Origin of the sequence: Afipia sp. DC4300-2b1, assembly GCF_049895725.1 — a bacterium.
GTDB classification, from domain to species: domain Bacteria; phylum Pseudomonadota; class Alphaproteobacteria; order Rhizobiales; family Xanthobacteraceae; genus Afipia; species Afipia broomeae.
On sequence record NZ_JAFCSX010000001.1, the window covers coordinates 1010181 to 1121973 of the forward strand.

Genomic DNA, 111793 nt, shown 5'->3' on the forward strand with positions numbered 1-111793 from the left:
GCGTCCTCGCGGATGCGGCTGATGTAGGTGGCGTCCTCGCCGGCGGATTCGTACGGCGTGACGTAGCCGCCCGGCTCGCGCTTGTCGATCACGAGACAGCCCGGCGCAGTACGCAGGATGTTGCGTGCTTCATCAGCGGAGATCGGATTCTCGAACTCGATGTTCACAGCTTCCGAATGGCCGACGAACACCGGCACGCGCACGCATGTTGCGGTGAGCTTGATTTTGGGATCAAGAATCTTCTTGGTCTCCGCCATCATCTTCCACTCTTCCTTCGTGTAGCCATCCTCCATGAACACATCGATCTGGGGGATGACGTTGAAGGCGATCCGCTTCGGGAATTTGTTATTGACCAGTTCGTCGTTGGTGTAGACGGCCTTGGTCTGCGAGAACAGTTCGTCCATCGCGTCCTTGCCCGCGCCCGACACCGACTGGTAGGTCGAGACAACGACGCGCTTGATCTTCGCCGCATCGTGCAGCGGCTTCAGAGCGACAACGAGCTGGGCAGTCGAGCAGTTCGGATTCGCGATGATGCCCTTCTTGCGGAAATCGTTGACCGCATCCGCATTCACTTCCGGCACGATCAGCGGAACGTCCGGATCCATCCGCCATGTTGACGAATTGTCGATCACGACAGCGCCCGCGGCTGCGATCTTCGGCGACCATTCCTTGGACACCGCGCCGCCGGCCGACATGAGGCAGATATCGACATCGCTAAAATCGTAATGTTCGAGCGCTTTGCATTTCAGGGTGCGGTCGCCATAGGACACTTCGACGCCCATGCTGCGGCGGGAGGCCAAAGCGACCACCTCGTCAGCGGGAAAACTGCGTTCGTCCAAGATGTTGAGCATCTCCCGGCCCACATTGCCGGTCGCTCCAACTAGCGCAACCTTGTAACCCATCGTTGACTCTCCGAAGAAAAATGCCTCGCCCTCGCTGTCTGTAGAAAGGGAAGAGGCAGCGCTTCTATGCGAAAAACGGCCCAAATACAACGCAGAAGCAACTGCGGGGGCAGGTGACGTCAAGTGGCAGGACGGTCTTCGCGACCATGACCACGGCGGAAGCTCGTTCCCGTTATCACAACGGAACAGAACGTCCGCCGAGTCAGATATGAGCCCGATCCTGCTGGACCAGCCCCTGCCGAACATGTCTGGAATTCACCCGGCGCTGCGCAGCTTTGCGGACGAATGCAGCGCGGTCGCGGTGCGTATCCTGGCCTATCTCTGCGGCCTGGCGGTGCTGGCGGTCCTTGCAGTGGATCTGTTGTCCACCGAGCCGGGCGCGGCCGAGGCTGGCCTTCCTGTGCTTCCAAGCTGGACGCAGGCCAGCAGGCCGCATCCGGCTTTTGCCATCAGCAAGCTGGATTTGTCTGACAGAACAGATGCTTATGAGATTTTGCGACATCCCGAAGGCGGCCGCAAGGACATCCTGCGCTGGGCCGCCCATGCCGGCGAAGCGCCCACGGCAGAAATCGAGATTTACCGCCCCGGCGGCGAACTGGACGCGTTTGCGGCGGCTGATGCCGATGTCGCAGTCCGGATGGCCGGAGGACGGGCCGCCGAGGTCGAACCTGCCGGCTTCGTGGACACCAAATTCGGCCGCCTCGCCCTGCTCCGATTCAGCGGGGCCGCCGTGCCTGCCAGGCAGAACTGCCTGGGCTTTGTGAAAACCTTTTCCAGCCCAAGCGTCAGGGTGAGCGGATGGTCCTGTCAGGCCGATTCGCTGGCCGCGCAGCGGGCATTTCTCGGCTGCACGCTGAACCGGCTGACCCTGCTGTCGGCGGGGAACGATCCGAAGATGGCCGAACTGTTCGCGCGCGCCGAACTGAAACGCGACACCTGCAACACAATGACGACCACTGCTTCCGCAAACTGGATCGTCTCCGGCGACGCTCCTCAATTACGCGGCCCGCTCACACAGGATTGAGACGATCAATCGGAAACATTGCCTCTCAGGAATTTTGAAATGTCCTTCGATCACAACCATATCTCGACCTTCGGCACCTACGCCGGGAAGATGGTACGCTATTCCTTCTACGCGGTCGGGACTATCGTACTGGCCCTCATCGGCATGGTCGTTATCCGCGTCACAAGCTTTTTCGATCAGCCATCCCGAGTGAGCACCAAGGCATCGTTCCAGATCAATTCGCCCGAACTCACGAGGCTGTCACCGACAGCCAACTCGGCGCGATTTAACGCGGGCTGGCAGGAAATCCTGCAATACGGCCAGGTTTACGATCGCAACACCGACTTCACGCTGGTTGTGAACATGCCGGCCCATCCGGACACGCCGGTGGTCCGCGACTATTCCTATGAAATGTCGAGCCTCCGGCCGCTGCTGCGCACGGCCTATATCGGCTCCAGCACCTACTACGATCTTCAGACGCGCTTCGGCGCGGTCCGCGCCGCGAATTTCCAGATCAACTCGGACGGCCAGATCAAGCTCTGCGTGTCCTATCTCAGCCGCTTCGACACCACCGCCGTGTATCTCAAGGGCTGGTACTGCGAAGCCAGCGGCGCGCGTCCGAACTTCCACACCCTGGCCTGCATGATCGACAAGATCACACTGAAGGGTGTGCTTCCGACCGCCGCCGCGCAAACCTTCTTCGAGGAAGGAATGAAGCGTTCGACCCGTTGCAGTGCCGAGCCGGTCTCGCAAACCACCGACACCCGCCCGGCGCGCCCGCCCCGCCGGCTCTGAAGGCTGGAATCGCGCCTTTCCCGCCCTATCTCTCAAGGGAGTGACGATCCTCCGGCAAGTGTGGCCCATTCGTCCTTGTGGGGGAGCAATGGAAACGGGTATGGTGCGACGCAATTGGGAATGTGACGAGGATTCAATGGCTTTGAAGTACCCGGGCGCCAAAACACTGGCGATTTTGCTGGCCACGGCCGCGATCGCGACCGCCGGACTCGGCGTTAGTGCCGCCGATGCCCAGACCCGGAAGCGCGTCGTGGTGGAAGACCCGACCTATGACGGCGCACCGCGCAGAGCGGAGAACCGCGTCTATCAGCGCGGCCGGACCCGCGTTTACGTGACGCGCCGCTCGTGGCTGGATGCCGGTACCGAGGTGGTGCCCGGCGAGCGCAAGTTCACCGACTACGCCTTCCCGCCCGGCTACTCCTACGGCCAGCAGATCGACCGGCTCTACACCAGCCGCCGCCCGCTCGGCGACCAGTGGGACACCGGCACACCGTTCCCGTTCCCGCTCTACTGATTTCCGGTACCTTGCCCAACCAAAATGCCCGGCCTGAGCCGGGCATTTTTATGCGGATTTGCATAAGGCAAAGTGGTGACGAACCTCGTCCGAAAGGGCGGGACTGTGGCAGGGCGTTTTGCGGCCAATCGGGAGAACCGCCCCCCGCGGATGCGCTTTTGCACTTTGCGTCCGCCAGACCCCGGTCTAGAGTTCCGGCATATTTTAACGTTTGCCGGACTTTGATTTTCGAGGCCGCCTTGCGCATGCGACGCTTGCTTCTCGTATGGACTTTCCTGACAGCCGCGCTGACACCGGCGCTTGCCGAGAAGCGCGTCGCACTGGTGATCGGCAATTCCGACTATCAGAACGTCGCGCCGCTCACGAATCCCTCCAACGACGCCGCCGCCATCGCGGCCATCCTGACGAAAGCCGGTTTCGACACCGTCGATGCGAAATCGAATCTGTCGGGCATCGAAATGAAGCGCACGCTACGCGAGTTCGGCAACAAGGTCCGCGATGCGGATGTGGCGGTGATCTACTATGCGGGCCATGGCATCGAGCTTGAGGGCACGAACTATCTGATCCCCGTCGATGCGAAACTCGAAATCGATACGGATGTTCTCGACGAAGCGTTTCCGCTCGACCGTTTCATCGTCGCGGCCGATCCGGCAAAGCACCTTCGCCTCGTCATTCTCGATGCCTGCCGCGACAACCCGTTCAACAAGACGATGAAGCGCACCATCGGCTCGCGCGCGGTCAACCGCGGACTTGCGAAAGTGGAGCCGGCCAATCCGAACACACTGATCGCGTTCGCCGCGAAGGCCGGTTCGACCGCTTCCGACGGCGAAGGCAAGAACAGTCCGTTTGCAACCGCCCTGGTGAAACATCTCGTCAAACCGGGGCTCGACCTGCGCAAGGCATTCGGCTTCGTGCGCGACGATGTGCTGAAAGTGACGAACAACAAGCAGGAGCCGTTTGTCTATGGCTCGCTCGGCGGCAATGATGTTTCGCTCGTGCCTGCCGTAGCTGCGGCGCCACCTGTGTCGGCGCAGCAAATGGATCCTAACTCATCCCTGCGCCGCGATTACGAGCTTGCAGAGCGGGTCGGCACGCGCGAGGCATGGGACTACTTCATCGCGACCTACCCGGACAGTTTCTACGCCAAACTGGCGCAGGCCCAGCGCAACAAGCTCGCCGCCGAGGAAGCACGCCTCGCCGCGACCGAGAAGGCCAAGACCGCGCAGGAAGAACAAACACGCCTTGCGATAGAAGGCGCGAAGAAAGCCGAACAGGACAAGGCCGCAGAACTTGCCCGCAAGGCCGAGCAGCAGCGCGTCGCGGCTGAACTCGCGAAGAAGGCAGAGGAAGCCAAACTGGCCGAAGCGGAGAAGGCCAAGGCTGCGGCGCTTGCAAAGGCAGAGGAACGGGCGCGTGCCGCCGCCGATAAAAAAGCTGCCGAAGATGCCAGGGTGGCCGACGCTGCGCGCCTTGCCGCTGAAAAGAAAGCCGCTGAACGGAAGACCACCGAACAGAAAGCCAGCGACGACAAGCCGATCGGACCTGTCGCCGCGCTGACGCCAGATCAATCCGCACCGAAGCCGGATGCGCCGGTGATTGTCGCCGACGTTCCAAAGCAATTGCAGATCGAACTGAAGCGCGCCGGGTGCTACGCTGGCGCAACCGACGGCAACTGGACCGCAGCGGCGCAAAAATCGCTCGACCTGTTCAACAAGAACGCCAAGACGAAATTCGACATCAAACTCGCCAACGCCGATGCACTCGACGCGGTGAAAGCGAAGCAGGGCCGCGTCTGTCCTCTGGTCTGCGAATGGGGCTACAAGGCCGACGGCGACAAGTGCAGCAAGATCACCTGCCGCGCCGGCTATGAGGTCGGCGACGACAACACCTGCGAAAAGATCGAGGTGAAGAAGAAACCGGAACCTGTGGCGAAACGTGATGAACCGGTACGCGGAGAAAAGCCGGAAAAAACGGCGCAGAAACCTGCGCTGAACCGGGAGGCGCTCTATGCTCGTTGCAGCGCAAGAATGCCACCGATCATCAATGGATCCGCATCAGCAATGTCAATGCAGACCCAATATGCAGCGTTTGAGGCATGCATCGCGAGCGGCGGACGCTAAGAGCGCAAACCACGATCCGGAAACTTGCGACCAATCGGCCCGCAGAGTTCCCAACGCTGCAGTCACGCCTGCCTAGGCAGCACCGGCCGCTCTGACTTACTTCGTCAGCGCGTCCAGTTCCTTCACAATCGCCTCGCCCATCTGCGAGGTGGAAACGATCGTCGCGCCGTCCGACTTGAGGTCCGCGGTGCGCAGACCCTTGGCGAGGGTCGCGGCAATCGCCGCGTCGATCATGTCGGCTTCGTTCTGCAGATCGAACGAGTAGCGCAGCGCCATCACGAACGACGCGATCATCGCAATCGGATTGGCCATGCCCTTGCCGGCGATGTCCGGCGCCGAACCATGCACCGGCTCGTACAGCGCCTTGCGCTTTTTGGTTTTCGGATCGACTTCGCCGAGTGAGGCCGACGGCAGCATTCCGAGCGAGCCGGTCAGCATCGCGGCGATATCGGAAAGCATGTCGCCGAACAGGTTGTCGGTGACGATCACGTCGAACTGCTTGGGCCAGCGCACGAGCTGCATGCCGCCGGCGTCAGCCAACTGATGCTCAAGCTCGACGTCCTTGTATTCGCGCGCATGCACCTGCGTCACGACTTCCTTCCAGAGCACACCGCTCTTCATGACGTTGTGCTTTTCCATCGACGTCATCTTGTTGCGGCGCTTGCGCGCGAGGTCGAAGGCGACACGCGCGATGCGCTCGATTTCATACGTGTCGTAGACCTGGGTATCGACGGCGCGCTTCTGGCCGTTGCCGAGATCGGTGATGGTCTTCGGCTCGCCGAAGTACACGCCGCCGGTCAGTTCGCGCACGATCATGATGTCGAGGCCTTCGACAACCTCCTTCTTGAGGCTGGAGGATTCGGCAAGCGCCGGATAGCAGATCGCCGGGCGCAGGTTGGCGAATAGCGCCATGTCCTTGCGCAGACGCAGCAGGCCGGCTTCCGGACGCGCGTCATAAGGAACGTCGGCCCACTTCGGTCCGCCGACCGCGCCGAAGATCACGGCGTCCGCGGCCTGCGCACGCGCCATGGTCGCATCGGTGATCGCGACCTTGTCGGCATCAAAGCTCGATCCGCCGACCAGACCGCTTTCGGTCTCGAACGAGCAGGACCCGCGCTTGTTCAGCCAGTCGATGATGCGCTTCACCTCCGCCATCACTTCGGTGCCGATCCCGTCGCCGGGGAGAAGGAGGAGTTTGTGCGATGCCATGATCGAGTTGCCTTGAATGTTGATGTCTGCGCCTTGCGCCGACTTGCTAAAACGCCATTGCAGAATTGGCAAGACACCATTGCCCTGATCTCATTGGCCAAGCCGGGCGGAAACTGCCACATGTACCGCTCCCGCCGGAGCTGAGCTTCCATGAGATCGCCCGACCCAGCACCTTTCGCGCGCCCGATGCGCATGATCCTGATCCTCGCGCTGGCGCCGGCCATCGGGCTCGGGATCGGCCGCTTCGGCTACACGCTGGTGCTGCCCGACATGCGCGACTCGCTCGGCTGGTCGTATTCAACCGCCGGCTTCATGAACACGATCAACGCCATCGGCTATCTCGCCGGCGCGCTGGACGCAGCGGCCTTCATCCGTCGCGTCGGGGTGTTCCGCTCGGTCTGGATCGGTGCGCTGGCCTGCGTCGTCTCGCTCGGAATCTGTGCGCTGTCGGGCAATGCGCTGGTGTTCGGCTTCGGACGCCTGCTGTCGGGTCTCGGCGCAGCAACGACCTTTGTCGGCGGCGGGACGCTGGCGGCGACCATCGCGCAATCGCGGCCGATGAAATCCGCGCTGCTGCTGAACCTGTTCTACACCGGCCCCGGCACCGGCCTGATCGTGTCGGGCCTCGCCGCGCCGTTTCTTCTCGCGTATTTCGGTCCCGGCTCGTGGTGGATCGTGTGGGCGGCGCTGACCATCATCTCGGCCCTGATGATGATCCCGCTGATGCTCAATCCGATCGACGTCGTGGCCAGCGAAACATCGGCCGCATCGTCACCGGTGTCACTGCGCCCGATCGCGGTTTATCTCGCCGGCTATTTTCTGTTCGGCGCGGGCTATATCGCCTACATGACGTTCATGATCGCCTATGTCCGCGATGGCGGCGGCGGAGCGGCGGCGCAGAGTGCGTTCTGGTGCCTGATCGGATTGATGTCGTTCGCAGGATCGTGGCTGTGGCGCGGCGTGATGGCGCGCGGCAACAGCGGCACGACCATAGCGATCATGATCGCGGTCACCTGTCTCGGGACATTCATCGCGCAGCTGGGCACGTCGCCGCCGCTGCTGATGGCGTCGGCATTCGTGTTCGGCCTGTCGTTCTTTCCCGTGGTGGCCGCCACCACCGTGTTCACGCGGCTGAACTATCCGCCGGAAGCATGGGCCAAAGTGATCGGCATCATGACCATCACCTTCGGCCTCGGCCAGACGCTCGGCCCGTTCGTCACCGGCGCGATCACCGACGTGATGGGCCTGTCCTACGCGCTACGCGTTTCCACCGCCGCACTGGCGCTCGGCGCGATCCTCTGCGCATTCCAACGGCCGGTGAAGGCGATGTAACCGTCATTCCGGACGGCTCGCAAAGCGAGCCGATCCGGAATCCACATATAACGAAGATGGATTCCGGGCTCGCTCGCGCTGCTCGCGACCCGGAACGACACTGTTAGTTGCGAGCGCTCATCCAGCCGGGGTCTGCGCCGAACGACTGCGCCGGAACATCCCGAGCAGCCGCTCCAGCTTCGATCCCTTCTCAGGCGTGACTTCACCGTTGCGTTCGGTCTTCGAGAAGAACTTCGTCACCGCGACGAAGAACACCGGCACCATCAGCAGCGCCAGCACCACGACCGCGATCATGCCGCCCATCACCGTGGTGCCGAGCGCCTGCTGGCTCTTGGCGCCTGCGCCGGATGCGATCACCATCGGCAGCACGCCGCAGACGAACGCGAGACCGGTCATCAGAATGGGACGGAATCGCAGATGACACGCTTCCATGGTCGCCTGCATCAGCGGCGTGCCTTTCGCGCGCAGATCCTTGGCGAACTCGATGATCAGAATCGCGTCCTTTGCGGCGAGGCCGATGATCGTGATCAGCGCCACCGTGAAGTAGACGTCGTTCGACAGGCTGCGCGACATCGCCGCCACCACCGCGCCGAGAATGCCGAGCGGCACCGTCATCAGAACCGCGAGCGGAATGGTCCAGCTCTCATAGAGCGCGGCCAGACACAGGAACACGATCAGGGCCGATAGCGCGAGCAGGAACGGCGCCTGCGAGCCCGACAGCTTCTCCTGCAACGACTGCCCAGTCCACTCGAAGCCGAAGCCACGCGGCAGCTTCGCGGTGAGCCGCTCCATCTCCGCAATCGCATCGCCCGAGGTGTAGCCGGGCTTGGCCTCGCCGGAGATACGCACCGACGGATAGTAATTGAAGCCGACGATCTGGGTCGGGCCGACCGTCCATTTAATCGTCGCGAACGATGACAGCGGCACCAGATCGCCGCGGCTGTTCTTGACGTTGTACTTCAAAATGTCCTGCGCATTCATGCGGCCGACGCTGTCGGCCTGCACGATGACGCGCTGCATGCGCCCGCGGTTCGGAAAGTCGTTGACATAGGCCGAACCGAGATTGGTCGATATCGTGCTGTTGATGTCGGCGAAGGTGACGCCCTGCGCCGCCGCCTGTTCGCGGTCGATCAGAAGCTGGACCTGCGGCGCTTCCGGCAGGCCTTCGGCATAGACATTCTGCAGAACCGGGCTCTGCTTCGCAGCGGCGAGCAACTGCTCCTTCGCCTGCATCAGCGCGGCATAACCCTTCTGCCCGCGATCCTGCAGACGGAACGAGAAGCCGGACGAGTTGCCGAGGTTGTCGATCGGCGGCGGCTGCAGCGCCGAGACCTTCGCGTCACGGATCGACTTCATCGAATTGTTGATGTCGGCCACAATGGCGGCGGCGGAATCGTTCGGCCCGCGCTCCGACCAGTCCTTCAGCGTCACGAACGCCTGCGCCGTGTTCTGGCCTTGGCCCAGGAAGCTGAAGCCGGTGAGGAAGGTGACGTCCTCGATGCCGGAGCGCTTCGCCAGATACTGCTCGACCTTTTCGACCGCGGCCTGCGTGCGGTTGAACGACGAGTCCGACGGCGTCTGCACGTCCACGGTGATGAAGCCCTGATCGTCCACCGGCAAAAAGCCGCCAGGCAGACGCGAGAAACCGAACACGAGAGCGCCGAGCAGCACCGCGTACAGAATCAGCAGCCGTCCGGTGCGCTGGATCGACCAGCCGACCACGCGGCCGTAGCCGTCCCGCGCGCCGTCGAGCCGCTTGTTGAACCAGCCGAACACGCCGGTCTTGGCATGGCCATGCCCCGCCTTCACCGGCTTGAGCAGCGTCGCACACAAGGCGGGCGTCAGCGACAGCGCCATCAGCGCAGAGAACGAGATCGCCGCCACGATGGTCACCGAGAACTGGCGATAGATGATGCCGACCGACCCGGGGAAGAACGCCATCGGCACGAACACCGCGATCAGCACCAGCGTGATGCCGATGATGGCGCTGGTGATCTGCGACATCGCCTTGCGCGTCGCCTCCTTCGGCGACAGTCCTTCCTCCGACATGATGCGCTCGACGTTCTCGACCACGACGATGGCGTCGTCGACCAGAATGCCGATCGCCAGCACCATGCCGAACATGGTCAGCATGTTGATGGAGTATCCGAACATGTAGAGCGCGGTACAGGTACCGAGCAGCGCGATCGGGACGACGATGGTCGGGATCAGCGTGTAGCGGAAATTCTGGAGAAACAGGAACATCACGATGAAGACGAGGATCACGGCCTCGATCAGCGTCTGCACCACCTTGGAGATCGACGCCTTCACCACCGGGGTGATGTTGTAGGGAATATCGTAGGTGATGTTGGACGGGAAGAACTTCGACAGTTCATCCATCTTCGCCTGCACCGCGCTCGCCGTTGCCAGCGCGTTGCCGGTCGGCGCGAGCAGCACCGAGAGGCCGGCAATGGCCTTGCCATCCTGCCGGGTGGTGAACTGATAGCCCATGCCGCCGATCTCGATGCGCGCAACATCGCGCAGGCGCACGGTCGAGCCGTCCGGATTGGCCTTCAGCACGATGGCGCCGAACTCGTCGGCGGAGTTGAGCTGGCCCTTCACCAGAACAAGCGCGGAGATCGCCTGATCTTTCCTGCTCGGCTCCGCGCCGACGCTGCCGGATGCCACCTGCGCATTCTGCGCGGTGATAGCCTTGGTCACGTCGTCGGCGGTGAGGTTGTAGCCGATCAGCTTGACCGGATCGATCCAGATGCGCAGCGAGCGTTCGGTCGAATACAGCGTGGCGCGGCCGACGCCGGGAATGCGGCGGATTTCCCCGAGCACGTTGCGGATCATGAAGTCGCCGAGACCGACCTCATCCAGGCTGCCGTCGGTGGATTTCAGCGTGATGATCTGCAGCACCGCGCTGGAGGCTTCCTCGACAAGGATGCCCTGCTGGATCACCGCGCGCGGCAGGCGCGCCTCGACGCGCTTGATGCGGTTCTGCACTTCCACCGAGGCGAGGTTGGAATCCGTGCCCGGCACGAAGTTGGCGATGATTTCCACCTGGCCGAGGGAGTCACTGGTGGATTCGAAGTTGAGAATGCCGGACGCGCCGTTCAGCTCTTCCTCGATCAGCCGCGTGGTCGAGTTGTAGAGCTCTTCGGGCGACGAGCCGGGATAGCTGGTCGAGATCGAAATCGAAGGCGGCGCGATGATCGGATACTGCGCGATCGCCAGGAACGGAATCGAGATCAGTCCGATCAGACAAATGAACAGCGCCACCACCCAAGCGAAAATCGGGCGGTCGATAAAAAAGGCGGGCATGGTTCGTTTCTCTCGAATCTGGAATAAACTGCGCCAGCTTTTCAGTTGCCCGCGCACATCATGAACTTACACTTCGTCATGGCCGGGCATAGCCGTTTGAAGAACGGCGTCGCTCCCGCTCGCCTATGTCCCGGGCATGACGGATTTTTGTCAGTGCAATCTCATCGCGCCTGCGATGGGTCGGATACGCTGGCCGACTTGTCGAGCTGGCGGCCGGTTTCACCGGAGACGCGCCAGTCGCTGGCCTTGACGGCATCGCCGACCGCGAACTTCTGGAAGCCTTCGACCACGACACGCTGGCCGGGCTTGAGGCCTTCGGTAATCAGCCACTGGCCGTCAACAATGCCACCGGTGCGGACCGGCTGGGCGACAATGCGGCTGTCGTCCTTGACCAGAAACACTTCGCTGGCGCCGGATGAATTGCGCTGGACCGCCTGCGGCGGCACCACGATGGCATCGGGGTCGCGGCCCTGCTCGATCTGAACGCGGACGAACATGCCGGGCAGGAGTTCGCGCTTCGGATTCTTGAATTCGCCGCGCAGGGTCACCTGTCCGGTGCCGGCATCGACCTTGGCGTCGGAGAACAGCAGCTTGCCGTCGAGCGGATAGATCGAGCCGTCGTCGAGCACGAGGCGCACCTTGGCGGCATCCGGCGACACCGCATCGAGATCGCCGCGGTCGAAGTCGCGGCGCAGCTTGTTGAGTTCGTTCACCGACTGGGTGAAGTCGGCGTAGACGGAATCGATCTGCTGAATCGTCGCCAGCGCATGAGCCTCGTTCTGCACCACGAGCACGCCTTCGCTCAGCAGCGCCGCGCCGATGATGCCGTTGATCGGCGCCTTGATGGTGGCGTAGTCGAGATTGAGACGCGCACGCGACAGGTCGGCGTTGCGCGCGGCGAGATCCGCCTTGGCCTGCGCCAGATTGGCGACCGCGACTTCATTGGCGGCCTGCGAGGCGGCGTTGCTCTTGGTCAGGGTTTCGATGCGGATGGCATGCTGGCTGGCCTGCAACAGCGCCGCCTCGGCCTTGGCCAGCGCGGCTTCCGCCGCCTGCAATTCGACTTCAAACGGCTTCGGATCGATCTGGTAGAGCGGCTCGCCGGCCTTGACCTCGCGGCCCTGCTCGAAGGTGCGGGAGAGGATGATGCCGGACACGCGGGGGCGCACGTCCGCGACCCGCAGCGGCGCGATGCGGCCCGGAAGCTCGCGGATGATCGCCTGCGACGATGCCTTGACGGTGACAACGCTAACTTCGGGGGGCTCGGGAGGCTGCGCGGAGGCGACGCTCTGGTCGTTACAGCCGGAGAGGAGAACCGCAGCCCCAAAAAGGAGGGCCATTGAAGTCATCGCGTTGGGACGCGGGGGCATATCGTATCCTTCTTATTTCGCATAACCGGAAACCAGAACGACCGGGACCAACCGCTGAAAAGCGACCCGATGCACGATCCTTGCTGATTGTCCTCAGCATGAATCGTGCCGGTGTGCATCGCAACATCCCGGCGGGGTGACCGGATGTCGCGGCATTCATAAGTCACTGTTTTTAAAGAGGTTAACAGCCGTTAAGACTGCTCACGATTACGTCAGCGGCGTGTGAGAGCCTGACTGCTTTTGAGGCAGAAGTACGCGGGTAAAGCAAATGCCTGCTTTGGCGGCAAAGGCGGTTCAAGCACGCGTTTTTCGCATAGGTGGTTGATACGTGGAGGGAAATTGGCCCGCCTAGCTGCCGCTGAACGAGTTGTAGCCCTGGTCTTCCCAGTAACCGCCCTTGTAATCGTTGGTGACTTCCATCGAGACCACGTATTTCGGGTTCTTGAACCCGAGCTTGGTCGGCACCCGGATTTTCATCGGGTAGCCGTAGGCGCGCGGCAGGATTTCGTCGCCGAACTTGAAGGTCATCTGGGTCTGCGGATGCAGCGCGGTCGCCATATCCAGCGGCGAGTTGTAACCGTCGGAATCCGCGCACTGGAACCAGCAGTACTTCGCCCTGGTGTCGGCGCCGATCAGCTGCAGGAAGTGACTGAGCCGCACGCCGGTCCAGCTTCCGATCGCGCTCCAGCCTTCCACGCAGATGTGCCGCGTGATCTGCTTTTCCTGCGGCAGTTGGTAAAGCTCATCGAGCGTCCACGGCTTCTTGTTCTCGACAAGGCCGCGCACTTCCAGCTTCCAGTCCTTGCCATCGATGGTGGGCGCATCGTCGAGCGCGTAATAGGCATTGAACGGGAACGGCCGCGTGATCGCGCTCTCGGGAAATGTCGGCGCCAGCGTGTTCGGATTGAACAGCTTCGCCTGAACCGCGTCGTTGAATTTCGAGATCTGCGTCAGCATCGATTCAGCCGAGAAGCTGTCGGTGACGTCGCAGCCGGTCAGCAGCGTCAGCGCGCCGAGGCTGGCGCCGCCCGAAATGAAGCGGCGGCGGGTGAGATCGGGCATCAGCTTTGCCGCGTCCCTGACCAGCAACTGCTTGTCGACACCGGGGATCAGAAGTTTGCGCATGCGGCCCATGATAGTTCTCCTTTGGGCATGACCTGATCCGAAAACCGGTGCCCACTTTTCGGGGTCATGCCTACTTACCGATAATCATCGCGCGCAGGCTCTTCGGCACCAAAAGCGCCAGCGCGACGTGGACCACAAGGAATCCGACAATCGCCGCCATGCAGAAGAAGTGGACATAACGCGCCACGTCGTAGCCGCCGAACAACGCGGTGAGCCATTGCAGTTGCACCGGCTTCCAGATCGCCAATCCCGACAGCACGATGACGATGCCGACCACGATGATGCCGGCATAGAGCAGCTTCTGCACGTAATTGTAGGTGGTGAGATCGGCGTGGGACAGCTTGCCGGTCAGCGCAGCCCTGGTGTCGCCGACAACGCCATCGACCGTGATCGGCAGCAGCTTCCTGCGGAAGCGTCCGGTGACAAGGCCGAGGGTGAGATAGACAAAGCCGTTGACCATCAACAGCCACATCGCGGCGAAATGCCATTGTAGCGCGCCGCCGAGCCAGCCGCCCAGCGTGATCGAATGCGAGAAGCTCAGAAAGCTGAACAGCGGCGACGCATTGTAGATCTGCCAGCCGGACATGATCATCAGGACCATCGCCACCGCGTTGATCCAGTGGACGATCCGTACCCAGGCGGGCTGAATGGTTTTCGACCTCACGGCCTGTTCGGCCGGACGATCTGTGGTGGCGATGCTGGACATGAGCGTTTCCGGTTTCACGATGTCACAAACACCATACGGCGCATTCTAGACCGTGTTACGCCCCGCATCGCAAAATTCGCAGCGACGAACACCACGATGGCCGTTCACAAAACCGCGAGGCAGGCCCGCGCGGCCCGGCTATTCGATGATACGGAACCAGGTGTCCGGCTCGCTGTCCGTTTCGCTGCCGGGCACAGCTTCGCGGTCACCGGCCGATAGCTTGTAAATTTGCACTTGCACGTCTGCGATCAGCAGTTCGGTGCCGGCCAGAGCCTGGCGGACGCACTCGTCCGAGTGAGCATCAACCGGATTCTCAAGAAGCTTCTCGAATCTTTCCTTGTCCCGGTTCAATCGCGCGAGGATCTCACCGAGAACCTCCAGCTGTTCGCCCATCTGCGGCTTCGCGTCGAAGTGACCATAAGATCAACGCGATGCCGATCGGACCCGTTCCATAGCCCGAAAGGGCTATGCCGCGGAATAAGCTGTCAAATCGGGGCAGACGCCTCTCCCCGCACGCGGGGAGAGGCGCAGAAGCGGGCCTTTGGCCTTACGACGCCGGCATCAGCACCGAATTCACGACGTGGATCACGCCGTTCGACTGGTTGACGTTGGAGATCGTCACACGCGAAGTTCCGCCCTTGGCATCGACGATGGACACCTTGCCACCGACATTGCGCACCGTGAGCTGCTCGCCCTCCACCGTAGTCAGCTTCTTTCCGTCGGTGAGATCGGCAGCCGCAAGCTTGCCCGGCACGACGTGATAGGTGAGGATCTTCGTGAGCGTCGCCTTGTTCTCAGGCTTCACGAGCGTTTCAACGGTACCCTTCGGCAGCTTGGCGAACGCCGCGTTGGTCGGCGCGAACACCGTGAACGGTCCGGGGCCAGAGAGTGTATCCACGAGGCCCGCGGCCTTCACGGCGGCAACCAGCGTGGTGTGATCCTTCGAGTTCACCGCATTCTGAACGATGTTCTTGGACGGATACATCGCAGCGCCGCCGACCATGACGGTCTTTTCCTTGGCCTGAACCGGCGCGACAAAAGTCGCCGTCATCATCAGCGCGCCGAACACGGCCGCCGACATCAATGCAGAACGCGATAAGGTGTTGGACATGAATCGTCTCCGTTGATGGTGAAACCGGCAACTGGGCCGGGCGTGAAATTTCCGACGGACCGTCATCTCTTCAGAGGAAAAGACCGTATCGCCGTCGTGTGCGATTTACGGGCCGTGGGTTGTTTGGTTTCAGCAGTGCACGTCTCAGACTTCACGAAGTTGCGATGTGACGCGCGACAAACCACCGCAGAGCAACGCGCGCAAAAAAAGCGAGCCGGATTTCTCCGGCTCGCCCGTCGCGCTTCCGATCGCGTTTCTTGGGACAGACAAATGCGATCGACTGCGACGTCGGTGAGAACGTCTGTTATGAGTTCGATGACGACTGCGATTAAGACTTCGGCATCAGCACGGTGTCGATAACGTGAATCACGCCGTTCGACTGGTTGACGTCGGCGATGGTCACGGTCGAGGTGCCGCCCTTGGCATCGGTCAGCGAGACCTTGCCGCCGGAAGCCTTCACGGTCAGTTCTTCACCTTCCACGGTCTTCAGCTTCTGGCCGTCCTTGAGATCGGCGGCGTTCAGCTTGCCCGGCACGACGTGATAGGTGAGGATCTTGGTCAGGGTCGCCTTGTTCTCAGGCTTCACCAGCGTGTCGACGGTGCCGGCCGGCAGCTTGCCGAACGCGGCGTTGGTCGGAGCGAACACGGTGAACGGGCCCTTGCTCGACAGCGTATCGACAAGACCCGCGGCCTTCACGGCGGCGACGAGCGTGGTGTGATCCTTCGAATTCACGGCGTTCTCGACGATGTTCTTCGATGGATACATCGGCGCGCCGCCGACCATCACGGTCTTCTCGCCGGACATTTCGCTCTTCATCATCTTGTCCTGCGCCTGGACTGGCGCAGTCACAACGGCGGTCAAAGTCAGCGCGCCGATGGCGGCGGCGGACAACAGAGCAATACGCTTGGACATGTTTGGACTCCCGGTGAATTGGAAATCCCGGCAGACATCCGCCGGGCATGGCGGCAGCGCAGGCTTATGGAGGATCGACCGCGCCGCCGTTATCCGAGCTACGGAAGCCGGGACGAGGCGTTTCAGGAAATAAATTTTCGGGAATTTGAAACTTTTCCCGATGGGGTACGTGGGGCGTTCAATTGCGAATACAGTGTTTATGGGTCCCGGCGTTCGCCGGGACGACGCGGGAATGAACCCGTCGCCCCGACGTTTTGCCGCATCTCTTACAACATCGTCGGTGTCACAAAGCTGCGGTTGTGCGTCGGCGAGATCAGGATCTCGTTGATACAGACGTGCGCGGGCATGCTGGCGACGAACGCGATGGTGCGGCCGAGATCTTCCGGCTGAAGCATCTTCGCCATGTCCTCGGCCGACGGCGGTACCGGCCGCAGCTTCAGGATCGGCGTTGCGACCTCGCCGGGCGAGAGACAGCAGGCGCGCAGGCCGTTCTTGAATTCGTCCATGTTGAACGAATGGGTCAGCGCCAGCACCGCGTGCTTGGTGGTGGTGTAGGCCGGTCCGGTCATCTTCGAGACATGACGGCCCGCCCATGAGGCGACGTTGATGATGACGCCATCCTTCTGCGCACGCATCGCCGGCAGCACCGCACGCATGCAGTACATCACGCCGCTGAGGTTGATATCGACCAGCTTGTCCCAGCCTTCGGTGGTGATGTCGTCCCAGCTCCGCTTCGGCACGTTGACGCCGGCGCTGTTGACCAGAAGATCGATCCGGCCATGTTTGGCGACGATCTCCTTCGCCACCTTCTCGGCGTCCGCGGCGCTTGAGACATCCAGCACGATCGCCTCGATCTTGCCGCCGGATTTGGCGATGCTTGCGACAGCCTCGTCGAGCACATCCTTGCGGCGCCCCGAGATCACGACTGTCCATCCCTCCTTGGCGAGTTCCTGTGCACCGGCAAGACCGATGCCGCTTCCGCCTCCCGTGATCCAGGCCACACGTTTCTTGTTATTGCTCATGCCGGTTGTCTCCGTTGCTGCGCGTTGTGGTTTTGGTGTACTCAAAACCGGAAAATCCGATCTCTCGATGGAAATGTTGCATGAACGCCGCCGCGAACGCCAACCTGTTTTCTCGCCTGTTCGACGGGCCAGCAGACACCAGCAGGCTTGCCATCGAAACATCTGACGGGACGCGTATCAGCTATGCTGATCTGATCGCGCAGGCGGGACGCGTCGCGAACGTCATCGTCTCGCGCGGCGTGAAGCCCGGCGACCGTGTTGCAGCGCAAACGGAAAAGTCGGTCGAGGCGCTGGTGCTGTATCTCGCCACCGTGCGCGCGGGTGCGGTGTTCCTGCCGCTGAACACCGCCTACACGCTCAACGAGCTTGAATATTTCATCGGCGACGCCGAGCCGTCGCTGATCGTATGCGATCCGTCGAAGGCCGACGGCATCGGCAAGCTTGCCGCCAGATCCGGCGCGACAGTTGAGACGCTCGATGCCGACGGCAAGGGCTCGCTGAGCGATGGCGCGGCAAAGGCCGCATCCGATTTCGTCACTGTCGTGCGCGCCGGCGATGACCTCGCGGCCATTCTCTACACCTCGGGCACCACCGGCCGCTCCAAGGGCGCGATGCTGACCCACGACAATCTGGCGTCGAACTCGCAGAGCCTCGTCGACTACTGGCGCTTCACGCAGGACGACGTGCTGATCCACGCGCTGCCGATCTATCACACGCATGGCCTGTTCGTGGCGAGCAATGTCACGCTGTTCGCGCGCGCATCGATGATCTTCCTGCCGAAGCTCGACCCCGAACTGATCATCAAGCTCATGCAGCGCGCCACCGTGCTGATGGGCGTGCCGACCTTCTACACCCGGCTGCTGCAATCACCGAACCTGACGAAAGACTCCACATCGCACATGCGGCTGTTCATTTCGGGCTCGGCGCCGCTGCTGGCGGAGACCCATCGCGAATGGTCGGCGCGCACCGGCCATGCGGTGCTGGAGCGCTACGGCATGACCGAAACCAACATGAACACATCGAACCCCTACGACGGCGAGCGCGTGCCGGGTGCAGTCGGCTTTCCGCTGCCGGGCGTCTCGGTGCGCGTGACCAATCCGGAAACCGGACAAGAACTCGCGCGCGAAGAAATCGGCATGATCGAGGTCAAGGGTCCGAACGTGTTCAAGGGCTACTGGCGGATGCCGGACAAGACCAAGGCGGAATTCCGCGCCGACGGCTTCTTCATCACCGGCGATCTCGGCAAGATCGACGATCGCGGCTACGTCCACATCATCGGACGCGGCAAGGATCTGGTGATCTCCGGCGGCTTCAATGTCTATCCGAAGGAAGTCGAGAACGAGATCGACGCCATTCCCGGCGTCACCGAGTCCGCTGTGATCGGCGTGCCGCATACCGATTTCGGCGAAGGCGTCACCGCGGTCGTGGTCGGCGACAAGAAAACGCCACTTGATGAAGCCAGGGTGCTGCACGCGCTCGACGGACGGCTGGCGAAGTTCAAGATGCCCAAGCGCGTGATCTTCGTCGACGACCTGCCGCGCAACACAATGGGCAAGGTGCAGAAGAACGTGCTGCGCGACACCTATTCAGAAATCTACAAGAAATGACACGTTTGCAGACCATGGTCCGGACCGCCGCACGCCACATCATAAGGGCTGATGCCATCATGCCGATCGTGCTTCGTCCGGCCCGCAGCGAGGACTTCGCCTTTTGCGTCAAGCTTTATCTCTCCGCGATGGCCAACATCATCCGGGATTTGAAGCTCGACGTGACGCGGCAGGAGGAAAACCTGCGTCATCTCTGGGAGGCGGATCAGGTGCAGGTCGTCACACTCGATGGGTGTGACGTCGGCTGGATTCAGATCGCGGTGCAGGACTCCACGCTCCATCTGGAGCAGATTTTCGTCGACGCTCCGTTCCGGGGACGCGGCGTCGGCACCCGGCTGATTACCGATCTGATCGATCAGGCGACGCGCGCGCGTCAGCCGATGACGCTCGCCGTGGTGCGCAGCAATCGCGCCTTGAAACTCTATGAACGTCTGGGCTTCCGCATCATCGATGAGGATGACCGGAAGTTCTACATGAAGCGCGAGCTTGACGACGCGCGCCGCGCGTAACGTCCCTCTCCGCTCATTCCCGCGAAAGCGGGAATCCAGTTCCTCGCCCTGGGTCCCCGCCTGCGCGGGGACGAACGGAAAATGGAATCGATCTGGCGGCGATCCGTCAGTAGCCCGTCGCGAGGCTGATTACGAAGCGCGAGCTGACTACCAGCAGGTAAATCCCGAACGCGACTTCGAGCTTTCGCTTGGTCATGAAATGCGCCACGCGCACGCCGAGCGGCGCGACCAGAAGGCTTGTCGGCATCACCAGCAATGCGCCGATCAGCGAGATGTATCCGATCGCAAACGGCAGTTGTAACGCCGCCACTTCGGGAAAGCGCGCTGCCGCGGGCCATCCCGCATAGATGTAGCCGATCGCGCCGGGAATCGAGATCAGCACCGCAAGGCCCGCCGATGTGCCGATCGCCTGATGGATCGGGCGGCCGTAGAACGTCATCAGCAGGTTCGAAAACAATCCGCCGCCGATTCCCATCAGCGTCGAGAGCAGGCCGATGAAGAATCCGTAGGCGCGCATGAAAACGCCTTTCGGCATTTCCTCGCCCAGCCGCCAGTTCTCCTTGCCGAGCAGCAGCCGCGCCGCCGCGGACCAGGCGACGCCGACGAACACATACTTGAACAGCTTCTCCGGCGCATAGCGCGCGATCACGCTGCCGAGCATGACGCCGAGCAGGACCGGCACCGCCCATTTCACAAGGATATCCATATCGACGCTGCCCCGCTTGTGGTGGGCCTGCCATGAGCGGATCGACGTCGGGATGATGATGGCGAGTGACGTGCCGATGCAGAGCGGCATCCGTGCATCCAGCGGCACGCCCGCGATCCGGAAGCATTCGTACAGCACCGGAACCAGCACCGCGCCGCCGCCGATGCCGAAAATTCCGGCGAGGAACCCTGCAAGCGCACCGGTCACCACCAGCAACAGAACAAGTTCAAGCAGTTGGGAGGTATTGAGGCCGGCGATCATGCAGCGATCTCGCGTGATGGATGTGAGGGCTCTTTACCCGCTGCATGACAGAAGGTGAATCATGCTTCAGATATGACGGCCGATCTATCTGGTATACGAAAAACAGGTATACCAGAAGGGCTAAAGCTCATACCAAACAATGTTTTGCGATTCATAGCTTGATCGATTCTGCGTTGCGCTCGTTCCACCTTCTCCGTAAATAGAAGCCCTCTAAGAACCCGGTCCCCGCATAAAAAGACGGCACTTCCTTGTGCCGCAAACCGTTAAAGTCGCGCATGGCACCCAGGATCGACCGTCCGCTTTCACCCTTCCTGACTTACCGCTGGACGCTGACGATGGCGATGTCCATCGTTCACCGCATCACCGGCATCGGCCTTTATGTCGGAACGCTCCTGATGGCGTGGTGGCTGATCGCCACTGCTTCCGGCCCCGGCGCCTACGCCAATATCCAGGGCTTCACCTCGAGCTGGATCGGGCGCGTCATCGTGTTCGGATACACATGGGCGCTGATGCACCACCTGTTCAGCGGCATTCGTCATCTTGTCTGGGATCTCGGCTACGGCTTCTCGCCGACCGAGCGTGAATCCCTGACCTGGGCGGCCTTGATCGCCGGCATCGCCGCGACGGTGCTGATCTGGATCATCGCCTACGTCGTGGGAGGCGGACGATGAGCGCACACGGTCCCTCGAATTCATCGATCCGCACCGCGCTCAAGCGCGTCCGCGGTCTCGGCTCCGCCAAAGGCGGAACCTCCGACTTCTTCCGTCAGCGCGTCAGCGCGATCGGACTGGTGCTGCTGATCGTCCCTGTGATCGTGGTCATCATGTCGCTGCTCGGCCGCAACCAGGCCGGCGCCGCGCAGATTCTCGGCTCGCCGCTGATCGCGATCATCATGATCCTCTTCATCATCGCCAGCGTCTGGCACATGAAGATCGGCATGCAGGTGGTGCTGGAAGACTATCTCACCGACGAAAAGATCAAGCTGGTCGCGATCATCGCCAACACCTTCTTCTGCATCGCTGTCGGCCTCGCCTCGATCTACGCTATTTTCAAACTGTCCTCTGGAGTCTGACGCATGGCCGCGAACGGCAAGAGCGCGCCCGGCGCGAACGGTCAAGCCTATCCGATCGAAGATCATACCTATGACGTGATCGTCGTCGGCGCCGGCGGCGCGGGTCTGCGCGCGGTGGTCGGCTGCTCGGAAGCGGGCCTGCGCACCGCCTGCATCACCAAGGTTTTCCCGACGCGCTCGCACACGGTCGCGGCGCAGGGCGGCATCTCCGCTTCGCTCGGCAACATGCATCCCGACGACTGGCGCTGGCACATGTACGACACCGTCAAGGGGTCGGACTGGCTGGGCGACCAGGACTCGATCGAATACATGGTGCGCAACGCGCCCGACGCCGTCTACGAACTCGAACACTGGGGCGTGCCGTTCTCGCGCACCGAAGACGGCAAGATCTATCAGCGCCCGTTCGGCGGCATGACGCTGGATTACGGCAAGGGCCAGGCGCAACGCACCTGCGCCGCGTCCGACCGCACCGGTCACGCGATGCTGCACACCATGTACGGTCAGGCGGTTCGCCATCAGGCCGAGTTCTTCATCGAATATTTCGCCATCGACCTGATCATGGACGATCAGGGCGTCTGCCGCGGCGTCATCGCGCTGAAGATGGACGACGGCACGCTGCATCGCTTCCGCGGCCAGACCACCATTCTCGCCACCGGCGGCTATGGCCGCGCCTATCTCTCCTGCACCTCGGCGCACACCTGCACCGGCGACGGCGGCGGCATGGTGCTGCGCGCCGGCCTGCCCTTGCAGGACATGGAATTCGTGCAATTCCATCCGACCGGCATCTTCCCGGCGGGCTGCCTCATCACCGAAGGCGCGCGCGGCGAAGGCGGCTACCTGTCGAATTCGGAAGGCGAGCGCTTCATGGAGCGCTATGCGCCGTCGGCGAAGGATCTCGCCTCACGCGACGTCGTTTCGCGCGCGATGACCATTGAAATCCGCGAAGGCCGCGGCGTCGGCAAGGGCAAGGACCACCTGTTCCTGCATCTGGATCATCTCGATCCGGCGATCCTGCACGAACGCCTGCCGGGCATCTCGGAATCCGCGAAGATTTTCGCCGGCGTCGACGTGACGCGCGAGCCGATTCCGGTGCTGCCGACCGTGCACTACAACATGGGCGGCATCCCGACCAACTTCCACGCCGAAGTCGTGACCAAGAAGGGCGGCGACGACAATGCGATCGTGCCCGGCCTGATGGCGGTGGGCGAAGCGGCCTGCGTGTCGGTGCATGGCGCCAACCGTCTCGGCTCCAACTCGCTGATCGACCTCGTGGTGTTCGGCCGCGCTGCTGCTCTGCGCTGCGCCGAAAAGCTGACGCCGAACGCACGGCAGCCTGAACTGCCGGCGAATTCCGCCGATCTCGCGCTCAGCCGCCTCGATCATTTCCGCAACGCTTCGGGCGGCACCCCGACCGCGAAGCTGCGCGACAGCATGCAGCGCGTGATGCAGAACAACTGCGCCGTGTTCCGCACCGGCGAAGTGCTGAAGGAAGGCCAGGAGCTGATCCACAAGGTTTACGGCGGCACCGACGACATCGCCGTCACCGACCGTTCGCTGGTGTGGAATTCGGACCTGATCGAGACCCTCGAATACGACAACCTGATTTCCCAGGCCCTGGTGACGATGGACTCGGCTGCGAACCGCACCGAGAGCCGCGGCGCCCATGCGCGCGAGGACTTCCCCAACCGCGACGACAAGGAATGGATGAAGCACACGCTGTCGTGGAGCAGCGACAAGGGCAAGACGACCCTCGATTACCGCCCGGTGCACGATTACACGATGACCAACGACGTTCAGTACATTCCGCCGAAAGCGCGCGTTTACTGACCGCCGTATAGAATCAAGCGAACAAACGAAGGTTCGAGACCATGGTTCAGTTCACACTGCCGAAGAATTCGACGATCTCGGGCGGCAAGGAATGGCCGAAGCCGGCCGGCGCAACCGAGCTGCGCGAGTTCAAGGTGTATCGCTGGAATCCGGATGACGGCAAAAACCCGGGCATCGACACCTACTACGTGAACACCCACGATTGCGGGCCGATGATTCTCGACGCGCTGATCTGGATCAAGAACAACGTCGACCCGACGCTGACCTTCCGCCGCTCCTGCCGCGAAGGCGTCTGCGGCTCCTGCGCCATGAATATCGACGGCCAGAACACGCTGGCCTGCACCCGCGCCATGGACGAGGTCGAGGCCGGTCCGATCAAGGTCAATCCGCTGCCGCATCAGCCGGTGGTGAAGGATCTCGTGCCGGATCTGACCAACTTCTATGCGCAGTACGCCTCGATCGAGCCGTGGCTGCACACCACGACCGCGACCCCGCAGAAGGAATGGCGGCAGTCGCCGGAAGACCGCGCCAAGCTCGACGGTCTCTACGAGTGCATTCTGTGCGCCTGCTGCTCGACCTCGTGCCCGAGCTACTGGTGGAATTCCGACCGCTTCCTCGGCCCGGCTGCGCTGCTCGCCGCCGATCGCTGGGTGAAGGATTCGCGCGACGAGGCCACCGGCGAACGCCTCGACAATCTGGAAGATCCGTTCCGGCTCTATCGCTGCCACACCATCATGAACTGCGCCAAGGCGTGCCCGAAGGGGCTCAACCCGTCGGAAGCCATCGCCGACCTTAAGGCGAAGATGGTCGAGCGGCAGGTCTGAAGCCTGGAGCCTTTCAGCGCTGAAATACAAACGCCCGCTTTCCGAAGCGGGCGTCTTGCTTTTTGGGAAACCAATCCACGGAATTCAGTACCAGTCAGGATGCGGATTTCTCTCTTGTTTATGCGCTACATCACATAATTACATTTTATGCTAATTAACGCATAAATCATACTTATGTGCTAATTTGCATATTAATGAATTATCGGATTTGGCGCATAATGCTGGACGGAGGATGATCATGACCGATGTCGCGCGCACCCCTAGTCAGCTTGGCAATCTGATTCGCCGCGCCCGCAGAAAGCGCGGGTTGAACCAGTCGCAGCTCGGCGACCTCGCCGACCTCCGTCAGGAGACCATTTCGCTGATCGAGATGGGCCATCCCGCGGCCAAGCTGGAAACCCTGCTGTCCATTCTGGCCGCGCTTGATCTCGAATTCCGGGTTGCCCCGCGCGGCAAGGACAGCGAGTTGGACATTGAGGATATTTTCTGATGCCTCGGCGTCCCGGTCATCAGCCGTTGCGCGTCCTGCTCAACAATCGCCTCGTCGGTGATCTTCGCAAGGACGCGAGCGGTGCAATCAGCTTCCAGTACAGCCAAAGCTGGCTGAACTGGGAGCATGCGCTGCCGATCTCACTCTCCATGCAATTGCGCGAGGACAGCTTTCGCGGCGCGACAGTCGCCGCCGTGTTCGACAACCTGCTGCCGGATTCAGATGCCATCCGCAAACGCGTCGCCGAAAAAGTCGGCGCGGCCGGAATGGATGCCTACAGCCTGCTCGCCGCCATCGGCCATGATTGCGTCGGCGCGCTGCAGTTCGTCGCGAGCGACGACGAACTGGATTCCGCAAAGCCCGGTGCCGACCTCACCGGCGAACACGTAGATGATAGTGCCATCGAGAAGCTGCTGAAGGGGCTCGTTCAGGCACCACTCGGCCTTTCCCGCGACGACGACTTCCGGATTTCCGTTGCCGGCGCGCAGGAAAAGACCGCGCTGCTCTATCACGAAGGCAAATGGCTCAAGCCGCACGGCACCACACCCACCACCCACATCCTGAAGCCGCAGATAGGCGAGTTACCCAACGGCATCGATCTCTCCAACAGTGTCGAGAACGAATTCTACTGCCTCAGGCTGGCAGCCGCGTTCGGCCTCGATGTTAACAAGGCGACGATCGAAACATTCGGCGGAAAAAAGGCTCTCGTGATCGAACGCTTCGACCGGCGTTGGACGCGCGATGGACGGCTGCTCCGCTTGCCGCAGGAAGATTGCTGTCAGGCGCTGTCTGTTCCTCCGACCCGGAAATACCAGAGCGATGGAGGCCCGGACCTTACCGCCCTGCTCGATCTGCTCAAGGGCAGCGACGATCCCGCCGCCGATCGCGCCTCACTGTTCAAGGCGCAGATCCTGTTCTGGCTGATCGGCGCCACCGACGGGCACGCCAAGAACTTCAGCATCTTTCTCGGCCCGGGCGGGCGTTATCGCCTGACGCCGCTCTACGATATCCTGACGGCGCAGCCCAGCCTCGATTCCGGTCAGATTCAGCGCAAGCAGATGAAGCTTGCGATGTCCGTCGGCAACAAGCGCCACTACCGGATCGACGAGATCGCCGGACGTCATTTCGTGCAGACGGGAGAAGCCGCAGACCTGCCGAAATCCGTGATGCGCAACTGCGTTGAGACCATGATCGCCGGCGCCGCCGAGGCCCTGGATCGGGTGGAAAACGAATTGCCTAAAGGTTTTCCGGGCGCGATTCATCAGTCCGTGAAGGCCGCCGTCATCCAGCGTCTCGAAACGCTGAAAGGTTCATTGGCGAAACTGGATTGAGCAGAAGCCGCCGCATCATTGCTTAGGAACAGCGGCCTGTCCGGACAGCCGGTCAGGCCGCTCTCCTTTCACATGCGATAACGCCGATCAAAACCTATCCACATCGATCACAGCCTGCGCAAAATCCTTTGGCGCTTCCTGCGGCGGATTGTGGCCGACGCCGCCGGTCAGCAGCCGGTGCTGGTACTTGCCGGTGAACTTCTTCGCATAGGCTGCGGGCTCGGGATGCGGCGCGCCGTTGGCGTCGCCTTCGATGGTGATGGTCGGCACGGTGATCGGCGGCCCCTGCTCCAGCCGCCTTTCCAGATCGTCGTACTTCGCTTCGCCTTCGGCGAGGCCGAGCCGCCAGCGATAGTTGTGAATCGAAATCGCGACATGATCGGGATTGTCGAGCGACCTGGCGCTGCGCGCGAACGTCTCATCGCTGAAATTCCACTTCGGTGACGCGAGCTGCCAGATCAGCCTGGCGAAGTCGTGGGTGTTCTGCTGATAGCCCAGACGGCCGCGCTCCGTGGTGAAGTAGAACTGGTACCACCACAGCAGTTCGGCCTTCGGCGGCAGCGGCTTCTTGTTCACCTCGCGAGAGCCGATCAGATAGCCGCTGACAGACACCATCGCCTTGACCCGCTCCGGCCAGAGCGCCGCGAGGATGTTGGCGGTGCGCGCGCCCCAGTCGTAGCCGGCGACGACGGCTTTCTCGATCCTGAGCGCATTCATCAACTCAATGATGTCCATCGCCAGCACCGCCTGCTGGCCGTTGCGCGGCGTGTCGGCGGAGAGAAACGTGGTGGTGCCGTAGCCGCGCAGATGCGGAACGATGACGCGGTAGCCCTTCGCCGCCAGCAGCGGCGCGACCTCCGCGAAGCTGTGAATGTCGTAGGGCCAGCCGTGAAGAAGCATCACGACGGGGCCGGTGGCGGGACCGGCTTCGAAGTAGCCGGTGTTCAATGTCCCGGTGTCGATCTGCCTGATCGGTCCCATCGGCGCCGAAGAAGCGGACGAGGTGGACGCCGCTGAGGTTTGTGCATGGGCGGACTGGATCAATCCAAGCCTTGATGCGGCGAGTGCGGCTGCGCCGGTGCCTGCGGCCTGAAGGAAATTGCGGCGGTTCGCGTTGACGAGGCCGGACATGGAAGTCTCCTGTTACATCGCTGTCTGAGTGAAGCGGTCAATGATGGCTTTTCGCCGGAGTGGCCCGCCGGTCGCGCGGGCGGGCCGCTCCGATGATGTGACGGTCCGGTTCAGACCAGATTCAGTTCGACGTTGATGTTGCCGCGCGTGAGCTTGGAGTATGGGCAAATCTGATGAGCGCCATCCACCACCGCGCGGGCGACCTCCCGATCAAGACCCGGCAGGCTGACATTGAGCCGCGCCTGCAGGAAGAAGTCTTCTCCCGTCTTGCCGAGATCAACCTCGGCATCGACAGCGAGATCGGCAGGCAGCTTGACCTTGAGGCCGCCGGCCGCGCGGTTCATCGCGCCGATGAAACAGGCCGACCAGCCCGCCGCGAAAAGCTGCTCGGGATTGGTGCCGGGGCGGTTGGAGCCGGGAGGCGACAGCTTGAGGTCAAGCTGGCCGTCGGCCGAACGGGCAGCGCCGTCGCGGCCGCCGGTGGTGTGGGTCTTGCCGGTGTAGAGCACCTGGTCGATCTGGGTCGTCATGGGAGGGGTCCTTCGGTTGAAACGTTGGTCGTATCCGATCTAATCGGATGCGTTGTAAATATCCGGCCCGGCCCCGAAGTCAACCCTTCCGATTTAATCGCATCCGATATATATGGGTCCGAAGGATCACGTTCCCGTGTGTCCAGGAGACAGGCCATGACCGTCGCAAAAGCCAAACAGGCGGCTTCCAGAGCCGCAGCCCCGAAAGCCGATCCAAAGCCGGACCCGAGGCTGCAGGATTTCCTGTGCTTTGCGATCTATTCGGCCAACCTCGCCTACGGGCGGGCCTACAAGCCGATCCTCGACGAGCTTGGCCTGACCTACACGCAGTACATTGCAGTCGTCGCCTTGTGGGAAGACGACAACCAGACCGTCAGCAGTCTCGGCGAGAAGCTGTTTCTGGAATCCAACACGCTGACGCCGATCCTGAAGAATCTCGAAGCGATGGGTTATGTCCGCCGCCAGCGCGATCCCGGGGACGAGCGCCAGGTCCTGATCAGCCTGACCGATGCCGGCCGCCGTCTGCGGGAGAAAGCCCTGCCGATGAATCTGGTGAAGGAATCGGCGCTGGCCCCCGACGATTTCGCAAAACTGCAAAGGGCCGTGGTCGCGCTGCGCAGCAATCTGATCAAGAGCACCAAGGGCGCGGCAAAGTAGCGCCTTTCGCCGGATATTGCCTTGAAACAACGCCAATCCCGCGCGATGAATCCGTATGGATGTATCGTCACGGCTCGAAATCATGAACTGGCTGACCGGCGCGGGTCTCGCCGGCGTTGCTGAAACAGACCTCGTCCGCGGCTTCTGCGAGCGCAGCAGGGCCGCCGGACTGGAGCTGTCGCGCGGCATCGTGTTCATCGACACCCTCCATCCGGTTTTTGAAGGCCGGGGCTTTCGCTGGAGCGACGTCGAATCGAACGAGAGCGATCTGTTCGAATACCAGTCGACCAGCGAGGGCGAAGCTGCCGAGAACTGGCGGCGCTCGCCGTTCTACACCATGCTTCAGAACGGCCAGAACGAACTCTGCATCGACGACAATGACGAGCATTTCGGGATGACGGCGAAGCTTGTCGGCGACGGCCACAAGCACTTCGCGACGTTCATTCACCGGTTCGGCGATGCCGGAATCATCGGCGAAATGGACTGCGTCTATTCGCTCTGGTGCATGCGGCGCGAGAACGGGTTCGATGAGGACGCGCTTGGCGCGATGCGCGATCTCGTGCCGCTGCTCGGGCTGGCGGTGAAGTCGGCCGCGCATGCCCGCATCGCCCGCACCATCGGACATGTCTATCTCGGCCGCGATGCCGCCGAGCGTGTGCTGAGCGGGCGCATTTCCCGCGGCGTCGCCGACCGCATCAACGCGGTGCTGTGGTTTTCGGACCTGCGCGGTTCGACCCGCATCGGCGAAGGGATGGACCCCGCCGAGTTCATTCCGTTTCTCAACGACTATGCCGACGCCGCGATCGGCGCGATCCATGACGAGGGCGGCGACGTTCTCAAACTGATCGGCGACGGCGTGCTGGCGATCTTCAATGAGGACGACATGGGCGCGGCGCGGCGCGCGGCATTGCGTGCGGAGAACCAGTTCAGAAAGAACATTCAGATCCTCAACAAGCGGCGCGCGTCTGAAAACAGGCCGGTGACCTCGGCCTATGTCGGCCTGCATGTCGGCGAGGTGTTCTACGGCAACATCGGCAGCGAAGAGCGGCTCGACTTCACCGTGGTCGGTCCCGCAGTCAACGAGGTCAGCCGCATCGCCTCGATGTGCCGCTCCGTCGAACGGGAACTGCTGGTGTCCTCGGCTTTTTTTGACGGCCTCGACGCGCCCGGCAACGGACACTTCGTCTCGACCGGACGCTATGCGCTGCGCGGCATCGGACGGGCCCAGGAATTGTACACCATCGATCCCGGAATCAGGGCCGATGGACAGGCGGCCAGCCGGTTCGAGCGGTATCTGCAGGATCGCGGATAGAATTTTTGATCCGGCGCTTCCCGGTTGATGCAGGTCAACGCATTCTCGCCGAGATGCGGCACCATGGGTGCATGCCTGTCTCCCTGATTTTGGGCTTTGCCCTGTTCACTCTTGCCATGGCGAGTTCAGCCATGAACCCGGCAAAGGCGGTCTCGGCCGCCGAACTGCGCGGGCGGACCTACGCGCGAACCAATTGCGCACGCTGTCATTCGATCGACCGCCATTCGCCCAGTCCGCTGGCCATCGCGCCGCCGTTCCGGACACTGCACACGAAGTATCCGCTCGACACGCTGGCCGAGGCGCTCGCCGAAGGCATCGATACCGGCCACCCCACCATGCCGATGTTTACCCTCGAGCCCGATCAGATCAACGATCTGATGTCGTTCCTGAAAAGCCTGGAATAGCGGCCGCATGCCCGGATGGCCCCGATCATCGCCCCGCGCCGGCCTTGAAACGGCGGAGCAGGTGCGCGATGACAGGCCCATGAACAGCTCGCCCGACGACCAGAAGCCCTTCGGCGCTTACGCCCCCAATGCCATGCAGCGCGCGGTGATCGCCGCCGCACATGGCTCCGGACTCAAGCGCGGCGCGTTCCGCCCCTGGCTGTCGCGCATCGTCAACCTGCTCGGCTCCGGGCCGATCGACGCCAATTATCAAGGCGCGTCATTCCGGCTGCATCATCTGGCGAGCGGCACCGAGCGCGGCGCGCTGTTCAATCCCGATTACAATCTGCCGGAACTGGATTTCCTTCGCGAACACGCGCCCTCCGGCGGCACCTTTGTCGATGTCGGCGCCAATGTCGGCACCTACGCGGTGGCGCTGGCGAAGCATGTCGGCGAGCGCGGCCGCGTCATCGCCATCGAGCCGCATCCGGTGTCAAACGCTCGTCTTGCCTTCAATGCCGCCGCCTCGAAGCTGACAAACCTCACGCTGGTCAAGGCCGCCGCCGGCGACATCGACGGCGAGCTGATGATCGAAACCGACGGCGACAATCTCGGTGCCAGTCACATCTCCACCACCGGCGGCATCAAGGTGCCCGCGCATCGTCTGCTGACGATCCTGCGCGACGCCGGCGTGACCCGGGTCGATGCCCTCAAGATCGATGTCGAAGGTTATGAAGACCGTGTGCTGACGCCGTTCTTCCGCGAGGCGCCCGAATCGCTCTGGCCGCGCGCGGTCGCCATCGAGCATCTCGAGCACAAAGCATGGCTGCACGACTGCATCAAGGACATGACCGGCCTCGGCTATGGCATCGCCGGCAAGACGCGCAGCAATACGCTGCTGGTGCGGAAGCAATAGCCACAATCACATCTCATTGCGAGGAGCGCTTGCGGCGACGCAATCCATTTGTTGCTGTTTCAAAGCACGGATGGCTTCGCTTCGCTCGCAATGACGAAGCCTATTTGAACGCGGGCAACACGAAGATCGCGACACTGACCGCCATCGCGACGGCGAACACCAGCGAACGCGCGGTGGGCTTGTTGAAGATGTACAGCAGCGCGTGTGCGATACGCAGCACGATATAGAGCACCGCGAGCACATTCACGGTATAGACCGGCGCGCCCATGGTCAGCGCAATCACCACCGAGACCGCGAAGAACGGAAACGTTTCGAGCGCATTCTGATGCGCGGCGTAGGCCCGCCGCTTCTTCGGCGGCAGATTGTCGTAGTCCTCGCGCGGATAGCGGTTGTCGCTCTCGACCCCGAACCTGGCGTATTTGCCCAGCACATACGGCATCAGCGCGGCGATCAGAATGCACCAATAGGCGAGCGGCATCGAAAGTCCTCCGAATATCTGTTCCCTCTATCTCCGTGGCTTCACCGCTCGCTGTCAATACGCGGGAACCCGCTGTCTTCGCATTGTCCGCAACGGAACATAGCTTTGCTCCGTTCGTTGCCTCCGCTGAACAGGCTTATGAGTCAGGGAGTTTCAGGAATGGCTGCGACAGACGACACGGCCCGCGTATGGGATCTTGCGGAGAAAATTTCGGTTGCCATGCTGGCGACATGGGACGGCAGAAACCCGCATGCGCGGCCGATGAGCGCGCATATCGCGCGCGACGAAAACGCGTTCTATTTTCTGGCGGACAAACGTCATCACAAGGACGAGGACATCAGGAAATTTCCGACCGTGTGCCTCGCCTTCGCCGACGCCAGCGACCACAAGTACGTATCCATTTCAGGTGAAGCTTCGGTCTCCAGCGACCGCGCCAAGATCAAGGAGTTATGGAGCGCGTGGGCGAAAGCGTGGTGGGACTCCCCTGAGGATCCGAATGTCTGCGTGCTGAAAGTCGTCCCCACGGAGGCCGAATACTGGGACACGCCCGGCAAGGTGATCAGTTCGATCAAGATGGCGGTGGCCGCCGCGACAGGCAGCCGTCCCGACATCGGCGAAAACCGCAAGGTCACGATGTGACAAAACGATTTTCTCAAATCCCCGGCGAACCGCAGGAGATTCCGCCCGCGACGCCGGGGATGCCCACCGAGCCGCCGGTGGAAAGTCCGCCCGGCAATCCGCGCCCCGAGGTCCCGCCGCCGATGCATGATCCGGTTGAGCCGGATGCGCCGCGCGAGCTTCCTCCCGACGCGCCGGATGAGGCGCCGGTTAAAACGCCGCAGCGATGATCTGCGGCACAGCTTGTGGTGCAGCGCAACTGTGCTTGGCAGACGCGCATGTTGCAGCGATAGATTCGAAGCGTATCTTAACGTCCATTCATTCTCGGCGAGCCGATTCGCCGTGCGATGTGAAATAGTTCCAAGCGTTCTGGCTTCGCCACATTACCGCCTAATCACTCATCACTGATCGTTACTCACTTCGTTGCGACGGGCGGCAGCTTCACCGCTGCTTCACTTTCTTCACACCCCAGAGGCCTCATGAAGAACATTCGACTCATTCTGATGACGACAACAGCGATCGCTGCGATTCAGCTTTCGCACATACCGGCTCATGCCGAGACGTCGTCGATCGTCATCGCACAAGCCGCACCCGCGCCGGCCGATCCGAACGCACCGAAGGCTCCGCCGAAGGCAGCTCCGCCCGCACCTCCGAAGGCTGCACCGGCACCGCCGCCTGCCCCGCCGAGGGCTGCACCGCCTCCACCACCCGCTCCGCCGCGAGCCGCTCCTCCTCCGCCGCCGGCACCGCCGCGCGCTGCGCCTCCGCCGCCGCCCGCTCCGCCGAAGGCAGCTCCGCCTCCACCACCCGCACCTCCGAAAGCAGCTCCACCACCGCCACCGGCTGCTGCGCCCAAGGCACCTCCGCCACCGCCGCCTGCTCCACCAGCAGCAGCTCCGAAGGCCGCTCCGACACCACCGCCTGCACCGGCAGTTCCTCCCGCTGCACGCCCGGCAACACCTCCGCCGCCAGCTCCAGGCGCCGCACCTGCGCCGTCGGGCGGAGCAACACCGCCGGCCGGTGCGCCATCGGCCGCGCCCGCGCAACAGCGTCCACCGGGTGCGCCTCCGGTCGCGCCTGGCGTGCGTGATGTGACACCACCGCGTCCTGACGGCGCGCGTCCGCCTGCACCAAATGGCGCTGCGCCGACGCCTGCGACCCCGCCGGCTGCAACGACTCCTCCGGCTCCAGGAGCGACGCCTCCGACGACTCCAGGTGCAACGCCTCCTGCGACGCCGGGAGCAGCGCCCGGTGCGACACCACCGCCAGCGCCGGGACAACCGGGCTTCGGTGATCGCCGCGGCCAGCGTCAGGGCCCGCCTCCGGGTCTTCCCCCCGGCACGCCCGCAGCACCGGCGACGGCTCCCGTTGCCGCGCCGCTGCCGCCTGCGCCCGCGGTTCAGGCCACGCCGATTCCGGTCCAGCAGCCCGGCACACGTCCGGTCGGACGGATGGATGATTTCCGCAGCCAGCGTCAGCAGTCCACCGAAGGCGGACGTACAATCATCCGCGAACCGGGACGCGTCATCGTTCAGGATCCGAACGGACAGTCCTTCGTCCGTCACAACGACGTCGATCGTTTCCGCTACGGCGCGCGCGACGTTCGTGTGACCCGTGACGGCAGGGATACGCGCACCGTTGTCGTTCGTCCTGACGGCACGCAGATCATCACCGTCAACGATGAACGCGGCGGCCTGCTCCGGCGTATCCGCCGCGACCCGCGTGGCCGCGAGGTGATCATCATCGACAACCGGCGCGGACCCGGCTTCGGTGCTGGCCTCGCCGCCGGTGTGGTTGCCGGCGCCATCGGCGGCTACTTCGTGTCGCTGCCGCCGCCGGTCCTTCGCATTCCGGAGAACCGCTACATCGTCGAGGCGGAAGACGCATCGCCCGAACTGATCTACGACACCATGATCGCTCCCCCGGTCGAGCGGATCGAGCGGCCGTATTCGCTCGATGAAATCCGCTACAGCCCGTCGGTGCGTCAGCGCATGCCGAGCATCGATGTCGACAGCATCAACTTCGAGACCGGGTCGTGGGAGATTCCGCCGGATCAGGTTGGAAAGCTGCAGGCCATCGCCGACGGCATCAACCGTGCGATCCAGCGCAATCCGCAGACGGTGTTCCTGATCGAAGGACATACCGACGCGGTCGGAAGCGATGTCGACAACCTGTCGCTGTCGGATCGCCGCGCTGAATCGGCGGCCACACTCCTCACCCAGCAGTTCAACGTGCCTGCGGAAAATCTCACGTCGCAGGGCTACGGCGAGCAGTACCTGAAGGTGCCGACGGACGGACCGGAGCGGCGCAACCGCCGCGTCACCATCCGCAACATCACGCCGCTGCTCAACGGCGGCCAGGCCTCGCTGCCGGCACCGCCGGCGGGCACCGCGCCGCCGCGCCGCTAAGGCAAGGCGCAGACAACAAGACGGCCGGGATTTTTCCCGGCCGTTTTTGTTTGTGGTGCATGCTTACTGTTTCGGTTGCCCAAGCCCCAACGCATCCGCAATCACGCGGAACACCTCGGTGTTGTCCATCGAGCCGCGCACCCGATCGCTGCCCGGACCCGTCGCTGTGAGAATGACGTCCTCGCCGGAGTGAACGCTGGCGCCCATCATCGCCGGAAGATTACCGAGGCGCAGCATCGCGCCGGGCAACTCCTTGTGCTTGTCGTTGGCCTTGAACGTATTGGCCTCGTCGCCTTTCACGGTCGGCTCGTTGGGATGATCGAGCTTCGGGCGCAACGTCTCGTAGTGATCGGGCAGGCTGGCGGAGAAGATCGCCAGACGCCGGCTGACATCGATCCGCGCCGGATAACCCTCCGCATCCGGCGCGGGGTAGTTCGGGAAGCCTGCCTTGTCGTAGACGCCGACCCGCTCGCGCAGCGGCGCGTTCGGCAGCGTGGACATGTCGTCGTTGATGGTGCCGACCAGCGCATTGGGATGATTGTGGTCGGCAACCACGAGGATCAGCGTGTCGTCGCCGCGCTTCGCCGACCAGTCGCGTGCAAGCCGCACCGCATTGTCGAGCATGATCGTGTCGTAGACCGCGCGATCGAAATCGAGCGCGTGGGCATACTTGTCGATCAGCCCGGACTCCACCATCAGGAAGAAGCCGTTGCCGTTCTTCGACAGGACATCGAGCGCGGCCTGCATCTGCTGCGTCAGGTCGGGCTGGTCCGGCGATTTCGCAACGCCGCCGCCCTTGAGGAATTTGCGATCCAGCACGCCGTCCATGTTGCCCAGCGCAAACAGGCCGAGCAGCTTGCGCGTATCGGCCTTGTTCGCCGCCGCGGCGAGTTCGGTGGCGGTCGCCGCATAGGCGTAGCCGGCCTCCTTGAATTTTGCGACATAGTCGGTCTCGTCCGCGCGCTTCGAACCCGGCGCGCCCTTCGGCAGGAAGTTCGCGAGCCCGCCGCCCATCAGCACGTCAGGACCTGCCGCAAAGAACTGTTCGACAATGTCGTTATAGGTGTTGCGGCGGCGCGTGTGCGCGACCATCGCAGCCGGGGTCGCATCCTCGACTTCGGTGTTGGTGACAATGCCGATGGCCAGATCGAGCTTGCGCCGCGCGAGGCTGGTGATGGTTTCCACGCGCGGATCGTCGAACGGACTAGCTGTCCGGTCGGCATAGACACCCATGGCATTGACAACCGCCTTGTGACCGGTGGCGAATGCGCTGGCCGCATTGGCCGAGTCGGTGATGATCGAGTCCGAGCCTGCCGTCGCCACCAGCGCCATCTGCGGCATGTCGTCCATGGCGAGCTTGCCGAGGCTCTTGCCCTGCGCGATGCCCTTCGCCAGCAGCCGTGCAGCCACGCGATGCGCCGGCGACAGACCGTCGCCGATAAAGAGGATCACGTTCTTCGCCTTGCGTGCGCCGGTGCCGAACACATTCCAGGTCACGGTGCGGGAATTGACGCCATCGCTCGCAACCACGGTGTACGCACCGGGCGTATCCAGCGTTGCGCCGCGCAGCACCAGCGCTGACTGGTCCTTGTTGTCTTCGCGATCGATGAACAGCGGCGGGGCCTTGAGCGCCGCTGCCGCATCCTGACCGTTGATGGTGACGCGCACCTTGTCCTGATCCACTTTCGCGGCGAACTCCACCTTCAGATCGAACCGCGCACCCGACAGGATATCCGCGCGGTCGATCGGATAGATCGTTTGCGCGATTGCTCCGGTGTTGCAGGCCACTGCGGCGACAGCCGCGATAATCAGATGTCTCATAACGATGTCCACGTGAGGGTCGGGCGCGCGAGCGCGGAAATTATGAGCGCAAGATGACGGCTTGACTACAGGGTGCGGCAAAATGAAAAGGCGGACCGAACGGCCCGCCCTCGCAAAATTCATGCAGATGAGCTGCGTCTCAGCTCTTGTCGCTGTCGAGCTTCGGAATATTCGAGCCCTCGCCGGCCGAGAGCAGGCCGGTCCTGGTGTAGAGATCGAGCTTGCGGCGGGTGTCGGAAATATCGAGGTTGCGCATGGTCAACTGGCCGATGCGGTCGCCCGGCGTGAACGCCGCATCCTCGACCTTCTCCATGCTGAGCCGTTCCGGCGCATAGGTGAGGTTCGGACTTTCGGTGTTCAGGATCGAGTAGTCGTTGCCGCGGCGCAGTTCGAGCGTCACCTCGCCGGTGATCGCGCGCGCCACCCAGCGCTGCGCGGTTTCGCGCAGCATCAGGGCCTGCGAATCGAACCACCGCCCCTGATACAGCAACCGGCCAAGCCGCATGCCGCTGATCCGGTATTGCTCGATGGTGTCTTCATTGTGGATGCCGGTGACGAGACGCTCATAGGCGATGTGCAGCAGCGCCATGCCCGGCGCCTCGTAGATGCCGCGGCTCTTCGCCTCGATGATGCGGTTCTCGATCTGGTCGCTCATGCCGAGGCCATGACGCCCGCCGATGGCATTGGCCTCATAGAACAGCGCGACAGCGTCAGTGAACGTCTTGCCGTTCAGCGCCACGGGCTGGCCTTCCACAAAGCGCACCGAAACTTTCTCGGCCTTCACCGCGCAGTCGTCGCGCCAGAACGGAACGCCCATGATCGGATTGACGATTGTGATTCCGCTGTCGAGATGTTCGAGATCCTTGGCCTCGTGCGTCGCACCGAGGAGATTGCTGTCGGTCGAGTACGCCTTCTCGGCGCTCATCTTGTAAGCGAAGCCGGCGGCCTTCATGAACGCCGACATTTCCGCGCGCCCGCCCAATTCATCGATGAACTGCTGGTCGAGCCATGGCTTGTAGATCTTGAGGTCCGGATTGGTCAGCAGTCCGTAGCGGTAGAACCGCTCGATATCGTTGCCCTTGTAGGTCGAGCCGTCGCCCCAGATGTTGACGCCGTCTTCCTTCATCGCGGAGACGAGCATCGTGCCGGTGACGGCACGGCCGAGCGGCGTGGTGTTGAAATACGCGATGCCGCCGGTCGAGACGTGGAACGCGCCCGATTGAATCGCGGCGATGCCTTCATGAACCAGTTGCGTGCGGCAATCGACGAGGCGCGCTTTCTCGGCGCCGAACTCCATCGCCTTGCGCGGGATCTCGTCGTAGTCGGCCTCGTCCGGCTGGCCCAGATTGGCGGTGTAGGCGAAGACGCGCGCGCCCTTCTGCTTCATCCAGAGCAGCGCGGCGCTGGTATCGAGCCCGCCGGAGAAAGCGATGCCGACATTTTCCCCCTTGGGAAGGTTTTTCAGAATCGTACTCATGGGACTTCCCTTCGGGAGATTTCATTTGGGCGGTTTGGATGCACGGCTGGCAAGCCTCACCAGACCGGCTTTCTATAGAAAGATTGGCGGACGATGGGAAGATGAGGCACAGGGCCTCAACAAACACAATCGTCATCACCGGGCTTGACCCGGTGATCCATCAAAACGTGAACTTATTCAAAAAGATGGATTGCCGGGTCAAGCCCGGCAATGACACTCAGGGAGCATCACGCGCTGACCTGCCTCGGACGCTCCGCTAGGGCCGCAGAATAGGCGCTCCGCCGTCCGCAGCGGTCTCCGCCCCCGGCCTGATGCGCGGGGTCTCGCCGACGTCGCGGCCGAGGCGTTTCTGCCGCCAGCGATAGCCCGGCCATGCGAAGCGCGTCAGCCAGGCGTCGATGCCGTAGTCGGTCAGCCGCGTTGATGGCCAGCGGTAGATGAAGGCATAAGCCAGCCAGATCACGATGAACGACACAGTGCCGGAGAACAGCACATCGGTCAGAAAGTGGCCGCCGAAGGACATGCGAAGACCGCCGGTGAACACACCGAACGCAGTGGCCGCGACATAGGCCAGCGGACGCCACTGCGGCGGCGTCAGCGCGGCGGGCGCATAGGTCCAGAATGCAGTCGCGCCCTCGCCGGAAAAGAACGAACAGTTCTTCGGGCATGCGCCGCGCGGGTCCCACCAGGCCTTGAATTCAAGCGGCCCGTTGAACTCCGTCACCACCACCGGACGCGGACGGCCCCAGTAGCCCTTGAACACGATGTTCGACAGCACGATCGCCGAGAGCAACATCGTAACGATCAGAAACACCATGGCGCGGCCGGAGATCATCAGCGGCTTCACCGGACGGATCAGCTTGACGATCAGCGACACCAGCGCGGGCATCACCAGACCCCACGCAATCCACATCGCGCCGTCGCGGGCGATCGCGGCCCACGTGCTGGATTTCAGCGGAAAGCTTTTGGTCGTCGCGTCGTAGAAGAATGCGGCAACCTTCAGATCGAGTTCGGGATAGAGGCCGAACAGCAATCCGAAAACCACCGAGATCGCGAGCGCGATGTAGAGTCCGGTCCGGTTCATGGCGGGGGTTTAGCCGAGCCGGCAGGGGAATAAAAGTGGCCACACGCCGCATTCCGGCGGCCTCCCCCGATCCGTGTTAAGCTTTAAAACAGCACGGCAAAAACATGCCTTCAAAGCGGGAGCCTCCCAGGACCATGCCCAAGCCCGTTCTGGATTTCTGGTTCGATTTCGCCTCGGTCTATTCGTTCCTGTCCGCGACACGCATCGCGCCGCTGGCCGATGCCGCAGGTGTTCAGGTGCGGTGGCGGCCGTTTCTGCTCGGGCCGATTTTCGCGACTCAAGGCATGACGGATTCGCCGTTCAATCTGTTTCCGTTGCGCGGCAAGCACATGATCCGCGACGTGAAGCGCAGCGCGGACGAGATCGGCGTCGGCTTTCAGTGGCCGAGTGTATTTCCGCAATCGGCGGTGCTGGCGAGCCGCGTCGCACTGGTGGGATTGAAAGACACGTGGGGCGAGGATTTCAGCCGCGCGGTGTTTCACGCCGAATACGCCGAGAACCGCGTCATCTCTGAGCCAACCGTGATCGCCGACATCCTGACAAGAATCAAAGTGCCGGTGGATGCGACCTTCGCCAGCGCGCAGGCCGACGAGATCAAGACGGAGCTGCGCGAGCTGACGGCGGAAGCCCAGAGGCGCGAGTTCTTCGGTGCGCCGACATTCACCACGCAGGACGGTGAACTGTTCTGGGGCAACGATCGCCTCGAGCAGGCGCTGCGCTGGGCGAAGAAATAGTTCCCGTCACTGCGAGCGGAGCATTCCCGCTTCGGCATCAGTAAGATTGGATTGCTTCGTCGCCGCGCTCCTCGCAATGACGAACGAATCCGGCTTACCGCGGCAGGGGCGGCAACGGTGGCGGAGCCGGCGGCGACGTGCGCCACGCGCCGGCATTGCGGCCAGCGATCATCCAGTAGATCACGCCGCCGAGAATCCCCGCGCCGACCATCACTTCGAGATGCCGGCGGATGATGCCGTTGAAGGTCATGTTCACGGTGTCGAACGGGATGAAGGCAAGATAGCAGCACAGGCCCGCGAGGCCGCCTGCGACAGCGTAGGCAAGAATGTGCCGGATCGAAAACGCTTCGGTGACCAGCGCCATGATCAGGGCCGGCATCAGCGCGAATCCGCTGACAAGGATGAAGCCGAATCCGAGAATGAGATTGATCGCGCCCTGATCGAAATCGAGCGATACGTCGCTCATCTCCGGAAAGAAGATCGCGTAGATCACCACCGCGCCCGCCACGAAACACGCAGCGAGAAATCCGAAAAAAATTGCGAACAGACGTCCGATCACTGCCATGGGGAGCGATCAATAACCGTATGGAACGGAGTTACGGCCTGCAACCAACCAGTAAACATAACCTGCTACTGCTCCTGAGGCTGGATAGATCAACAAATTGATTACATCCCAACCGACAACAACTCCTAAGCATAACAAAGCTACACCAACGCCAATTGATATGTAAGCCACCGAAGAGCGCAATCCTGCAAGCTCCGCGCTTATCGCAACAATCAGGCCGGGGATAATGGTAAAGAGCAACACGAACGGAGTGAGACCAAGCGTCGCTGGCAAAATGAACAGAAGCACTTTCGAACTGGTCTTCGGCTCAACAAGCATGATCATGACAACATGAAAAATAGCGATCGCAAGAGACGCGGCGAATAATGCGCAGACATAGGCCAGAAGAATACGGCCAAGCCTGTACGCTCTCACGACATTCAATCCGTCATTGCCATGGCGCGCAGCGCCTGACGTTCGCGTGCGGACAATTTCTCGGTCTCGGACTTGAGCTGTCCGCAGGCGGCGAGGATGTCGCGGCCGCGCGGGGTGCGCACCGGCGACGAATAGCCAGCGTTGAAAACGTACTCGGAGAATTTTTCGATCTGCTCCCAGTCCGAGCATTCGTACCTGGTGCCCGGCCACGGATTGAACGGAATGAGATTGATCTTGGCCGGAATGCCTTTCAGCAATTTCACCAGCAGCTTGGCGTCATCCAGCGAATCGTTGATGCCCTTCAGCATCACATACTCGAACGTGATCCGGCGCGAGTTGGACGAGCCGGGATAGGCGCGGCAGGCGTCCAGCAGTTCCTTGATCGGATACTTCTTGTTCAGCGGCACCAGTTCGTTGCGCAACTCGTCGCGCACCGCATGCAGCGAAATCGCGAGCATGACGCCGATTTCGTCGCCGGTGCGCGCGATGTTCGGCACCACCCCGGACGTGGAGAGCGTGATGCGGCGGCGGGAAATGCCGATGCCTTCGTTGTCGGAGACGATCAGCAGCGCATCGCGCACCGCGTCGAAATTGTACAGCGGCTCACCCATGCCCATCATCACCACGTTGGTGACGAGGCGGTTGCCGTTCGGTGTTTCACGGTCGATCCAGTCATTGAGGCGATCGCGCGCCACCATGATCTGTCCGACGATCTCGCCGGCGGTGAGATTGCGCACCAGACGCTGGGTGCCGGTGTGACAGAACGAACAGTTGAGCGTGCAGCCGACCTGCGAGGAGACGCAAAGCGTGCCGCGATCGGTTTCGGGAATGTAGACGCACTCGACTTCGTGCGGACGCTCGGAGGCGTGACCGCTCGGCAAACGCAGCAGCCACTTGCGGGTGCCGTCGTTGGAGATCTGTTCGGCGACGACTTCAGGCCGGTCGACGGTGAAATGCTGCTCAAGCTCCGCGCGCATATCCTTCGACACGTTGGTCATGTCGGCGAAGCTTTGCGCGCCGCGCACATACATCCAGTGCCAGAGCTGCTGGACGCGCATCTTGCGCTGCTTTTCCGCCACCCCGATCTCGCCGAGACGCTGCGCCAGTTCCTCGCGCGACAGCCCCACCAGCGAGGGCTTCGCCGGCGGCACGTAGGTTTCCAGCGCGGTTTTTTCGAGGACGCCTGATTCCTGAATGCTTGGCGCTTCGGTCATGGTCATATCGATACGTGTCTCGGGGAAATGGCCGCGGCACGGGGCCGCTTGCACCGGAACCCGCGGTCCCGTGACCCGCTATATAGAGGCAATACCGGCCAATTGCGACCGTCTTTGCGGTATGCCGGGGCTACCGCCGGCACTCCTGCGCCAGCTTGTCCAGCGCCTGGGCCAACCCCTTGAGCGGGAACGTGTCGATGGTCTCGGTGCCCTTGGCGGAGACACCCTTGACGACGGCGTCCGCGCCCTTGCGCAGGGCGTCCACCAGCCGGTCTTCCTCGGCGGCATTCTTGATCCAGAGCCCGTCGCCCTGAGAGTACATCGCAAAGCGCGAGCCGGCGACTTCGACCGAACCTTCGGAGCCCGGCTTCAGCGTATAGCCGATCATGATCGACACTTCGTTCGACACCTTCTCGGCAGGGCGGGTCGAGATGAATGCGTAGGACGCATCGCGCGGACGGTTCGGCGGATTGGTTTTCGACGACGATGGCTTGGCAAGCGCGAAGCACACTTTCTTGCCGTTCGGTGTCGCGGTGTAGGCGCCCCAGGTGCCGAACTGGCCGATCAGCGACGGCTCGGCATTTCCGGCGGCGGCGGGTGCGGGTTTTGCGGGCGCGGCGCTCTTCGGTGCAGCTTTCGCAGGCGCAGCCGCTTTCGGCGCGGGCTTGGCGGCTTTGGGTTGCGGAGTTTGGGCGGATGCAAAATTTGCAAAGCCGACAACCGGCAGTGCCGCCACCAGAATTACCATCGCTCGCTGCAAGGACATCACCAAAACTGGTTCCTTCAATATTGTGACTGCAAGATGGCTCGCACTTCCGCGGGGACGTGCAATAGACCCCAAACGGCTTGTTGGAAAGTTAACCCGCCACCGCTGCGCTTTGCCGCATCCGCCCCTGAGCATCCCAGCCACAGACCGGCATGGCGGCGGACCGCGGTGTCTTTCCGAAAGCCCAGTGTTTCAAACATAGTTACATCCCGCAAGCATCATCGCCAGTCCGCAATTGCGATTGTAGCGCCGTGCCAAATCCGGCAAGAAGTCGAGCAAGATCCCGTCCTGCGAACTCTTCAGGTGTCTCGATGAAAGCCATTCTCTGTTCGGAATACTGCGGCCCCGACGATCTCGTCCTGAGCGATATTCCCGATCCGGTCGCGGGTCCCGGCGAAGTCGTGATCGCGATCAAGGCAGCGGCGCTGAATTTCTTCGACCTGCTGATGATTCAGGGCAAGTACCAGATCAAGCCGCCGTTTCCGTTTTCTCCGGCAGCGGAAATCGCCGGCGTGGTCGAGAGCGTCGGCGCGGGCGTCACCGATCTCAAGGCCGGCGATCGTATCGCTGCATCGTGCGGACATAACGGCGCGCGCCAGAAGATCGCTTTGCCGGCAAGCGCCTGCGTGAAGATTCCGGACAATCTCGACTTCGACCGCGCCGCGGGCGTCATCGTGATCTATGGCACCGCGCTTCATGCACTGGAAGATCGTGCCGATCCGAAGCCCGGCGAAACCCTTGTGGTGTTCGGCGCGGCGGGCGGCGTCGGCCTTGCGGCCTGCGAACTCGGCAAGGTGCTGGGCCTGAAGGTGATCGCCTGCGCCTCAAGCGACGAGAAACTCGAGTTCACGAAAAAGCATGGCGCCGACCTCACCATCAACTACGCCAAGGAAGACCTGAAGGAAGCGCTCAAGCGGGTCGGCGGCGAGAAGGGCATCGACATCGTGTTCGATCCGGTCGGCGGCAGCTATGCCGAAATCGGCGTGCGCTCGCTCGGCTGGAAGGGCCGTTTCCTGGTGATCGGTTTCGCCGCCGGTGACATTCCGAAGATTCCGCTCAATCTCGCGCTGCTCAAGGGCTGCGACATTCGCGGCGTGTTCTGGGGCGCGCACATGAAGCGCGAGCCGAAGCAGGGCCGCGCCGCGCTCGAGAAGCTGATGACGTGGGCGGCCGAGGGCAAGATTTCATCCCACGTCGACAGCACCTTCCCGCTGGAGAAGACCACCGAGGCGCTCAAGGTGCTTGCCGAGCGCAAGGCCATGGGCAAGGTGATTTTGCATCCGTAGGTTCAACGCAAAGAGGTGTCATGCGCGGGCTTGACCCGCGCATCCATCATTCTTCTTGAAAATTTTCAAAGGATGGATTGCCGGGTCAAGCCCGGCAATGACGTCTCGCGATTAAATCACGCTTCTTGGTCGTCCAGCCCGCGCGCCATCGCCTTGCGCGCGGCCTCGCGGTGTTCCGGCGTGATGTGGCTGGTCACCATCCGGATCGTCGTCGCCAGCACCGCGGCATCGTCGGTAAAACCGAGCACCGGCAGCATGTCGGGCACGAAGTCGAACGGCAGCACGAAATACGCGATCGCGCCCAGCAGCGCGACCTGCACATGGCGCGGCGTCTCGCGGTCGAACGCGCAGTAATAGGCGGCGAGCAAATCCTCGGCGAACGGCAATTTGGTCGCAACGCGCTTGAGCTTGAGCCAGAAATTCCGGCGCACGCGCTCAGGATCTTTCGCGAGCTTTTCAGCCCGTTCAAAATGCGCCGTATTGTCGGAGATCATGGTCAGTTCCTCACGGTTGCGCTCTGCAACGCGCATGCATCACATAAGAACCGCATACGCCCCTGCAAGACGTCATTGCGAGGAGCCCTTGCGACGAAGCAATCCAGCTTTCTTGCTTGTTCTCTGGATTGCTTCGCGGAGTTTATCATCGGGCCGGCGAAGCCGGACCCGTTGGCCCGCAATGACGGCTCAGCCCGCAATCCGGTCCATCGCTTCCGCGAGCGCGATGTCGCGCGCGGTCACGCCGCCCGCATCGTGGGTCGAGAGCACCACCTCAACGGTCTTGTAGACATTGCGCCATTCCGGATGGTGGTCGCTTTTTTCGGCCACCAGCGCGGCGCGGGTCATGAACCCGAAAGCCTCGTTGAAATCCCTGAATGTGAACGTCTTCGCAATGGCATCGCGCCCGGAGACATCCGACCAGCCCTTGAGCTTCACAAGCGCAGCCCGCCGCGCCTCTGCCGATAGCCGTTCAACCATGCGATCCTCCCCATTTCCGAATATTACGGTTCCTTAAGCACCCGCCTCGGCCTACCCAACGTATACCCGCAACAATGGGTCCGCCGGTCACGGAAAAGCCGCTCTCGGGCCGCTAACCATGCCGAACATGGAACCTGCGGACAGGCCCGCAGTCTGATATAATGGCGGCAGACGCCTGGAGGCGCGGTAACCCATGGGCTTCAGCGACATGTTTACCCGATCGATGGCTATGGAGGCACCCCGGTCGCCGGGCTCCACGCCGCCCCGGCCGCACAAGATGAAGGCCATGCTGATCGTGGTCGCTGCGGTGCTCGCTATCGTAGCCGCTGTCGGCGGAACGACCTACTGGCTCAATCGCCCCATTCATCTGCGGATCGCCGTCGGGCCTCCGTACAGCGATGACGTCAAGGTCATCCAGTCGCTCTCACAGATCTTTGCGCGGGACCGGAAATATATCCGGTTGCGCCCGATCATCACCGACGGCACGTCTTCGAGTGCGGCGAGCCTGAACGCGGGCACGACCGACCTCGCCGTCATTCGCGGCGATATCGAGCTGCCGAAAGATGCGCAGGCGATCGCCAGCATCCGCAAGAACTTCGCGGTGTTGTGGGCGCTGAACGGAAGCAGCAAGAAGGGCGCCATCAAGAAGATCGAGCAGCTTGCCGGCAAGCGCATCGGCGTCATCGGCCGCACCCAGGCCAATGTCAATCTGCTGAAGGTGATCCTGACGCAATCCGGCGTCGACCCCGAGAAGGTCCAGGTGGTGCAGTTCACCACGACGGGTTTTGCCGACGCGATCAAGAATGAAAAGCTCGATGCGTTTCTCGCCGTCGGCCCGCTGAACAGCAAGATCACCGCCGACGCAATTGCGGCAACGACGAAGGGTGGCAAGGAGCCCACCTTCCTGTCGGTGGAAACGGCGGATGCAATTGCGCAGAAGTATCCGGTCTATGAGTCGGGCGAAATTCCTGCCGGATCGTTCGGCGCAAAGCCCGCGCGGCCCGACGACAAGATCGATACCATCACGTTCGCGCATCACATCGTGGCGCGGAAATCCCTGTCGGAAGCCACGGCCGGCGCGCTGACACGCCAGTTGTTCTCGGTCCGCCAGACCATCCAGGGTGAATTCCCGCAGACGGCGAAACTCGAAACGCCCGACACCGACAAGGACGCCGCGATACCCGCGCATCCCGGCGCAGCAGCCTATGTCGACGGCGAAGAAAAAACCTTCCTCGACAGATACAGCGATTACATCTGGGGCAGCCTGATGGCGTTGTCCGCGCTGGGCTCCGCCGGCGCGTGGTTCGCGAGCTACTGGCGCAAGGACGAGCGCGTCACCAATTCCAACCTGCGCGAGCGGTTGCTGGAAATGCTGACGACGGCGCGCAAGACCACGTCGATCGACGAGCTTGATAGCATGCAGGCCGAAGCCGACGAGATCATGCGCGAGACACTGCACTGTTTCGAGGACGGCGCGATCGAGGAAGGATCGCTGACGGCGTTCAGCATCGCGCTCGAGCAATTCCACAACGCAGTGGCGGACCGCAAGACGTTCCTGCTCGACATGGCGTCGAACACCGCGCCGCCGGTGCGCAGCCACGTGGCCTGAACGGCGCTACACCGGGTCGCGCCACCTGCGCAATATCGCCAGCAAATCTTCGCGCAGATAGGGCTTTCTGAGCACCGGATAATGCTTGAACATCGGCGGCATGCTGGCGGGTCCGGAATATCCCGTGACGAATGCCAACGGAATCATTTGCCGTTTAAGCTGTTCTGCGACGGCAAAACTCTTTTCTCGATTCAATCCGACATCGAGCAGCGCAAAATCCGGCGCGCGTTCGGCAATCAGCTTCAGGGCACCGGCGACGTCGCGCGCGGTCCGCACCGACGCCACGCCAAAGCCGGTGATGGTTTCAGCGGAGTCCATTGCGATCAGCGGATCGTCTTCGACCAGCAGAACATCCCTTGGCAGATCGGATTTTGGCAGATCAGCAGGACTTGCAGCCGCCGGCCCGGGGGGGTCGATCGAGTTCATGAGTCACGTCCGAGGATGGGGTTGAAATACGTCCGCTGGGACCCCGGTCATGGCGCTCGAAAGCCGACATTCCTGTTCCCGCATGGAACCCAACACATAATCACCCGTTACGTCTGTGCACTTTTGAACACAAGCGCGCCGGAACCTGCGCTACGGTGACGCTCGGCGAGGAGACCATGACACGACAACTGGCAGCGGTCAGCGACGGCCGCCCATTCAACAATCTGCTTCGTTGGTTGAGCGCCGGAGATTTCGCGCTCATCGAACCATTCCTGGAATCCGCGGACGCCAAGGCGGACGACCTGCTCTACAATCCGGGCGATGACGTCCAGACCGTCTATTTTCCATGCGGTCCCAGTCTCGTGTCGTTCCTCGTGGCGAATGAAGACGGCCGCGATGTCGAGACCATTCTGGTCGGACGCGAAGGCGCGGTCGGCGGCATTGTCAGCCTGGGCTATCTGCCGGCCTACACGCGCATCACGGTCAAGGTCGCCGGCCCCTTCGTCCGGCTGCGCGTCGCAAAGCTCGATGCTGCCAAGACCCAATCCCCAACGCTGCGTTATCTTTTCGCGCGCTACGCCGACTGCATGCTGGCGCAGATCTTTCAGTCCACCGCCTGCAATGCGATCCATTCGATCGAGCAGCGCACGGCGAAGTGGATCCTGTCGGCGCGGGAGCGGACCGGCGAGGACCTTGTTCCCCTCACCCACGAGCAGTTATCGACCATGCTCGGGGTGGGACGAAGCTACACCAGCCGTGTCATCCAGGCCTTCAAGGCGGAAGGCATTCTGGAGACCCGCCGCGGGGCCATCCTGGTCCGCAACCCGGACGCGCTAGCGATCCGGTCATGCCTTTGCAACGACGCCGTCAAAGCTCATTTCGAGGAAGTTCTGCGCGGGGTCTATCCGGACGAGGCGAAGGCGACGTGACCGATCGATGGAGCCCCGTCATCACTCTGTAACAATGCTGGATAGGGCCGATGCGGCCCTTTGGGGCATCAACCTTGACCCCAAAATGGCCCGATAAAATGCCGTTCGGGCCGTTGTTTTTCGGCGAATTCTGACTATATTGCGCCGCAATGAGTGCCCGTGTGCCCGGTTCTTTTGAACCGGGCACCGCGTTTTTTGGGCGGGTGGTTCGATTCTGACATTTGCATCCCGTTCCCTCGACTCTCTTGCAAATGTCAGAATCAAAGAACCACCGGCAAAAATAACATGCTCGTGGAGCTTTGGATTTGACATTCGCCGAACGAACCCGCCGCACGACGGGTCGCGAATGTCAAATCCGCACCACGAGCGCGCACGACGACATCGGACCTGCACTCAGCCGCCTTTGCGGCGCCGCGCCCCATAGCTGGAAGACCTAAGACACATGAATTTGCGAAACATCGCCATCATCGCCCACGTCGACCACGGCAAGACCACGCTCGTCGACAAGCTGCTCCAGCAATCCGGCACCTACCGCGAGAACCAGCGGCAGGTCGAGCGCGCGATGGATAGCAACGATATCGAACGCGAACGCGGCATCACCATTCTGGCCAAGTGCACTTCGGTCGAGTGGGAAGACACCCGCATCAACATCGTCGACACGCCGGGCCACGCCGACTTCGGCGGTGAGGTCGAGCGCATCCTGTCGATGGTCGACGGCGTGATCGTTCTCGTCGACGCCGCCGAAGGCCCGATGCCGCAGACCAAGTTCGTGGTCGGCAAGGCGCTCAAGCTCGGCCTCAAGCCGATCGTCGCGATCAACAAGGTGGACCGCCCCGACGCGCGCGTCACCGAAGTCGTCAACGAAGTGTTCGACCTGTTCGCTGCGCTGGATGCCACCGACGAACAGCTCGACTTCCCGATCCTGTACGGCTCCGGCAAGAACGGCTGGATGGGCAACAGCGAGACCGAGAACGACAAGGGCATGAAGCCGCTGTTCGATCTCGTCATCAAGCATGTCGCGCCGCCGGTGGTGGAAGAAGGTCCGTTCCGCCTGCTCGGCACCATCCTCGAAGCCAACCCCTATCTCGGCCGCATCATCACCGGCCGCGTCGCCTCCGGTTCGGTGAAGCCGAACCAGTCGGTGAAGGTGCTGTCGCGTGACGGCAAGGTCGTCGAAACCGGCCGCATCACCAAGATCCTCGCGTTCCGCGGTCTCGAGCGCCAGCCGGTCGAACTCGCCGAAGCCGGCGACATCGTTGCGATTGCGGGCCTGACCAAAGGCACCGTCGCCGATACGTTCTGCGATCCCACGGTCGAGACGCCGATCCAGGCGCAGCCGATCGATCCGCCGACCGTGTCGATGTCGTTCATCGTCAACAACTCGCCGCTCGCCGGCACCGAAGGCGACAAGGTCACCAGCCGCCTGATCCGCGACCGTTTGCTGCGCGAAGCCGAAGGCAATGTCGCGCTGCGCGTGGTCGAAGCCGCCGACAAGGATTCGATGGAAGTCTCGGGCCGCGGCGAATTGCAGCTCGCGATCCTGATCGAGAACATGCGCCGCGAAGGCTTTGAACTCTCCGTGTCGCGTCCGCGCGTCGTGCTGACCAAGAACGAGGACGGCCAGATTCTGGAGCCTGTCGAGGAAGTCGTCATCGACGTGGACGAGGAATTCTCCGGCGTGGTCGTTCAGAAGATGAGCGAGCGCAAGGCCGAGATGATCGAGATGCGCCCGTCCGGCGGCAACCGCCTGCGTCTGGTGTTCTACGCGCCGACCCGCGGCCTGATCGGCTATCAGGGTGAACTGATGACCGACACGCGCGGCACGGCGATCATGAACCGCCTGTTCCACGACTACCTGCCGTACAAGGGCGAAATCCAGGGCCGCCGCAATGGCGTGCTGATCTCCAACGAGCAGGGCGAAGCCGTTGCCTACGCGATGTTCAAGCTGGAAGACCGCGGCCCGATGATGATCGAGCCGGGCTGGCGCGTTTACCGCGGCATGATCGTCGGCGAGCACACCCGCGAGAACGACCTCGAGATCAACGTGCTCAAGGGCAAGCAGCTCACCAACATCCGCACCACCTCGAAGGACGAAGCGGTGCGCCTGACGCCCCCGATCCGCATGACGCTGGAAAAGGCACTGGCCTATATCGAGGACGACGAGCTGGTCGAAATCACGCCGAAGTCGATCCGCCTGCGCAAGCGCCATCTCGATCCGAACGAGCGCAAGCGCGCCGAGAAGTCCAAGGAAGCGCTGGTCGGCTAAGACGGCCCGCCTCTTTCCAAATCTTGATGATGCCCGGCCTTGTGCCGGGCATTGTCGTCTTATAGGTCGGTTAGACTGAAGTCATGAATGGCCGGGACAGGCCCGCCAGGAATACCGGACCCGGGTCTCGAATGCCCCTTCCCTCCGACATCGATGTTGCGATCATCGGCGCCGGTGCGGCCGGCCTTGCTGCCGCGCGCACGCTGGAAAATTCGGGGCTGTCCGTTCTCGTTCTCGAAGCGCGCGAGCGCATCGGCGGCCGCAGCCAGACCGTGATCCTGCCCGGCGACATCGTGTTCGATGTCGGCTGCGAGTGGCTGCATTCCGCCGACAAGAATCCGTTCGTGGCGATCGCGCGCGATCTCGGCTTCGAGATCAACGAGACGCGTCCGCGCTGGCGCGAGCAGAGTCTCAACGCCGGCTTTCCGCCGCAGGCCCGCGAGGAATTCCTCGCGGCGATGGACGCCTTCGATGCCCGTGTCAGCGCGGCGTCCGATCTGCCGGACGATACGCCGGCCAGCAAATGGCTCGAACCTGGCATTCCCTGGAACGCGCAGATCAATGCGATCAGCACCTACATCAACGGCACCGAGCTCGATCGCGTCTCGACCTATGACTTCGATGCGTATGAAGACACCGGCATCAACTGGCGGGTGCGGCGCGGCTATGGCGCGCTGATCGCGGCCTATGGCGCGCCGTGCCCGGTGGCGCTGAATACGAAGGTGACGCTGATCGATCATTCCGGCGCGCGGATCAGGATCGAGACCTCGCAGGGAACGATCTCCGCCCGCAAGGTGATCGTCACCGCACCGACCGACCTGATCGCCAATGAATCGATCCGCTTTCATCCCCCGCTGCCGGGCAAGGTGAGCGCTGCGGCCGGACTGCCGCTCGGCCTCGCGGACAAGGTGATGCTGGCGCTGGACGATCCTGAATCGCTGCCGAGCGACGGGCATCTCTATGGCGCGCTCGATCGTGTCGGCACCGGCAGCTATCACCTGCGCCCGATGGGCCAGCCCTGCATCTCGGGATTTTTCGGCGGCGCGTTCGCACGCGGACTTGAGGATGCCGGAGGCGGCGCGCTCGCGGCGCAAGCCATCGATGAACTGGTCATGCTGCTGGGATCGGACTATCGCCGCAAGCTGAGGCCGCTCGCGGAAACCCGCTGGGCGCACGATCCGTTCGCGCTCGGATCGTATTCGCACGCGCTCCCCGGACATGCCGACGACCGCGCCGTACTCGCCGCCCCGGTCGATGACCGGCTGTTCTTTGCGGGCGAAGCGACCTCGCCGAACTTCTTCACCACCGCCCACGGCGCGCAGGAGACCGGCGTGCGGGCGGCAGGGGAGGTGGTGGGCAGGAGCGCGGCTTAACGCGTCGCGACGTCGCGTTATTTCTTCTTCGCACTCAAGCCCTGCACGACAGGCCCCGGCAAATTCAGCCCCGCGGCATTGGCGAGAATCGATTCAATCATCCCCTCCTCCCCCGCTTCCGCGAGCCAGTGGCCTTCCTTGCCGAACGGCGGCAGCACCTGAAAATCCACCTTGTCGTCACCGGCCTCGATGAAGGCATCGGCCAATTTTTTTGAGAACTCCGGCGGAAAATACGAATCGTTTTCCGCCACCAGCCATGTCACCGGCACTTTGGCGTCCTCGCCGAATTCCTTCGCTGCGGCGATGAGTTTCTCCGGCGCGCAGATGTTGTTCGCGCGATCATCCTTGCGTCCGCCGCGCCCCGGCGCGAACACGACGATCGACGAAATGCTTTTCGGACTCTGATCCGCCAGCGCCAGCGCGCCCCAGCCTCCCGCCGAATGCCCGACGATCACCGACGCGTCCTTGCGGATGAACGCCTGTGTGCGCATGAAATTGAGCGCGGCTGTGATCGCTTCGGCTGTTGAGCGCGCGGACATCGCATATTCGGCGTTGTCGCAGCCTTCCTGGTCTTCGAGATAGGGGCCGCCGGTCTTGCCGTGACCGAGCCGCTGCGGCACCAGCACGGCAAAGCCGCGCGCCACCAGCGCCGCGGCCAGCGCCGGATATTCCGGCTGCGGCATCTGCGCACGCGCCAGCCGGTTTTGCGTCGAGGCATGGGCGATCACGGCGAGACGAAACGGGCCTTTGCCGGCGGGGCGAAACAGAACCGCTCGCGAAGGTGTGATCTGGTCCTGCGTCGGCACCAGCCATTCCTGACGCCGATTCGGCGCTGCTTCGCCGCCTCGCGCGCCCAGCTGATTCTCGCCCCAGACGGGTGTTTGCGGCAAAAGACCAACCGCAAGAAGCAGGGTGGCCACCTTGAACAATGCGTTTTTTGTCATCTGCGGCGATCATTGCCCGGCGCCGACAGCCAAGCCAAGCGGTTTACCGCATCGTCCTGTCCTCTTTCGGTACAACCCGGCCTTGGACCTGATGCAAAAAGCTCACATATTAACCGATAATTAACGATGGACCTTGAAGGCGGGGCCGCGAGTTGCTTTGATTGCACCATGAGCACGATCCTTATCGAAGTCCGGCCAGCCAAGGCCTCCGATGCGTCAGCAGTCGCTGCGACGCACGATGAGGCGTGGCGCGCGGCCTACCAGGGAATCATCCCCGGTGCCGAACTCGAAAAGCTGATCAACCGCCGCGGCCCGCAATGGTGGGATTCCGCGATCCGAAAGGGCAGCCGCGTCAGCGTGTTGTCGTTCGGCGACAAGGTCGCGGGCTACGCCAATTACGGCCGCAACCGCGCCCGCAGCCTGCATTTCGAAGGCGAAATCTACGAGCTTTACCTGCGCCCGGAATTCCAGGGCCTCGGCTTCGGCCGCCGCCTGTTCACCGCCGCCAAGCGCGATCTGATCCAGAGCGGGCTGAAAAGCATGGTGATCTGGGCGCTTTCGGACAACGAGCCGGCGGTCGAATTCTACCGCACCCTCGGCGGCCGCATGGTCGCGCGCTCCTCGGAGCGATTCGGCGGCAAGTCGCTCGACAAGGTCGCGTTTGCCTGGACTGCGTAATTCGCGTCCCCACGTCCTGAGACCAGTCCTTTTATCCTTTTGGCTAGTCTTTTCGGGCTTCCAGCCCCGCTCCCGATTGGCTAACCAGCGAATTCGACCGAATCCAACCCAAGGCCTGTCATGCGTATCGACGCGATTTCCCTCGGTAAAAACCCACCCCACGAAGTCAACGTCATCATCGAAGTGCCGGTCGGCGGCGAGCCGATCAAGTATGAGATGGACAAGGAGGCCGGCACGCTGGTGGTCGATCGCTTCCTTTACACGGCGATGCGCTATCCGGGGAATTACGGGTTCATCCCGCACACCCTCTCCGACGATGGCGATCCGTGCGACGTGCTGGTCGCCAACACCCGCGCCATCGTGCCGGGTGCCGTGATCGCGGTGCGCCCGGTCGGCGTGCTGTTCATGGAGGATGAGGCCGGCGGCGACGAGAAAATCATCGCAGTGCCGACGTCGAAGCTGACCCAGCGCTACGACAAGGTGCAGAACTACAGCGATCTGCCTGACATCACCCTGCAACAAATCCAGCATTTCTTTGAACACTACAAGGATCTCGAACCCAACAAGTGGGTCAAGGTGCTGCGCTGGGGCAATGCGGACGACGCCCGCAAGCTGATCGTCGAAGGCATCGAGCGCGCCAAGAAGAAGTAAGAGCCAGACAAAGCGGGGGATTCAAACGATGCGCCGTGCAATCAGAATCCTCCGCAACATCATTCTCCTCTTGATCGCGGCCGTCGTCATTCTCGCAGCCGTTCTGGTTGCGAACGCCTGGCGAAAATCCTCGCAGCAGATCGCGGTCAGTCCGGTTGCGCCCGTCACCATCGACGAGCAGGCGGCGGCGCAGCGGCTCGGTGCGGCGGTCCGGCTGCAGACCATCGCCAGCGTCACCGATGCCGATCAAAGCGCGGACGCTTTCCGCGCGCTGCATGATCTGATCGCCGCAAGTTTTCCGGCGTTTCATGCCGCCGCCAAACGCGAGATCGTCGCCAATTACAGCCTGCTCTACACATGGGAAGGCAGCGATCCGAAGGCCGCGCCGATCGCGCTGCTGGCGCATCAGGACGTGGTGCCGATCGCGCCCGGCACAGACGGCGACTGGCAGGTGCCGCCGTTCAGCGGAGCGGTCAAGGACGGCTTCATCTGGGGCCGCGGCTCGTGGGACGACAAGGGCAACCTGTTTTCGATGCTCGAGGCGGTCGAGCAACTGGCGAAGGAAAACTTCCGCCCGAAGCGAACGGTCTATCTCGCGTTCGGACATGACGAGGAAGTCTCCGGCAAGCGCGGCGCAATGGCGATGTCGAAGCTGCTGCAATCGCGCGGCGTGCGTCTCGATTTCGTTTTCGATGAAGGCCTGCTGATCACCGAGGGAATTCTCAAGGGCGTCGACAAGCCGGTCGCGCTGATCGGCGTCGCCGAAAAGGGTTACGTCACACTCGACCTGTCCACCACCGCAACGCCGGGCCATTCGTCATTGCCGCCGCGCGACACCGCCATCGGCAAGCTGAGCGCGGCGCTGACACGGCTGGAGAGGAAACCGTTTCCTGCCGCCGTCAGCGGCGTGATGCGCGAGACACTGCAAACCGCCGCACCCGAAATGGATTTCGGCAGCCGCGTCGCGCTGTCGAATCTGTGGCTGCTCGAACCGCTCGTGCGCCGTCAGATGGAGAAGACCGCGCAGACCGCGGCCGCGATCCGCACCACCACGGCGATCACGATCTTCAATGCCGGCAACAAGGAAAACGTACTGCCGGGCCGCGCCGAGGCCACGGTGAATTTCCGGCTGCTGCCGGGCGAGACCGAGGAGAGCGTGATCGCCTACGTCAAATCGATCGTCGCAGACGATCGCGTCAAGGTGACGCCGAAGCCCGGCAACACCAACCCGCCGCCGGTCACATCCACCGCCAGCCCGAGCTATCAGGCCGTGAACCGGACGATCCGCGAAATCTTTCCTGATGTCCTTGTGGTGCCGGGCCTGATGGTCGCGGCGACGGATTCGCGCAACTATCTCGACGTCACCGACAGCATCTTCCGGTTCTCGCCGGTGCGCGCGACAGCGGAGGACCTGAAGCGTTTTCATGGCACCGACGAGCGGCTCAGTGTGAAGAATTACGCCGACATGATCCGGTTCTACCGGCGGCTGATGCAGAACACCGCGAATCCGTAGTCTCAGCGCCGTTCCGGCGAAGCCGGACCCGTGGGCCGGGACGACGAGAAAACTTTTTCCTTGTGCAAAGAAATCGGTCATCCTGAGGAGCCGCGCACTCGCGCGGCGTCTCGAAGGATGGGCGGAAATCACGGTTGTCATCCTTCGAGGCTCGCCGAAGATGGCTCGCACCTCAGGATGACGACGCGCGTTAAACCGCCGGCGGCTTGAGACCCTTGATCGCGCTGGCGGCGCGCAGCGTGTTCACCAGCAGACACGCCACCGTCATCTGGCCGACACCGCCCGGCACCGGCGTGATCGCGCCGGCAACACCGAGCGCTTCCTGATAGGCGACGTCGCCGACCAGCTTGTTCTTGCCGTCCGCGCCCGGAATGCGGTTGATCCCGACATCGATCACCGTTGCGCCCGGCTTGATCCAGTTGCCCCTGACCATCTCCGGCTGTCCGACCGCGGCGAGCACCAGATCGGCGCGCTTGCAGATGTCGGCGAGATCGCGCGTGCGCGAATGCGCGATGGTCACCGTGGCGTTTTCGTTGAGCAATAACTGCACCAGCGGACGGCCCACCAGATTCGAGCGCCCGATGATGACGGCGTTCATGCCTTGCAGCGACGCATGAACCGTCTTGGCGAGAATGATGCAGCCGAGCGGCGTGCACGGCGTCAGCGCGGGCAAACCGTTGGCCAGCCGCCCGGCATTGATCGGGTGCAGGCCGTCGACATCCTTCGCCGGATCGATGGCGTTAATCACCGTCTGCGTATCGAGGCCCTTCGGCAGCGGAAGCTGCACCAGAATGCCGTGAACGGCCGGGTCTGCGTTGAGCTTCGCGATCAGCGCCAGCAGATCCTTCTGCGGCGTATCCGCCGGCAGCTTGTGTTCGAACGACGCCATGCCCGCGGCCTCGGTCTGCTTGGCCTTGTTGCGGACATAGACCTCGGAAGCGGGATCATTGCCGACCAGAACCACGGCCAGTCCCGGTGTGAGGCCATGATCGCGTTTGACGCGCCCTACTTCGTCCGCAACACGGGCACGCAGGTCTGCGGCGATGACTTTTCCGTCGATAATCTTGGCCGGCATCGGTGTCTTTCGTCAGGAGTCGGTTGTCTTCGTCAGAACCTGCAGGGCATCGCCCAGCTTTTTCGGATCGCCGTCCACCGCGACCTGCTTGAGACGCGAGGTCACGCCGGACAGCACACGCACATGGCTTTTCGGCACATGAAGCGCCTTGGCGAGCAGTTCGGTCACTCCGCGATTGGCTTCGCCGCCCTCGGCGATGGCGCGCACCCGGACTTTCACAACGCTGCGGCCATTGGCCAGTGTTTCAATGCCGTCGATCGCGTCCAGTCCGCCGCGCGGGGTGACGCGCAATGAGATGCTGACGCCTTGAACCGAGAAACGCCAAGGGAGAGTCAAGGAAGGCTCATGCGAGAGATGGAACGGGGCAGCCTCGCGGTCAGATCACGTTCGGGTAGATGTAGTAGGAAATCACGCGCTGGATGAACATGATGATGAGAATGACGATGATCGGCGAAATATCGAGACCGCCGAAATTCGGCATGATGTTCCGGATCGGCCGCAGCACCGGCTCGGTGATCTTGTAGAGGAACTCCGCCACCGACGCGACGAACTGGTTGCGGGTGTTCACGACATTGAAAGCGATCAGCCATGACAGGATGGCCGAGGCGATCAGCAGCCAGACGTACAGGTCCAAAACGATGATGACGATGTCGAGAATGGCGCGCATGGCGTTGCTGATGTCCCGTATCCGGCGTTTGCTTCATTCCGCAGCGCCTTCCGGGCAAACGTCGGATACGGCTCGCTGGAAATGACCTCCGCCTCAATACCGGTTCGCGGCGGCGCAAACAAGGGAGGTTTCCGGCCCAAAGCCCGTGAAAACAGCGCTTTTCGCCGTTCTTGACTTGGCCATGATCGGGATTGTAAATGGCCGCTCTTGTCCGCCGCCGCCGTCACCGGCCCGGCCGATCAAGGGGCCATAGCTCAGCTGGGAGAGCGCGTCGTTCGCAATGACGAGGTCGGCGGTTCGATCCCGCCTGGCTCCACCAACATTCCCAAGCCGTTATTCCAAAGCTGCCGCCTCAAACCTGCTGTCCCAAACCTGCTGCCCCAAACCTGCTGCCCAATGGGTTAGACTACGCCTCAGATGAAGCGTGTCCCCGATAACACGCGCAACGAATGGGGCCGACATGAAAACCGAAAAATTTCAGTTTCCGGGCTCGGACGGGCAGTTGCTGGCCGCCTCCCTCGATCTGCCGGACGGCGCGCCGGTCGCCTATGCCCTGTTCGCGCATTGCTTCACCTGCGGCCAGAACGTGCTGGCGGCCAAGCGGATCGCCGAAGGGCTGGCGAAGCACGGCATCGCCACGCTCAGATTCGATTTCACCGGGATCGGCGCCAGCGAGGGCGAATTCGCCAATACGACGTTTTCGTCGAACATCGGCGATCTGGTGCTGGCCGCGGACCATCTGCGCAAGACCCGGCAAGCGCCATCGATCCTGATCGGGCACAGCCTCGGCGGCGCGGCTATACTGGCCGCCACGTCGATGATCCCCGAGGCGAAATGCGTCGCCACCGTTGCCGCGCCATCGGACCCTTCGCATGTCACGCACTGGTTCAAGGATCAGATTCCGGAGATCCGCGAAAAGGGCGAGATCGAAGTTTCGCTGGCAGGCCGGCCGTTCCGCATCAAGCGCGAGTTTCTCGATGATATCGCCGAGCACAAGCTCACAGAGACCGTCTCGAAACTTCACAAGCCGCTGCTGATCTTCCATTCGCCCACCGACGACACCGTCGGCATCAACAACGCGACCCATCTGTTTGTCGCGGCGAAACATCCCAAGAGTTTCATTTCGCTCCCCGGCGCGGATCATCTGCTGTCGCAGAAGCGCGATGCGGTCTATGTCGCGGACATGATCGCGGCCTGGGCGACGCGCTATCTCGACGCCGCCGCCCCGGCGGAGGCGGCCTCTGCAAATCCTCCCGCAGGCGTCGTCGTGGTCAGCGAAACCGGCGCAGGCAAGCTTCAGAATGTGATTGCGGCCGGCAGGCACCGCGTACTCGCGGACGAGCCTCTGGATGTGGGCGGCATGGACAGCGGCCCCGGCCCTTACGACTTCCTGCTCGGGGCTCTTGGCGCCTGCACATCAATGACGATGCGGCTTTATGCCGAGCGCAAATCGATTCCGCTTACGCGCACCACCGTGACACTAAAGCACAGCCGCATCCACGCCCAGGACTGCGAGGAGTGCGAAACCAAGGAAGGCATGATCAGCAAGATCGACCGGACCATTGCGATGGAAGGCAATCTCGACGCCGAGCAGCGCAAGAAGCTGATGGAAATCGCGGACAAGTGTCCGGTGCACCGGACGCTGACGTCCGAGATCAAGATCGTGACAAGCGCGGTGGAGTAAAGCCACGTCACGTCGATCTATATCGAAGTAACCTCCACCCCGGCGCTATGCGCCGAAGGGGGAGTGAGAAAAAGACACTCTGCGCCGACAGCGTGCACCATCCCTCCCCTCGATGGGGAGGGTGGCTGACCTTGGGTCAGCCGGGTGGGGTAACTGCTGAGCTGTAATGAACCAATCGTGAGGAGCTATTTCGACGGCACCTTCGCGCGCCGCGACCGCGACAGGTAATCGACGGTTTCCGGCCGCTCCCTGAGCCAGCCGGACCAGCGCTTGAGGATTTTCACCATCCGCTCCGGCTCGACGCCGAGCTGGGCCATGGCGACGCCGCCGTTCACCGACTCGCGGTATTCCGCGATCAAGCCGTCGCGCACAATGAACCGGCTCATGCCGTCGATCACCACGAACTGGCCGGCGAACTTCGGCACGGTTGAGGTGAAACTCGACAGCGACCACGCGTAGCCCATGTCGCCGTGACAGACCGGATCGAACATTTCCCAGCGATAGTCGTCGCCTGCATCGCGGTGGAACAGATGCTCCATCATGTGTGCGATCTCGGCGCGGCCTTTGTGCGCGCCGTAAATGTAGTCGTGGTAGACAGCGTCTTCGGTGAAATGCGCGGCGAAACGAGCGCCGTCGCCGGATTCCGCTGACAGCGTGAAATCGTTCAGCAGCCGCGCGAAGCTGTCGTGATCCATGTCACTCGGCCGCGAGCGACGCGATCGGCGATTGCACAGGCGGCGGGCGGTGCAGCCAGCCATCCAGGAAGGCCGTCAGCCACGCGCGCTCCGCAAGATCGTGAACCATACGGCCGGTGAAATGCTCGGTGCGCGACTGCGCTCCCGGAAGCGACATGCGATCGTGTCCGCGCGTCGTCCAGCGATGCAGCATCGCGTGGGTCACGTCCGGATGAAACTGAATGCCGAAGCATCGTCCGGTGCGATAAGCCTGCACCGGAAAATCATCGCCCTCGGCCAGCAGTTCGGTGCCTGCGGGAAGCTCGAAGCCTTCACGGTGCCATTGATAGACATGATCGGGCCAGTGCGAGCAGATCTTCCGGCCAGCGGCGGTCGGACGGATCGGATAATAGCCGACCTCGGCCCGGCCTTCGGGATGCGGCGCGACCTTGGCGCCAAGATGCTTGGCGAGAATCTGCGCGCCAAGGCAAATTCCGAGATACGGACGCTTCTCTTTGAGCGGCACCGCGAGCCAGTCGATCTCGCGGCGGATGAAATCCTCGTTGTCGTTGGCGCTCATCGGCCCGCCGAACATGATCGCGCCGGCGTAGTGATCGAGAGTTTCGGGCAAGGCATCGCCGAAAACCGGGCGGCGGACATCGAGGGGATGGCCCATGGCGCGCAGCGCGTTGCCGACCCGTCCGGGAGTGGACATCGGCCCGTGCAGAATGATGAGCACCGGAAGCGCAGTGAACCGGCCGCACGTTGTCAGGCCGAAACCGCTTGGTCGATCATCATCAAGCCGTAGCATCGATTCGTCTTTTCAATCCCCGGCGGAGGACAAGCGTCTCTATTGAACGCCGAAACTGAAAATATTGTGTTGCCGCGGCCCCGTCGAGCCGGGATTTCGCGGATGTGCCCTGCGCAGGGGATTTGGGGTGGATCAGCGCTTCTGCTGCACCCGCGCGACCGAGGCCAGCACCAGGCTGCGAGGCGCGAAACGGAGCATGAACGGGATCATCCGGACCCCGACGCCCGGAAGCACCAGCCGCTTGTTCGACATCAGCCCGCGATAGCCGGCCCGGGCCACCGCGGCGGCGGAAACATTCAGGACCGCCGAATCCAGCCCCGGCTTGAAACCGGCCACACCCTGAAATTCAGTCGGCACGGTCCCCGGACACAATGCCGTGACCCGGACGCCCTTCGGGCCCAGCTCGCCGCGCATCGCCTCGGTGAACGACAGGACATAGGCCTTGGTGGCATAATAGACCGCCATTCGCGGGCCGGGCAGGAACGAGGCGATCGAGGCGACGTTGAGAATGCCGCCGCGATGACGAACGAGGCTGTCAGCAAAACGCAGCGTCAGGTCGGTCAGAACGCGGACATTCAGATCGACCATTGCAAGCTGCTGCTCGCGGTCGAGATCGAGGGCTTCGCCGAACAAACCGTAACCGGCATTGTTGACGACGGTGTCGACCTCGACATCCATCGCCTTCAACTGCGACGCGATCTGCTCGCAGGCCCCCGTCACGCAAAGATCGCTGGTGATGAGGGCCGGCCGCGGATGTCCGGCAGCAGCGATCTCGTCCGCGAGAAGCTTGAGACGATCGTCGCGGCGCGCGACCAGTACGGTGTCATGGCCGTTCGACGCAAAGATGCGCGCCAACTCTGCGCCGATACCAGACGAGGCACCCGTGATCAACGTGACGCGTTTGGTCATGAATGCATTTCAGTTGTCTTGAGTTTCAACGAGGAAAGAGTGCGAAGAAAAATCGTGCGGAGAAAAAATTCTATGTCGCTTCGTCGGGCGTAAGCCGGCTGTCGGCGACACGATGCTTGAGATTAAGACGTTCACGCTGGGAAATGCCGAGCAGGTCGGCGGCGCGCCAGACAATATTGTCCTCGAATTCGGTAACGTGGCCATCGGCAAAGACAAGCTCCCACATCATCTCGATGATGCGAAGCCGGCCTTCCTCGTTGACCGAACGCATGATGATGCTGGTGAAGTGATAGAGGTCAACCGCCTCCCCTTCGACCAGCGTTGCATCGGCGATCAGCTTGTCGGCCGTTCCGGGATCGAGATCGAACCGGTATTCAAGCAGCGCATGAAGCTTCCGCTTCTCGGTCTCCGACGGTTCGCCATCAAGGGAGATGACGTGGATCAGAAGCGCGGTCGCCGCCAGACGGTAGTCATTATCGGCGAAGGTGCGGTTCTCATGGCCGGCGGGGGAAACGACGTCCGAAATGAAGTGGCGTAATTTGTCGAGCATCAATCTCTGCTATCGAAACGGGACCTGATCAAAGCATGATCCCGAAAAAGCCGGACCGGTTTTCAGATGAGATCATGCCCGGATGAAACTTAAGGCACAAAACCGTCAGGTTCTATGGCCTGAAAATGAAACTCTGGCAATCTTGGCCGGGTTCCCGGGCTGCGCTCACCGCGAATTGCCCGCAAAGTGGGGACTTGCGCGGAAACGGGCGGGTTCTGACACAGAGCTGTCACGGAATCTCGTAAATCACCACTTTGTCGGCGATTCCGCGCAGTTCGACGCTCTTTTCCGCCGGGGTAAGTCCCGCCTTGTCCAGCAGCTCCATGACCGCGGCCGATTTTACCACCGGGCCGGTGGCGTTGATCGCCCGCTCGGTCGCCTGACCCTGCACCCGTGCCGCGATATTGACTGTCTGGCCGAAATAATCCTGACGATCGTTCAGCATCACCGCCAGACACGCGCCTTCGTGGATGCCGATCTTGACCAGCAGATCCTTGGTCCCGCGCTGTTCGTTCAGCTCATCCATGGCCTTGCGCATGCGGATGCCGGCCGCGACCGCCTGCTCGGGGCGGACGAAGGTCGCCATCACCGCATCACCGATGGTTTTCACCACCGCACCTCCCTCGGACGCAATGATCTCGAGCAGCGCGCGGAAATGCGCGCGCACCAGATCGAACGCTGCCAGATCGCCGACCCGCTCATAGAGCGCGGTCGAACCCTTGAGATCGGTGAACAGGAACGTCAGCGACGTGATCTTGAGACGCTGGTCGATGCTGAGATTGTCCGCCTTGTAGAGATCGCGGAAGGTCTGGTTCGCCAGGATTCGTTTCGCGGTAACGATCGGCTTGCGCTTGCCGAGCAGATCGTGAAGCGCTTCGCCTGCGACCCACACCGAAGGCAGTACGCGGTTCCTGGACTGGTTTTCCAGCGTCAGCCGCAACGGCCCCGGACGCATCTCCACGGTCCCGGTCGGCGCGTGCACACCGTCGAATGTCAGCGACGCATTCTGCTTGTCCTTTGTCGGCTCGCCCTTGACGTCGAGGAACAGCGCCGAATGGGTCACCGGCTCGAACACGATCACGAACTCCGCCGGCAACTGCAGCGACAGCACGGCCTTCTCGCCCGGCGCGAGTTCGACCGCTTCCAGCGTGGCCTCGTTCACAAGACGGCCGAACGAATCCTCGTTGATGTCGATCCCCGAACTCCAGAAAATCTGCCGCCAGTAATCCCAGCTCGGCAGCGTGTGCGGATCGTGCGCCGCGATCCGGCGCACCCGCGGGCTGACCGTGAATGCGACCTCGACCTGATCGTCGATCGACGCCTGATAGCCAGCGGCGCACAGACCGCAATGATAGTCCTCGGGCTGAAGCTGCTTGAGGGTGTCATGCGCGCCGAGCACACCGCTGCATCCGGGGCACAGCACGTTCCAGGTCAGATCGAAGATGCCGATCTGCGAGGCGTGGAGGAACCCCGAGATCACCTTTTCTTCGGCAAGGCCTGTTCTGGCGGCGAATTCGATCAGATTGATCCGGTTCAGCTCATGATCGGCGCCGGTCTCGACCAGCGTCTGGATCGCATCCGCCACCTTCGGATCGGCGGTCTGCTTCAGGGTCGCGTACAGAGAATTGAAGTCGGTCATGGCCGCAGTTTACGGCAGATCGGCCGGGTATCCAAGTAATGCCTGCGATGGACTGGCCGGGGACTTGCCCCGGCCGATCACGTTTTCGCGTCAGCTCCCGTAGAGATAGTTCGGCAGCCACAGGGTCAGGCCCGGCCACAGATACATCAGCACCATGCAGATGATGACGATCAGCATGTAGGGCATCATGCCGCCGAAGATCTGGTTGAGCGTTACATGCGATGGCGCGACGCCCTTCAGATAGAACGCCGACATCGCCACCGGCGGCGACAGGAACGCCGCCTGCAGGTTCACGAACACCAGCACGCCCCAGAGGATCGGATCGATCCCGAAGTGCTTTAGCATCGGCAGGAAGATGGGCACGAAGATCACGATGATCTCGGTCCATTCCAGCGGCCAGCCGAGGATGAAGATGATGGCCTGCGACAGGATCATGAACTGAACCGGTGTCAGATTCAGCGACAGAACCCAGCTCTCGAGCAGCGCCTGACCGCCGAGGATGGCGAACACCGCCGAGAACAGCGCCGAGCCGACGAACAGCCAGCACACCATCGAGGTGGTTTTCGCGGTCAGGAACACCGCTTCCTTGGTGCGCTTCCAGTCGAGCGTGCGGGCCTGGAACGCGAGCAGGAACGCGCCCGCCGCGCCCACCGCCGCGGATTCCGTCGCCGTGGTGATGCCGAGCAGAATCACGGCGAGCACCACCGCGGTCAGAATGCCGAGCGGCATCACCGACGAGATCAGCAGCCGCAAAACCTCGAACTGCTCGGCCCCCATGGTCCAGTAGTAGTAGAGCAGGATCAGACCCATGATGCCGCAAGTGAACGCGAAGTACGTGTAGAACGCCTGCGGCGGTCCGGCTTCCGCAGGCGCGGCAGTGCCCTGGCCGCGCAATTCGGCATTGCCCATTTCCTGAAGGGCTTCCGGCTCGCTCTTCCGCTCGTCCGAAGACGCGCCGCCAAGCTCCTGCAACTTTTCTTCCGCAGGCTCCGCGGTGGACGACGCCGACGAACCAAGCTGCTGACTGATCGCCGCCGATGGCGCGGGCGCATCCGGCTGCTGATGAATCACGACGTACCACCATGCGGCCCACAGCGTCGCCGCCGTGAGCACCAGCGGCACTAGCACATAGCCGAGATTCCTCAGCAGCATGCTGTAGCTGACGCGCACGCCATCCGCCGTAATGGCCATCGCCCTTGCCGGGGACACGGCAGCGGTCAGCAGCGCCGGCAACATCTTGTGCGAGTAGGATTTTTGCAGCTCGCTGATCCAGGGCCGGACCGGAACGCGCGTTTCCGCCTCCGGCAGCTTCGGCGCGATCTTCGGATTCAGCAGCGCCCAGCCGATGATGTAGACGAGATACAGGAACGCCAGGAAGAAGCCGGGAAACATCGCCGCGGCATAGAGCTTGACCACCGACTGGCCCGCGACCGCGGCATAGACGATGATCATGACCGACGGCGGAATCAGAATGCCGAGCGTGCCGCCCGCCGTGATAACGCCGGACGCAAGCTTCACGTCGTAACCGGCTTTCAGCATCGGATTGAAGGCGATGACGCCCATCAGCACCACGACCGCACCGACCAGACCCGAGGCAATGCCCCAGAACGTGCAGACGATCAGCGTCGCCACCGCGAGCGAGGCAGGTACGCGGCGGAACGCGAGCTGGATCGAGTAGAACATCTTGTCCACCAGCGCGCCGCGTTCCATCACGTAACCCATGAGGACGAACAGCGGGATGGAGATCAGGACGTCGTTGGTCATCGCGCCGTAGGTGCGCTGGACCATCAGGTCGAAGATGTGGTTATCGGCCCAGGATTCGCCCGCCCGGTGATAGGCGAACAGGCCGAAGAACATGCCGAGGCCCATCAGGGTGAAGGCCGTGGGGAAACCCATGATGATGACGACCACGATCAGGCCGAGCATCAGGAGACCGAGTGCGGGATCGCTCATTTCGACAGGTCTCCGCCCATGCCGCGCTGACGCGCGCTTTCCTCAATGTCCTGAGCCTTCTCGATCGCGATTTTCCGCGACTCCTCGTCGACATATTCGCTGTTGGCGAGCTGCTCGCCGACGACATCGATTTCGGACACGTCCTTGAGACGGCTCGGCCATTCGCCGGTCTTCAGACAGATGACACAGCGCATGATTTCGGCCGCGCCCTGCAGCAGCAGCAACGCGCCCGCCAGCGGAATCATGAACTTGAACTGCCAGACCGGAGGCCCGTCGGCAGTGACGTTGGAGTGTTCGTTGATGCGCCAGGAGTCGGACGCGTAGTCCCAGCCCGCATAAACCAGCGCCGCGATGCCGGGCAGGAAGAACACGATGTAAAGGACGAGATCGAGCGATGCCTGCCGGCGCGGCTTCATCGAGCTGTAAAGAAAATCGCCGCGCACGTGGCCGTTCTGCGCCAGCGTGTAGGCGCCGGCAATCATGAACAGCGTGCCGTACAGCATGTTCGAAACGTCGAAGATCCACGCCGTCGGCATATTGAGAATGTAGCGCTTGAAGACTTCGGCACAGACAAGAAGCATCAGTCCGACAATCAGCCAGGCCGCGGCCTTGCCGGTCCAAGTACTGATGCCGTCAATTTTATGCAGAACACGCTGCGCATTCATGGGCGTCGCCGTGAGTTATGATGAAGGTCAGAGCAATGGTTGAAACGATACAAAGCATCATCCGGGATTGCCATCCCGGATGATGCCTCGCTCGTGCTGATTATTGCGTCAGGTCTTCTTCTTGGCGTTCGGCCCGAAGTAATGGTTGTAAGCCATACGGCGGCTGACGACCGTGTCCTGCTCCCACTGGGTTGCGCGCTTGGCAAACGCCAGCTGGGATTCAACGATTTCCTTGAACAGCGGGTTTTCCGCCGACTTTTTCTCGGCGACCTGATCGAAGATTTCGAGCTGCTTCTGCAAAACCGAATCCGGTGTCTTGTAGAACTTCACCTTGTCCTTCGACTGCATCTCCTCGTAGTCCCTGGAGTAGCGGTCGATCGCCTTCCAGGCCATGTCCTGTCCGGCCGCTTCGGCGGCATTGTCGAGGATCGCGCGGATCTTCGCCGGCAGCGCGTTGTACTTGTCCTTGTTGAACATGATCTCGAACTGCTCGGCGTTCTGGTGATAGCTCTGCAGCATGCAGACCTTCGAGACGTCCGGGAAGCCGAGCACGCGGTCCGACGAGGCGTTGTTGAATTCCGCCGCATCGAGCAGGCCGCGATCCATCGCCGAAACGATTTCGCCGCCGGGCAGCGCGTTGACCGCGGCGCCCATGCCGGTGAACACGTCAATCGAGATGCCGACGGTGCGGAACTTGACGCCCTTGAGGTCGTCGGCCTTGGTCACCGGCTTCTTGAACCAGCCGAGCGGCTGGGTCGGCATCGGTCCGTACGGGAACGAGACGACGTTGGCGCCGATCGAACTGTAGAGCTTTTCGAGCAACTGCTTGCCGCCGCCATACTTGTGCCAGGCGAGCAGCATGTTGGCGTCCATCGCATAGCCCGGACCCGAACCCCAGAGCGCCAAGGCGTTCTGCTTGCCGTAGTGATAGGCGAGCACGCCGTGGCCACCGTCGAGCGTGCCCTTGGACACGGCTTCGAGCAACTGAAAGGCCGGAACGACTGCGCCCGCGGGCAGCACTTCGATCTTGAGATCGCCGCCGGTCATGTCGTTGACCTTCTTGGCGTAGTCCTGCGCGTATTCGTGGAAGATGTCCTTGGCCGGCCATGTGCTCTGGAAGCGCATGTTGGTCGGCCCGGTCTGCGCGAGAGCGGGCGTCGCAACCGTAGCGGCTGCGCCTGCGGCGGCAACCTTCAGGAAGTTGCGGCGGCTGGAGGTCTTCTCGCTGGAAGTCTTGTCCTTGTGTCGTTTCGTCATGGCGTTCTCCCCTGCTAGGCCCGTTCTTTTTGAACCGGCCTTTTTTGATTGATGGCAAGACAAAGGCTTGCGGGGAGATTTGGCAAGAATGATCGGATGAATGCGACTCTTCGACGCGGCGCTTGGTGATTCCATCTACGACTTTGGAATGAGGCCGCGTGTGGATTGTTAATGCCGCGCCCGGATTCATCGCGCCGCAACACACCCCTCACCGCACGCGAACGAGCGCGACGTTTCAATCGCGCCGCACAATCCTGAACATCGGCGAGCGGTCCGGCTGCGTCGTCACCACGCCAACCGGCGTCACCGGATCGCGGTCGAGCAGTTCGACCTTGAAGGCGCCGATCAGTTTCGCCAACGCCAGGGTCGCCTCGGTCAACGCAAACTGCGCGCCAATGCAGACGCGCGGCCCGACGCCGAACGGCAGGTAAGCGAAGCGGTCCGGCGGCGGACTGCCGGGCAGGAAGCGCGACGGCCGGAAGGCATTCGGCTGGTCCCAGAGCTTTTCATGCCGGTGCAGCAGCCATGGCGAAATCAGTACGATGTCTTTGGCGGCGATGTCGGCGCCGGGCACTGTGTCGGGGCCGGAGGCCGCCCGCACGATCAGGAATGCCGGCGGATAAAGCCGCATGGTCTCGTCGAGCACGGCGCGGGTAAAGGTCAGCCGCGTCACATCCAGCGCGCCGGAGACCAGCGCGGCCTTCGCCTCGTTGGCAAGTTCATCCTGCGTCGCCGGATCGAGCGCGAGCAGATAGAGCGACCAGAACAGCGCCGTCGCCGTGGTTTCGTGACCGGCGAGGATCATGGTGGAGACCTGATCGCCGAGTTGTTCGTCGGTGAAGGCTTCGCCGGTTTCCGGATCGCGCGCCGCCACCATGAGGCCGAACAGATCGTGCGGAGCATCGCCGCCCTTGTCCGCGCCTTTGGCGCGGCGTTCCGCGATCAGCTTCTGCATGAAGCGCGTCCACCGCCGCCGGAACAGCGCGCGGGAAATATCGCTCGGGCTCGGCCAGCCCAGCGGCAGCAGCAGATCGAAGAAGCGCGGCTGCGCGAGGCGCTCGCCGTAGTCGTTGACGAAGCCCCGCAGCGCCGGGCCGTGCCTGTCGATCTCGAACGAGAACATCGTGCGCCCGGCAATGTCGAGCGCCAGCCGCTGCATGGCCTCGCGTAGATCGACCGGCACACCGGTCTGCGTCCGTAACACGTCGATGGCATCGTCGGTCGCCGCCAGCATGTGCGGAATGAGCAGCGGAATGGCCCGCGGTGCGAAGGCCGGCGCCAGCGTGCGGCGCTGGTTTTTCCAGGCCTTGCCCTCGGCCAGCAAAAGGCCCTCGCCGAGGATCGGCCGCAGCACGCGGAAGGCGGCGGGCGTGCGGGTATAGTTTTCATAGTTCTCAACGAGCACATGCCGGATCGCGTCCGGCGTGTTGAGAATGAAACTGCTGCGCCCGAAAAACCGCCCCTGAACGATATCCTCTTCGTAGGCGCGCGGCCCCCAACTGGCGATGGCGTTTTGCCGGATCAGGGCGAGACGGCCGAGCGGCGACAGATCGTCCGGCGCGAGCGGAGGCCGCGGCGGGACCAGTGGCGGCCGCTGCACCGGTGCGTCAAGGACTTCGGCAATGCTCATGCGTCACCCTTCTGTTCGACAGATCATCAGCCTGAACTGTGGCACGTTCCGGGCACAATCAATGGGCGTCGTTATTCCCGCTCGTCCCCGCGAAGGCGGGGACCCAGGCTCCTGAAGGTCTGGATTCCCGCGTTCGCGGGAATGAGCGGAGAGAACGGGTTTCAATTCAGACTCAATTCGCCGTTGCGCCCGATGCCTTGACCACCTCCGCCCACTTCGCGCGCTCAGTCGCGATGAACGCCGTGAACTGGTCCGGCGTCATTGGTGACGGCACCGCGCCGATGTCGGTGAGCCTGGTCACCGTGTCCGGCATTTCAAGAATGCGCTTCACCTCCGCCGCCATCCTGTCGACGACCGGCCGCGGCGTGCCGGCAGGTGCGAACAGTCCGTGCCACGAGGTTGCATCGAAACCCTTCAGCGTATCGGCGATCGGCGCCACTTCCGGCGCGGTCGGAGAGCGCTGCAGACTGGTCACGCCCAGCGCGCGCACCGTACCGGCTTTCGCCTGCGGCCACGCCAGCGTGATGTTGTCAAAGGCGAGATCGATGTGGCCGCCGGTCAGGTTCTGCATGATCTCGTTGGATGAGCGATAGGGCACATGGGTCATCCGGGTGCCGGTCGCGATCTTGAACAGTTCCGCCGCAAGATGGATCGAGGTGCCCACGCCGGACGAGCCGTAGTTCAGCTTGTCGGGATTGGCTTTCGCATAGGCAACGAACTCGGCGACGTTCGTCACCGGCAGCGCGTTTTTCACAACCAGCATGTTCGGCAGCCGCGCGATCAGCGAGACCGGCTGGAAATCCTTCGCGGCATCGAACGTCAGATTCGAATAAAGCGTCGGATTGATCGCATGGGTCGAGACGGTGCCGAGCAGCAGCGTGTAGCCGTCGTTCGGCGCCTTCGCCACAGCCGCCGCGCCGATATTGCCGCCCGCGCCGCCGCGATTTTCAACCACGAAAGGCTGGCCGAACGTGATCTGCATATGGCTGGCGATGAGCCGCGCGAACAGATCGGCGGTGCCGCCGGCGGTGAACGGCACGATGATCGTGACGTTGCGCGACGGCCAGGCGTCCTGGGCGTGGCTAGGCGCGGCGGTCTGGAGCAAAAGGCAAAACGCCGCGAACGCGGCGGCAACAAAACGCATGGTGGTTCTCCCTGAGTGCGCGCTCATGACGCCGGATGACGGCTGCCTGACCGAGCTTGTTTTGTGCCGCCATTTCGGCACAGGCCGATGGCAAGCGCAATGCCGCCGGAACCCGCCGGAGCGCAGTCCGCGGGCTGGGCAATCCGGCGCGGCTTGCGCAGAGCTGTTATGAAAAGTGCTTTCCGGCTTTGCCGAGACTTGATATTTCACATGTGAAATATATAGGGGATGACATGACGACCGACCGTCGGCTGATTTTTCTGATGACCGTGGGTTATCGCAGACTGCAGCGAGGTATCGAACAGCACATGCTCGCGGAAGACGGCCTGACCTCGGCGCAATCCGGGGTGCTGTTCTTCCTCGGACGGAACGATGGCGCGCTGATCGGCGAGATCTCCGCTGCGCTCGATATCGTGCCGTCCGCCATCACAGGTCTTGCCGACCGGATGGAACGAGCGGGACTGATCAAACGGAAACGTGACGGCGCAGATGGCCGCGCACAGCGCGTTTATCTGACCGAGACGGGAGAGAAGATTCGCAAACGCGCGGTGGCACGCGCGCATGACATCAACAGCACGCTGACAGACGGTTTTACGGACAAGGAAATCGACGTGGTTTCGCGCTGGCTCGTGAGCCTGCAGACAAAATTTCCGAAGGACAGTTCCTAGATTCGATATGAAAGGAAACGCAGACCATGACTGAATTCGTAAAGAGTGAACTTGAAGACGGCGTGCTGACGCTGACCCTGGCGCGTCCGGACAAAATGAATGCCATCACCAACGCGATGTATGCCGCTCTCGCGGACGCGCTGGAAACCGCCGAAAAGGATCGTGCAATCCGCGCGGTTGTGTTTCAGGGCGATGGCGATCACTTCACCGCCGGCAACGACATGGGCGATTTCGCCGCGCAATCGAAAGATCCCAGCATCGTCGCCCACTCGCCCCGGTTCATCACAAACCTTGGCATCGCGACCAAGCCGCTGATCGCTGCGGTGCAGGGCAACGCAGTCGGAATCGGCACAACAATGCTGCTGCATTGCGATCTTGTTTACGTCGCGCCGACCGCCCGGCTGATCACGCCGTTCGTGAACATCGCGCTGGTTCCCGAAGCGGCCTCGACGCATCTCCTGCAGGGACGAATCGGTTATGCCCGCGCTTACGAGATGTTCGCTCTGGGCGAACCGATGAGCGGCGAAACCGCAGTCTCGCTCGGCCTTGTCAACGCAGTGGTTCCTGTCGAGGAACTGCGCAAGAAGGCACGCGAAGCCGCGCTCAAGCTGGCCAGACAGCCGGCCGGATCGCTGTCGCACACCAAGGCGCTGATGCGCGATACCGCCTTGATCACCGCGCAGATCAATCGTGAAGGCGCCATTCTCAAGGAACGGCTCAAGGGCCCCGAAGCGCGCGAGGCGCTCACCGCATTCGCCGAGCGCAGAAAGCCCGACTTCAGCAAGATTGCAGGCTAAACCCGACGGGCTGATCACATCGTGGTCAGCCCGGATGTGTTGTCGCAACTGATGGCGCGGGCCGGCCGGTCCGGCTATAATGTCCACCGGGAAGCGTTTAGTAGCGGCGCCGGTGGACAATGACACACGCGATAGTCGGAATGGACCTGATGCTGGCCAAGCAGTCGGCCGTCGATGCACAGGGTGCGTTGCGCGACACACTGATCGGCGGTGTCCAATTTCGCCCATCCCGTCCGGTCCCGCATGACGACGGCTATATGTGCGAGGTCGCCCGGACAAACTGGGACATCATCAAGTCGCCGATCGTCCAGGTTCACGTCACCACGACACTTCCCGGCCGCGTCCGTGCCTGGGGCCTGCATCGGCAAACAACCGACCGGCTGTTTGTCGTGTCGGGCCTGGTGAAGATCGTCGTCTTCGACGGCCGGAAGGATTCTCCGACATTCGGCAGGCTCAATGAATTCATGGTTAGTGAACGCAATCCCGGCCTTCTGGCGATTGCACCCGATCTGCACCACGGCTGGAAGAACATCGGCGAGACCGAAGCTGTCATCATCAATATGCCGGACAGAATGTACGATCACGAAAGTCCCGATGCCCTCGACCTGCCATGGGATTCCGAGGACGCTGCCGAGACGGTGCCTTACCGTTGGTAAATCGTCCCGCGATTACCGTCGTCATCCCGACCTACAACTGGAGCGCGGCGCTTCGCTGCGCCATCCGTTCGGTACTGCTGCAAACCGAGCAGAATTTCGAAATCATGGTTGTTGGCGACGGCTGCACCGACGATTCGGCGGATGTCGTCGCCTCGTTCGGCGATAGCCGCATCCGCTGGCACAATCTCGACCGCAACTACGGCTCGCAATGGGCCGCGAACAATTACGCGATCGAGCGTGCGGCGTCCGACTGGATCGCGTATCTCGGGCACGACGACATCTGGTATCCGACACATCTCGAAGCGATCCTGCGCGCGGCCCGGGAGCATGACGCCGAAGTCGTCACCAGCGTGATGGCGCTTTACGGCCCGCCAGAGTCGGGCGTCCGCGGAATCGCCGGCCTGTTCGCGTCCGGCAGCTACTCGGCCGGCGATTTCGTGCCGCCGTCCGCATTCGCCCACAAGCGGTCGATCTACGGCGATGGCATCAAATGGCAGGATCCCGCCTCGGTGACAGTGCCGATGGATGCGCTGTTCATGAACCAGGCGGCGATGGCCGCGAAGCGCTTCGCCTCCACCCGCGAACTGACATCGTTCAAGTTCAACGCCGCATGGCGGCGGGATTCCTACAAGATCAAGTCGACCGACGAGCAGCAGCGCCTGCTGGAACGCATCCAGTCGCAGCCCGATTTCCGGTCCCGGGAATTCATCGACATCATGGATGCCGTGGTCAAAGGCAAATTCCTGAAGATTGAAATGCCGACACAGAGCGTCGAGCCCGGCTCGGCGGTGCGCCTCAATCGCAAGAACAAGGGCGTCGATAGCCGGTTCGCTGCTGCGGAGATGCAGCGCATCGAGCGAAAGGTCGCATTCAATCTCGATCGCCAGAACATGCCTTTCGAGTGGCACGGCATCGAGAAGCATCTTCGTTACAAAACCTTTCGCTGGAGCGGCCCGAGCCGCCGCTCCACCATCGACCTGCCGGTGCGTTTCGAGACCGACCTGCTGATCCGCGTCATTGTCGTCAAGTCGCTGGCGCCGCCCGAGACCATTCGCGTTCTGCTGCGGGACAAGCCGCTGCAAAGCCAGATCAGGAAAAAACTTTTTGGCGGTTTTGTCATCGAGACCGTCGCGCGCGTTGCGGAACTTCCGCCGTCCGATCGCGATTTCGGGATCACCATTGAGGTCGATGCGACGCGCCGTCCCTGCGATCTCGGCATGGGCGAGGACGACCGGTGGTTAGGGGTCGGTGTTGCGCGCGTTGAACTGGAGCCGCTGACGAAAGTTTAAGCCGTCATCGAAATATCCGACACTCCTGTTCAGCCGTGCTAGACTGAACCAAACAACCAGACACAGGCAGACCATGAAAAAACCACTCACGCTCCCCGAAGAAGAGCCGCGGAAGATTCAGCGCGCAGACATTGCACCTGCCGAAGGCTTTACGCTCGTGGTCGATGGCCACTTCAAGACGCAGTATAATGACGAGGCGGCTGCCAAGAAGGCCGCGGCCGAACTGCTGAGCCGGTATAAAATGCTGCAGATCGAAATTTATGATGCGGCGAAGAGAGAGCGGACGAAATTCTCGTAAGCAAACTGCCATTCCGCGCGAAGACGCACGGAACCTTTGAGGCGCCCAACGATTCTCCCGCAGGAGATATCTCGATGGGCCCAAGATTAAGCCGCAAGGCAGTTCAAATCGAAAACTGGGCGACCGATACTCTCTTACGCGCCAACCTGATCGCGGCATGTCCCGACCACGGCTATATGCGGTTGCGTTTCAATCACGCGGCGCTCGACTATGCGCACGCGCTTGCCGAGCATTCGCCATTTCCTGGAATCAGTGCGGGGCGGGCTCGGGAAGCAATCGACGAGGTGCTGGACGGCCTCTCAGACGATTGTCCGGACTGCGATTGATTTGAGAACCCAGCAGCTTTGTCTCGGCGCCGGCACTAGCCGATGAGCCAGACGCCCTTGTGAATGTCGAAGCGCACGAGGCCCTCGTCGCGCATCTTCAGCAGCAGCGACTGGCAATCTTCCTGATTCTTGATGTTGACGCGCTTCATCACGTCGAAAATCTTCAGCGGTTTCTCGCGAAGGGCGGCCAGAATCTTCTCTCTGTCAGTCATTGTTGTTCCCTTGCGCCGTTATGGCGGTCAGCCGAATTCGTTTGCGGGATAGCGTCGGCACCCCTCCTGTGAGAGACGGGCGCCGGGCAGGCGAACGCCCACGCGAGCGAGTCCAATGTGCTGCAAGATGCTGGAAAGAGTGGTGCCGCCTATAGGATTCGAACCTACGACCCCCTCATTACGAATGAGGTGCTCTACCAGCTGAGCTAAGGCGGCAAAACGCGAAATCGGTATCCGCACCTGATACTGGCCAGCGCCCCGCTTTGCAACATGGCGGAGCGTTTTTGTCAGGCTGGATCAGGTCCGTGACGAAAATGCCATCGACTTCCTAATCAACTGACAAGACGGGACAAAAATCCCTTCCAGCCGCCGCGCTGCGCCGGTTCCGGCTGGACCGGATCGTCGAATTCCTCGTCCCTGGCCTCGTCGGCGACGCCGGGATCGTCCGGAGCGCGCACAATCGGGATGACGGCCGGGATCCGCGGCGCATCCGGCTTCTCGATCTCGCGCCGGGGCCGAAACACCGGCGGCGGCACATTGGCGATCACCGGCGCGGCAGGCGGCGGAGCGGCCTGCTCCACGGGCGCAGGAGCCGACGGCGCAGGCGCGGGCTCGTTATCCTGCAATGGGACAGCCGGTGGCGGCAGCTTGACCGCCGGACCGGCTTCCAGCGCCGGCGGCAATGCAGGCTCATCGGCAACCTCAGCCTCGAGCACCGGCGCTTTCTCCGAAGGGAGAGCCGCGACCGGAGTGAGCCACTGGAATGCGTCGAGACGTCCGGTGACGGGTGACACCGGACGCCAGTGCTCGGATACATAGCCATCGGCGGTCCATGCCGGATCGAGCGCGGCGCGCACCGCGCGCTGCATCCAGACACGCGCGCTGCCGTCGTCGCCATGCTCGGCCCGCTCCAGCTCGGCCATGAGAATGGCGACCCGCTGGGTCGGCGCCTCGATGAAAGGCGCGAGCGCTTCCCGCGCACGGGCGAAATCGCTGGAGTCGATGGCGGCACGCGCGACCGCAAGCGCGCCTTCGATGTTGCCGGGCGATCTGGCTGCGAGTTTCTCAACACGCGCCAGGCGCTGCACGGCGGAGTCGCCGAGCCGCACATGCGCGTAAGCATCCGCAAGATCGGGATGCGGCTGCGCGGTCCATGCCGTCTCGATCACCTGCATGGCGCGGCGGGTCTGATTGTTCTCGCTGAGAAACTTTGCCGCGAGCGTCGCGGCGGGCACCAGTGTCGGCGCGAGCTTCACCGCCTCAGTGATGCTGGCGCGCGCACGGTCGCGATCGGAAGTTTGAAGATCGAGCGCCCGCGCGGTCAAAAGAACGCCGCGCTGCCGCTTGTAGGGCGCGGGATCGATCAACCCCGCCGCCAGATTGTTTTCGAGAATCTTCAGCGCGCCGTCCCAGTCGCCTTTGCTGCAACGGAAGCCGAGCACGGCGTGCGACGCCCATGCCGAGGCCGGCGCGGTCTTCAGGGCTTCTTCGGCCAGCGCCACGGCCGCGTAAGCATCGTCACGGCGCTGCGCCTCGACGAACAGTCCGCGCAGGCCGAGCAGCCGTGTGTCCTTGCGTTCCGCCATGGCGTGAAACGCGCGCTGCGCGCCTTCGCGGTCGCCCTCGAGCTGTGCCGACTGCGCATGCAGCAGCATCGCCAGCGGATCCTGATGCGCCAGCCGCCTGGCGACATCGGCATGGCGGCGCGCCGCGAAATGATCGCCGGTGCCGATTGCGATCAGGCCCTGGGTGATGGCGTTGCGTCCCTTGGCGTGACGCCGCTCGCGGCGGAGCCGCCGCAAGCGCTCGGGCGCATTCAGGAAGCTGCGGATGATCGCCCAGACCAGCATCGCGACGAACACGACAAGCGCCAGCGCCAGCACAAGCACGGGCAATGACGTATCGATGCGCCAGGCATTCCACGACAGCGTAACGTCGCCGGTCTGATCGGCAATCACGGCAGCGCCGAGCGCGACCACGCCGACCAGAAACAGAAAGAGAATGATGCGGATCATGAAACTGCCTATTTCGAGATCGAGGCCAATGTTTCCATCGTGAACTGCTCAAATGCCGCCCGGGCCTTGTCGCGGCCTTCGACCTTTGCGATCCATGGCCGCACCGGGACGCGATCCGACGGCGGCGACTGCAGCAATTCCCGCTTCGCCTCGTTGAGATCGCCGCGCTGCGCGGCGGCCGTTGCGCGGGCGATGATGCCTGTCGGGCCGCTGGCCAGCGCGTCGGTGCGCTGAATGCGCACCAGCTTTGCAAAGCTCTGCTGAAGACGCTCCACGATACCGGACGGCGCGGGCTGCGGTTCTGGCTTCGGCGCGAGCTGCGGCAACAGCGCAAGCAGTTCCTTGCTCAGCGCATCGTCCGTGGGGAGACCCGTCGTCGCGAAGCCATCAAGCGCCCTCAGCGCATCGGCATCACCGGCAACGGCACGCGCGGCAGCAAGCTCGGTGGCATAGGGCAAGCCACGGGTCACGGCTTTATCGAGGTGGATCAGCGCATCGAGCTTGCGCACCTTCGGATCTTCGGCAGGCGGTGCCGCAGCCGCCGCACTCAGCGCCGCAGTCGCGCGTTCGATCCTGGCAATGCGCTCTTCGATGGCCGCGGTGTCGATGGCGGGTGCTTTCGCTTCGCCGCCCATGACGCCTTGCGGCGATGCGGACCTGAGCTCGCTGATCGCGGCGGCCGTCTTCTCGTTCTGCCCGCGCATGGCGGCGATATCGCTGCGCAACGACGCCAGCGATTTCTCCACTGCGTCGATACGCGCGATGATCGCAGGATCGGCAACCGGACGCGGCGCAGGTTTTGCCGCATCCGATTCAACCTTCGCGATCCGTGTGCCCAGAGCGTTGATGTCGGCCTTGTTCGCTGCGATCCCGTCCGTAAGCGGCGCGGTTGAAACGGGTGCGGGTTGCGGAGGCCAGCCTGCGAACGTGGCGGCACCGATCGCAAGCAGCGCGGCCACCGCACCCGCCACAGCGGACAGAAACACCGACGACGCCCGTGATGGATTCGGCGATGCCGCGGCAGCAGATTCAGCAGACGGATGCGACGGCTGTTCGGAGTGATCCGGCTTTGGCGCGCCGGCATCTGCGTCCGGCGTTTCCGGCGCAGACGGACTTTCCGATACCTCGGAAGCGGTCAGTTCGATGGTCGGCGGGGGCCGTTTGGCGGCATCGCTACCGGATGCAGTGCCGGCCTTGTCCTGCTTGTCATCGTCCATCGGAACTCACTCCTGTCACGCTCGCGCAGACTCTAGCAGATTCTGCGAACGCCGCTCGCGTCCAGAAGCACTCTGGAAGGTTACCTGCCGGTTACCCGAAAGCTAGTTGGACGATGCTTTGAGCGTCCTGTCCAGCACATCGAACACGGCATTCTCATCCGGCGTGCGCGCCGCCGCCACCTGCATTGCGCCGGCTTCGCGAAGCAGGCCCGCCACCGTCTCGGAGATGCAGCATTGTGGCAGCGCGAGGGCAGAAATCTCGACACCGTCCGCCCGTGCCGCATCGAGATAGGCGCGCGCACTGCGCCGTGAATAATGCAGCACAGCATCAATCCCGCCCGCGCGGAATGCGTCGCCGACATTCGCAGCAAACCCGGTCACAGGGACCATCCGGTAGGTCGTATGCGTCACCACCGTGAAACCCCGCCCCCCGAGATCGGCGGCTAGATCGTGTGCGAGGTCGGCGCCGGCGAGATAGCAAAGTGTGGCGCCTGGTTTGAGCGTCCTGATAACGAGATCGACAAGCGATTGCGCGTTGCCCTGCGCACTCGCGGCGTCGCGAAAGCCCGCCTCCCGTGCGGCATCCGCGGTGTGTCCGCCGACCGCGAAGGTTGGCAGTCCGAACAGATGCATCCGGGAGGGATGATCCAGTATGGCACGGATCGCATTGGCGCTGGTCACGATCACCGCGTCATAGGCCGCGTCGTCTTCGTCATGAAACGGAATTTCCTCGAACCGCAGCATCGGCGACAACAGTGCGTCATATCCCCGCGCCCGCAGGGCCGCCGCCGTCCTCTCGTTATCCGGGACCGGTCGTGTCACAAGAATGGCCATTCAAGATGCTCCGCGCGGGCAGATGCTGTGCTGAATCACGATAGCCCGCCTGACGATTCCACGTTATGAACCCCTTGAATGACACCTAGGTTGCGGATGACGTTTTGCCCTGCGCGAGGCCAATGCCTATGTAAAGGGAAACGCCGGATCGGCAATCAAAGCAAGAGCAGAAGAAGCAGGAACTGAAATTGGCAGGCAAGCTGGTGCTGGGGATCGAGACCACCTGCGACGAAACCGCCGCCGCCGTGATCGAACGGCAGCGCGACGGGTCGGGGAAGATTCTGTCCAACATTGTGCGCTCGCAGATCGATGAACATGCGCCATTCGGCGGCGTCGTGCCGGAGATCGCCGCCCGCGCCCATGTCGACATGCTCGACGGAATTATCCGCGCGGCGATGAAAGAGGCGAATGTCGGCTTCAGCGATCTCAGCGCCGTCGCCGCAGCCGCGGGCCCCGGCCTGATCGGCGGTGTGATCGTCGGGCTCACCACGGCAAAGGCGATCTCGCTGGTTCACAACACGCCGCTGATCGCGGTCAATCATCTCGAAGCGCATGCGCTGACGCCGCGCCTCATCGTGCCGCTGACATTTCCCTATTGCCTGTTTCTGGCGTCGGGCGGCCACACCCAGATCGTCGCGGTGCTCGGCGTCGGAAAATATGTCCGGCTCGGCACCACGGTCGACGACGCGATGGGCGAAGCTTTCGACAAGGTCGCGAAGATGCTCGACCTGCCCTATCCCGGCGGACCGCAGGTCGAACGCGCGGCCGCTCACGGCAATCCCGATCGCTTCGTGTTTCCCCGCCCGATGGTGGGACGGCCCGACGCAAATTTCTCGCTGTCCGGTTTGAAAACCGCGGTGCGCAATGAGGCCACGCGCCTGATGCCGCTCGAGCCGCAGGACGTCGCGGATCTGTGCGCCGGATTTCAGGCCGCTGTGCTCGATCTCACCGCGGACCGGATCAGTGTCGGGCTGCGTCTGTTTCAGGAAAAATTCGGCCCGCCCCGCGCGCTGGTCGCGGCCGGCGGCGTCGCCTCGAATCTCGCGATCCGCAATGCGCTGCATGACATCGCCGCCCGCGCCCAGACCATGCTGATCATTCCGCCGCCGGCGCTCTGCACCGACAACGGCGCGATGATCGCATGGGCAGGCGCAGAGCGTCTTGCGCTTCGGATGGTGGACGCGATGGAGACCGCGCCCCGCGCACGCTGGCGGCTCGATGAAACCGCATCGACGCCGGCAAAGTTCGCCAACACGCGTGCACGACACTGACATGATCGCACATCAAAGCATTTCGATTGTCGGCGCCGGCGCATGGGGCACAGCACTCGCGAACGCCGCGGCCCGGGCCGGACGCGATGTCGTTCTCTACGCCCGCGACAGCGCCGCCGCCGCGACAATCTCGCAAACACGTGAAAATCCGAAGCTGCCCGGCATTCAGCTTGCGAAGACGATCGCCGTCACCAGCGATCTCGCCGAGGCCGCGAAAGCCGGCGCGGTGCTGCTGGTCACGCCGGCACAAAGCCTGCGGCAGGCGGCGACCGCGCTCGCGCCGCATCTTGCATCGAATACGCCGGTGATCGTCTGCGCCAAAGGTATCGAGCGCGGCACACATCGATTCATGACGCAGATCGTCGCGGAGGTCGCGCCGCGCGCCGTTCCCGCCATTCTGTCGGGGCCGAGTTTCGACGTCGATGTCGCACGCGGACTGCCGACGGCCGTCACGCTCGCAACCGGCAACGAGCAGCTTGCGAAAGCGCTGGTTCAGGCGCTCGGATCGGCGACATTCCGCCCCTATCATTCGACGGATGTGCGCGGTGTCGAGATCGGCGGCGCGGCCAAGAACGTGCTGGCGATCGCCGCCGGGATCGTGGCCGGCAAACAGCTCGGCGCGTCGGCGCTGGCAGCGCTGACCACCCGCGGTTTCGCGGAACTGATGCGGCTCGGCGTTGCCTGCGGCGCCAGGCCCGAGACGATCGCCGGATTGTCGGGGCTCGGAGACCTGCTGCTGTCCTGTTCGAGTTCTCAATCGCGCAACTTTTCCTACGGCATCGCGCTCGGACGCGGCGAGACGCCGCCGCGCGGCAAATTGGTCGAAGGCGAATTCACCGCGCCCGTCTTGATTGAACTCGCCAGTGAAAAGACTATTGAAATGCCGGTGGCCAGCGCGGTGGCGGCGGTTCTCGGCGGCGCCCTGACCATTGATGAAGCGATCGAGATGCTGCTGACACGGCCGTTCAGGGCCGAGGGATAAAGGAACGGCGATGGCGTACTGGCTCGTAAAATCCGAACCCTCCACATGGTCGTGGGATCAGCAGGTCGCGAAAGGCGCCAAGGGCGAAGCATGGACCGGCGTGCGCAACCACACCGCAAAAGCCAATCTCATGAAAATGAAGAAGGGCGACCTCGCATTTTACTATCACTCCAATGAGGGCAAGGAGATCGTCGGCATCGTCGAGGTCATTCGCGAGCACTATCCCGATCCGACCGACAAGACCGCCAAGTTCGTCTGCGTCGACATCAAAGCCGACAAGCCGCTGAAAAAAGCCGTGACTCTGGAAACCATCAAGGCCGACAAGAAGCTCGCCGAGATGGATCTGGTGAAATACTCGCGGCTGTCGGTGCAGAGCGTGAAGCCCGACGAATGGAAGCTGATCTGCAAGATGGGCGGGATTTAGGCCGCTGCGGTCAGTACCACCTTCGCCAGAATCTGCTCGCGCCGGGCGAGCGAACGGCATCCTTTGAGCGTTGCAGCGAAGCGTTCGAGAATTCCATCCTCGAACGCCGTCACGATGGTGTCGTGGACATAGCTTTTGCGGCAAATCGTCGGCGTGTTGGACAATTCATCCGCCGCCGCACGCACTGCCTCGAGCACTTGCTTCCGGCGGCCGCGCGCGCTCTCGGCTGGCACCACCCGAGCCAGAGATTCCATCACCGCCGCCGACGCCATCAGCGTCCGGAAGTCCTTCAGTGAGATGCGAATCCCTGCGATCTCGCGCAAAAAGGCATTCACCTGCGCGGTATTAACCGTGCGCACGACGTCGTTATCGTCCCGATACTGAAACAGCCTGCGCCCCGGCAGCTTGCGCAGAATGTCCACGGCGCGCACCAGACGCGCTGCATCGCATTCCTTGCGCACCGCCTTGTTGCCCTTGGCACGGAACGCCAGAACGATGCAGTCGTCTTCGATCACTACATTGCTCTTCAGCAGCGTCGTCGCACCGCGCGTTCCGTTCAATCGCGCATAGGATTCGTTGCCCGGTCTGATCGCGGTGCGCGCAACCAGTTCGATCACAGCAGCAAGCGCGAACTCGCGCGTTGGCATCTCACCGCCGAGATGCTGGGCGACGCTGCGCCGGATCTTCGGTAACACCTCGATCAAGCGCGCCAGACGACGGGCCTTGCGGGTCTCGCGCACCTTTTCCCAGTCTGGATGGTAGCGATATTGTAGACGTCCCGCCGCATCGCGTCCGACCGCCTGAAGATGTGACGCCGGATCGCCGGCATAACGCACATCGACATAGGCTGGCGGCACGGCCATCGCGTTGAACCGCTTGATGGTGGCGGCGTCGCGCACAACCTTGCCGTTGGCACGTACGAAAGAGTAACTCTTGCCGCGCTTGACGCGGCGAATATCGAATTCGGCCTGATCGCCGAGTTTCAGCCCGAGTTTTTTCGCCAGACGACGGACCGACGAAGAGTCATGCTGCGCGGGCCCATCCGGAGCAACGATGCCGGATACGTCCCTCAATTCAGCAAGAATTTGACCGTCAGTCATGATGCACCTCGAAGTGCCCAATTTCCCAGCGCGGCATTTGTTCCCATCCACCTTGACCTGAGCGGTCAACTGCGGTGAGTCGCACCCATGGAACAGGCCGCATCACAACCCATCGCAGACAAGGCCTCCTTCATCCGCGCCAACACACGGCTGCGCGCGGTGCCGCTGACGCCGGAGATTTCGCTGCTGCTGGCCGACGAGGCCGTGCCGCTCTGGCACAAGACCGAAGAGGAAATCGGCGAGGCCGGATTGCCGCCGCCGTTCTGGGCCTTTGCATGGGCCGGCGGTCAGGCGCTCGCGCGTCATGTCCTCGACAACGCGGATCTGGTGCGCGGCAAGACCGTGCTCGACCTCGCCAGCGGATCGGGCCTTGTGGGCATCGCCGCGATGAAGGCCGGCGCAGCCTCGGTGACCGTCGCCGACATCGATGCATTCGCCTGTGCAGCCGCAGCCCTGAACGCCGCGGAAAACGGCGTCACGCTGTCGATATGCCAGGATGATCTGCTGGCGGAGCCGCACGGCGGCCGTTGGGATGTCGTGCTGGCCGGCGATATTTTCTACGAACGCGACACCGCGCAGCGCGCGTTCGATTTCCTTTTCGGCCACGTTGCGCGCGGCGCAACCGTGCTGATCGGCGACCCCGGCCGCAGCTACCTGCCCCGCGACAAATTGCGCCGCATCGCGGACTACAGCGTCCCGGTGACCCGCGATCTGGAGGACGCCGAAATCAAGCAAACTGCGGTATGGAGCCTGCTGCAGCCGGCCTGAAATCCGCCGTCATCCCCTTCATATGCTTTGGGAAATCCGAGGTCCGACAAAAGTCCTAGTTGCCGCAGCTTGTCGCTGCTGTATGCACAGGCGCATAATAACAAAACAAGAAGAAGCTGCGCGCATGTTGCGACGCGGACGGCCTGCGTGGAGGAAACGAGGAAGCCATGTCCGATAAAATTTACGACGTATCCGCGGAATGGGCGAAGCGCGCCTTTATCGACGAGCCTAAGTACCGCGAGATGTACGCGCGTTCGGTCAAGGACCCCAACGGCTTCTGGGCTGACGAAGCCTCCCGCCGCCTCGACTGGATCGAGCCTTTCACCAAGGTCGAGAACGTCTCGTTCGCGCCGGGCAACATCTCGATCAAGTGGTTCGAGGACGGCGTCCTGAACGCGGCCTATAACTGCATCGATCGTCATCTCGAGACGCGCGGCGACCAGGTCGCGATCATCTGGGAAGGCGACGATCCGTCGGAATCGAAGAAGATCACCTATCGCGAGCTGCATGACGAAGTCTGCAAGATGGCCAACATCCTGCGGCTGCGGAACGTCAAGAAGGGCGATCGCGTCACCATCTACCTGCCGATGATCCCGGAAGCGGCCTACGCGATGCTGGCCTGCGCGCGGATCGGCGCGATCCACTCGGTGGTGTTCGGCGGCTTTTCGCCCGACTCGCTGGCGCAGCGCATCAAGGACTGCAAATCCAACGTCGTCATCACGGCCGACGAAGGCCTGCGCGGCGGCAAGAAGGTGCCGCTCAAGGCCAACCTCGACGCGGCCATCGCCAAGGTCGGCGGCGTCGATTGGGTCGTTGTGGTGAAGCGTACCGGCGGCAAGATCGACATGGATCCGGTGCGCGACGTCTGGCATCACGAAGCCGCGGCGATGGTCGATACCGATTGTCCGGTTGAGCCGATGAACGCGGAAGATCCCCTGTTCATTCTCTACACCTCGGGCTCGACGGGTCAGCCCAAGGGCGTGCTGCACACCACCGGCGGCTATCTCACCTTCGCCTCGATGACGCATCAGTACGTGTTCGACTATCACGAGGGCGACATCTACTGGTGCACGGCGGACGTGGGCTGGGTCACCGGCCATAGCTACATTCTGTATGGGCCGCTCGCCAACGGCGCCACCACGCTGATGTTCGAAGGCGTGCCGAACTATCCGGACAATTCCCGGTTCTGGAATGTGATCGACAAGCACAAGGTCAATATCTTCTACACCGCGCCGACCGCGATCCGCGCCCTGATGCAATCCGGCGACGATCCGGTGAAGAAGACCTCGCGCGCCAGCTTGCGCCTGCTCGGTTCGGTCGGCGAGCCGATCAATCCTGAAGCGTGGGAGTGGTATCACCGCGTGGTCGGCGATGGCCGTTGCCCGATTGTCGATACCTGGTGGCAGACCGAGACCGGCGGCATTCTGATTACCCCGTTGCCGGGCGCGATCGCCCAGAAGCCGGGCTCGGCGACAAAGCCGTTCTTCGGCGTGGTGCCTGAAATCGTCGATGCCGACGGCAAGGTTCTCGAAGGCGAGGCGCAGGGCAACCTCTGCATCGCCAAGTCCTGGCCCGGCCAGATGCGCACGGTCTACGGCGATCATGCGCGTTTCGAGCAGACCTACTTCTCGACCTACAAGAACAAGTACTTCACCGGTGACGGCTGCCGCCGCGATGCCGACGGCTATTACTGGATCACCGGCCGGGTCGACGACGTCATCAACGTGTCGGGTCACCGCATGGGCACCGCGGAAGTCGAAAGCTCGCTGGTCGCGCACGATGCGGTGTCGGAAGCTGCCGTGGTCGGCTATCCGCACGACATCAAGGGTCAGGGCATCTACGCCTATGTGACGCTGATGAAGGGCGTTGAGCCGACCGAGGCGCTGCGCAAGGAACTGGTCGCGTGGGTGCGCAAGGACATCGGTCCGATCGCCTCGCCCGATCTGATCCAGTTTGCCCCGGGCCTGCCGAAAACGCGTTCCGGCAAGATCATGCGCCGCATCCTGCGCAAGATCGCGGAAGACGAATCCGGCGCCCTCGGCGACACTTCGACGCTGGCCGATCCCGCCGTGGTGGACGATCTGGTGCATAACCGGCAGAATAAGAAGGCCAGCGCCTGACGCTGGGGTCTGCCGCTGGGGGATTCATGCCAACGCGCCTCGCTCGTCTGATTACGGCGATCCTGATCGTCATGCTTTGCGTGACGATCAGATTTGGCACATCCGAGGCGGCAAATCTCGGCGAAGCCTGCGGCGGCGCGGCGAACATCACCTGCAATTCGGCGCTCTGGTGCCAAAGGGAAGGCGGGCAATGCAAGGCCGCAGATGCGCCGGGCACATGCGACAAGGCGCCCGCCTTCTGCATGCAGATCCACCGGCCGGTTTGCGGTTGCAACGGCAAGACCTACGCAAACGACTGCGAGCGCCAGAAGGCCAAGGTGCAGCTCGACCACACCGGCGCATGCCCGAAGCCGCCGAAGGAAAATGAGCCAAAAGCGGTGAAGCCGAAGTCAAAGACGCCGAAGAGCGGAAAACAGCAATAATCAGGCCCGGGAGACACCGGCATGGATCGCAGGACTTTCCTTACGAGCACTGCGTCACTCGCACTCGCCGCAACCGCGGCGCACGCCCAGCATCAGCATACGCCGCTGCCGCAGGCTCCGCCGTCATCCGAGCCTTTCACCGGCCTTCGCACCAACGCCCCGCACCACATCTCGCCGGACGAACAGGCGCAGCGCGTGACGGAAAGCCCTGCGCCGCAGGGCGTGCCGGGCCGCTGGGTGACCCGCGCAGCACTGCCGCTGCCCCGCAGCGAGATGGCGTGGGCCACCGAGTGGGCGGGACGTGCGCATATCGTCGGCGGCTACGGTGAAGGCCGCGTCGATCGCACCTATCATCACATCTATGATCCGGCCAAGGATGTCTGGTTCGATGGCGCGCCGTTGCCGCGCGGCGCCAACCATGTCGCGGTCGCGGCGGATGCGGGACGCGTCTACGCGCTCGGCGGCTTCATCGAACAGAACCGCAATCCCGATCACAACGCCTACGCCTATGACGTCGCAGCCAATCGCTGGGACAAGATCGCGCCGCTGCCGCGTCCGCGCGGTGCAGGCGCCGCCGTTGTGTTGAGCGGCCGCGTTCACCTGATCGGCGGCGCGTCAGAACCGACCATGGAACGCGCGAGCGTCGGATGGCACGAGGTCTACGATCCGAAGACCGACAAATGGATGACGCTGAAAGCGCTGCCCGGCGCACGCGACCATGTCGGCTGTGTCGCGTACAATGGGATCATTCACGTCATCGGCGGACGCTTCAATACGTTCGAATACAACACCGGGCTGCATCATGTGTATGTGCCCGACCGCGATACCTGGGAGACGCGCGCGCCATTGCCGACCACGCGCTCCGGCCACGGGCTTGTGGTGTACCGCGACCGGCTGTTCGCCATGGGCGGTGAAGCCGGTCTCATCTCCAAAGGCCAGATCACGCAGGGCAAGGTGTTCGGCCAGATGGAAAGCTACGATCCGGCCACGGACAAGTGGCAAAGCCATGCGCCGATGCCGACACCGCGTCATGCCGTGGGCGCTGTGACCATCGGCGACTGGATTTATGTCGCGGGCGGCGGCGCCGTCACCGGCGGCGCGGTGCAGTCTGCGGTGCACGAAGCTTTCACCCTCGGCTGATCACGAGCGAAATCTTCGCTCACAAAAATGTCACCATCCCCAGTGCCTTTAGGCGCAGGTGTTGTTTCCCGGGCATTTACTTTGCCGCCGGAATTTTCTTCCTAAGGTCGCGTTCGGTCCGCCCGTGGGGCTCGTGGAAACCGCCTGTTGAAGCCTTTGCCCCAGGCTGGCGCATCGAACAGGGTTCCGCGGTCCTGCCCGGATGCCTGCACCGTTCGGAAGCATTTTGGAGGTTGGAATGTTGCGTCAACTCGCGGTGGCTTTCACTGTCACCATGGCTATCGGCCTGTCAGGAACCGTCGCCAGCGCCGCGCCGTCGGTTGTGGCTTCCCCCAACGGCTATGCGCCGGGAACCATCGTGGTGAAGACCAACGAACGCAAACTCTATCTCATTCTCGGCGAGGGCCAGGCGCTGCGCTACCCTGTCGGCGTCGGCAAGGCTGGCAAGCAATGGGCCGGAGCCACCCGCATCGATGGAAAATATCGTCAGCCGGCATGGTCGCCGCCTGCGGACGTGAAGCGCGACAATCCGAGCATCCCGGATGTCATTCCCGGCGGCTCACCGTCCAATCCGATGGGCGTCGCCGCCATGACGCTGGCCGGCGGCGAATATGCGATCCACGGCACCAACCGTCCGAACTCTGTCGGCGGCTATGTCTCTTACGGCTGCGTGCGGATGTACAATCAGGACATCAGCGACCTGTTCGAGCGCGTCGAGGTCGGCACGCCGGTGGTGGTCACCTCGCGCTGATCGTCAAAACATTCCGATGTGAAAAAAGCCGCGTCATGACGCGGCTTCCAACCGTCATTGCGATCGAAGCGAAGCAATCCACTCTTGAGAGAGAAGCTGGATTGCTTCGTCGCTACGCTCCTCGCAATGACAACTGGAAACTCTTACCCACGCCGGCTCTTATCTGGCGGATAGCCAACACCAGCCGCCGCGCTTGCCGCCCTGGTACTGGCGCGCATGACCCGATGCGAGCAGTGCCGCTGAGACGCTCGGCGTTCGCCGCGTAGCGGCGTCGGCGACGACACGGCCGTTGTATTTGTCGGGACCGATATTGAAGATCGCGACATCGCCATCGGCGAGCAGCGCACGCAGCGCCTCCCCGGAGGCCTCCGCCATCCGTAATTCCTCGGCGCACGCGCCCTTCATTTCAGGCGCATCGATGCCGCGAAGCCGCACGCGCGTCGTCATCTCCAGCCCCGGCCACAGATGGACTCGCGCCTCGAATGTGTCGCCGTCGACCACGCGCACCACCTCGACGGAATGACGCACACCGGGATTGCCGTCACGGCTCCATGTCTGAGGTACGGGCTGCCGGGCCGGGCCCGATGCGGATGGATTCGCGGACGCGATGGACGAGCGCGCCCGTGGCAAATGATCCCTGAGCGGAACCACGGTTCCAGTTGCGATGCCGGCGACAAAGATCAGGCCAAGCAGCCAGGGCGGTGAACCGTGGAATGGATGCCGGGATGCCCGATGAAGTGACCGATCTAGGAACATATGCCTAGAATAGGATCAAAAGGACCCTGGCCGCAAGAGCGGAACCGGCGCATCCGTAGTGATGCGTAGGGCTAGAAATCCGAACAAAGTCCCTTGTGTTCCCAGTCCCCGTATCGGGTCGGCTCCAGCCCCTTGGGGCCCTGAACCTCTTTCGCGCGAGAGCTATAGTCCTGCGCGGCCCTGGTTCGCCGCTCCTCGGCTTCCGCGAGCGCCCGCTGCGCCTGTGGGGACAGCGGTTTGCGCGGGGCGACCGTGTTGCCAACGACAGGTTCGGAACGAGTTTGATCATGGGTCATGGCTGACACTCCCGGTGGTCAGAGCCGAAATCAATCTAGACCGACAGCGCGTTCGATCAAGACCCTGCGGCCGATGCAGTCTGACGCCGCCGAGCCGCCTGTCCGTGAGCCAGCTCACATTTCCCAAGATGTTTCAGACAAGACGATTCAGAGACAGACCAATTCTTACATTTGGCATATTCCGATGCCACGACGATACATCCGGTGCGGCGATTGTCGCGTTCCTCCCTGCCAGCGAATGTTTTTTCACACATGAAGCCTTCGAGATTTGTCCCGCCCACCGAGGTGCCCGGCCTCGCAGCGCGCAGGATTGCTGCCGATATTCTCGACGGCGTGCTGCACAAGCACCGCATGCTTGACGATCAGCTCGACGGTCCCGGCGCGCATCCCGGACTGAAGACGCTGGCGGATCGCGATCGCGCGCTGATGCGCCGGCTGGTTGCAACGATTCTGCGGCGGCTCGGCACGCTCGGCCACATCCTGTCACGGCTGCTGGATCGCGGCATTCCGAGCGATGCGCCGCGCGCGCAAAGCGCATTGCTGATCGGCGCGGCGCAAATCCTGTGGATGGATGTTCCCGATCATGCCGCCGTCGACCTGTCGGTCCGGCTCGTGCAGGCGGACCGGCGTGCTGCGAAATATGCCGGCCTCGTCAACGCGGTGTTGCGGCGCTGTGCACGTGAGGGCCAGCCGCTGATCGACGAAGTCAAATCGCAGATGCTCGATCTTCCGCCGTGGCTGGTCGCGCGCTGGATCGCGGCCTATGGCGAAGAAGCAACGCGCGCGATGGCCGCCGCCATCAGCGTGGAGCCCGCGCTGGATCTCACAGTCAAGTCCGATCCCGGCGGCTGGGCGACGCGGCTGCATGGCGAGACACTCCCGACCGGCACCGTGCGCACGCTGCTGCACGGGTCGGTCACCATGCTTCCCGGTTTCAATGAAGGCCAGTGGTGGGTGCAGGATGCGGCCGCCGCGATACCGGCCCGTCTGTTCGGTGACGTTAAAGACAAGACCATCGCCGATCTGTGCGCGGCGCCCGGCGGCAAGACCGCGCAACTGGTCCATGCCGGTGCGAAGGTCACTGCGGTCGACCGCTCGCCCAATCGCATCGCGCGCCTGCGCGAGAATCTCTCTCGGCTTTCGCTGGAAGCGGGTACCGCGGTGGCGGATGCGCTCGAATGGCAGCCGCCGGCAGGCGAACTGTTCGACGGCGTGTTGATCGATGCGCCCTGCGCCGCGACCGGGACGATCCGGCGGCATCCCGACGTCGCGTGGCTGAAACAGGAAGCCGACATCGGCGCGCTCGCCGCCGTGCAGAAGCGCATGCTGCAAAAGGCGGCCACACTGCTGAAGCCTGGTGGAACTCTGGTCTATTGCACCTGTTCGCTCGAGCCCGAGGAAGGCGAGCAGGCCGTCGCAAGCGTCCTTGCGGCCGAATCGGGCCTGCGCCGTGCGCCGGTCGGGCGGGATGAAGTGGCGGGACTGGACGAAATTCTCACCGCGGACGGCGACATCCGCACCCTGCCCTCGCATCTCGCCCATGCCGATTCGCGGCTCGGCGGTCTCGACGGCTTCTACGCAGCCCGTCTCATCAAGTCCTGATTCGAATCCCGGGCCGCATCCGATTCGCAAGCCGCCAAACGCGCTCTTGATCCACATGCCAGCGGTCAATGGGGCATCCCGGGGTTGCGTCGGGGGTGCCTTACAGGCATTTCCGGACTACAAAGAGTCGCGGAGATTCCCTCACGGCATGGCGTGCTCGTCGCCGGCGTGAGTTTCGGGGGAGGAATGCTCCGTTTTGTGGGGAACGGTCACGTTCGGCGGCGGCTTTCGTCAGGCTACCGGCGTGATTCAGGACAAGGGCGCACGTGGCGGTCGCTTACCGACGACGCATCTCGTCTCTTTTGCTGGGCCGCGCGGCGCGGAACGTACTCGCACGCGCCAGCGGCAAGTCTGTCGCGCTGTCGCGCTTCTGGCCCGGCCGCACTGACCGGTTGCTGATCGCGCCGAATGATCTTCGCACCGTCGACGCCACCCGCGCGTCCGAAATCTATGCCGGGCGTTTTGTCTTCGCAGGAAAGATCGTCACCTCGCACGGCCGATCGATTTTCGAACTCGATCCACCGTCGGAAGACTGGGAAGCCAACCTGCTCGGATTCGGCTGGCTGCGCCATCTGCGCGCCGCGGACTCCGCCATCACCCGCGCCAACGCGCGCGCCCTGATCGACGACTGGATTTCAAAGCCGATCCGCAAGCGCGGCGCAGGCTGGCGCGCCGACGTGCTGGCGCGGCGGGTGATCTCGCTGCTGTCGCAGGCGCCGCTGGTGCTGAACGACGCCGACGGAAAATTCTATCGCCGCTTCCTGCGCAGCCTCACGCGCGAGATTCGCTATCTGCGCTACACGATGGTCGATATTCCGGACGGCGTGCCGCGTCTGCAGGTGCTGATTGCATTGTGTTACGCATCGCTGTGTCTCGCCAATCAGGCCAAGCACATCCGAACCTCGTCGCGCAAGCTGTCGGAAGAATTGCAACGGCAACTGCTTCCCGACGGCGGACACATTTCGCGTAATCCCGGCGCATTGATCGAGCTGCTGCCCGATCTCTTGCCGCTGCGTCAGACCTTTGCTGCCCGCAACATCGCGCCGCCGCCGGCACTGCTGAACGCCATCGACCGCATGATGCCGATGCTGCGATTCTTCCGCCATGGCGACGGCAGTTTCGCGCTGTTCAACGGCATGAGCAGCGCGCCATCCGGACTGCTGGCGACATTGCTGGCCTATGACGACACCCACGGCATTCCAATGTCGAACATGCCGCATTCGGGCTTCCAGCGCCTCGATGCGGGCAACACCGCTGTCATCATGGACACCGGCGCGCCGCCGCCGCCGGCGGTGAGCCGCGATGCCCATGCGGGCTGCCTGTCGTTCGAATTGTCGTCCGGCACGGGACGCATCGTTGTCAATTGCGGCATCCCCGCCACCGGCCGCGACAACTGGCGCGCCTTCGCGCGTTCAACCGCTGCGCATTCGACCCTGACCTGCCACGAGACGTCGTCGTGCCAGTTCATCGAGTTGCCTGCGATGAAGCGGATGCTGCAGGGCGCGCCGATCGTCAGCGGGCCATCCAATGTCGGTGTGTTCCGCGAGGCGGCGAACGACAGTATTCAACTGACCGCGACCCATGATGCTTACGCGCGCCAGTTCGGCGTGGTGCATCAGCGCAGCCTGACACTGTCCAGCGACGGCAGCCGGCTCGAAGGCGAAGACATCTTGCTGAACGCCTCAGGCGCATCGACACGCAACAAGCCCGACGATTACGTGCTGCGGTTTCATCTGCATCCGGCGGTGAAGGCCAGCCGCCTTTCCGATGCCCGCGGCGTGATGCTGGTGCTGCCCAACCGCGACGTGTGGACATTCGAGGCGGTCAACGACAAGGTCGATCTGGAAGACAGCGTCTTTCTGGCGGGCTCCGACGGGCCGCGCCGCACTGCCCAGATCGTGATCCGCCAGAACCGGAAGGACTCGCCGAGCGTCCGCTGGAGTTTCACCCGCTCTTCCGCCTCGGCAGCGGTGACCAATGCCCGCCGCGACGCCAGGCGCGAGCCGGAATTGCCGCTGTAGGATCGGCCACCCTGCCGCGTCGTCTCAACGGCGCCGGAACAGCGGGTAAAAGCGGCATATTTGCTGCGAAAAGTGCGTGGATTGGAGGTTTTGCCGGACAGCAAACCATGCTACCCGGCGGGCAACACCTATCCGAACCAGGACGCACCTTATGGCTGACCACCCGCGCCGCGTTGCGCGCGCACTTCTCTCCGTTTCCGACAAATCCGGCCTGATCGAATTCGCCCGCGCGCTCGCCGGTCACGGCATCGAGCTCGTCTCCACCGGAGGCACCGCCAAGGCCATTGCCGATGCCGGCCTCAAGGTGCGGGACGTGTCGGACCTGACCGGTTTCCCCGAAATGATGGATGGGCGGGTCAAGACGCTGCATCCGAACGTCCACGGCGGATTGCTCGCGATCCGGGACAATGCCGATCACGCCCGCAGCATGAAGGATCACGGCATCGCGCCGATCGATCTTCTGGTGGTCAACCTCTATCCGTTCGAGGCGACAGTGGACAAAGGCGCCTCCGAGGACGATTGCATCGAGAACATCGACATCGGCGGTCCGGCCATGATCCGCGCCGCGGCGAAGAATCATCACGACGTCGCCGTCGTCGTTGAGGCATCCGACTATCAGGCCGTGCTGGATGAACTCAACGCCAACAAGGGCGCGACCACGCTCACCCTGCGCAAAAAGCTTGCGCAGAAAGCCTACGCACGAACGGCCGCTTACGATGCTGCGATCTCGAACTGGTTTGCCGGTCAGCTCAAGATCGATGCGCCGGATTTCCGCGCCTTCGGCGGCAAACTGATCCAGGCGCTGCGCTATGGCGAGAACCCGCATCAGCAGGCATCGTTCTACAAGACTCCCGACCGCCGCTTCGGCGTCGCCACCGCGCGCCAGCTTCAGGGCAAGGAGCTGTCCTACAACAATATCAATGACACCGATGCGGCCTATGAGGCCATCGCGGAGTTCGATGCGAAGCGCACCGCCGCCTGTGTCATCGTCAAGCACGCCAATCCGTGCGGCGTCGCCGAGGGCAAGGACCTCGCCGAAGCCTATCGCAAGGCGCTGGCCTGCGACTCGACCTCGGCCTACGGCGGCATCATCGCATTCAACCGCACACTCGATGCGGATGCCGCCAATGCAGTGGCCGGCATCTTCACCGAAGTCATCATCGCACCGGACGCAACCGAAGAGGCCATCGCCATCATCGGCAAGCGCAAGAACCTGCGCCTGCTGCTGGCCGGCGGCCTGCCCGATCCGCGCGCAGCAGGATTGACCACCAAGACTGTCGCAGGCGGTCTTCTGGTGCAAACCCGCGATAACGCGGTGGTCGACGACATGACTTTCAAGACCGTCACCAAGCGCGCGCCGACCGGCGCGGAGCTGAACGATCTGCGCTTCGCGTTTCGCGTCGCCAAGCACGTCAAGTCGAACACGATTATTTACGCGAAGGACCTCGCCACCGTCGGCATCGGCGCGGGGCAGATGAGCCGGGTGGATTCGGCGCGCATTGCGGCCCGCAAGGCCGAAGACGCCGCAAAGGAATTGGGATTGGCTGCGCCGATGACCAAGGGTTCGGTGGTGGCGTCCGACGCATTCTTCCCGTTCGCCGACGGCTTGCTGGTGGCTATCGAAGCCGGCGCAACCGCCGTGGTCCAGCCGGGCGGCTCGATGCGCGACAATGAAGTGATCGAAGCTGCCGATGCCCATGGCATCGCCATGGTCTTCACCGGCACGCGGCACTTCAAGCACTAAGCCGGAAGCGCCCGAACCGACTGGGCCCTCACCCGCATCAGCAGGGCAAGGCCGCCTGCGAAAAACAGCACCAGAATGGCCATTCCGGCCTTCTGGCTGTCTGCGACATCGGTGACGATCCCGATCAGCAACGGCCCAAAGAACGACGTGACTTTTCCCGTCAGGGCAAACAGTCCGAAGCATTGCGTGATGCGCTCTTTCGGCGCGAGCCGGATCAGCATGGTGCGCGACGCTGCCTGCATCGGGCCCGCGGCAAGGCCGATCAGAAACCCGAGCGCGAGATAGGCTTTCTCCGCGGGAGCGGCAAAGAGCGGTCCGTTCGGCACCGGCGGCGTCACCGGAATAAAGAAGATCGCATCGCGGTCGATCAGAAGAATTGCCGCGACGGCTCCGAGAAGAATGACCAGGCTGCCCGCGACGACCGCTTTCGGTCCGAGCCTGTCATCGAGCCGGCCGCCGAGCCACGCACCGATGGTGCCGGAGATCGCCAGCAGAATGCCGAAGGTACCAATCTGAATCGTGTTCCAGCCGAAAGTGCCCGCGGCGTAAATGCCGCCGAACGCGAACAGCGACACGAGACCGTCCATGTAGATCATGTTCGCGATCAGAAACGCGAGCATGGACGGTGTTTTCGGCAATCGCACCAGCGTCTCACGCAGTTCGCGCAAACCTTCGCGCACCGCGCCGCGGGCCGGTGTCTTCGCCGCGTGATCGGGCGTGAACAGAAACATCGGCAGCACGAAGATCATGAACCAGACCGCGGTCAGCGGCCCGGTGAGCCGATCGCCCTGAAACGTCGCGGGATCGAGACCGAAGATCGGCGTGAGACCGAACAGCGTTTTGCCCGTGACCGGATTTGCCGCCATGAAGCCGAGCACGAGGATCAAACTGAGAATTCCGCCGACATAGCCGGTGGCCCATCCGGTGCCTGACAGTCGCCCGATGCGTTCCGGCGGCACGAGTGTCGGCATCATCGCGTTGTTGAACACCGTTGCGAATTCGACGCCGATGGTCGCGATCCCGTAAGCGATCAATAGCGGGACGATGATCGACGGATCTCCGGGTTTGCCGATCCACATCAGCGACGAACCGATCACGAGAAGCGTGCCGAACGCCGCGATCCACGGCTTGCGGCGGCCGCCGGCATCGGCGATCGCGCCGAGCACGGGCGACAGCAAGGCAATGACGAGACCAGCCGCCGCGGTGGCATAACCCCAGCTCGATTGTCCTGCGACCGGATCGGAGGCAACGCGCGAGGCAAAATACGGCGCGAATACGAACGTGGTGATCAGGGTGAAATATGGCTGCGCGGCCCAGTCGAACAAAATCCAGCCGAAAACCGCCGAACGCGGCGGATAAGTCTGCGGCGACACGTTTGCGTGACTGTTATGCGCCGGAAGAGCTTGAGCCATTATCGAATTTCCTGCCGAATCAACGCGGACATTGTCCGTCGTCGCCGCAAAACCATATAGTGCAGCGGTTCAATTGCCATCGCGTTTTTACCCAGTGTCCTGAATCCGAAGTTCACTTCGTCGAGACGCGGTTTGCCGGAGAAGCCCATGAGCCTGTTTACCCCATGCCGCGCGCTCGTCTTCTCAATAGGCGCAATCTGCCTGCTGATTGCGCCTACCGTCGCACAGGATTCCCGACACGGATATTACACAGCGCCCGCGCTCGAAGCCGTTCGCCCGGTTGCCGCGAAAAACGGCATGGTTGTCGCACAGGAGAAGATCGCCGCTCAGATCGGCCGCGATGTTCTGGCGCGCGGCGGCAATGCTGTCGATGCCGCTGTCGCCACCGGATTCGCCATGGCGGTCACCTATCCACGCGCAGGCAATATCGGCGGCGGCGGCTTCATGATGATTCATCTGGCGAGCAGCAACGAGGATGTCGCCATCGATTATCGCGAAAGCGCACCGGCCGCCGCCACGCGTGACATGTTTCTGGGCGACGACGGCAAACCCGACATCAAGAAATCGCGCGATCAGGCGCTCGGCATCGGCGTGCCCGGCACCGTTGCAGGTCTCGCGCTGGCGCTGGAAAAGTATGGCTCCGGAAAATTCAAACTGGCAGACCTGGTCGCGCCTGCGATTGCACTGGCACGCGATGGCTTCGTGATCGCGGACGACACCGCCGACACGCTGCCGGACTGGCATGGGCGGATGGCAAGATGGCCCTCGAGCATAAAGATCTTCTCGCGTCCCGACGGCACGTCGCTGCAACCGGGCGACCGTCTGACGCAAAGCGATCTTGCGGTCACGCTGGAGGCGATTGCCGCACATGGTGTGAGCGGTTTCTACGACGGACCGGTTGCCGAAAAGCTGGCTGCCGGAATTCAGGCCGCGGGCGGCATTATCACGCGCAACGATCTCAAAGCGTATCGGCCGATCGTCCGCACGCCGATGCGCGGCACCTATCGCGGCTTCGACATTGTCTCGATGCCGCTGCCGTCGTCCGGCGGAACGGTGCTGATCGAAACGCTGAACATTCTGGAGGGTTACAAGCTGCGCGAGATGGGGGCGGGTTCGATCGATGCGCTGCATGTCTCCATTGAAGCGATGAAACGCGCCTACGCCGACCGCGCGCGCTATCTCGGCGATCCTGCTTTCGTCAATGCGCCCACGTTCCAGTTGATCGGGAAAGATTACGCCGCCAGGCAGCGCGCCACCATCGACCTTGCGAAGGCGACGCCCTGGGGCGAAGCAACGGCGGCCGCGCCGCGCGAGGGCAGCAACACCACCCACTATTCGGTGGTCGACAAGGACGGCAATGCCGTCAGCAACACCTACACGCTGAACTTCAGCTACGGCGTCGGCCTCGTCGCGGACGGCACCGGCGTCCTGCTCAACAACGAACTCGATGACTTTACCGCAGCGCCCGGCGCATCGAATGCTTACGGGCTCGTCGGTTTCGAGGCCAACCTGCCCGGCCCCGGCAAGCGGCCGCTGTCATCGATGACACCGACCATCGTGCTGAAAGACGGCAAGCCGGTTCTGGTGACGGGTTCGCCCGGCGGCAGCCGGATCATTTCGGCAGTGCTTCAGGTGCTCATCAATACGATCGACTTCGACATGAATGTCGCCGCCGCAGTGTCGGCGCCACGGCTGCATCATCAATGGCTGCCGGACGAGGTCCGGGTCGAGCAGGGATTTTCCGAGACGACGCTTGCTGCGCTGCGTGAGCGCGGCCACCGGGTGATCGCACCACTCGGCCAAACCTCGGCCAACTCCATTGCCGTCACGCCCGATGGCCTACTCGGCGCGCCCGATCCCCGCACCCGCGGCGCGGAAGCCGCTGGTTACTAGATTCATTCAGGCGTGCGTTCCTTCATTTGCCTGATGACAGGTAAGATGATCCGCGTAGAATTTGCCGCACAACAATGAGCCTGAAGCTTCGCGCAGTGCGGCGAGCGCGGGGCGGCAAACATGGCCGCGGATATGGGGAGCAACCATGACGAACGTTCAACCGTCGGGCGCGATTGAAATCGCGCCGATCGAAGATACCAGCCTTCTTGCCTTCTACCGCGACATGAACAAGCCGGAGCGGCGGACCTTCTGGGCCTGCTTCGCAGGCTGGTCGCTCGACGGTATGGATTTCATGATCTATCCGCTCGTCATCGGCACCATCATCACGATGTGGAAGGTCGATCCGGGCACGGCCGGTCTCGCTGGCACCGTCACGCTGCTGGCTTCGGCCATCGGCGGCTGGCTCGCCGGCTATCTCTGCGACCGCATCGGCCGCGTGAAGACGCTTCAGATCACCATCATCTGGTTCTCCTTCTTCTCGCTGGTCTGCGCCTTCGTGCAGAACTTCGATCAACTTCTGGTGGCTCGTGCGCTGCTCGGCCTCGGCTTCGGCGGCGAATGGGCTGCGGGCGCAGTGCTGATGGGCGAAGTCATTCGCCCGCAGTATCGTGGCCGCGCAGTGGGATCGGTGCAGTCCGGATGGGCCGTCGGCTGGGGCCTTGCCGTGCTGTCGCAGGCGCTGCTGTTCTCTTATCTGCCGGCGGACGTTGCATGGCGCTGGATGTTCGCGATCGGCGCATTGCCGGCAATTCTGGTGTTTTTCCTGCGCCGTTATGTGGAAGAGCCGAAGGTCGCCGCCGAAACATTGGCGAAGCAGAAAGTCTCCGGCGACAGTCCGGCACTTTGGGAAATTTTCTCGGGCTCCATTGCGAAGACCACGATCCTTGCCTCGCTCGCGGCAACCGGCTGTCAGGGCGGCTACTACGCCATCACCTTCTGGGTGCCGCGCTTCCTCACCACCGAACGCAAGCTCTCGATCGTCAGTTCCACCGGCTATCTCGCGGCGCTGATTATCGGCTCGTTCGTCGGCTACCTCGTCGGGGCGTGGCTCGCCGACCGGATCGGACGGCGCAACCTGTTCCTGACCTTCTCGCTCGGCGCGATGATCGTCGTTCTCGCCTACACGCAATTGCCGCTGACCAATGAAGTGTTGTGGCTGCTGGGCTTCCCGCTCGGCTTCTTTGCCTCGGGCTACTTCTCCGGTATGGGGGCGTTCCTGACGGAGTTGTTCCCGACACGGCTGCGCGGCTCGGGACAGGGCTTTTGCTACAATTTCGGACGCGGCATTGGGGCGCTGTTTCCGTTCCTTGTGGGCTGGCTCTCGACATCGACATCGCTCGGCAACGCCATCTGCATCTTCGCGGTGCTGGCCTATGGCCTGTTCTTCCTCGCGGCATTCGCGCTGCCGGAAACCCGCGGCCGGATTCTTCACGCCGATGCCTGATCCTATCAACTCGTCAGCAAAAGAGGCCCCGGCGTGTCCGGGGCCTCAGCCTCATCAAAGCGGGCCGACACGCTTCAAGGTCCCGCGCGGGGCAGTCGATACCCACGCCCATGTGATCGGCCTGCCGCCGGATTATCCGTTCATGCCGGGGCGCAGCTACACGCCGCCGGAGGCGACTGCGCAGAGCTACATCGCCATGCTGGATGCCACCGGCATGACATACGGCGTGCTGACGCAAGTCAGTGTGCACGGCACGGACAACCGCCTGATGGCGGATACGCTGCGCGCGCATCGCCAGCGTCTGCGCGGCATCGCGGTGATCCCGCTGGATTGTCCTGAGAAGGAACGCGCGGCGCTGAAAGACGCAGGTGTCGTCGGCTTGCGCATCAATGTGCTGTATGGCGGCGGCATCGGCTTCGAGCAGGTCGAGAGCTACGCATCATTGTGCCGCGAGATGGGGTGGCACCTGCAATTCCTTTTCGATGCCCGGCAGTTGCCGGAGCTTGCACCGCGGCTGTCAAAGCTGCCGGTGCCATTCCTGATCGATCACATGGGGCACTTTCCAACCACAAGCGGAATCGAGAACGAAGGATTCAGGACGCTGATGTCGCTGGTGCGTGATGGCGCCTGGGTGCGGCTGTCCGGTGCCTATCGCAACACCGTCGAAGGCCCGCCCTATCGCGACACGATTCCCTTCGCGCACAATCTTGTCGCGGCCGCGCCCGATCGCTGCGTCTGGGGATCGGACTGGCCGCATGTCGCCAACTGGGGCGTCATGATGGGCGTATCGGATCTGCTTGATCTGCTGGCCGACTGGGTGCCGGACAGCACGCTGCGCAACCGCATTCTGGTCGATAATCCGCAGCGGCTGTTCGGATTTCCGCCCGTGCCCTAGCGCCCAAGTACAATAGCGTCATTGCCAACGAAGCGAAGCAATCCATCCTTTCGCCGCCAAGCTGGATTGCTTCGTCGCTTTCGCTCCTCGCAATGATGAAAAATATCCCCGTCTTACCGTCCGACCTGATACGGCCCGCCCTTTTCCAGCGCGCGCTGATAGGCCGGGCGCGCGTGAATACGTTGCAGCCAGGCCCACGCCTTCGGCGAGCTTTCATCGAGACCGGCGCGCGCCGATGCGGCTTCGAGCGGAAAGCTCATCTGGATATCGGCGGCGGTGAACTCGTTGCCCGCGAACCATTCGCTCTTGCCAAGTTCGCCTTCCCAGAACGCGATGTGCTGCTTGAGTTGTGGATTGACCAGCGTGTTGAGCATCTTGCCGAACACCGGCATCAGCAGCGGCCGCATCAGCGCCGGCGCGCGCTTCGGGGCCAGCGTGAACAGCAGCTTCTGAAGCAGCAGCGGCATGGCCGAGCCTTCGGCGTAGTGCAGCCAGTAGGTGTAGCGCAGCCGCTCCGGCGTTTTCGGCGGCGGGAGCAGACGGCCATTGCCATAGGTGTCGATGATGTATTCGACGATCGCACCCGACTCCGCGATGGTGTTGCCGTTGTCGGTGATGACCGGCGACTTTCCGAGCGGATGAACCGCCCGCAGCTCCTTCGGCGCAAGCATCGACGGCTGGCGCTGATAGCGCACGATCTCGTAAGGCACGCCCAGCTCCTCCAGCAGCCAGAGCACACGCTGCGAGCGGGAATTATTCAGATGATGAACTGTGAGCATGAGGCGCCGGTCATGGTTCGTTGCGGGGCATCAGTGGTGACAGCCTGTCCTGAGAAAGTCGAGACGGAATTTTACCCGGATTATATTGACAGGACATTTTTACCCGGGTAAATACTCGCCGTCGATAACGTACAAGGATAACCCATGCCCCCCCTGCCCGCCGTTATGATCGCCTTCGAGGGCAGCAGATGCCTGGGTCTGGGCGACCCTCACCTTGTCGCAACAAAGACCAAGCAGGCGCTCGAAAAAAACGGCGCCGCCCAGTTCATGATTTTCGACGCGGCAACCAGCCGGCCTGCCGAAATCGATCTGCGCGGATCGCTGGCCGACGTGCAGAAGCGGGTTGCACGCCGCATGCCGGTTCAGGCCGATGAGACGGCAGCGGAAACTGCGCCGCGCGGACCGGGCCGGCCCAAACTCGGCGTGGTCGCGCGCGAGATCACCTTGCTGCCGCGGCACTGGGAGTGGCTCTCGCTCCAGCCGGGCGGCGCTTCGGTCGCGATCCGCAAGCTTGTCGAGGACGCGCGGCGCGTCAACGCGGCGAAGGATCGCGCACGCGAGGGACAGGAATCGCTGCATCGTTTCATGACGGCGATGGCCGGCGACCAGCCGCATTACGAAGAGGCGTTACGCGCACTCTATGCAGGCGAACAGAAGCGCTTCGATGCCGCGATTGCCAGATGGCCCGCCGACGTGCGCGATCACGTCAAGCGGCTAGCCGCAGTTGCATTCGGGGCTGCGTAGCAAACTCTCAATCGAGAATCTGCTGTTCGATCGAAGGCAGTGCGAGCTTTGACGGGTCTGCGCCCGGTCCCGGATGCACGTGCACTTCCTTGGCGGACAGCGGCTCGTTGCAGACCGAGCAGGTCATCACCGGATCGAAGGTGTGGCCGCAAATCTTGTGCTGGTGAAGCACCGGCCGGCCGCGCTCATCCGCCATGTGAACGTCGCCCCAGTGAACGATCGACATCATGATCGGATGCAGGTCCAACCCCTTCTGCGTCAGGATGTACTCATAGCGCTTCGGACGCTCCTGATAGGCCACACGGCGAAGCACGCCCTGGCGTACGAGTTTCTTGAGACGCTCGGCCAGCAGGTGCCGCGTGATGCCGAGCCGCGACTGAAATTCATCAAACCGCCGGATGCGGCGGAAGCAATCGCGCAAAATCAGCAGCGTCCAGCGATCGCCGATGACGGACACCGTGCGCGCCACCGAACAGGCCTCGTCTTCAAGGGATTCCCACTTCATATCGCATCTCCGCGATGAATCAGCCGTCCATTCTGATTTGATATTTACTATACCTCCATCGTGGATGGATTTGAAGCCCGGTGTTTGTGCATCGCAGCACATTGCACCAGCTCACTTCTCATTGACAGTTCTATATTAGAACCCTATTGGTCGAAGCAAGAGAGGTCCGCATCAGAACCGGCCCGGCGCTTCAAACAGCGAAAAACCAGACCGAAGGGAGACGAAACGATGCTGAGGAGAACTGCACTCAAGGCCACCGTGGCGGCCCTGTTGCTTGCCGGGCTGTCCGCTCCGGTCGCAGCAGCCGACGCGCCAGGGGTGACGGCAACCGAGATCAAGGTCGGAGCAGTCTTTCCCTTCAGCGGCCCGGCCTCGGCGCTGGGCGCGGTCGGAAAGGCGCTGATCGCCTATGTCAACGTCCTCAACGAACAGGGCGGCGTGAACGGGCGCAAGATCAATCTGATCGCGATGGACGATTCCTACAGCCCGCCGAAAGCTGTCGAGCACACCCGCAAGCTGGTGGAATCCGACGAAGTCGCCTTCATGTTCTCGACTCTCGGAACGCCGAGCAATCTGGCCATCGCGAAGTATCTCGCCGCAAAGAAAATTCCGCAGGCCTTCATCGTCACCGGTGCGACGCGTTTCACGGACTACAACGAATACCCGATGATCACCACGGGGCTGCCGAGCTACGACACCGAGTCGCGGGCCTATGCGCGTTATCTCGCCAGGGAAATGCCTAACGCCAAGATCGCCATCCTTTACCAGAACGACGATCTGGGTAAGGACTTCATCGCGGGCTTCAAATCCGAACTGAAAGAGGCTTTCGACAGCAAGGTCGTGACCTCGAGCTATGAAGTCAGCCAGCCCACCATCGATTCCCAGATCGTGTCGCTGAAGAGCACCGGCGCGACCGTGATGCTGTTCGCAGGCACCCCGAAATTCGCGGCGCAGGCGATCCGCAAGACTCACGAATCCGGCTGGAAGCCGCTGTTCATCACCAACCTGATCTCGAGTTCGATCGCCGCGGTCCTTGCGCCCGCAGGCCTCGATATCTCGACCGGCGTGATGACCGCAACCTATCGCAAGGATCCGGACGATCCGAAATGGGCCAGCGGCAAGGGCGTCCAGATGTACCGCGCGTTCATGGAAAAGAACATGCCGGGCGCGGATTTGGCCGACAGCAACTACTTCACCGGCCTGCACCAGGGCGTCATTCTGGAAGCAGTGCTCAAGCAGTGCGGCAATGATCTGTCGCGCGAGAACATCCTCAAGCAGACCCGCAACATCAATGGGCTTGCACTGCCGATGTCGCTGCCCGGAATCGTCGTCAACACCAGCACCACCAACAACAAGATGTACACCCAGCTCAATCTTCAGCGCTGGAACGGCAAGGCGTGGGATCTGGTCGGCGGCCTCATCAACGACGACGCGAAGTGATAATCTGAACGGCGCGGCAGAGCCTGCCGCGCCGCGACAACAGCAAATCCTCTGTTAACAGGAGACGGACCTTGGCCAAGAGAAATGCGACCGTGGCGGTCATCGGCGCCGGCGACTATATCGGCGCCGAGATTGCGAAGAAGTTTGCCTCTGAAGGCTTCACGGTATTCGCCGGCCGCCGTAACGGCGACAAGCTTGCACCGCTGGTGAAGGAAATCGAGGCCGCAGGCGGAGAAATCCACGCCCGCTCGCTCGATGCGCGCAAGGAAGAGGAGATCGTCTCCTTCATCACGGATGCCGACAAGCATGCGCCGCTTGAAGTCTGCATCTTCAACATCGGCGCCAACGTCAATTTTCCAATTCTCGACACCACCGAACGCGTCTTCCGCAAGGTGTGGGAAATGGCCTGCTACTCCGGCTTCCTGGCCGGGCGCGAAGCTGCGCGGGTCATGCTGCCGCGCGGCAAGGGCAACATCTTCTTCACCGGCGCCACCGCCAGCCTTCGCGGCGGATCCGGCTATGCGGCCTTTGCCAGTGCCAAATTCGGCCTGCGCGCCGTGGCGCAAGCGACCGCGCGCGAACTCGGACCGCAGAACATCCACGTCGCTCACCTCATCATCGATTCCGGCGTGAATACCGAATGGGTCCGTCAGCGGCGCATCGAGGCCAATGGCCCCGGCGCACTGGACGATCCCAATCTATTGATGCCGCCGTCGTCGGTCGCGGAATCCTACTGGCTGCTCTACCAGCAGCCGCGCAGTGCCTGGACATTCGAACTCGAGATCCGTCCGTTCGGTGAGAAATGGTAAGCGCATAGCTGCCGAGCATCACGCCGGCGTGAGCCCTGCTTGCGCCGGCGCTGTCATTTGAGCAAGGTTCGCGCGCTTATCGATTGGGCCTGAGCCAACCCGAAAACCTGTTTCCACCTTTCGGGACCTACCCAACACTCAAAAGAAGTGGATCTGATTATGCGCATACTCGTCATCGGCGCCGGCGCGACAGGCGGATATTTCGGCGGCAGACTTCTGCAGGCAGGCCGCGATGTGACGTTTCTGGTGCGTCCGAAGCGGGCCGAGCTGTTGGCCAGGAACGGCCTCGTCATCAAAAGCCCGGTCGGCGACGTCACGCTCAGGAACCCGCCGACCATTCTGGCGGAAAAGATCACGACGCCGTTCGACGTCATCATCCTGAGCTGCAAGGCTTACGACCTCGACAGCGCGATTGCATCCTTCGCCGCCGCCGTCGGCCCCGATACCGCGATTATCCCGTTCCTGAACGGCATGAAGCACCTCGACGTGCTGGATGCGAAATTCGGGATCGACCGCGTCATGGGCGGACAATGCCAGGTCGCGGCGATGCTCGACGCGGAGGGCGTCATCCATCAGCTTACGCCAATGCACGCGATGTCCTTCGGCGAGCGCGGCAAGCCCAAGGGCGATCGCGCCAAGCGTATTGAGGCGACATTGCAGGGCGCGATGTTCGACGCCAAGGCCAGCGATGTCATCACGCAGGAAATGTACGAGAAGTGGGTGTTCCTCGCCACGCTGGCCGGGGCGACGTCGCTGATGCGCGCGCCAACCGGGCACATCACCGCTGCGCCGGGCGGCGAACAGTTCATCCGCGGCCTTCGCGCGGAGATCGCCTCGGTGGCCGACGCGGCAGGTTATGCGCCGCGCGCTGAATTTCTGGAGCGCACGGGCGGCCTGCTGTTCGCACCGGGATCGCAGATGACGGCATCGATGCTGCGCGATATCCGCAGCAATGCGCGTATCGAAGCCGACCAGATCATCGGCGACCTGATCCATCGCGCCGAAACAAACAAGAAGGGTGCACTGAATGTGCCGCTGCTGCGCATCGTCTACACCCATCTGAAGGCGTACGAGTCGCAACTGGCCTAAGCGCCAGCGTCCTTGGATCACCAAAGCAAAAGGCCGGGTCAAACCCGGCCTTTTTTCTTTCATTTCAAGGCAAGCGGCTTTTCCTCATCGAGGAAGTTCATCAGCTCGCGGAAGAACTGCATGCGGTTCTTTTCCATCATCACCGTGTGGGTGCCTTCGCTGATCTCGATCAGCCGCCAGTACGGCGCCTTCTTGAGCTGCTTGACGTAGTTCTGCGCGAGATAGCTCGGCAGATCGGCATCCCATTCGGCATGCAGCACAATCACCGGCACCGTGATCTTGCCGGGATCGAACAGCGCCTTGCCGGCCCCCCAGTAGAGCTGGGTGTCTTCCACCACACCGTTCGGCGCGCGCAGCATGCCGGGATTTTTCGTCACCGAATCCGGATCGGTGGCCCAGGTCGCATTGGCCCACGCGTCGAACACACCGGGCGGAATGAGATCGGCCTTCTTGTTGTCCGGCACGTCCTTCAGCCAGCGTTCCTTGGCCGACTCCTTCGAGACAAGACGATACGCGCCAAGCTTCGGCCACTGCGCCGGCGGCGGTTCGGTGCGAATCCACTGCGGCGCGTAGAGCACGAGGCGGTTGACCTTGGCGTTGTTCTCACTGGTGTAGAGACCGACGGTTGAGGTGCCCCACGACCAGCCCATCACATTGATCTTGGAGACGCCGCGCTTCTTGAGAATGTAATCCACCGCCGTGCCGAAATCCTTCGCGGCCACGCGCGTCTGGACGATGGGCTTGTTGTCGCCGGGCGGCTGGCTCATTTCCGGCGGCCGCGACGAGCGGCCATAACCGCGGATATCCACCAGATAGACGTCGTAGCCGCGCGCCGCGATCAGATCCATCATCGACTTGCCTTCGATCGGCAGATCGAACGCGGTCTCGGACGGATAGGTCGCGCCGTGGACGTAAAGCAGAATTTTCTCGGGTGCGAATTTCTTCTGGCCCGCCGGATGCTTGTTGCGCACGAACAACTGGATGCCGGCATCGCCGGTCGGAATCATGGTGTCCGACGTCTCGAGCCTGACGTCTTTTGCCTGCGCGCTCATGCTTGTGAACATCGCACCGGCGGCAAGACACGCCAAAGCAGCCCACGAAAACTTGCTGACCATATAAGTCCTCCCGCCGACAACGCGGCACTTTTCTTGGTTATGATGGTTAGTCCGGTCTGCGTTCGATAATGAGGGCAGATCCAACAGTCGCGAGAGTGTTGTCGAACATATCTGGCTCATTTCCGTTATTGAGAATCAGGCCCGCCTGATCGTCGCCCGCCAGATTGACGGCCCAGTGCGGACTGCCTCCGGCATAAATTTCCTTGTCCAGCAGCAGCGCCTGCAAGTCGTACAGATGAACCTTGTTGTGGGTCAGCAGAACGTATCCGTTCCGCGCTGACTCGCGGGACTTGGCGGGCCAGTCGTTGCGGTTGGGGTCGTCGACAAAAAATACCACGCGCTGATAGCGCTCGGTCTTGAGTTCGCTTTCCGAGATTCCGCGCTTGCCGCCTTCTTCAATAATTCGCGGGCCAACCTGAACTGCATCGCGGCACTTTCCAGCCCGCGCATTCAGACTCGTGATGTCGTTCGACGTGAAAAGCACGGGAACCACTGCGTCATAGCCCTTGTAGTGCTCGCTATCATGCAGGCAGAAAATCGCGCTGAACGTCGGCTTGTTGACCAGGGGGTAAAGCTGCCTGCCGTTGATCCGGAGCAAACCGATCTGGTCGGGACGGCGCTGACCCGCGGCCCAGCCCGCAGGTGCGATAAAGAGCGGTTTGTCCTTGCTGTGCCCCAGCACGCCTTCGAGGCTGTAGCTCAACAGCTCCGCCCGCTGTTCGCCGTTCACCACGAACTTGGCAATGCCGTCTTTGACATCCCGTCCCGCCGCGACCGTCTCTGACGTTCCCGCAAGCTTCAACCTCGTGTACCCGAGATGAAAGCGCACTGCGGTGAATTTGATCTCCGCGCCCGAAGACGTTTTGAAGACGGCATTCCTCAGAGCGGCGGTGTATTGATCAATCGGCTGCCATTTCAGTTCGCCGGACTGCGCCTGAAAGGCCGTCGAATAATAAAGTACGCCCGCAACGAGTCCGCGAAGCATCCATGTCGTCAACGCCCGATCGTGCATCGGCACTGGCCCTGAATTTCAAATATTCTTCTTTGACACCAGCACGATGCCGGACACGTCGTAATCGTCGTTCTTGCCGAAATTGTAGGTCACGTCGCCCGGCACGAATTCGATGTAATGCACGTTCTGGGGCCGTGGATCTTCCGGGGCCGGACGGCCGCCCGCTTCCTTGGCATCGCCGTTCCCGACAGGCATGACTTCCTCGAGCGAGGTGTGAATCAGAAAGTCAGTGACACGAAGTGAATCTTTCGAATCGCGGATGGTCGGCCTCACTGCGACACCATCGACTTTCATGGTGACCGGAAACTTTTGCGTCGCGAGGTAGACCGTCACCTTCACTTCGTCATCGCGTGTCGCATAAAAATAGAGTCGGCTGAGGGGCCGCTGCTGAGCAATAATCTCCGCGCCCTTGAAACGGAAAGAATAGCCGTAAGGCGCATTGAAACTGGCGCGCGCGCGAATCTCGTTGACCGCCTTGGTCAGGGTTTCGACCTGATGTCTCAGGTCGTCGACTTGTTTGCTGTCCGCTGCTTGTTTGTTGTCGGGCGCCGGTTTGTTGTCCGGCAGAAGCGTGACCGGCGTCGGCGCTGTGCTCTGCACGACGATCGCGCCCGCCTTGCTGTTGCGGACAACATCCTCGATGTACTTGTCGATGCGAGGGCTCAGAAGGTAGATGCATGCACCACCCACGGCCCCGGTGGCGCCGAGAATGCCCGCCATCGATGCAATGCCATTTTGAATGCTGGCAAATTTGCCCGGCTTCTTGGTCTCGCTCGGAACCTCGGACATTTGCGCCCCCATAGAGCTTTCGGGAGGCTAGCGCGAAAGGTACACCGCTACAACTATCGCGATAAGCCACCCTTTTCTTATCGGGTTTGACCGGTTGAGGCTGGGTACAGAGCCACAAACGACAAAGCCGCCTTGCGGCGGCTTGTCATTCGACGGCAACGATCCTGTCGTAGCTGTCGGCCAAGATTCTCAATCGAGAATTTCTGGAGCGGGCGAAGGGATTCGAACCCTCGACCCCGACCTTGGCAAGGTCGTGCTCTACCCCTGAGCTACACCCGCATCAGAATTGGCGGGGCGCAAAGCGCGCCGCCGGGCAAAGCTATGCCAAATGCCGCCATGCAATGCAACAGGGCTAATCCTTTATTCCGCATGCCCGGTTCCGGCAATTTTGGGCCAAATCGATGTTTTTCATGGGCCTTTGCGGTCTCTCACCCAATTGAAAATCAGCCAAAAGACCTCCATCTGTGGGTTTGCGCCGTTCCTGCCCTGACGGCCACCCGGGCCGCGCGGGAATTCGCGCCTTCTTGCATATCGGCCATTTTCACTGCGGCGGATCGAAGCTGCCGGAAAATGCCCTGATCGTGCTAGAAGCGGCTCTCTTCCATACGACAGGCGGCAGACGAGGATCACGTGACCATAGTCGAGCAAGGCAGCGGACCGGCGGCGATGACGCCTCCCGACCTCATCAAGGACACCACGACCCAGACCTTCGTGAAGGACGTCATCGAGGAATCGAAGCGCCAGCCGGTTCTGATCGACTTCTGGGCGCCGTGGTGCGGCCCCTGCAAGCAATTGACCCCAAGCCTCGAAAAGGCCGTCCGTGCCGCCAAAGGCAAGGTCAAGCTGGTCAAGATGAACATCGACGAGCATCCGGCGATTCCGGGACAGATGGGCATCCAGTCGATCCCCGCCGTCATTGCCTTCGTCAACGGCCAGCCCGCCGACGGCTTCATGGGCGCGGTGCCTGAAAGCCAGGTCACGGCGTTCATCGACAAGCTGACCAAGGGCATGCCTTCGCCGGAAGGCGACATCGCTGAAATCCTCAACGAGGCCGAGGCCGCAATGGCGGCCGGCGATGCAGCCACCGCCGCCTCGATTTACGCCGAAGTGCTCGGCGTCGACGCCACCAATCTCACCGCGCTTGCCGGTCTGGCGCGATGTTACATCGCGACCGGCGCGCTGGAGCAGGCCAAGCAGACGCTGGCTTTGGTGCCGGAGTCCAAGCGCAACGATGCCGCGATCTCCGCGGTGCAGACCATTCTCGATCTCGCCGAACAGGCCAAGGCTGTCGGTCCGGTGACGGAACTCGAACAGAAGGTCGCCGCCAATCCGCTCGATCATCAGGCGCGGTTCGATCTCGCCGTCGCACTCAACGCCGGCGGCAAGCGCACCGAGGCCGCGGGCCATCTGATGGAGATCGTCAAGCGCGACCGCAAATGGGACGACGACGGCGCGCGCAAGAAGCTGGTACAGTTCTTCGAAGCATGGGGACCGAACGACGACGCGACCGTGGAAGGCCGCAAGCGTCTTTCAACGATCCTTTTCTCCTGAGGATCTCTACGGAATTTCCGTACGACTGATGTGAGGGAAGCGGATGCCGATCAACGCCGAATACCGTGGGCCCGCCGATCTGCCGAAAGTCATTCCGGTGTTTCCGCTGCCCGGAGCGTTGCTGCTGCCGCGCGGCCAGATGCCGCTCAATATTTTCGAGCCGCGCTATCTTCAGATGGTGGACGACGCATTTCGCGACGGCCACCGCCTGATCGGAATGATCCAGCCTGACGTGACCCATTCGCAGAGCAGCGAACGGCCCACGCTGTTCAAGGTCGGTTGCGTTGGACGCATCACGCAGCTCGCCGAGTCCGGTGACGGGCGCTACATTCTCGAACTGACCGGTATCGCGCGCTTCACGGTGCTGGAAGAGAAGACGGTTCTCACGCCCTATCGCCAATGCCGCGTTGATTTTGCCGCGTTCATCGACGATTTCGTGGCGCGCAAGGGCGAAGAAAGTGTCGACCGCCAGGCGCTGCTTCAGGCGCTTACGCTGTTTCTGAAAGCCAACCAGCTCAAGGTCGATTGGGAAGGCATCGAAAGCGCGCCCAATGAGGCGCTCGTCAACGCGCTGGCGATGATGTCGCCCTATGGGCCGGCGGAGAAGCAGGCGCTGCTCGAGGCGCCGGACCTCAAGACCCGCGCCGAGATCCTGATTGCCGTGACCGAAATGGATCTCGCCAAAAAGCAGACGACCGGCGATCCGCCGTTGCAGTAACGGCTCGATCGCGCCCTAGTAGCCCGCGATCCCGAGCGCGACCACGCCGCTCAGCAGCATCCATCCGAAATGACGCCCGCGTGTGGCGTAGGCATTGGCCAGCGCCGCAAATCCGAACACCACCGCGAACGTCGCCACGATCCAGTGACGCGCGACCTCCGACGCCATATAGGGCGCAGCAATCAGCAGCACCCCGCCGCCGATCCACGCCAGCGTCCCCGCCCGCCAGACCAGCCGTATCAGCGTCCGCAACCGCGGCGGCTCGATCGCCGCACGCGCGAACACCTTCGTCTCACCGAGCACACCGTGAACCAGCGCCACGACGATCGCGAGCGCCCCGGAACATTGCAGAAGCAAATCGCGCATCACACCGTCCCCACGTCTGCCATACATAACTGTATGGCGACGATGCGCCGGCTGCTGGCATCTGTCAATACAGTTATGTATGTTCACCCGAACATCCGGAGACGTCTGCGTGACCTCTGTTCCGCTTTCCGCCAACGACTGGCTCGATCAGGGTTTGAAAACGCTGACGCAAAGCGGCTATACGGCGCTGAAGGCCGAGCCGCTGGCGAAAGCCATGGGCGTCTCGCGCGGCAGTTTCTACTGGCATTTCGCCGATGTCGGCGCATTTCACACTGCCCTGCTCAAGCGCTGGCGCGAGCTCTCGACCGAGCAGATCATCGCCAATCTCGAGCAATCCAGAAATCGCGAGGCGCCTCTCAACCTGCTGCTGCGCGGCGCGTTCAGTAGCAGGCTTCCCGTCGAGGTCGCAGTGCGGAGCTGGGCCACGGTCGATCCGGCGGCCCGCGCTGCGGTGCAGGCGATCGACAAGCGCCGGCTGTCCTATATCGAAAGCCTCCTGACAGCGGCGGGATGCCCGCCGGAGGTGGCGCGAGCGCGCGCGCAAATTCTCTACTGGGCGTTTCTTGGCTTCACGCTGTCAGACAAGCCCTTGCCGAAACAGCGCCGGAGCGAATTCCTCGACGAGCTGATGAGGATCGCCAACGCCCCGGCTTGATAAGCTGATCGCTCTTTTCAACCTGCAACGGATTGATGCCGACAATCCGCCGGGATACTGACGGGCCGTTTTTCATTCATGGTTTCAGGAAAATCCAATGCCGACATTGATCGCCCGCATTCTCGACTGGCCCTATTTCGCGATGCTCGCACGCATTGTTCTGACATTTCCGTTCTGGGGCAGCGGCCTCTCCAAGCTGATCGATTTCCCGGGCGGCGTCGCGGAGATGGCGCAGTACGGCCTGAAGCCACCGGTGCTGATCAACTGCCTGGTGATCTTCACCCAGCTCGGCGGCTCTCTGCTGATCATCGCCAATCGCCGTGCCTGGTCGGGCGCAGGCGCTCTGGCCATTTTCACGTTGCTGACAATTCCGATTGCCCACGACTTCTGGAATCTGAAAGGCGAGGCCGCGAAATTCGAATTCTATGTCGCGGTCGAGCATATCAGCCTGATCGGCGGATTGATGCTCGCCGCCATCCTGTCGCGGCAATCGAAATACAAAGGCGCGTAGCTTGCTGCGACCACGCCAATAAAAAAGCGCCGCAAAGAGCGGCGCTTTTCTGGTTTCAGAGAATGCCCCTGAAGATTTACGAAGCGCGGGTGGCTTCCCAGCGGCCCGAACACGTCATGCTCGAGGATTTGCCGCTCCACTGGCCGGAGCCGGAATTGGCCGAAAGCTTGCCGCTGCCGCTGGCCTTCTGATCGCCGCGCGCGATGGTGACATTGACCGCGCCGGCATCGCCGACATGACCGGAAATGTCGAAGCTGCCGTCACCCGAATAGCTGACACGGCCACCCTCGACCCTCACGGGATAGCTGTAGGCCGGATCGCAATTGCCGGACTGGGTGATGATGGTGACCTTCCACGACCCGTCGAACGAGGAGCCAGCCTTGGCCGAGGTGGCGAGCACGATAGCCGCCGTGAGGAGCGCCGCCGCGAAGGCAGCCAGGGCGAACAGCCGGGCGGCTGGATTCAAGGACAAAGCACTCGTCTTGGC

At 62.6% G+C, this 111793-nt stretch carries 112 protein-coding genes and 3 tRNA genes (2 of these 115 only partly in view); 59 read left to right on the forward strand and 56 right to left on the reverse strand.

Annotated features, from left to right (window positions below):
• Positions 1-902, reverse strand: the 5' portion of a protein-coding gene (locus ACP7AL_RS04980) for an aspartate-semialdehyde dehydrogenase (RefSeq protein ID WP_425989478.1). The gene continues 133 nt to the left of window position 1, outside the view; only the first 902 of its 1035 coding nucleotides appear in the window; its start codon is at positions 900-902; the stop codon falls past the left edge of the window.
• A gap of 208 nt (positions 903-1110) precedes the next feature.
• On the opposite strand from ACP7AL_RS04980, the gene ACP7AL_RS04985 reads away from it, so the two are divergent.
• The 4 genes from ACP7AL_RS04985 (at position 1111) to ACP7AL_RS05000 (ending at position 5334) form a co-directional block, all read left to right on the forward strand.
• On the forward strand, positions 1111-1926 hold the full coding sequence (locus ACP7AL_RS04985) for a hypothetical protein (protein ID WP_425989480.1): 816 nt from the start codon (positions 1111-1113) through the stop codon (positions 1924-1926).
• Positions 1927-1965: 39 nt separating this feature from the next.
• Positions 1966-2700, forward strand: coding sequence for a hypothetical protein (locus ACP7AL_RS04990; protein WP_425989482.1), 735 nt, complete (start codon positions 1966-1968; stop codon positions 2698-2700).
• A gap of 136 nt (positions 2701-2836) precedes the next feature.
• Positions 2837-3214, forward strand: a complete 378-nt coding sequence (locus tag ACP7AL_RS04995; RefSeq protein WP_006023468.1) for a hypothetical protein — start codon at positions 2837-2839, stop codon at positions 3212-3214.
• A gap of 245 nt (positions 3215-3459) precedes the next feature.
• Entirely contained in the window at positions 3460-5334 is a 1875-nt protein-coding gene (locus tag ACP7AL_RS05000; protein WP_425989485.1) for a caspase family protein, read from the forward strand.
• Positions 5335-5430: 96 nt separating this feature from the next.
• Here ACP7AL_RS05000 and leuB read toward each other — a convergent pair whose 3' ends face one another.
• Positions 5431-6543 carry a 3-isopropylmalate dehydrogenase gene (gene leuB, locus ACP7AL_RS05005; RefSeq protein ID WP_425989487.1) on the reverse strand — a complete coding sequence of 371 codons (1113 nt, stop codon included), beginning with the start codon at positions 6541-6543 and terminating at the stop codon, positions 5431-5433.
• Between the two features lie 150 nt (positions 6544-6693).
• On the opposite strand from leuB, the gene ACP7AL_RS05010 reads away from it, so the two are divergent.
• The gene (locus tag ACP7AL_RS05010) at positions 6694-7875 is read left to right on the forward strand and encodes a YbfB/YjiJ family MFS transporter (RefSeq protein ID WP_425989489.1); all 1182 of its coding nucleotides are present in this window, start codon (positions 6694-6696) and stop codon (positions 7873-7875) included.
• A 117-nt stretch (positions 7876-7992) separates the two neighbouring features.
• On the opposite strand, the gene ACP7AL_RS05015 is transcribed toward ACP7AL_RS05010, so the two are convergent.
• From ACP7AL_RS05015 to ACP7AL_RS05050, 8 genes are all read right to left on the reverse strand, one after another.
• On the reverse strand, positions 7993-11181 hold the full coding sequence (locus ACP7AL_RS05015; RefSeq protein WP_425989491.1) for a multidrug efflux RND transporter permease subunit: 3189 nt from the start codon (positions 11179-11181) through the stop codon (positions 7993-7995).
• 161 nt (positions 11182-11342) lie between these two features.
• Positions 11343-12551: an efflux RND transporter periplasmic adaptor subunit gene (locus ACP7AL_RS05020; protein WP_425989493.1), complete on the reverse strand. Its 1209-nt coding sequence runs from the start codon at positions 12549-12551 to the stop codon at positions 11343-11345.
• A 348-nt stretch (positions 12552-12899) separates the two neighbouring features.
• Complete coding sequence (locus tag ACP7AL_RS05025; protein ID WP_425989495.1) at positions 12900-13685, reverse strand: molybdopterin-dependent oxidoreductase; 786 nt, start codon at positions 13683-13685, stop codon at positions 12900-12902.
• A 61-nt stretch (positions 13686-13746) separates the two neighbouring features.
• A complete protein-coding gene (locus tag ACP7AL_RS05030; protein WP_425989497.1) occupies positions 13747-14382 on the reverse strand; it encodes a cytochrome b/b6 domain-containing protein in 636 nt (211 codons plus the stop codon).
• Positions 14383-14520: 138 nt separating this feature from the next.
• Positions 14521-14775 (reverse strand): hypothetical protein, encoded by a 255-nt coding sequence (locus ACP7AL_RS05035; RefSeq protein WP_006023460.1) that lies wholly within the window; start codon positions 14773-14775, stop codon positions 14521-14523.
• A 154-nt stretch (positions 14776-14929) separates the two neighbouring features.
• Positions 14930-15493 carry a fasciclin domain-containing protein gene (locus ACP7AL_RS05040; protein ID WP_024921150.1) on the reverse strand — a complete coding sequence of 188 codons (564 nt, stop codon included), beginning with the start codon at positions 15491-15493 and terminating at the stop codon, positions 14930-14932.
• Positions 15494-15821: 328 nt separating this feature from the next.
• Positions 15822-16406, reverse strand: a complete 585-nt coding sequence (locus ACP7AL_RS05045; protein WP_024921149.1) for a fasciclin domain-containing protein — start codon at positions 16404-16406, stop codon at positions 15822-15824.
• Between the two features lie 266 nt (positions 16407-16672).
• Positions 16673-17428: an SDR family oxidoreductase gene (locus ACP7AL_RS05050; protein ID WP_006023457.1), complete on the reverse strand. Its 756-nt coding sequence runs from the start codon at positions 17426-17428 to the stop codon at positions 16673-16675.
• Between the two features lie 80 nt (positions 17429-17508).
• Here ACP7AL_RS05050 and ACP7AL_RS05055 point away from each other — a divergent pair, with 80 nt between their 5' ends.
• Both ACP7AL_RS05055 and ACP7AL_RS05060 read left to right on the forward strand, forming a co-directional pair.
• Positions 17509-19035 (forward strand): malonate--CoA ligase, encoded by a 1527-nt coding sequence (locus ACP7AL_RS05055; protein ID WP_425989501.1) that lies wholly within the window; start codon positions 17509-17511, stop codon positions 19033-19035.
• Complete coding sequence (locus ACP7AL_RS05060) at positions 19032-19544, forward strand: GNAT family N-acetyltransferase (protein WP_425989503.1); 513 nt, start codon at positions 19032-19034, stop codon at positions 19542-19544. The genes ACP7AL_RS05055 and ACP7AL_RS05060 overlap by 4 nt, the downstream gene beginning before the upstream one ends.
• A 106-nt stretch (positions 19545-19650) precedes the next feature.
• On the opposite strand, the gene ACP7AL_RS05065 is transcribed toward ACP7AL_RS05060, so the two are convergent.
• A complete protein-coding gene (locus ACP7AL_RS05065) occupies positions 19651-20511 on the reverse strand; it encodes a sulfite exporter TauE/SafE family protein (protein ID WP_425989505.1) in 861 nt (286 codons plus the stop codon).
• Positions 20512-20786: 275 nt separating this feature from the next.
• Between ACP7AL_RS05065 and sdhC the strand changes: the two genes are divergently transcribed.
• The 6 genes from sdhC (at position 20787) to ACP7AL_RS05095 (ending at position 26055) form a co-directional block, all read left to right on the forward strand.
• Positions 20787-21182, forward strand: coding sequence for a succinate dehydrogenase, cytochrome b556 subunit (sdhC, locus tag ACP7AL_RS05070; protein ID WP_024921145.1), 396 nt, complete (start codon positions 20787-20789; stop codon positions 21180-21182).
• Entirely contained in the window at positions 21179-21583 is a 405-nt protein-coding gene (sdhD, locus tag ACP7AL_RS05075) for a succinate dehydrogenase, hydrophobic membrane anchor protein (RefSeq protein WP_425989508.1), read from the forward strand. Before sdhC ends, sdhD begins: the two co-directional genes overlap by 4 nt.
• Before the next feature lie 3 nt (positions 21584-21586).
• On the forward strand, positions 21587-23410 hold the full coding sequence (gene sdhA / locus ACP7AL_RS05080) for a succinate dehydrogenase flavoprotein subunit (RefSeq protein WP_425989510.1): 1824 nt from the start codon (positions 21587-21589) through the stop codon (positions 23408-23410).
• A 41-nt stretch (positions 23411-23451) separates the two neighbouring features.
• Entirely contained in the window at positions 23452-24234 is a 783-nt protein-coding gene (locus ACP7AL_RS05085) for a succinate dehydrogenase iron-sulfur subunit (RefSeq protein ID WP_006023450.1), read from the forward strand.
• 238 nt (positions 24235-24472) lie between these two features.
• Positions 24473-24724 carry a helix-turn-helix transcriptional regulator gene (locus tag ACP7AL_RS05090; protein ID WP_425989512.1) on the forward strand — a complete coding sequence of 84 codons (252 nt, stop codon included), beginning with the start codon at positions 24473-24475 and terminating at the stop codon, positions 24722-24724.
• A complete protein-coding gene (locus ACP7AL_RS05095) occupies positions 24724-26055 on the forward strand; it encodes a type II toxin-antitoxin system HipA family toxin (protein ID WP_425989514.1) in 1332 nt (443 codons plus the stop codon). Before ACP7AL_RS05090 ends, ACP7AL_RS05095 begins: the two co-directional genes overlap by 1 nt.
• A gap of 87 nt (positions 26056-26142) precedes the next feature.
• On the opposite strand, the gene ACP7AL_RS05100 is transcribed toward ACP7AL_RS05095, so the two are convergent.
• Positions 26143-27186, reverse strand: coding sequence for an alpha/beta fold hydrolase (locus ACP7AL_RS05100; RefSeq protein ID WP_425989516.1), 1044 nt, complete (start codon positions 27184-27186; stop codon positions 26143-26145).
• Positions 27187-27296: 110 nt separating this feature from the next.
• Complete coding sequence (locus ACP7AL_RS05105; protein ID WP_425989518.1) at positions 27297-27716, reverse strand: organic hydroperoxide resistance protein; 420 nt, start codon at positions 27714-27716, stop codon at positions 27297-27299.
• A 156-nt stretch (positions 27717-27872) separates the two neighbouring features.
• Between ACP7AL_RS05105 and ACP7AL_RS05110 the strand changes: the two genes are divergently transcribed.
• The 4 genes from ACP7AL_RS05110 (at position 27873) to ACP7AL_RS05125 (ending at position 30984) form a co-directional block, all read left to right on the forward strand.
• Positions 27873-28373 (forward strand): MarR family winged helix-turn-helix transcriptional regulator, encoded by a 501-nt coding sequence (locus tag ACP7AL_RS05110; protein WP_425989520.1) that lies wholly within the window; start codon positions 27873-27875, stop codon positions 28371-28373.
• A gap of 55 nt (positions 28374-28428) precedes the next feature.
• On the forward strand, positions 28429-29685 hold the full coding sequence (locus tag ACP7AL_RS05115; RefSeq protein WP_425989522.1) for an adenylate/guanylate cyclase domain-containing protein: 1257 nt from the start codon (positions 28429-28431) through the stop codon (positions 29683-29685).
• Between the two features lie 71 nt (positions 29686-29756).
• The gene (locus ACP7AL_RS05120; RefSeq protein WP_425989524.1) at positions 29757-30089 is read left to right on the forward strand and encodes a c-type cytochrome; all 333 of its coding nucleotides are present in this window, start codon (positions 29757-29759) and stop codon (positions 30087-30089) included.
• 79 nt (positions 30090-30168) lie between these two features.
• A complete protein-coding gene (locus tag ACP7AL_RS05125) occupies positions 30169-30984 on the forward strand; it encodes an FkbM family methyltransferase (RefSeq protein WP_425989526.1) in 816 nt (271 codons plus the stop codon).
• 100 nt (positions 30985-31084) lie between these two features.
• Here ACP7AL_RS05125 and ACP7AL_RS05130 read toward each other — a convergent pair whose 3' ends face one another.
• A complete protein-coding gene (locus tag ACP7AL_RS05130; protein ID WP_425989528.1) occupies positions 31085-31462 on the reverse strand; it encodes an MAPEG family protein in 378 nt (125 codons plus the stop codon).
• Between the two features lie 159 nt (positions 31463-31621).
• On the opposite strand from ACP7AL_RS05130, the gene ACP7AL_RS05135 reads away from it, so the two are divergent.
• Complete coding sequence (locus ACP7AL_RS05135) at positions 31622-32101, forward strand: pyridoxamine 5'-phosphate oxidase family protein (RefSeq protein ID WP_425989530.1); 480 nt, start codon at positions 31622-31624, stop codon at positions 32099-32101.
• Positions 32098-32310, forward strand: coding sequence for a hypothetical protein (locus ACP7AL_RS05140; RefSeq protein WP_024921135.1), 213 nt, complete (start codon positions 32098-32100; stop codon positions 32308-32310). Before ACP7AL_RS05135 ends, ACP7AL_RS05140 begins: the two co-directional genes overlap by 4 nt.
• A 343-nt stretch (positions 32311-32653) precedes the next feature.
• Here ACP7AL_RS05140 and ACP7AL_RS05145 read toward each other — a convergent pair whose 3' ends face one another.
• The gene (locus tag ACP7AL_RS05145) at positions 32654-33136 is read right to left on the reverse strand and encodes a hypothetical protein (RefSeq protein WP_425989532.1); all 483 of its coding nucleotides are present in this window, start codon (positions 33134-33136) and stop codon (positions 32654-32656) included.
• A gap of 35 nt (positions 33137-33171) precedes the next feature.
• Between ACP7AL_RS05145 and ACP7AL_RS05150 the strand changes: the two genes are divergently transcribed.
• Positions 33172-34488 (forward strand): OmpA family protein, encoded by a 1317-nt coding sequence (locus ACP7AL_RS05150; protein ID WP_425989534.1) that lies wholly within the window; start codon positions 33172-33174, stop codon positions 34486-34488.
• 63 nt (positions 34489-34551) lie between these two features.
• Here the strand turns inward: ACP7AL_RS05150 and ACP7AL_RS05155 are convergent, their stop codons facing one another.
• The 3 genes from ACP7AL_RS05155 to ACP7AL_RS05165 form a co-directional block, all read right to left on the reverse strand.
• Positions 34552-36309 (reverse strand): alkaline phosphatase, encoded by a 1758-nt coding sequence (locus ACP7AL_RS05155; RefSeq protein WP_425989536.1) that lies wholly within the window; start codon positions 36307-36309, stop codon positions 34552-34554.
• 139 nt (positions 36310-36448) lie between these two features.
• Positions 36449-37786: an argininosuccinate synthase gene (gene argG / locus ACP7AL_RS05160; RefSeq protein ID WP_425989538.1), complete on the reverse strand. Its 1338-nt coding sequence runs from the start codon at positions 37784-37786 to the stop codon at positions 36449-36451.
• A 256-nt stretch (positions 37787-38042) separates the two neighbouring features.
• Positions 38043-38870, reverse strand: a complete 828-nt coding sequence (locus tag ACP7AL_RS05165; RefSeq protein WP_425989540.1) for a phosphatase PAP2 family protein — start codon at positions 38868-38870, stop codon at positions 38043-38045.
• 134 nt (positions 38871-39004) lie between these two features.
• On the opposite strand from ACP7AL_RS05165, the gene ACP7AL_RS05170 reads away from it, so the two are divergent.
• On the forward strand, positions 39005-39604 hold the full coding sequence (locus ACP7AL_RS05170; RefSeq protein WP_425989542.1) for a 2-hydroxychromene-2-carboxylate isomerase: 600 nt from the start codon (positions 39005-39007) through the stop codon (positions 39602-39604).
• Positions 39605-39698: 94 nt separating this feature from the next.
• Here the strand turns inward: ACP7AL_RS05170 and ACP7AL_RS05175 are convergent, their stop codons facing one another.
• From ACP7AL_RS05175 to ACP7AL_RS05190, 4 genes are all read right to left on the reverse strand, one after another.
• Positions 39699-40169 (reverse strand): hypothetical protein, encoded by a 471-nt coding sequence (locus tag ACP7AL_RS05175; RefSeq protein WP_006023432.1) that lies wholly within the window; start codon positions 40167-40169, stop codon positions 39699-39701.
• Positions 40170-40178: 9 nt separating this feature from the next.
• On the reverse strand, positions 40179-40583 hold the full coding sequence (locus tag ACP7AL_RS05180; RefSeq protein ID WP_291620789.1) for a hypothetical protein: 405 nt from the start codon (positions 40581-40583) through the stop codon (positions 40179-40181).
• 5 nt (positions 40584-40588) lie between these two features.
• Positions 40589-41803, reverse strand: a complete 1215-nt coding sequence (rlmN, locus tag ACP7AL_RS05185) for a 23S rRNA (adenine(2503)-C(2))-methyltransferase RlmN (protein WP_425989544.1) — start codon at positions 41801-41803, stop codon at positions 40589-40591.
• A 124-nt stretch (positions 41804-41927) separates the two neighbouring features.
• Positions 41928-42545 (reverse strand): invasion associated locus B family protein, encoded by a 618-nt coding sequence (locus ACP7AL_RS05190; protein WP_425990025.1) that lies wholly within the window; start codon positions 42543-42545, stop codon positions 41928-41930.
• A gap of 329 nt (positions 42546-42874) precedes the next feature.
• Here ACP7AL_RS05190 and ACP7AL_RS05195 point away from each other — a divergent pair, with 329 nt between their 5' ends.
• Positions 42875-43849 (forward strand): NADPH:quinone oxidoreductase family protein, encoded by a 975-nt coding sequence (locus ACP7AL_RS05195; RefSeq protein ID WP_425989546.1) that lies wholly within the window; start codon positions 42875-42877, stop codon positions 43847-43849.
• A gap of 116 nt (positions 43850-43965) precedes the next feature.
• Here ACP7AL_RS05195 and ACP7AL_RS05200 read toward each other — a convergent pair whose 3' ends face one another.
• Both ACP7AL_RS05200 and ACP7AL_RS05205 read right to left on the reverse strand, forming a co-directional pair.
• Positions 43966-44343, reverse strand: coding sequence for a YkvA family protein (locus ACP7AL_RS05200; protein ID WP_425989548.1), 378 nt, complete (start codon positions 44341-44343; stop codon positions 43966-43968).
• A 189-nt stretch (positions 44344-44532) separates the two neighbouring features.
• On the reverse strand, positions 44533-44823 hold the full coding sequence (locus tag ACP7AL_RS05205; protein WP_006023426.1) for a 4a-hydroxytetrahydrobiopterin dehydratase: 291 nt from the start codon (positions 44821-44823) through the stop codon (positions 44533-44535).
• Between the two features lie 193 nt (positions 44824-45016).
• On the opposite strand from ACP7AL_RS05205, the gene ACP7AL_RS05210 reads away from it, so the two are divergent.
• Positions 45017-46432 (forward strand): TAXI family TRAP transporter solute-binding subunit, encoded by a 1416-nt coding sequence (locus ACP7AL_RS05210; RefSeq protein WP_425989550.1) that lies wholly within the window; start codon positions 45017-45019, stop codon positions 46430-46432.
• Between the two features lie 6 nt (positions 46433-46438).
• On the opposite strand, the gene ACP7AL_RS05215 is transcribed toward ACP7AL_RS05210, so the two are convergent.
• Positions 46439-46858, reverse strand: coding sequence for a response regulator (locus tag ACP7AL_RS05215; protein WP_425989552.1), 420 nt, complete (start codon positions 46856-46858; stop codon positions 46439-46441).
• A 176-nt stretch (positions 46859-47034) separates the two neighbouring features.
• Here ACP7AL_RS05215 and ACP7AL_RS05220 point away from each other — a divergent pair, with 176 nt between their 5' ends.
• The 3 genes from ACP7AL_RS05220 to ACP7AL_RS05230 all read left to right on the forward strand — a co-directional run bounded on the left by ACP7AL_RS05220 (position 47035) and on the right by ACP7AL_RS05230 (position 51426).
• Complete coding sequence (locus ACP7AL_RS05220) at positions 47035-47787, forward strand: Crp/Fnr family transcriptional regulator (protein ID WP_425989554.1); 753 nt, start codon at positions 47035-47037, stop codon at positions 47785-47787.
• Between the two features lie 442 nt (positions 47788-48229).
• A complete protein-coding gene (typA, locus tag ACP7AL_RS05225) occupies positions 48230-50053 on the forward strand; it encodes a translational GTPase TypA (RefSeq protein ID WP_006023422.1) in 1824 nt (607 codons plus the stop codon).
• Between the two features lie 131 nt (positions 50054-50184).
• Positions 50185-51426 carry a flavin monoamine oxidase family protein gene (locus ACP7AL_RS05230; RefSeq protein ID WP_425989556.1) on the forward strand — a complete coding sequence of 414 codons (1242 nt, stop codon included), beginning with the start codon at positions 50185-50187 and terminating at the stop codon, positions 51424-51426.
• Positions 51427-51443: 17 nt separating this feature from the next.
• Here ACP7AL_RS05230 and ACP7AL_RS05235 read toward each other — a convergent pair whose 3' ends face one another.
• The gene (locus ACP7AL_RS05235) at positions 51444-52370 is read right to left on the reverse strand and encodes an alpha/beta hydrolase family protein (RefSeq protein ID WP_425989558.1); all 927 of its coding nucleotides are present in this window, start codon (positions 52368-52370) and stop codon (positions 51444-51446) included.
• Between the two features lie 168 nt (positions 52371-52538).
• Between ACP7AL_RS05235 and ACP7AL_RS05240 the strand changes: the two genes are divergently transcribed.
• The 3 genes from ACP7AL_RS05240 (at position 52539) to ACP7AL_RS05250 (ending at position 55212) form a co-directional block, all read left to right on the forward strand.
• Entirely contained in the window at positions 52539-53048 is a 510-nt protein-coding gene (locus ACP7AL_RS05240) for a GNAT family N-acetyltransferase (RefSeq protein ID WP_041713123.1), read from the forward strand.
• A 120-nt stretch (positions 53049-53168) separates the two neighbouring features.
• Positions 53169-53699 carry an inorganic diphosphatase gene (gene ppa / locus ACP7AL_RS05245; protein WP_006023418.1) on the forward strand — a complete coding sequence of 177 codons (531 nt, stop codon included), beginning with the start codon at positions 53169-53171 and terminating at the stop codon, positions 53697-53699.
• A gap of 28 nt (positions 53700-53727) precedes the next feature.
• Positions 53728-55212: a M20 family peptidase gene (locus ACP7AL_RS05250; protein WP_425989561.1), complete on the forward strand. Its 1485-nt coding sequence runs from the start codon at positions 53728-53730 to the stop codon at positions 55210-55212.
• A gap of 190 nt (positions 55213-55402) precedes the next feature.
• On the opposite strand, the gene folD is transcribed toward ACP7AL_RS05250, so the two are convergent.
• From folD to ACP7AL_RS05265, 3 genes are read right to left on the reverse strand one after another with little or no spacing between them, the layout of a single operon-like run.
• A complete protein-coding gene (folD, locus tag ACP7AL_RS05255) occupies positions 55403-56287 on the reverse strand; it encodes a bifunctional methylenetetrahydrofolate dehydrogenase/methenyltetrahydrofolate cyclohydrolase FolD (RefSeq protein WP_425989563.1) in 885 nt (294 codons plus the stop codon).
• Between the two features lie 12 nt (positions 56288-56299).
• Positions 56300-56623, reverse strand: coding sequence for a DUF167 domain-containing protein (locus tag ACP7AL_RS05260; protein ID WP_425989565.1), 324 nt, complete (start codon positions 56621-56623; stop codon positions 56300-56302).
• A 40-nt stretch (positions 56624-56663) separates the two neighbouring features.
• On the reverse strand, positions 56664-56954 hold the full coding sequence (locus tag ACP7AL_RS05265) for a YggT family protein (protein ID WP_006023413.1): 291 nt from the start codon (positions 56952-56954) through the stop codon (positions 56664-56666).
• A gap of 243 nt (positions 56955-57197) precedes the next feature.
• Between ACP7AL_RS05265 and ACP7AL_RS05270 the strand changes: the two genes are divergently transcribed.
• Both ACP7AL_RS05270 and ACP7AL_RS05275 read left to right on the forward strand, forming a co-directional pair.
• Positions 57198-57273 (forward strand) — tRNA-Ala (locus ACP7AL_RS05270).
• A 141-nt stretch (positions 57274-57414) separates the two neighbouring features.
• Complete coding sequence (locus tag ACP7AL_RS05275; protein WP_425989567.1) at positions 57415-58638, forward strand: alpha/beta fold hydrolase; 1224 nt, start codon at positions 57415-57417, stop codon at positions 58636-58638.
• A 185-nt stretch (positions 58639-58823) separates the two neighbouring features.
• Here ACP7AL_RS05275 and ACP7AL_RS05280 read toward each other — a convergent pair whose 3' ends face one another.
• The 10 genes from ACP7AL_RS05280 to ACP7AL_RS05325 all read right to left on the reverse strand — a co-directional run bounded on the left by ACP7AL_RS05280 (position 58824) and on the right by ACP7AL_RS05325 (position 69870).
• Positions 58824-59333, reverse strand: coding sequence for a nuclear transport factor 2 family protein (locus ACP7AL_RS05280; protein WP_425989569.1), 510 nt, complete (start codon positions 59331-59333; stop codon positions 58824-58826).
• A gap of 1 nt (position 59334) precedes the next feature.
• Positions 59335-60123, reverse strand: a complete 789-nt coding sequence (locus ACP7AL_RS05285; RefSeq protein WP_006023410.1) for a glutamine amidotransferase — start codon at positions 60121-60123, stop codon at positions 59335-59337.
• Between the two features lie 132 nt (positions 60124-60255).
• A complete protein-coding gene (locus ACP7AL_RS05290; protein WP_006023409.1) occupies positions 60256-61032 on the reverse strand; it encodes an SDR family NAD(P)-dependent oxidoreductase in 777 nt (258 codons plus the stop codon).
• 70 nt (positions 61033-61102) lie between these two features.
• Positions 61103-61582: a TerB family tellurite resistance protein gene (locus ACP7AL_RS05295; protein ID WP_425989572.1), complete on the reverse strand. Its 480-nt coding sequence runs from the start codon at positions 61580-61582 to the stop codon at positions 61103-61105.
• Positions 61583-61811: 229 nt separating this feature from the next.
• Complete coding sequence (locus ACP7AL_RS05300; RefSeq protein WP_425989574.1) at positions 61812-63221, reverse strand: adenylate/guanylate cyclase domain-containing protein; 1410 nt, start codon at positions 63219-63221, stop codon at positions 61812-61814.
• A 90-nt stretch (positions 63222-63311) separates the two neighbouring features.
• Positions 63312-65174, reverse strand: a complete 1863-nt coding sequence (locus tag ACP7AL_RS05305) for a TRAP transporter large permease (protein ID WP_425989576.1) — start codon at positions 65172-65174, stop codon at positions 63312-63314.
• Positions 65171-65839 carry a TRAP transporter small permease subunit gene (locus tag ACP7AL_RS05310; RefSeq protein WP_425989578.1) on the reverse strand — a complete coding sequence of 223 codons (669 nt, stop codon included), beginning with the start codon at positions 65837-65839 and terminating at the stop codon, positions 65171-65173. The genes ACP7AL_RS05305 and ACP7AL_RS05310 overlap by 4 nt, the downstream gene beginning before the upstream one ends.
• Positions 65840-65947: 108 nt before the next feature.
• Positions 65948-67096, reverse strand: a complete 1149-nt coding sequence (locus tag ACP7AL_RS05315; protein WP_425989580.1) for a TRAP transporter substrate-binding protein — start codon at positions 67094-67096, stop codon at positions 65948-65950.
• A gap of 235 nt (positions 67097-67331) precedes the next feature.
• A complete protein-coding gene (locus tag ACP7AL_RS05320; RefSeq protein ID WP_425989582.1) occupies positions 67332-68726 on the reverse strand; it encodes a cytochrome P450 in 1395 nt (464 codons plus the stop codon).
• Positions 68727-68898: 172 nt separating this feature from the next.
• On the reverse strand, positions 68899-69870 hold the full coding sequence (locus ACP7AL_RS05325; RefSeq protein ID WP_425989584.1) for a Bug family tripartite tricarboxylate transporter substrate binding protein: 972 nt from the start codon (positions 69868-69870) through the stop codon (positions 68899-68901).
• Positions 69871-70103: 233 nt separating this feature from the next.
• On the opposite strand from ACP7AL_RS05325, the gene ACP7AL_RS05330 reads away from it, so the two are divergent.
• From ACP7AL_RS05330 to ACP7AL_RS05355, 6 genes are all read left to right on the forward strand, one after another.
• The gene (locus ACP7AL_RS05330) at positions 70104-70538 is read left to right on the forward strand and encodes a MarR family winged helix-turn-helix transcriptional regulator (RefSeq protein WP_006023401.1); all 435 of its coding nucleotides are present in this window, start codon (positions 70104-70106) and stop codon (positions 70536-70538) included.
• 26 nt (positions 70539-70564) lie between these two features.
• A complete protein-coding gene (locus ACP7AL_RS05335; protein ID WP_024921104.1) occupies positions 70565-71335 on the forward strand; it encodes an enoyl-CoA hydratase in 771 nt (256 codons plus the stop codon).
• Between the two features lie 119 nt (positions 71336-71454).
• A complete protein-coding gene (locus ACP7AL_RS05340) occupies positions 71455-71991 on the forward strand; it encodes a dTDP-4-dehydrorhamnose 3,5-epimerase family protein (protein WP_425989586.1) in 537 nt (178 codons plus the stop codon).
• Complete coding sequence (locus ACP7AL_RS05345; RefSeq protein WP_425989588.1) at positions 71985-73280, forward strand: glycosyltransferase family 2 protein; 1296 nt, start codon at positions 71985-71987, stop codon at positions 73278-73280. The genes ACP7AL_RS05340 and ACP7AL_RS05345 overlap by 7 nt, the downstream gene beginning before the upstream one ends.
• A 73-nt stretch (positions 73281-73353) precedes the next feature.
• The gene (locus ACP7AL_RS05350) at positions 73354-73578 is read left to right on the forward strand and encodes a hypothetical protein (protein ID WP_425989590.1); all 225 of its coding nucleotides are present in this window, start codon (positions 73354-73356) and stop codon (positions 73576-73578) included.
• Positions 73579-73652: 74 nt separating this feature from the next.
• Positions 73653-73904 carry a hypothetical protein gene (locus ACP7AL_RS05355; protein ID WP_006023396.1) on the forward strand — a complete coding sequence of 84 codons (252 nt, stop codon included), beginning with the start codon at positions 73653-73655 and terminating at the stop codon, positions 73902-73904.
• Positions 73905-73939: 35 nt separating this feature from the next.
• Here ACP7AL_RS05355 and ACP7AL_RS05360 read toward each other — a convergent pair whose 3' ends face one another.
• From ACP7AL_RS05360 to ACP7AL_RS05380, 5 genes are all read right to left on the reverse strand, one after another.
• Positions 73940-74116: a hypothetical protein gene (locus ACP7AL_RS05360; RefSeq protein ID WP_006023395.1), complete on the reverse strand. Its 177-nt coding sequence runs from the start codon at positions 74114-74116 to the stop codon at positions 73940-73942.
• A gap of 140 nt (positions 74117-74256) precedes the next feature.
• Positions 74257-74332 (reverse strand) — tRNA-Thr (locus ACP7AL_RS05365).
• A 116-nt stretch (positions 74333-74448) separates the two neighbouring features.
• Positions 74449-76131: a heme biosynthesis protein HemY gene (locus tag ACP7AL_RS05370; protein ID WP_425989593.1), complete on the reverse strand. Its 1683-nt coding sequence runs from the start codon at positions 76129-76131 to the stop codon at positions 74449-74451.
• An 8-nt stretch (positions 76132-76139) separates the two neighbouring features.
• The gene (locus ACP7AL_RS05375) at positions 76140-77348 is read right to left on the reverse strand and encodes a COG4223 family protein (protein WP_425989595.1); all 1209 of its coding nucleotides are present in this window, start codon (positions 77346-77348) and stop codon (positions 76140-76142) included.
• A 102-nt stretch (positions 77349-77450) separates the two neighbouring features.
• On the reverse strand, positions 77451-78182 hold the full coding sequence (locus ACP7AL_RS05380) for a uroporphyrinogen-III synthase (RefSeq protein ID WP_425989597.1): 732 nt from the start codon (positions 78180-78182) through the stop codon (positions 77451-77453).
• A gap of 188 nt (positions 78183-78370) precedes the next feature.
• Between ACP7AL_RS05380 and tsaD the strand changes: the two genes are divergently transcribed.
• The 3 genes from tsaD to ACP7AL_RS05395 are packed head-to-tail and all read left to right on the forward strand — an operon-like array spanning position 78371 to position 80859.
• On the forward strand, positions 78371-79453 hold the full coding sequence (gene tsaD, locus ACP7AL_RS05385) for a tRNA (adenosine(37)-N6)-threonylcarbamoyltransferase complex transferase subunit TsaD (RefSeq protein ID WP_425989599.1): 1083 nt from the start codon (positions 78371-78373) through the stop codon (positions 79451-79453).
• Between the two features lies 1 nt (position 79454).
• Entirely contained in the window at positions 79455-80435 is a 981-nt protein-coding gene (locus ACP7AL_RS05390) for an NAD(P)H-dependent glycerol-3-phosphate dehydrogenase (protein WP_425989601.1), read from the forward strand.
• Between the two features lie 10 nt (positions 80436-80445).
• The gene (locus ACP7AL_RS05395; RefSeq protein WP_425989603.1) at positions 80446-80859 is read left to right on the forward strand and encodes an EVE domain-containing protein; all 414 of its coding nucleotides are present in this window, start codon (positions 80446-80448) and stop codon (positions 80857-80859) included.
• Here the strand turns inward: ACP7AL_RS05395 and ACP7AL_RS05400 are convergent.
• A complete protein-coding gene (locus tag ACP7AL_RS05400) occupies positions 80856-81959 on the reverse strand; it encodes a DNA topoisomerase IB (RefSeq protein WP_425989605.1) in 1104 nt (367 codons plus the stop codon). The two genes, ACP7AL_RS05395 and ACP7AL_RS05400, sit on opposite strands and share 4 nt — an antisense overlap.
• 87 nt (positions 81960-82046) lie before the next feature.
• Between ACP7AL_RS05400 and ACP7AL_RS05405 the strand changes: the two genes are divergently transcribed.
• The 5 genes from ACP7AL_RS05405 to ACP7AL_RS05425 all read left to right on the forward strand — a co-directional run bounded on the left by ACP7AL_RS05405 (position 82047) and on the right by ACP7AL_RS05425 (position 87160).
• Positions 82047-82727: a class I SAM-dependent methyltransferase gene (locus ACP7AL_RS05405; protein ID WP_425989607.1), complete on the forward strand. Its 681-nt coding sequence runs from the start codon at positions 82047-82049 to the stop codon at positions 82725-82727.
• Between the two features lie 167 nt (positions 82728-82894).
• On the forward strand, positions 82895-84847 hold the full coding sequence (gene acs, locus ACP7AL_RS05410) for an acetate--CoA ligase (protein ID WP_425989609.1): 1953 nt from the start codon (positions 82895-82897) through the stop codon (positions 84845-84847).
• A 26-nt stretch (positions 84848-84873) separates the two neighbouring features.
• Positions 84874-85269 (forward strand): hypothetical protein, encoded by a 396-nt coding sequence (locus ACP7AL_RS05415; protein ID WP_425989611.1) that lies wholly within the window; start codon positions 84874-84876, stop codon positions 85267-85269.
• A gap of 21 nt (positions 85270-85290) precedes the next feature.
• Positions 85291-86409: a Kelch repeat-containing protein gene (locus ACP7AL_RS05420; protein ID WP_425989613.1), complete on the forward strand. Its 1119-nt coding sequence runs from the start codon at positions 85291-85293 to the stop codon at positions 86407-86409.
• Between the two features lie 238 nt (positions 86410-86647).
• Positions 86648-87160, forward strand: a complete 513-nt coding sequence (locus tag ACP7AL_RS05425) for a L,D-transpeptidase (RefSeq protein WP_006023383.1) — start codon at positions 86648-86650, stop codon at positions 87158-87160.
• Between the two features lie 159 nt (positions 87161-87319).
• On the opposite strand, the gene ACP7AL_RS05430 is transcribed toward ACP7AL_RS05425, so the two are convergent.
• Both ACP7AL_RS05430 and ACP7AL_RS05435 read right to left on the reverse strand, forming a co-directional pair.
• Positions 87320-87916: a thermonuclease family protein gene (locus ACP7AL_RS05430; RefSeq protein ID WP_425989615.1), complete on the reverse strand. Its 597-nt coding sequence runs from the start codon at positions 87914-87916 to the stop codon at positions 87320-87322.
• Positions 87917-87987: 71 nt separating this feature from the next.
• Positions 87988-88212 (reverse strand): DUF1674 domain-containing protein, encoded by a 225-nt coding sequence (locus ACP7AL_RS05435; protein WP_425989617.1) that lies wholly within the window; start codon positions 88210-88212, stop codon positions 87988-87990.
• Positions 88213-88464: 252 nt separating this feature from the next.
• Between ACP7AL_RS05435 and ACP7AL_RS05440 the strand changes: the two genes are divergently transcribed.
• The 3 genes from ACP7AL_RS05440 to purH all read left to right on the forward strand — a co-directional run bounded on the left by ACP7AL_RS05440 (position 88465) and on the right by purH (position 93579).
• Complete coding sequence (locus ACP7AL_RS05440) at positions 88465-89814, forward strand: RsmB/NOP family class I SAM-dependent RNA methyltransferase (RefSeq protein WP_425989618.1); 1350 nt, start codon at positions 88465-88467, stop codon at positions 89812-89814.
• A gap of 266 nt (positions 89815-90080) precedes the next feature.
• Entirely contained in the window at positions 90081-91835 is a 1755-nt protein-coding gene (locus ACP7AL_RS05445) for a heparinase II/III family protein (protein WP_425989620.1), read from the forward strand.
• Positions 91836-91986: 151 nt separating this feature from the next.
• On the forward strand, positions 91987-93579 hold the full coding sequence (gene purH, locus ACP7AL_RS05450; protein ID WP_425989622.1) for a bifunctional phosphoribosylaminoimidazolecarboxamide formyltransferase/IMP cyclohydrolase: 1593 nt from the start codon (positions 91987-91989) through the stop codon (positions 93577-93579).
• Here purH and ACP7AL_RS05455 read toward each other — a convergent pair.
• Entirely contained in the window at positions 93576-94991 is a 1416-nt protein-coding gene (locus tag ACP7AL_RS05455) for an MFS transporter (RefSeq protein WP_425989624.1), read from the reverse strand. The two genes, purH and ACP7AL_RS05455, sit on opposite strands and share 4 nt — an antisense overlap.
• A gap of 147 nt (positions 94992-95138) precedes the next feature.
• Between ACP7AL_RS05455 and ggt the strand changes: the two genes are divergently transcribed.
• From ggt to ACP7AL_RS05470, 3 genes are all read left to right on the forward strand, one after another.
• Positions 95139-96884 carry a gamma-glutamyltransferase gene (gene ggt, locus ACP7AL_RS05460; RefSeq protein WP_425989626.1) on the forward strand — a complete coding sequence of 582 codons (1746 nt, stop codon included), beginning with the start codon at positions 95139-95141 and terminating at the stop codon, positions 96882-96884.
• A 145-nt stretch (positions 96885-97029) separates the two neighbouring features.
• Positions 97030-98328 carry an MFS transporter gene (locus tag ACP7AL_RS05465; RefSeq protein WP_006023375.1) on the forward strand — a complete coding sequence of 433 codons (1299 nt, stop codon included), beginning with the start codon at positions 97030-97032 and terminating at the stop codon, positions 98326-98328.
• Complete coding sequence (locus tag ACP7AL_RS05470) at positions 98321-99223, forward strand: amidohydrolase family protein (protein ID WP_425989629.1); 903 nt, start codon at positions 98321-98323, stop codon at positions 99221-99223. Before ACP7AL_RS05465 ends, ACP7AL_RS05470 begins: the two co-directional genes overlap by 8 nt.
• A gap of 113 nt (positions 99224-99336) precedes the next feature.
• Here ACP7AL_RS05470 and ACP7AL_RS05475 read toward each other — a convergent pair whose 3' ends face one another.
• The gene (locus ACP7AL_RS05475; RefSeq protein ID WP_425989631.1) at positions 99337-100002 is read right to left on the reverse strand and encodes a glutathione S-transferase family protein; all 666 of its coding nucleotides are present in this window, start codon (positions 100000-100002) and stop codon (positions 99337-99339) included.
• A 144-nt stretch (positions 100003-100146) separates the two neighbouring features.
• Here ACP7AL_RS05475 and ACP7AL_RS05480 point away from each other — a divergent pair, with 144 nt between their 5' ends.
• Positions 100147-100746 (forward strand): DUF2239 family protein, encoded by a 600-nt coding sequence (locus ACP7AL_RS05480; RefSeq protein ID WP_425989633.1) that lies wholly within the window; start codon positions 100147-100149, stop codon positions 100744-100746.
• A 7-nt stretch (positions 100747-100753) separates the two neighbouring features.
• Here ACP7AL_RS05480 and ACP7AL_RS05485 read toward each other — a convergent pair whose 3' ends face one another.
• Positions 100754-101251 carry a winged helix-turn-helix transcriptional regulator gene (locus ACP7AL_RS05485; protein WP_425989635.1) on the reverse strand — a complete coding sequence of 166 codons (498 nt, stop codon included), beginning with the start codon at positions 101249-101251 and terminating at the stop codon, positions 100754-100756.
• Between the two features lie 228 nt (positions 101252-101479).
• On the opposite strand from ACP7AL_RS05485, the gene ACP7AL_RS05490 reads away from it, so the two are divergent.
• From ACP7AL_RS05490 to panE, 3 genes are all read left to right on the forward strand, one after another.
• On the forward strand, positions 101480-102691 hold the full coding sequence (locus tag ACP7AL_RS05490) for an ABC transporter substrate-binding protein (protein WP_425989637.1): 1212 nt from the start codon (positions 101480-101482) through the stop codon (positions 102689-102691).
• Between the two features lie 71 nt (positions 102692-102762).
• Positions 102763-103500: an SDR family oxidoreductase gene (locus ACP7AL_RS05495; RefSeq protein ID WP_024576822.1), complete on the forward strand. Its 738-nt coding sequence runs from the start codon at positions 102763-102765 to the stop codon at positions 103498-103500.
• 159 nt (positions 103501-103659) lie between these two features.
• The gene (panE, locus tag ACP7AL_RS05500; RefSeq protein WP_425989639.1) at positions 103660-104589 is read left to right on the forward strand and encodes a 2-dehydropantoate 2-reductase; all 930 of its coding nucleotides are present in this window, start codon (positions 103660-103662) and stop codon (positions 104587-104589) included.
• A gap of 59 nt (positions 104590-104648) precedes the next feature.
• Here panE and ACP7AL_RS05505 read toward each other — a convergent pair whose 3' ends face one another.
• From ACP7AL_RS05505 to ACP7AL_RS05520, 4 genes are all read right to left on the reverse strand, one after another.
• Positions 104649-105704 carry an alpha/beta hydrolase gene (locus ACP7AL_RS05505; RefSeq protein ID WP_425989641.1) on the reverse strand — a complete coding sequence of 352 codons (1056 nt, stop codon included), beginning with the start codon at positions 105702-105704 and terminating at the stop codon, positions 104649-104651.
• Between the two features lie 46 nt (positions 105705-105750).
• Positions 105751-106689, reverse strand: a complete 939-nt coding sequence (locus ACP7AL_RS05510) for a hypothetical protein (protein ID WP_425989643.1) — start codon at positions 106687-106689, stop codon at positions 105751-105753.
• Between the two features lie 45 nt (positions 106690-106734).
• Entirely contained in the window at positions 106735-107505 is a 771-nt protein-coding gene (locus ACP7AL_RS05515; RefSeq protein WP_006023365.1) for a hypothetical protein, read from the reverse strand.
• A gap of 204 nt (positions 107506-107709) precedes the next feature.
• Positions 107710-107784: transfer RNA gene (locus ACP7AL_RS05520), tRNA-Gly, on the reverse strand.
• Positions 107785-108135: 351 nt separating this feature from the next.
• Here ACP7AL_RS05520 and trxA point away from each other — a divergent pair.
• Both trxA and ACP7AL_RS05530 read left to right on the forward strand, forming a co-directional pair.
• Positions 108136-109056: a thioredoxin gene (trxA, locus tag ACP7AL_RS05525; RefSeq protein WP_425989645.1), complete on the forward strand. Its 921-nt coding sequence runs from the start codon at positions 108136-108138 to the stop codon at positions 109054-109056.
• Between the two features lie 43 nt (positions 109057-109099).
• Positions 109100-109774 (forward strand): LON peptidase substrate-binding domain-containing protein, encoded by a 675-nt coding sequence (locus tag ACP7AL_RS05530; protein WP_024921082.1) that lies wholly within the window; start codon positions 109100-109102, stop codon positions 109772-109774.
• A gap of 15 nt (positions 109775-109789) precedes the next feature.
• On the opposite strand, the gene ACP7AL_RS05535 is transcribed toward ACP7AL_RS05530, so the two are convergent.
• Positions 109790-110140, reverse strand: a complete 351-nt coding sequence (locus ACP7AL_RS05535) for a hypothetical protein (protein WP_425989647.1) — start codon at positions 110138-110140, stop codon at positions 109790-109792.
• A gap of 79 nt (positions 110141-110219) precedes the next feature.
• Here ACP7AL_RS05535 and ACP7AL_RS05540 point away from each other — a divergent pair, with 79 nt between their 5' ends.
• Both ACP7AL_RS05540 and ACP7AL_RS05545 read left to right on the forward strand, forming a co-directional pair.
• A complete protein-coding gene (locus ACP7AL_RS05540) occupies positions 110220-110795 on the forward strand; it encodes a TetR/AcrR family transcriptional regulator (RefSeq protein WP_425989649.1) in 576 nt (191 codons plus the stop codon).
• A gap of 97 nt (positions 110796-110892) precedes the next feature.
• Entirely contained in the window at positions 110893-111306 is a 414-nt protein-coding gene (locus ACP7AL_RS05545) for a DoxX family protein (protein ID WP_425989651.1), read from the forward strand.
• A 76-nt stretch (positions 111307-111382) separates the two neighbouring features.
• Here ACP7AL_RS05545 and ACP7AL_RS05550 read toward each other — a convergent pair whose 3' ends face one another.
• Positions 111383-111793, reverse strand: the 3' portion of a protein-coding gene (locus ACP7AL_RS05550; protein ID WP_425989653.1) for a hypothetical protein. 12 nt of this gene lie beyond the right edge of the window; 411 of the gene's 423 nt are visible here — the last part of the coding sequence; its start codon lies off the right edge, out of view; the stop codon is at positions 111383-111385.

Coding starts and splice junctions, on each gene's coding strand:
- ACP7AL_RS05195 (WP_425989546.1), top strand. CDS start 42,875: ATGAAAGCCATTCTCTGTTCGGAATACTGCGGCCCCGACGATCTCGTC.
- ACP7AL_RS04990 (WP_425989482.1), top strand. CDS start 1,966: ATGTCCTTCGATCACAACCATATCTCGACCTTCGGCACCTACGCCGGG.
- sdhA (WP_425989510.1), top strand. CDS start 21,587: ATGGCCGCGAACGGCAAGAGCGCGCCCGGCGCGAACGGTCAAGCCTAT.
- ACP7AL_RS05300 (WP_425989574.1), bottom strand. CDS start 63,221: ATGACCGACTTCAATTCTCTGTACGCGACCCTGAAGCAGACCGCCGAT.
- ACP7AL_RS05275 (WP_425989567.1), top strand. CDS start 57,415: ATGAAAACCGAAAAATTTCAGTTTCCGGGCTCGGACGGGCAGTTGCTG.
- ACP7AL_RS05210 (WP_425989550.1), top strand. CDS start 45,017: ATGGGCTTCAGCGACATGTTTACCCGATCGATGGCTATGGAGGCACCC.
- ACP7AL_RS05420 (WP_425989613.1), top strand. CDS start 85,291: ATGGATCGCAGGACTTTCCTTACGAGCACTGCGTCACTCGCACTCGCC.
- sdhD (WP_425989508.1), top strand. CDS start 21,179: ATGAGCGCACACGGTCCCTCGAATTCATCGATCCGCACCGCGCTCAAG.
- ACP7AL_RS05135 (WP_425989530.1), top strand. CDS start 31,622: ATGGCTGCGACAGACGACACGGCCCGCGTATGGGATCTTGCGGAGAAA.
- ACP7AL_RS05315 (WP_425989580.1), bottom strand. CDS start 67,096: ATGACGAAACGACACAAGGACAAGACTTCCAGCGAGAAGACCTCCAGC.
- ppa (WP_006023418.1), top strand. CDS start 53,169: ATGCGTATCGACGCGATTTCCCTCGGTAAAAACCCACCCCACGAAGTC.
- ACP7AL_RS05100 (WP_425989516.1), bottom strand. CDS start 27,186: ATGTCCGGCCTCGTCAACGCGAACCGCCGCAATTTCCTTCAGGCCGCA.
- ACP7AL_RS05350 (WP_425989590.1), top strand. CDS start 73,354: ATGAAAAAACCACTCACGCTCCCCGAAGAAGAGCCGCGGAAGATTCAG.
- ACP7AL_RS05055 (WP_425989501.1), top strand. CDS start 17,509: ATGAACGCCGCCGCGAACGCCAACCTGTTTTCTCGCCTGTTCGACGGG.
- ACP7AL_RS05480 (WP_425989633.1), top strand. CDS start 100,147: ATGCCCCCCCTGCCCGCCGTTATGATCGCCTTCGAGGGCAGCAGATGC.
- ACP7AL_RS05250 (WP_425989561.1), top strand. CDS start 53,728: ATGCGCCGTGCAATCAGAATCCTCCGCAACATCATTCTCCTCTTGATC.
- ACP7AL_RS05310 (WP_425989578.1), bottom strand. CDS start 65,839: ATGAATGCGCAGCGTGTTCTGCATAAAATTGACGGCATCAGTACTTGG.
- purH (WP_425989622.1), top strand. CDS start 91,987: ATGGCTGACCACCCGCGCCGCGTTGCGCGCGCACTTCTCTCCGTTTCC.
- rlmN (WP_425989544.1), bottom strand. CDS start 41,803: ATGACCATGACCGAAGCGCCAAGCATTCAGGAATCAGGCGTCCTCGAA.
- ACP7AL_RS05390 (WP_425989601.1), top strand. CDS start 79,455: ATGATCGCACATCAAAGCATTTCGATTGTCGGCGCCGGCGCATGGGGC.
- ACP7AL_RS05490 (WP_425989637.1), top strand. CDS start 101,480: ATGCTGAGGAGAACTGCACTCAAGGCCACCGTGGCGGCCCTGTTGCTT.
- ACP7AL_RS05395 (WP_425989603.1), top strand. CDS start 80,446: ATGGCGTACTGGCTCGTAAAATCCGAACCCTCCACATGGTCGTGGGAT.
- ACP7AL_RS05330 (WP_006023401.1), top strand. CDS start 70,104: ATGACGACCGACCGTCGGCTGATTTTTCTGATGACCGTGGGTTATCGC.
- ACP7AL_RS05130 (WP_425989528.1), bottom strand. CDS start 31,462: ATGCCGCTCGCCTATTGGTGCATTCTGATCGCCGCGCTGATGCCGTAT.
- ACP7AL_RS05240 (WP_041713123.1), top strand. CDS start 52,539: ATGAGCACGATCCTTATCGAAGTCCGGCCAGCCAAGGCCTCCGATGCG.
- ACP7AL_RS05415 (WP_425989611.1), top strand. CDS start 84,874: ATGCCAACGCGCCTCGCTCGTCTGATTACGGCGATCCTGATCGTCATG.
- ACP7AL_RS05205 (WP_006023426.1), bottom strand. CDS start 44,823: ATGGTTGAACGGCTATCGGCAGAGGCGCGGCGGGCTGCGCTTGTGAAG.
- ACP7AL_RS05540 (WP_425989649.1), top strand. CDS start 110,220: ATGTTCACCCGAACATCCGGAGACGTCTGCGTGACCTCTGTTCCGCTT.
- ACP7AL_RS05335 (WP_024921104.1), top strand. CDS start 70,565: ATGACTGAATTCGTAAAGAGTGAACTTGAAGACGGCGTGCTGACGCTG.
- ACP7AL_RS05165 (WP_425989540.1), bottom strand. CDS start 38,870: ATGAACCGGACCGGACTCTACATCGCGCTCGCGATCTCGGTGGTTTTC.
- ACP7AL_RS05285 (WP_006023410.1), bottom strand. CDS start 60,123: ATGCTACGGCTTGATGATGATCGACCAAGCGGTTTCGGCCTGACAACG.
- ACP7AL_RS05515 (WP_006023365.1), bottom strand. CDS start 107,505: ATGTCCGAGGTTCCGAGCGAGACCAAGAAGCCGGGCAAATTTGCCAGC.
- ACP7AL_RS05010 (WP_425989489.1), top strand. CDS start 6,694: ATGAGATCGCCCGACCCAGCACCTTTCGCGCGCCCGATGCGCATGATC.
- ACP7AL_RS05265 (WP_006023413.1), bottom strand. CDS start 56,954: ATGCGCGCCATTCTCGACATCGTCATCATCGTTTTGGACCTGTACGTC.
- ACP7AL_RS05290 (WP_006023409.1), bottom strand. CDS start 61,032: ATGACCAAACGCGTCACGTTGATCACGGGTGCCTCGTCTGGTATCGGC.
- ACP7AL_RS05530 (WP_024921082.1), top strand. CDS start 109,100: ATGCCGATCAACGCCGAATACCGTGGGCCCGCCGATCTGCCGAAAGTC.
- ACP7AL_RS05110 (WP_425989520.1), top strand. CDS start 27,873: ATGACCGTCGCAAAAGCCAAACAGGCGGCTTCCAGAGCCGCAGCCCCG.
- ACP7AL_RS05340 (WP_425989586.1), top strand. CDS start 71,455: ATGACACACGCGATAGTCGGAATGGACCTGATGCTGGCCAAGCAGTCG.
- ACP7AL_RS05235 (WP_425989558.1), bottom strand. CDS start 52,370: ATGACAAAAAACGCATTGTTCAAGGTGGCCACCCTGCTTCTTGCGGTT.
- sdhC (WP_024921145.1), top strand. CDS start 20,787: ATGGCACCCAGGATCGACCGTCCGCTTTCACCCTTCCTGACTTACCGC.
- ACP7AL_RS05355 (WP_006023396.1), top strand. CDS start 73,653: ATGGGCCCAAGATTAAGCCGCAAGGCAGTTCAAATCGAAAACTGGGCG.
- ACP7AL_RS05505 (WP_425989641.1), bottom strand. CDS start 105,704: ATGGTCAGCAAGTTTTCGTGGGCTGCTTTGGCGTGTCTTGCCGCCGGT.
- ACP7AL_RS05475 (WP_425989631.1), bottom strand. CDS start 100,002: ATGCTCACAGTTCATCATCTGAATAATTCCCGCTCGCAGCGTGTGCTC.
- leuB (WP_425989487.1), bottom strand. CDS start 6,543: ATGGCATCGCACAAACTCCTCCTTCTCCCCGGCGACGGGATCGGCACC.
- ACP7AL_RS05535 (WP_425989647.1), bottom strand. CDS start 110,140: ATGCGCGATTTGCTTCTGCAATGTTCCGGGGCGCTCGCGATCGTCGTG.
- ACP7AL_RS05370 (WP_425989593.1), bottom strand. CDS start 76,131: ATGATCCGCATCATTCTCTTTCTGTTTCTGGTCGGCGTGGTCGCGCTC.
- ACP7AL_RS05455 (WP_425989624.1), bottom strand. CDS start 94,991: ATGGCTCAAGCTCTTCCGGCGCATAACAGTCACGCAAACGTGTCGCCG.
- ACP7AL_RS05400 (WP_425989605.1), bottom strand. CDS start 81,959: ATGACTGACGGTCAAATTCTTGCTGAATTGAGGGACGTATCCGGCATC.
- ACP7AL_RS05220 (WP_425989554.1), top strand. CDS start 47,035: ATGACACGACAACTGGCAGCGGTCAGCGACGGCCGCCCATTCAACAAT.
- ACP7AL_RS05035 (WP_006023460.1), bottom strand. CDS start 14,775: ATGGGCGAACAGCTGGAGGTTCTCGGTGAGATCCTCGCGCGATTGAAC.
- acs (WP_425989609.1), top strand. CDS start 82,895: ATGTCCGATAAAATTTACGACGTATCCGCGGAATGGGCGAAGCGCGCC.
- ACP7AL_RS05120 (WP_425989524.1), top strand. CDS start 29,757: ATGCCTGTCTCCCTGATTTTGGGCTTTGCCCTGTTCACTCTTGCCATG.
- ACP7AL_RS05470 (WP_425989629.1), top strand. CDS start 98,321: ATGCCTGATCCTATCAACTCGTCAGCAAAAGAGGCCCCGGCGTGTCCG.
- panE (WP_425989639.1), top strand. CDS start 103,660: ATGCGCATACTCGTCATCGGCGCCGGCGCGACAGGCGGATATTTCGGC.
- ACP7AL_RS04985 (WP_425989480.1), top strand. CDS start 1,111: ATGAGCCCGATCCTGCTGGACCAGCCCCTGCCGAACATGTCTGGAATT.
- ACP7AL_RS05125 (WP_425989526.1), top strand. CDS start 30,169: ATGAACAGCTCGCCCGACGACCAGAAGCCCTTCGGCGCTTACGCCCCC.
- ACP7AL_RS05115 (WP_425989522.1), top strand. CDS start 28,429: ATGGATGTATCGTCACGGCTCGAAATCATGAACTGGCTGACCGGCGCG.
- ACP7AL_RS05295 (WP_425989572.1), bottom strand. CDS start 61,582: ATGCTCGACAAATTACGCCACTTCATTTCGGACGTCGTTTCCCCCGCC.
- ACP7AL_RS05465 (WP_006023375.1), top strand. CDS start 97,030: ATGACGAACGTTCAACCGTCGGGCGCGATTGAAATCGCGCCGATCGAA.
- ACP7AL_RS05200 (WP_425989548.1), bottom strand. CDS start 44,343: ATGATCTCCGACAATACGGCGCATTTTGAACGGGCTGAAAAGCTCGCG.
- ACP7AL_RS05430 (WP_425989615.1), bottom strand. CDS start 87,916: ATGTTCCTAGATCGGTCACTTCATCGGGCATCCCGGCATCCATTCCAC.
- ACP7AL_RS05025 (WP_425989495.1), bottom strand. CDS start 13,685: ATGGGCCGCATGCGCAAACTTCTGATCCCCGGTGTCGACAAGCAGTTG.
- typA (WP_006023422.1), top strand. CDS start 48,230: ATGAATTTGCGAAACATCGCCATCATCGCCCACGTCGACCACGGCAAG.
- ACP7AL_RS05440 (WP_425989618.1), top strand. CDS start 88,465: ATGAAGCCTTCGAGATTTGTCCCGCCCACCGAGGTGCCCGGCCTCGCA.
- ACP7AL_RS05435 (WP_425989617.1), bottom strand. CDS start 88,212: ATGACCCATGATCAAACTCGTTCCGAACCTGTCGTTGGCAACACGGTC.
- ACP7AL_RS04995 (WP_006023468.1), top strand. CDS start 2,837: ATGGCTTTGAAGTACCCGGGCGCCAAAACACTGGCGATTTTGCTGGCC.
- ACP7AL_RS05360 (WP_006023395.1), bottom strand. CDS start 74,116: ATGACTGACAGAGAGAAGATTCTGGCCGCCCTTCGCGAGAAACCGCTG.
- ACP7AL_RS05015 (WP_425989491.1), bottom strand. CDS start 11,181: ATGCCCGCCTTTTTTATCGACCGCCCGATTTTCGCTTGGGTGGTGGCG.
- ACP7AL_RS05325 (WP_425989584.1), bottom strand. CDS start 69,870: ATGCGTTTTGTTGCCGCCGCGTTCGCGGCGTTTTGCCTTTTGCTCCAG.
- ACP7AL_RS05545 (WP_425989651.1), top strand. CDS start 110,893: ATGCCGACATTGATCGCCCGCATTCTCGACTGGCCCTATTTCGCGATG.
- ACP7AL_RS05320 (WP_425989582.1), bottom strand. CDS start 68,726: ATGAGCATTGCCGAAGTCCTTGACGCACCGGTGCAGCGGCCGCCACTG.
- ACP7AL_RS05050 (WP_006023457.1), bottom strand. CDS start 17,428: ATGAGCAATAACAAGAAACGTGTGGCCTGGATCACGGGAGGCGGAAGC.
- ACP7AL_RS05215 (WP_425989552.1), bottom strand. CDS start 46,858: ATGAACTCGATCGACCCCCCCGGGCCGGCGGCTGCAAGTCCTGCTGAT.
- ACP7AL_RS05090 (WP_425989512.1), top strand. CDS start 24,473: ATGACCGATGTCGCGCGCACCCCTAGTCAGCTTGGCAATCTGATTCGC.
- ACP7AL_RS05170 (WP_425989542.1), top strand. CDS start 39,005: ATGCCCAAGCCCGTTCTGGATTTCTGGTTCGATTTCGCCTCGGTCTAT.
- ACP7AL_RS05030 (WP_425989497.1), bottom strand. CDS start 14,382: ATGTCCAGCATCGCCACCACAGATCGTCCGGCCGAACAGGCCGTGAGG.
- argG (WP_425989538.1), bottom strand. CDS start 37,786: ATGAGTACGATTCTGAAAAACCTTCCCAAGGGGGAAAATGTCGGCATC.
- ACP7AL_RS05060 (WP_425989503.1), top strand. CDS start 19,032: ATGACACGTTTGCAGACCATGGTCCGGACCGCCGCACGCCACATCATA.
- folD (WP_425989563.1), bottom strand. CDS start 56,287: ATGCCGGCCAAGATTATCGACGGAAAAGTCATCGCCGCAGACCTGCGT.
- ACP7AL_RS05040 (WP_024921150.1), bottom strand. CDS start 15,493: ATGTCCAACACCTTATCGCGTTCTGCATTGATGTCGGCGGCCGTGTTC.
- ACP7AL_RS05190 (WP_425990025.1), bottom strand. CDS start 42,545: ATGGTAATTCTGGTGGCGGCACTGCCGGTTGTCGGCTTTGCAAATTTT.
- ACP7AL_RS05405 (WP_425989607.1), top strand. CDS start 82,047: ATGGAACAGGCCGCATCACAACCCATCGCAGACAAGGCCTCCTTCATC.
- ACP7AL_RS05280 (WP_425989569.1), bottom strand. CDS start 59,333: ATGGATCACGACAGCTTCGCGCGGCTGCTGAACGATTTCACGCTGTCA.
- ACP7AL_RS05155 (WP_425989536.1), bottom strand. CDS start 36,309: ATGAGACATCTGATTATCGCGGCTGTCGCCGCAGTGGCCTGCAACACC.
- ACP7AL_RS05085 (WP_006023450.1), top strand. CDS start 23,452: ATGGTTCAGTTCACACTGCCGAAGAATTCGACGATCTCGGGCGGCAAG.
- ACP7AL_RS05065 (WP_425989505.1), bottom strand. CDS start 20,511: ATGATCGCCGGCCTCAATACCTCCCAACTGCTTGAACTTGTTCTGTTG.
- ACP7AL_RS05105 (WP_425989518.1), bottom strand. CDS start 27,716: ATGACGACCCAGATCGACCAGGTGCTCTACACCGGCAAGACCCACACC.
- ggt (WP_425989626.1), top strand. CDS start 95,139: ATGAGCCTGTTTACCCCATGCCGCGCGCTCGTCTTCTCAATAGGCGCA.
- ACP7AL_RS05175 (WP_006023432.1), bottom strand. CDS start 40,169: ATGGCAGTGATCGGACGTCTGTTCGCAATTTTTTTCGGATTTCTCGCT.
- ACP7AL_RS05020 (WP_425989493.1), bottom strand. CDS start 12,551: ATGCCCCCGCGTCCCAACGCGATGACTTCAATGGCCCTCCTTTTTGGG.
- ACP7AL_RS05375 (WP_425989595.1), bottom strand. CDS start 77,348: ATGGACGATGACAAGCAGGACAAGGCCGGCACTGCATCCGGTAGCGAT.
- ACP7AL_RS05485 (WP_425989635.1), bottom strand. CDS start 101,251: ATGAAGTGGGAATCCCTTGAAGACGAGGCCTGTTCGGTGGCGCGCACG.
- ACP7AL_RS05380 (WP_425989597.1), bottom strand. CDS start 78,182: ATGGCCATTCTTGTGACACGACCGGTCCCGGATAACGAGAGGACGGCG.
- ACP7AL_RS05510 (WP_425989643.1), bottom strand. CDS start 106,689: ATGCTTCGCGGACTCGTTGCGGGCGTACTTTATTATTCGACGGCCTTT.
- ACP7AL_RS05230 (WP_425989556.1), top strand. CDS start 50,185: ATGCCCCTTCCCTCCGACATCGATGTTGCGATCATCGGCGCCGGTGCG.
- ACP7AL_RS05305 (WP_425989576.1), bottom strand. CDS start 65,174: ATGAGCGATCCCGCACTCGGTCTCCTGATGCTCGGCCTGATCGTGGTC.
- ACP7AL_RS05095 (WP_425989514.1), top strand. CDS start 24,724: ATGCCTCGGCGTCCCGGTCATCAGCCGTTGCGCGTCCTGCTCAACAAT.
- ACP7AL_RS05045 (WP_024921149.1), bottom strand. CDS start 16,406: ATGTCCAAGCGTATTGCTCTGTTGTCCGCCGCCGCCATCGGCGCGCTG.
- ACP7AL_RS05425 (WP_006023383.1), top strand. CDS start 86,648: ATGTTGCGTCAACTCGCGGTGGCTTTCACTGTCACCATGGCTATCGGC.
- ACP7AL_RS05000 (WP_425989485.1), top strand. CDS start 3,460: ATGCGACGCTTGCTTCTCGTATGGACTTTCCTGACAGCCGCGCTGACA.